The 114,645-nt window shown below is 68.7% G+C and carries 95 protein-coding genes and 17 pseudogenes (1 of these 112 only partly in view); 65 read left to right on the top strand and 47 right to left on the bottom strand.

The window, feature by feature from the left end:
- The 3 genes and pseudogenes from ACWD4J_RS18695 to ACWD4J_RS18685 all read right to left on the bottom strand — a co-directional run.
- Positions 1-190: pseudogene (locus tag ACWD4J_RS18695) on the bottom strand (integrase core domain-containing protein); it reaches 908 nt to the left of the window's first position.
- A gap of 265 nt (positions 191-455) precedes the next feature.
- Positions 456-1,088, bottom strand: a pseudogene (locus ACWD4J_RS18690) (transposase); the annotation flags it as partial.
- Between the two features lie 143 nt (positions 1,089-1,231).
- Positions 1,232-1,810: a TIGR03086 family metal-binding protein gene (locus tag ACWD4J_RS18685; RefSeq protein ID WP_451396471.1), complete on the bottom strand. Its 579-nt coding sequence runs from the start codon at positions 1,808-1,810 to the stop codon at positions 1,232-1,234.
- Between the two features lie 454 nt (positions 1,811-2,264).
- Between ACWD4J_RS18685 and ACWD4J_RS18680 the strand changes: the two genes are divergently transcribed.
- Complete coding sequence (locus tag ACWD4J_RS18680; RefSeq protein ID WP_451396470.1) at positions 2,265-3,533, top strand: MFS transporter; 1,269 nt, start codon at positions 2,265-2,267, stop codon at positions 3,531-3,533.
- A gap of 301 nt (positions 3,534-3,834) precedes the next feature.
- Here the strand turns inward: ACWD4J_RS18680 and ACWD4J_RS18675 are convergent, their stop codons facing one another.
- On the bottom strand, positions 3,835-4,014 hold the full coding sequence (locus tag ACWD4J_RS18675) for a hypothetical protein (RefSeq protein WP_451396469.1): 180 nt from the start codon (positions 4,012-4,014) through the stop codon (positions 3,835-3,837).
- Positions 4,015-4,280: 266 nt separating this feature from the next.
- Here ACWD4J_RS18675 and ACWD4J_RS18670 point away from each other — a divergent pair, with 266 nt between their 5' ends.
- Positions 4,281-5,063 carry a FadR/GntR family transcriptional regulator gene (locus ACWD4J_RS18670; protein ID WP_451396468.1) on the top strand — a complete coding sequence of 261 codons (783 nt, stop codon included), beginning with the start codon at positions 4,281-4,283 and terminating at the stop codon, positions 5,061-5,063.
- A 1,073-nt stretch (positions 5,064-6,136) separates the two neighbouring features.
- Here the strand turns inward: ACWD4J_RS18670 and ACWD4J_RS18665 are convergent.
- Positions 6,137-6,970: an ABC transporter ATP-binding protein gene (locus ACWD4J_RS18665; protein ID WP_451396467.1), complete on the bottom strand. Its 834-nt coding sequence runs from the start codon at positions 6,968-6,970 to the stop codon at positions 6,137-6,139.
- A 312-nt stretch (positions 6,971-7,282) separates the two neighbouring features.
- Between ACWD4J_RS18665 and ACWD4J_RS18660 the strand changes: the two genes are divergently transcribed.
- The 23 genes and pseudogenes from ACWD4J_RS18660 to ACWD4J_RS18550 all read left to right on the top strand — a co-directional run.
- Positions 7,283-8,608 carry an aromatic ring-hydroxylating oxygenase subunit alpha gene (locus tag ACWD4J_RS18660; protein ID WP_451396466.1) on the top strand — a complete coding sequence of 442 codons (1,326 nt, stop codon included), beginning with the start codon at positions 7,283-7,285 and terminating at the stop codon, positions 8,606-8,608.
- The gene (locus ACWD4J_RS18655; protein ID WP_451396465.1) at positions 8,605-9,120 is read left to right on the top strand and encodes an aromatic-ring-hydroxylating dioxygenase subunit beta; all 516 of its coding nucleotides are present in this window, start codon (positions 8,605-8,607) and stop codon (positions 9,118-9,120) included. The genes ACWD4J_RS18660 and ACWD4J_RS18655 overlap by 4 nt, the downstream gene beginning before the upstream one ends.
- 78 nt (positions 9,121-9,198) lie before the next feature.
- On the top strand, positions 9,199-10,071 hold the full coding sequence (locus tag ACWD4J_RS18650; RefSeq protein ID WP_451396464.1) for an alpha/beta fold hydrolase: 873 nt from the start codon (positions 9,199-9,201) through the stop codon (positions 10,069-10,071).
- Entirely contained in the window at positions 10,068-10,853 is a 786-nt protein-coding gene (locus ACWD4J_RS18645; RefSeq protein ID WP_451396463.1) for an SDR family NAD(P)-dependent oxidoreductase, read from the top strand. The genes ACWD4J_RS18650 and ACWD4J_RS18645 overlap by 4 nt, the downstream gene beginning before the upstream one ends.
- A 25-nt stretch (positions 10,854-10,878) precedes the next feature.
- Positions 10,879-11,751, top strand: a complete 873-nt coding sequence (locus tag ACWD4J_RS18640; RefSeq protein WP_451396462.1) for a VOC family protein — start codon at positions 10,879-10,881, stop codon at positions 11,749-11,751.
- Complete coding sequence (locus tag ACWD4J_RS18635; RefSeq protein ID WP_451396461.1) at positions 11,744-12,790, top strand: amidohydrolase family protein; 1,047 nt, start codon at positions 11,744-11,746, stop codon at positions 12,788-12,790. The genes ACWD4J_RS18640 and ACWD4J_RS18635 overlap by 8 nt, the downstream gene beginning before the upstream one ends.
- Positions 12,787-13,938 (top strand): acyl-CoA dehydrogenase family protein, encoded by a 1,152-nt coding sequence (locus ACWD4J_RS18630; RefSeq protein ID WP_451396460.1) that lies wholly within the window; start codon positions 12,787-12,789, stop codon positions 13,936-13,938. Before ACWD4J_RS18635 ends, ACWD4J_RS18630 begins: the two co-directional genes overlap by 4 nt.
- Positions 13,939-14,047: 109 nt before the next feature.
- Positions 14,048-14,242, top strand: coding sequence for a ferredoxin (locus tag ACWD4J_RS18625; protein ID WP_451396459.1), 195 nt, complete (start codon positions 14,048-14,050; stop codon positions 14,240-14,242).
- Positions 14,243-14,246: 4 nt separating this feature from the next.
- Positions 14,247-15,470 (top strand): NAD(P)/FAD-dependent oxidoreductase, encoded by a 1,224-nt coding sequence (locus ACWD4J_RS18620; RefSeq protein ID WP_451396458.1) that lies wholly within the window; start codon positions 14,247-14,249, stop codon positions 15,468-15,470.
- 38 nt (positions 15,471-15,508) lie between these two features.
- A complete protein-coding gene (locus ACWD4J_RS18615) occupies positions 15,509-16,729 on the top strand; it encodes a CaiB/BaiF CoA transferase family protein (RefSeq protein ID WP_451396457.1) in 1,221 nt (406 codons plus the stop codon).
- Positions 16,711-17,712: a zinc-binding dehydrogenase gene (locus ACWD4J_RS18610; protein WP_451396456.1), complete on the top strand. Its 1,002-nt coding sequence runs from the start codon at positions 16,711-16,713 to the stop codon at positions 17,710-17,712. The genes ACWD4J_RS18615 and ACWD4J_RS18610 overlap by 19 nt, the downstream gene beginning before the upstream one ends.
- 93 nt (positions 17,713-17,805) lie before the next feature.
- Positions 17,806-18,618 carry a FadR/GntR family transcriptional regulator gene (locus ACWD4J_RS18605; protein WP_451396455.1) on the top strand — a complete coding sequence of 271 codons (813 nt, stop codon included), beginning with the start codon at positions 17,806-17,808 and terminating at the stop codon, positions 18,616-18,618.
- 376 nt (positions 18,619-18,994) lie between these two features.
- Complete coding sequence (locus tag ACWD4J_RS18600) at positions 18,995-20,227, top strand: CaiB/BaiF CoA transferase family protein (protein WP_451396454.1); 1,233 nt, start codon at positions 18,995-18,997, stop codon at positions 20,225-20,227.
- A gap of 59 nt (positions 20,228-20,286) precedes the next feature.
- Entirely contained in the window at positions 20,287-21,072 is a 786-nt protein-coding gene (locus ACWD4J_RS18595; RefSeq protein WP_451396453.1) for an electron transfer flavoprotein subunit beta/FixA family protein, read from the top strand.
- Positions 21,073-21,121: 49 nt separating this feature from the next.
- Complete coding sequence (locus ACWD4J_RS18590) at positions 21,122-22,090, top strand: electron transfer flavoprotein subunit alpha/FixB family protein (protein ID WP_451396452.1); 969 nt, start codon at positions 21,122-21,124, stop codon at positions 22,088-22,090.
- 172 nt (positions 22,091-22,262) lie between these two features.
- Positions 22,263-23,486, top strand: coding sequence for a CaiB/BaiF CoA transferase family protein (locus ACWD4J_RS18585; RefSeq protein WP_451396451.1), 1,224 nt, complete (start codon positions 22,263-22,265; stop codon positions 23,484-23,486).
- Positions 23,487-23,811: 325 nt separating this feature from the next.
- Positions 23,812-24,660, top strand: coding sequence for a branched-chain amino acid ABC transporter permease (locus tag ACWD4J_RS18580; protein WP_451396450.1), 849 nt, complete (start codon positions 23,812-23,814; stop codon positions 24,658-24,660).
- A complete protein-coding gene (locus ACWD4J_RS18575; protein ID WP_451396449.1) occupies positions 24,657-25,772 on the top strand; it encodes a branched-chain amino acid ABC transporter permease in 1,116 nt (371 codons plus the stop codon). The genes ACWD4J_RS18580 and ACWD4J_RS18575 overlap by 4 nt, the downstream gene beginning before the upstream one ends.
- A complete protein-coding gene (locus ACWD4J_RS18570; protein WP_451396448.1) occupies positions 25,759-26,451 on the top strand; it encodes an ABC transporter ATP-binding protein in 693 nt (230 codons plus the stop codon). Before ACWD4J_RS18575 ends, ACWD4J_RS18570 begins: the two co-directional genes overlap by 14 nt.
- A complete protein-coding gene (locus ACWD4J_RS18565; protein WP_451396447.1) occupies positions 26,448-27,143 on the top strand; it encodes an ABC transporter ATP-binding protein in 696 nt (231 codons plus the stop codon). Before ACWD4J_RS18570 ends, ACWD4J_RS18565 begins: the two co-directional genes overlap by 4 nt.
- 44 nt (positions 27,144-27,187) lie before the next feature.
- Entirely contained in the window at positions 27,188-28,390 is a 1,203-nt protein-coding gene (locus ACWD4J_RS18560; RefSeq protein WP_451396446.1) for an ABC transporter substrate-binding protein, read from the top strand.
- Between the two features lie 212 nt (positions 28,391-28,602).
- Positions 28,603-28,998: a CoA transferase gene (locus ACWD4J_RS18555; RefSeq protein WP_451396445.1), complete on the top strand. Its 396-nt coding sequence runs from the start codon at positions 28,603-28,605 to the stop codon at positions 28,996-28,998.
- Positions 28,884-29,361: pseudogene (locus ACWD4J_RS18550) on the top strand (CoA transferase); the annotation flags it as partial. The gene ACWD4J_RS18555 and the pseudogene ACWD4J_RS18550, both read left to right, overlap by 115 nt.
- 45 nt (positions 29,362-29,406) lie before the next feature.
- On the opposite strand, the gene ACWD4J_RS18545 reads toward ACWD4J_RS18550, so the two are convergent.
- Complete coding sequence (locus tag ACWD4J_RS18545) at positions 29,407-30,411, bottom strand: tyrosine-type recombinase/integrase (RefSeq protein ID WP_451396444.1); 1,005 nt, start codon at positions 30,409-30,411, stop codon at positions 29,407-29,409.
- 549 nt (positions 30,412-30,960) lie between these two features.
- On the opposite strand from ACWD4J_RS18545, the gene ACWD4J_RS18540 reads away from it, so the two are divergent.
- Complete coding sequence (locus ACWD4J_RS18540) at positions 30,961-31,845, top strand: LLM class F420-dependent oxidoreductase (RefSeq protein ID WP_451396443.1); 885 nt, start codon at positions 30,961-30,963, stop codon at positions 31,843-31,845.
- A gap of 81 nt (positions 31,846-31,926) precedes the next feature.
- On the opposite strand, the pseudogene ACWD4J_RS18535 reads toward ACWD4J_RS18540, so the two are convergent.
- The 3 genes and pseudogenes from ACWD4J_RS18535 to ACWD4J_RS18525 form a co-directional block, all read right to left on the bottom strand.
- Positions 31,927-32,464 (bottom strand): annotated as a pseudogene (locus ACWD4J_RS18535) (aldehyde dehydrogenase family protein); the annotation flags it as partial.
- A 39-nt stretch (positions 32,465-32,503) separates the two neighbouring features.
- Positions 32,504-33,493 (bottom strand): ISL3 family transposase, encoded by a 990-nt coding sequence (locus ACWD4J_RS18530; protein ID WP_451396538.1) that lies wholly within the window; start codon positions 33,491-33,493, stop codon positions 32,504-32,506.
- Complete coding sequence (locus ACWD4J_RS18525; protein ID WP_451396442.1) at positions 33,427-33,957, bottom strand: transposase family protein; 531 nt, start codon at positions 33,955-33,957, stop codon at positions 33,427-33,429. The genes ACWD4J_RS18530 and ACWD4J_RS18525 overlap by 67 nt, the downstream gene beginning before the upstream one ends.
- 110 nt (positions 33,958-34,067) lie before the next feature.
- On the opposite strand from ACWD4J_RS18525, the gene ACWD4J_RS18520 reads away from it, so the two are divergent.
- Positions 34,068-34,661, top strand: coding sequence for a YdeI/OmpD-associated family protein (locus ACWD4J_RS18520; RefSeq protein WP_451396441.1), 594 nt, complete (start codon positions 34,068-34,070; stop codon positions 34,659-34,661).
- A 523-nt stretch (positions 34,662-35,184) separates the two neighbouring features.
- Here the strand turns inward: ACWD4J_RS18520 and ACWD4J_RS18515 are convergent.
- Positions 35,185-35,820, bottom strand: coding sequence for an NAD(P)-dependent oxidoreductase (locus tag ACWD4J_RS18515; protein WP_451396440.1), 636 nt, complete (start codon positions 35,818-35,820; stop codon positions 35,185-35,187).
- 51 nt (positions 35,821-35,871) lie between these two features.
- Complete coding sequence (locus ACWD4J_RS18510; RefSeq protein ID WP_451396439.1) at positions 35,872-36,720, bottom strand: aldo/keto reductase; 849 nt, start codon at positions 36,718-36,720, stop codon at positions 35,872-35,874.
- A 210-nt stretch (positions 36,721-36,930) separates the two neighbouring features.
- Here ACWD4J_RS18510 and ACWD4J_RS18505 point away from each other — a divergent pair, with 210 nt between their 5' ends.
- On the top strand, positions 36,931-37,512 hold the full coding sequence (locus tag ACWD4J_RS18505; protein WP_451396438.1) for a TetR/AcrR family transcriptional regulator: 582 nt from the start codon (positions 36,931-36,933) through the stop codon (positions 37,510-37,512).
- Positions 37,513-38,022: 510 nt separating this feature from the next.
- Here ACWD4J_RS18505 and ACWD4J_RS18500 read toward each other — a convergent pair.
- From ACWD4J_RS18500 to ACWD4J_RS18475, 6 genes are all read right to left on the bottom strand, one after another.
- Complete coding sequence (locus ACWD4J_RS18500) at positions 38,023-38,817, bottom strand: ATP-binding cassette domain-containing protein (protein ID WP_451396437.1); 795 nt, start codon at positions 38,815-38,817, stop codon at positions 38,023-38,025.
- Entirely contained in the window at positions 38,814-39,815 is a 1,002-nt protein-coding gene (locus ACWD4J_RS18495) for an ABC transporter ATP-binding protein (RefSeq protein WP_451396436.1), read from the bottom strand. Before ACWD4J_RS18495 ends, ACWD4J_RS18500 begins: the two co-directional genes overlap by 4 nt.
- The gene (locus ACWD4J_RS18490) at positions 39,812-40,672 is read right to left on the bottom strand and encodes an ABC transporter permease (protein WP_451396435.1); all 861 of its coding nucleotides are present in this window, start codon (positions 40,670-40,672) and stop codon (positions 39,812-39,814) included. The genes ACWD4J_RS18495 and ACWD4J_RS18490 overlap by 4 nt, the downstream gene beginning before the upstream one ends.
- Entirely contained in the window at positions 40,669-41,613 is a 945-nt protein-coding gene (locus tag ACWD4J_RS18485) for an ABC transporter permease (RefSeq protein ID WP_451396434.1), read from the bottom strand. The genes ACWD4J_RS18490 and ACWD4J_RS18485 overlap by 4 nt, the downstream gene beginning before the upstream one ends.
- 12 nt (positions 41,614-41,625) lie before the next feature.
- Complete coding sequence (locus ACWD4J_RS18480; RefSeq protein ID WP_451396433.1) at positions 41,626-43,284, bottom strand: ABC transporter substrate-binding protein; 1,659 nt, start codon at positions 43,282-43,284, stop codon at positions 41,626-41,628.
- A 158-nt stretch (positions 43,285-43,442) separates the two neighbouring features.
- A complete protein-coding gene (locus ACWD4J_RS18475; protein WP_451396432.1) occupies positions 43,443-44,045 on the bottom strand; it encodes a TetR/AcrR family transcriptional regulator in 603 nt (200 codons plus the stop codon).
- A gap of 189 nt (positions 44,046-44,234) precedes the next feature.
- Here ACWD4J_RS18475 and ACWD4J_RS18470 point away from each other — a divergent pair, with 189 nt between their 5' ends.
- From ACWD4J_RS18470 to ACWD4J_RS18455, 4 genes are all read left to right on the top strand, one after another.
- Positions 44,235-45,926 (top strand): CocE/NonD family hydrolase, encoded by a 1,692-nt coding sequence (locus tag ACWD4J_RS18470; RefSeq protein WP_451396431.1) that lies wholly within the window; start codon positions 44,235-44,237, stop codon positions 45,924-45,926.
- 1,253 nt (positions 45,927-47,179) lie between these two features.
- Positions 47,180-47,389 carry a ferredoxin gene (locus ACWD4J_RS18465; protein WP_351145731.1) on the top strand — a complete coding sequence of 70 codons (210 nt, stop codon included), beginning with the start codon at positions 47,180-47,182 and terminating at the stop codon, positions 47,387-47,389.
- Positions 47,379-48,746 carry an NAD(P)/FAD-dependent oxidoreductase gene (locus ACWD4J_RS18460; RefSeq protein ID WP_451396430.1) on the top strand — a complete coding sequence of 456 codons (1,368 nt, stop codon included), beginning with the start codon at positions 47,379-47,381 and terminating at the stop codon, positions 48,744-48,746. The genes ACWD4J_RS18465 and ACWD4J_RS18460 overlap by 11 nt, the downstream gene beginning before the upstream one ends.
- A 36-nt stretch (positions 48,747-48,782) precedes the next feature.
- Positions 48,783-49,994 (top strand): cytochrome P450, encoded by a 1,212-nt coding sequence (locus ACWD4J_RS18455; RefSeq protein WP_451396429.1) that lies wholly within the window; start codon positions 48,783-48,785, stop codon positions 49,992-49,994.
- 569 nt (positions 49,995-50,563) lie between these two features.
- On the opposite strand, the pseudogene ACWD4J_RS18450 reads toward ACWD4J_RS18455, so the two are convergent.
- Positions 50,564-50,776, bottom strand: a pseudogene (locus ACWD4J_RS18450) (transposase); the annotation flags it as partial.
- Positions 50,777-50,805: 29 nt separating this feature from the next.
- Positions 50,806-51,908: pseudogene (locus ACWD4J_RS18445) on the bottom strand (integrase core domain-containing protein).
- Between the two features lie 18 nt (positions 51,909-51,926).
- On the opposite strand from ACWD4J_RS18445, the pseudogene ACWD4J_RS18440 reads away from it, so the two are divergent.
- Positions 51,927-52,460, top strand: a pseudogene (locus tag ACWD4J_RS18440) (aldehyde dehydrogenase family protein).
- Positions 52,461-52,545: 85 nt separating this feature from the next.
- Here the strand turns inward: ACWD4J_RS18440 and ACWD4J_RS18435 are convergent.
- The gene (locus ACWD4J_RS18435) at positions 52,546-55,251 is read right to left on the bottom strand and encodes an FUSC family protein (RefSeq protein ID WP_451396537.1); all 2,706 of its coding nucleotides are present in this window, start codon (positions 55,249-55,251) and stop codon (positions 52,546-52,548) included.
- Between the two features lie 166 nt (positions 55,252-55,417).
- On the opposite strand from ACWD4J_RS18435, the gene ACWD4J_RS18430 reads away from it, so the two are divergent.
- The 3 genes and pseudogenes from ACWD4J_RS18430 to ACWD4J_RS18420 all read left to right on the top strand — a co-directional run bounded on the left by ACWD4J_RS18430 (position 55,418) and on the right by ACWD4J_RS18420 (position 58,122).
- Positions 55,418-56,023, top strand: coding sequence for an acyl-CoA-like ligand-binding transcription factor (locus tag ACWD4J_RS18430; protein ID WP_451396428.1), 606 nt, complete (start codon positions 55,418-55,420; stop codon positions 56,021-56,023).
- 64 nt (positions 56,024-56,087) lie between these two features.
- Positions 56,088-56,342 (top strand): annotated as a pseudogene (locus ACWD4J_RS18425) (DUF3040 domain-containing protein); the annotation flags it as partial.
- Positions 56,343-56,889: 547 nt separating this feature from the next.
- Positions 56,890-58,122, top strand: a complete 1,233-nt coding sequence (locus tag ACWD4J_RS18420; RefSeq protein ID WP_451396536.1) for a PP2C family protein-serine/threonine phosphatase — start codon at positions 56,890-56,892, stop codon at positions 58,120-58,122.
- Positions 58,123-58,149: 27 nt separating this feature from the next.
- Here ACWD4J_RS18420 and ACWD4J_RS18415 read toward each other — a convergent pair whose 3' ends face one another.
- Both ACWD4J_RS18415 and ACWD4J_RS18410 read right to left on the bottom strand, forming a co-directional pair.
- Complete coding sequence (locus ACWD4J_RS18415) at positions 58,150-58,629, bottom strand: universal stress protein (protein WP_451396427.1); 480 nt, start codon at positions 58,627-58,629, stop codon at positions 58,150-58,152.
- 56 nt (positions 58,630-58,685) lie between these two features.
- Positions 58,686-59,261: pseudogene (locus ACWD4J_RS18410) on the bottom strand (PP2C family protein-serine/threonine phosphatase); the annotation flags it as partial.
- An 894-nt stretch (positions 59,262-60,155) separates the two neighbouring features.
- On the opposite strand from ACWD4J_RS18410, the pseudogene ACWD4J_RS18405 reads away from it, so the two are divergent.
- A pseudogene (locus ACWD4J_RS18405) lies at positions 60,156-60,611 on the top strand (IS21 family transposase); the annotation flags it as partial.
- Between the two features lie 513 nt (positions 60,612-61,124).
- Here ACWD4J_RS18405 and ACWD4J_RS18400 read toward each other — a convergent pair.
- A pseudogene (locus ACWD4J_RS18400) lies at positions 61,125-61,349 on the bottom strand (ParB N-terminal domain-containing protein); the annotation flags it as partial.
- A complete protein-coding gene (locus ACWD4J_RS18395) occupies positions 61,346-61,696 on the bottom strand; it encodes a hypothetical protein (RefSeq protein ID WP_451396426.1) in 351 nt (116 codons plus the stop codon). The pseudogene ACWD4J_RS18400 and the gene ACWD4J_RS18395, both read right to left, overlap by 4 nt.
- 172 nt (positions 61,697-61,868) lie before the next feature.
- On the opposite strand from ACWD4J_RS18395, the gene ACWD4J_RS18390 reads away from it, so the two are divergent.
- Complete coding sequence (locus tag ACWD4J_RS18390) at positions 61,869-62,648, top strand: uracil-DNA glycosylase (protein WP_451396425.1); 780 nt, start codon at positions 61,869-61,871, stop codon at positions 62,646-62,648.
- A gap of 139 nt (positions 62,649-62,787) precedes the next feature.
- Here ACWD4J_RS18390 and ACWD4J_RS18385 read toward each other — a convergent pair.
- Both ACWD4J_RS18385 and ACWD4J_RS18380 read right to left on the bottom strand, forming a co-directional pair.
- A pseudogene (locus tag ACWD4J_RS18385) lies at positions 62,788-63,021 on the bottom strand (hypothetical protein); the annotation flags it as partial.
- Between the two features lie 166 nt (positions 63,022-63,187).
- A complete protein-coding gene (locus tag ACWD4J_RS18380; protein WP_451396424.1) occupies positions 63,188-63,667 on the bottom strand; it encodes a TrkA C-terminal domain-containing protein in 480 nt (159 codons plus the stop codon).
- 291 nt (positions 63,668-63,958) lie between these two features.
- Here ACWD4J_RS18380 and ACWD4J_RS18375 point away from each other — a divergent pair, with 291 nt between their 5' ends.
- Entirely contained in the window at positions 63,959-65,242 is a 1,284-nt protein-coding gene (locus ACWD4J_RS18375; RefSeq protein ID WP_451396423.1) for a PP2C family protein-serine/threonine phosphatase, read from the top strand.
- 44 nt (positions 65,243-65,286) lie between these two features.
- Here the strand turns inward: ACWD4J_RS18375 and ACWD4J_RS18370 are convergent, their stop codons facing one another.
- Positions 65,287-65,667 carry a DUF488 domain-containing protein gene (locus tag ACWD4J_RS18370; RefSeq protein ID WP_451396422.1) on the bottom strand — a complete coding sequence of 127 codons (381 nt, stop codon included), beginning with the start codon at positions 65,665-65,667 and terminating at the stop codon, positions 65,287-65,289.
- A gap of 89 nt (positions 65,668-65,756) precedes the next feature.
- Between ACWD4J_RS18370 and ACWD4J_RS18365 the strand changes: the two genes are divergently transcribed.
- From ACWD4J_RS18365 to ACWD4J_RS18350, 4 genes are all read left to right on the top strand, one after another.
- Complete coding sequence (locus ACWD4J_RS18365; RefSeq protein ID WP_451396421.1) at positions 65,757-66,539, top strand: uracil-DNA glycosylase; 783 nt, start codon at positions 65,757-65,759, stop codon at positions 66,537-66,539.
- A gap of 439 nt (positions 66,540-66,978) precedes the next feature.
- A complete protein-coding gene (gene tal / locus ACWD4J_RS18360) occupies positions 66,979-68,100 on the top strand; it encodes a transaldolase (RefSeq protein ID WP_451396420.1) in 1,122 nt (373 codons plus the stop codon).
- A 2-nt stretch (positions 68,101-68,102) separates the two neighbouring features.
- A complete protein-coding gene (locus tag ACWD4J_RS18355) occupies positions 68,103-69,353 on the top strand; it encodes an NAD(P)/FAD-dependent oxidoreductase (RefSeq protein ID WP_451396419.1) in 1,251 nt (416 codons plus the stop codon).
- 50 nt (positions 69,354-69,403) lie between these two features.
- Positions 69,404-69,880: a universal stress protein gene (locus tag ACWD4J_RS18350; RefSeq protein ID WP_451396418.1), complete on the top strand. Its 477-nt coding sequence runs from the start codon at positions 69,404-69,406 to the stop codon at positions 69,878-69,880.
- A 159-nt stretch (positions 69,881-70,039) separates the two neighbouring features.
- Here ACWD4J_RS18350 and ACWD4J_RS18345 read toward each other — a convergent pair whose 3' ends face one another.
- Both ACWD4J_RS18345 and ACWD4J_RS18340 read right to left on the bottom strand, forming a co-directional pair.
- On the bottom strand, positions 70,040-72,403 hold the full coding sequence (locus ACWD4J_RS18345) for a glycoside hydrolase family 65 protein (protein WP_451396417.1): 2,364 nt from the start codon (positions 72,401-72,403) through the stop codon (positions 70,040-70,042).
- A gap of 207 nt (positions 72,404-72,610) precedes the next feature.
- Positions 72,611-73,147 carry a hypothetical protein gene (locus tag ACWD4J_RS18340; protein ID WP_451396535.1) on the bottom strand — a complete coding sequence of 179 codons (537 nt, stop codon included), beginning with the start codon at positions 73,145-73,147 and terminating at the stop codon, positions 72,611-72,613.
- Between the two features lie 473 nt (positions 73,148-73,620).
- On the opposite strand from ACWD4J_RS18340, the pseudogene acnA reads away from it, so the two are divergent.
- Positions 73,621-75,539: pseudogene (gene acnA, locus ACWD4J_RS18335) on the top strand (aconitate hydratase AcnA); the annotation flags it as partial.
- Here acnA and ACWD4J_RS18330 read toward each other — a convergent pair.
- From ACWD4J_RS18330 to ACWD4J_RS18320, 3 genes are all read right to left on the bottom strand, one after another.
- Positions 75,425-76,132 carry an HAD-IC family P-type ATPase gene (locus ACWD4J_RS18330; protein ID WP_451396534.1) on the bottom strand — a complete coding sequence of 236 codons (708 nt, stop codon included), beginning with the start codon at positions 76,130-76,132 and terminating at the stop codon, positions 75,425-75,427. The pseudogene acnA and the gene ACWD4J_RS18330 overlap by 115 nt on opposite strands.
- A gap of 244 nt (positions 76,133-76,376) precedes the next feature.
- Positions 76,377-77,237, bottom strand: coding sequence for a universal stress protein (locus ACWD4J_RS18325; protein ID WP_451396416.1), 861 nt, complete (start codon positions 77,235-77,237; stop codon positions 76,377-76,379).
- Positions 77,238-77,242: 5 nt separating this feature from the next.
- The gene (locus ACWD4J_RS18320) at positions 77,243-77,569 is read right to left on the bottom strand and encodes a universal stress protein (protein ID WP_451396415.1); all 327 of its coding nucleotides are present in this window, start codon (positions 77,567-77,569) and stop codon (positions 77,243-77,245) included.
- A gap of 402 nt (positions 77,570-77,971) precedes the next feature.
- Here ACWD4J_RS18320 and ACWD4J_RS18315 point away from each other — a divergent pair.
- The 4 genes and pseudogenes from ACWD4J_RS18315 to ACWD4J_RS18300 all read left to right on the top strand — a co-directional run.
- Positions 77,972-78,358 (top strand): annotated as a pseudogene (locus tag ACWD4J_RS18315) (TraR/DksA family transcriptional regulator); the annotation flags it as partial.
- 117 nt (positions 78,359-78,475) lie between these two features.
- A pseudogene (locus tag ACWD4J_RS18310) lies at positions 78,476-78,861 on the top strand (TraR/DksA family transcriptional regulator).
- A gap of 201 nt (positions 78,862-79,062) precedes the next feature.
- On the top strand, positions 79,063-79,308 hold the full coding sequence (locus ACWD4J_RS18305) for a VOC family protein (protein ID WP_451396414.1): 246 nt from the start codon (positions 79,063-79,065) through the stop codon (positions 79,306-79,308).
- Between the two features lie 145 nt (positions 79,309-79,453).
- Entirely contained in the window at positions 79,454-79,918 is a 465-nt protein-coding gene (locus ACWD4J_RS18300; RefSeq protein WP_451396413.1) for a Crp/Fnr family transcriptional regulator, read from the top strand.
- Here ACWD4J_RS18300 and ACWD4J_RS18295 read toward each other — a convergent pair.
- Positions 79,815-80,153: a hypothetical protein gene (locus tag ACWD4J_RS18295; RefSeq protein WP_451396412.1), complete on the bottom strand. Its 339-nt coding sequence runs from the start codon at positions 80,151-80,153 to the stop codon at positions 79,815-79,817. The genes ACWD4J_RS18300 and ACWD4J_RS18295 overlap by 104 nt on opposite strands.
- A gap of 227 nt (positions 80,154-80,380) precedes the next feature.
- A pseudogene (locus ACWD4J_RS18290) lies at positions 80,381-81,262 on the bottom strand (transporter substrate-binding domain-containing protein); the annotation flags it as partial.
- A 206-nt stretch (positions 81,263-81,468) separates the two neighbouring features.
- On the opposite strand from ACWD4J_RS18290, the gene ACWD4J_RS18285 reads away from it, so the two are divergent.
- The 3 genes from ACWD4J_RS18285 (at position 81,469) to ACWD4J_RS18275 (ending at position 83,496) form a co-directional block, all read left to right on the top strand.
- Positions 81,469-81,798 (top strand): LysR substrate-binding domain-containing protein, encoded by a 330-nt coding sequence (locus ACWD4J_RS18285; RefSeq protein ID WP_451396411.1) that lies wholly within the window; start codon positions 81,469-81,471, stop codon positions 81,796-81,798.
- Positions 81,799-82,030: 232 nt separating this feature from the next.
- Positions 82,031-82,495 (top strand): RidA family protein, encoded by a 465-nt coding sequence (locus tag ACWD4J_RS18280; RefSeq protein ID WP_451396410.1) that lies wholly within the window; start codon positions 82,031-82,033, stop codon positions 82,493-82,495.
- Positions 82,492-83,496, top strand: a complete 1,005-nt coding sequence (locus ACWD4J_RS18275) for a threonine ammonia-lyase (RefSeq protein ID WP_451396409.1) — start codon at positions 82,492-82,494, stop codon at positions 83,494-83,496. Before ACWD4J_RS18280 ends, ACWD4J_RS18275 begins: the two co-directional genes overlap by 4 nt.
- A gap of 385 nt (positions 83,497-83,881) precedes the next feature.
- On the opposite strand, the gene ACWD4J_RS18270 is transcribed toward ACWD4J_RS18275, so the two are convergent.
- Positions 83,882-84,526 (bottom strand): IS3 family transposase, encoded by a 645-nt coding sequence (locus ACWD4J_RS18270; protein WP_451396408.1) that lies wholly within the window; start codon positions 84,524-84,526, stop codon positions 83,882-83,884.
- A gap of 556 nt (positions 84,527-85,082) precedes the next feature.
- Between ACWD4J_RS18270 and ACWD4J_RS18265 the strand changes: the two genes are divergently transcribed.
- The 5 genes from ACWD4J_RS18265 to ACWD4J_RS18245 all read left to right on the top strand — a co-directional run bounded on the left by ACWD4J_RS18265 (position 85,083) and on the right by ACWD4J_RS18245 (position 90,746).
- Positions 85,083-86,264, top strand: coding sequence for a DUF3500 domain-containing protein (locus ACWD4J_RS18265; protein ID WP_451396407.1), 1,182 nt, complete (start codon positions 85,083-85,085; stop codon positions 86,262-86,264).
- Positions 86,261-87,664 (top strand): HupE/UreJ family protein, encoded by a 1,404-nt coding sequence (locus ACWD4J_RS18260; RefSeq protein WP_451396406.1) that lies wholly within the window; start codon positions 86,261-86,263, stop codon positions 87,662-87,664. The genes ACWD4J_RS18265 and ACWD4J_RS18260 overlap by 4 nt, the downstream gene beginning before the upstream one ends.
- A gap of 257 nt (positions 87,665-87,921) precedes the next feature.
- Positions 87,922-88,137, top strand: coding sequence for a hypothetical protein (locus ACWD4J_RS18255; protein ID WP_451396405.1), 216 nt, complete (start codon positions 87,922-87,924; stop codon positions 88,135-88,137).
- 245 nt (positions 88,138-88,382) lie between these two features.
- Positions 88,383-89,825 (top strand): carotenoid oxygenase family protein, encoded by a 1,443-nt coding sequence (locus ACWD4J_RS18250; protein ID WP_451396404.1) that lies wholly within the window; start codon positions 88,383-88,385, stop codon positions 89,823-89,825.
- A 12-nt stretch (positions 89,826-89,837) separates the two neighbouring features.
- Entirely contained in the window at positions 89,838-90,746 is a 909-nt protein-coding gene (locus tag ACWD4J_RS18245; protein WP_451396403.1) for an alpha/beta hydrolase, read from the top strand.
- A 183-nt stretch (positions 90,747-90,929) separates the two neighbouring features.
- Here the strand turns inward: ACWD4J_RS18245 and ACWD4J_RS18240 are convergent, their stop codons facing one another.
- Positions 90,930-91,856 carry an IclR family transcriptional regulator gene (locus tag ACWD4J_RS18240; RefSeq protein ID WP_451396402.1) on the bottom strand — a complete coding sequence of 309 codons (927 nt, stop codon included), beginning with the start codon at positions 91,854-91,856 and terminating at the stop codon, positions 90,930-90,932.
- Between the two features lie 148 nt (positions 91,857-92,004).
- Between ACWD4J_RS18240 and ACWD4J_RS18235 the strand changes: the two genes are divergently transcribed.
- From ACWD4J_RS18235 to ACWD4J_RS18225, 3 genes are read left to right on the top strand one after another with little or no spacing between them, the layout of a single operon-like run.
- On the top strand, positions 92,005-93,219 hold the full coding sequence (locus ACWD4J_RS18235) for an FAD-dependent monooxygenase (protein WP_451396401.1): 1,215 nt from the start codon (positions 92,005-92,007) through the stop codon (positions 93,217-93,219).
- Positions 93,220-93,226: 7 nt separating this feature from the next.
- Entirely contained in the window at positions 93,227-94,156 is a 930-nt protein-coding gene (locus ACWD4J_RS18230) for a dioxygenase family protein (RefSeq protein WP_451396400.1), read from the top strand.
- Positions 94,149-95,231, top strand: a complete 1,083-nt coding sequence (locus tag ACWD4J_RS18225) for a maleylacetate reductase (protein WP_451396399.1) — start codon at positions 94,149-94,151, stop codon at positions 95,229-95,231. The genes ACWD4J_RS18230 and ACWD4J_RS18225 overlap by 8 nt, the downstream gene beginning before the upstream one ends.
- Before the next feature lie 339 nt (positions 95,232-95,570).
- On the opposite strand, the gene ACWD4J_RS18220 is transcribed toward ACWD4J_RS18225, so the two are convergent.
- From ACWD4J_RS18220 to ACWD4J_RS18190, 7 genes and pseudogenes are all read right to left on the bottom strand, one after another.
- Positions 95,571-96,464 (bottom strand): alpha/beta hydrolase, encoded by an 894-nt coding sequence (locus ACWD4J_RS18220; protein WP_451396398.1) that lies wholly within the window; start codon positions 96,462-96,464, stop codon positions 95,571-95,573.
- Positions 96,465-96,656: 192 nt separating this feature from the next.
- Positions 96,657-97,850, bottom strand: coding sequence for a PucR family transcriptional regulator (locus tag ACWD4J_RS18215; RefSeq protein WP_451396397.1), 1,194 nt, complete (start codon positions 97,848-97,850; stop codon positions 96,657-96,659).
- 251 nt (positions 97,851-98,101) lie between these two features.
- Positions 98,102-99,166, bottom strand: coding sequence for an oxygenase MpaB family protein (locus tag ACWD4J_RS18210; RefSeq protein WP_451396396.1), 1,065 nt, complete (start codon positions 99,164-99,166; stop codon positions 98,102-98,104).
- A 64-nt stretch (positions 99,167-99,230) separates the two neighbouring features.
- Positions 99,231-99,587, bottom strand: a complete 357-nt coding sequence (locus ACWD4J_RS18205; RefSeq protein ID WP_451396395.1) for a hypothetical protein — start codon at positions 99,585-99,587, stop codon at positions 99,231-99,233.
- 115 nt (positions 99,588-99,702) lie between these two features.
- On the bottom strand, positions 99,703-100,350 hold the full coding sequence (locus ACWD4J_RS18200; RefSeq protein WP_451396394.1) for a DUF2306 domain-containing protein: 648 nt from the start codon (positions 100,348-100,350) through the stop codon (positions 99,703-99,705).
- A gap of 141 nt (positions 100,351-100,491) precedes the next feature.
- Positions 100,492-100,605: pseudogene (locus ACWD4J_RS18195) on the bottom strand (IS5/IS1182 family transposase); the annotation flags it as partial.
- 368 nt (positions 100,606-100,973) lie between these two features.
- Positions 100,974-101,597 carry a DJ-1/PfpI family protein gene (locus tag ACWD4J_RS18190; RefSeq protein WP_451396393.1) on the bottom strand — a complete coding sequence of 208 codons (624 nt, stop codon included), beginning with the start codon at positions 101,595-101,597 and terminating at the stop codon, positions 100,974-100,976.
- A gap of 89 nt (positions 101,598-101,686) precedes the next feature.
- Here ACWD4J_RS18190 and ACWD4J_RS18185 point away from each other — a divergent pair, with 89 nt between their 5' ends.
- Positions 101,687-103,024, top strand: coding sequence for an aminotransferase-like domain-containing protein (locus ACWD4J_RS18185; RefSeq protein WP_451396392.1), 1,338 nt, complete (start codon positions 101,687-101,689; stop codon positions 103,022-103,024).
- 86 nt (positions 103,025-103,110) lie between these two features.
- Here the strand turns inward: ACWD4J_RS18185 and ACWD4J_RS18180 are convergent, their stop codons facing one another.
- A complete protein-coding gene (locus ACWD4J_RS18180; protein ID WP_451396391.1) occupies positions 103,111-104,439 on the bottom strand; it encodes a PucR family transcriptional regulator in 1,329 nt (442 codons plus the stop codon).
- 253 nt (positions 104,440-104,692) lie between these two features.
- Between ACWD4J_RS18180 and ACWD4J_RS18175 the strand changes: the two genes are divergently transcribed.
- The 4 genes from ACWD4J_RS18175 to ACWD4J_RS18160 all read left to right on the top strand — a co-directional run bounded on the left by ACWD4J_RS18175 (position 104,693) and on the right by ACWD4J_RS18160 (position 108,527).
- Complete coding sequence (locus tag ACWD4J_RS18175) at positions 104,693-106,138, top strand: aldehyde dehydrogenase (protein WP_451396390.1); 1,446 nt, start codon at positions 104,693-104,695, stop codon at positions 106,136-106,138.
- 50 nt (positions 106,139-106,188) lie between these two features.
- A complete protein-coding gene (locus ACWD4J_RS18170) occupies positions 106,189-107,241 on the top strand; it encodes an LLM class flavin-dependent oxidoreductase (protein ID WP_451396389.1) in 1,053 nt (350 codons plus the stop codon).
- Positions 107,241-107,762 (top strand): flavin reductase family protein, encoded by a 522-nt coding sequence (locus ACWD4J_RS18165; RefSeq protein WP_451396388.1) that lies wholly within the window; start codon positions 107,241-107,243, stop codon positions 107,760-107,762. Before ACWD4J_RS18170 ends, ACWD4J_RS18165 begins: the two co-directional genes overlap by 1 nt.
- A 177-nt stretch (positions 107,763-107,939) precedes the next feature.
- Positions 107,940-108,527 (top strand): helix-turn-helix domain-containing protein, encoded by a 588-nt coding sequence (locus ACWD4J_RS18160; RefSeq protein WP_451396387.1) that lies wholly within the window; start codon positions 107,940-107,942, stop codon positions 108,525-108,527.
- Positions 108,528-108,712: 185 nt separating this feature from the next.
- Here ACWD4J_RS18160 and ACWD4J_RS18155 read toward each other — a convergent pair whose 3' ends face one another.
- A complete protein-coding gene (locus ACWD4J_RS18155) occupies positions 108,713-110,242 on the bottom strand; it encodes an APC family permease (RefSeq protein WP_451396386.1) in 1,530 nt (509 codons plus the stop codon).
- Positions 110,243-111,020: 778 nt separating this feature from the next.
- Between ACWD4J_RS18155 and pdxR the strand changes: the two genes are divergently transcribed.
- Positions 111,021-112,469: a MocR-like pyridoxine biosynthesis transcription factor PdxR gene (gene pdxR, locus ACWD4J_RS18150; RefSeq protein WP_451396385.1), complete on the top strand. Its 1,449-nt coding sequence runs from the start codon at positions 111,021-111,023 to the stop codon at positions 112,467-112,469.
- Positions 112,470-112,628: 159 nt separating this feature from the next.
- Here pdxR and ACWD4J_RS18145 read toward each other — a convergent pair whose 3' ends face one another.
- Positions 112,629-113,600, bottom strand: coding sequence for an ABC transporter substrate-binding protein (locus ACWD4J_RS18145; protein ID WP_451396384.1), 972 nt, complete (start codon positions 113,598-113,600; stop codon positions 112,629-112,631).
- A 63-nt stretch (positions 113,601-113,663) separates the two neighbouring features.
- The gene (locus ACWD4J_RS18140; RefSeq protein ID WP_451396383.1) at positions 113,664-114,167 is read right to left on the bottom strand and encodes an SUMF1/EgtB/PvdO family nonheme iron enzyme; all 504 of its coding nucleotides are present in this window, start codon (positions 114,165-114,167) and stop codon (positions 113,664-113,666) included.
- Positions 114,168-114,645 lie beyond the last annotated feature (478 nt).

Raw genomic sequence — 114,645 nt, 5'->3', positions numbered from 1 at the left:
GCAGCGCTGCCAGGAACGCCCGATCGCTCGGGCTGAACCGCACTCTAACCTTGCCGAGTTGGCGTTCCAGCACCGTGATCTGATGACGCAGGGCGAGGATCTCTACCGCCTTCTCCCGATCGCTCATTGGCAGCAGGCGCAGCATCGCGAACGCGTTCGTCACACCCAGATAGGCCAGTCGCAGCAGCACGGTCGATCATGTTGCCGCGTGGAGCGACAGCCGTACGAGAGGGCAGACTTGAGCGGCTGCAGTCGGGATCCGCCGAGACCCCGGCACACCCGCTCCCACCAGTGCGGACGAGGTATTCGGCAAGGGCAAGGCCAGGCGCAGCAGCACGACAGGTCATGATGCCGTCCGTCCTCGGTCAAGGTGAAGACAGCGGGGGAGCGACGGGCACGGCCGAGGATCAGTGATCAAGGTCGTGACCTGGCCGGATGATTTATCGGCACCCGCAGAGTTGGGCCGTGCTGATGTGGTCGGCGGCGGTGTTGCTGCCCGCGTTGCCAGGCCGCAGCAGGCCCGCGACCGGCTCCCCGCTGCCTCCTCGGCCGTGGTCGGCGAAGGCCATCAGCGGGTGGTGTCCGAACGTCTTCTTCCAGGTCGCGGCGGCGCCCTGTTTGTCGGAGTGGGCCAGCGTGAGCACCCCGTCGATGTCGACGATCACCTGTCCGTCGGCGTCCGGTCCGGCTTGTCCGGCCAACTTCCAGACGTGTTCGCGGACATGGGCCCGTGCGGTGCGGATCGCCGCCAGGGCCTTCGGCCCTGCCGAGGCGAGGACATCGATGAGGCGGGAGACGGTGGGATCGGAGGCCACCGGACCGAACACGGCCGGCTCGGCCCGCAGCATTCCCACATCAGCCAGACAGTCCCCGCCGAGCGCGACCGCCAGGGTCACATCCAGCAGGATCTTCCCCGGATCGTGCACCGCCCGCGACTTGCGCCACGGCGCCAGAGCTGCCGATATCGACCGGTCTAGCCCGGTCTTACGGGCCGTCTCCACCAGCAGGACGCCTCCCGCCTGCGAGACCACCGCCCGGCCACCACTCTCGACGTGGACATGCGGGTAGGGCCCGATACGCTTCTTCACCTGGGAAGTGCCTCCGACGGTGGCAGGAACAACGACCTCGACAGTCTTCATTCTTGCTGGTCAGGGGCACTTTTCGCTTGTCTGACCACCCGTCGGACACCAGGCTTCACGAAGGCGGGAGGCTACCGGAGCCCGCCGAACGGCTACTCGTTCAGGGGCGGTACCGGCTCGCGTCCAAGGAATGCCACGAGCCGATCCACGGCTGACGCGTCCTGGCTGGTGGGAACGATTTCACCGAAGGGCATGTGCTCGCCCCGGTACTCCGGCGGAAGGGTGGCTTCTGCGCGGGTCAGGGTCTCGGCCGCCTCTTGGTTGGTGAAGGGGATCGGCTGCGCGGTGGCGGCCGCCAGGTCCCAGCCATGGGTCAGGTATTCCATGATCGTCATGTTGAACACCGTTTCGGCCGGCAGCTTGTTGCTGCCGGTGACGGCGACCTTGCGGTCGAAGCCGTACTTCTCCCATCCGGCAACGAGGCCGGCCGCCGCGGCACGGAACTCGGCGGCGGGATCGGCGCCGCACCTGTGGTTTGCAGCGTCGCCGCCGTAGGTCCGGCCGTGACAGCTGGCCTCGAACAGCAGGAGCCACCCGACGATGTGGTTGATCAAGGTTTCGACGTCGTAGTCGTCGCACGGAGTCGGGTGGCTGAGTTGGGCGGCGTCGACGCCCTCGATGAGGTCGCCGGTCTTGGACAGGACACCCGTAAGAAGCTCGACTCTATCCATGGTCGGAGTCTAGGAGCGGCCGTGGGGCGCCGTCTTGAAGAAACCCGACACCGCGACTTCGCTACCCAGGTTCCGTGACTCGGCCTCCACCCAGAGCTCCCGCGAGCACGAGGCCCAGCAGGCCTTTGCCCGGAACAGCCAGAGGCTTGCGCCATGGTGCCAGAGCCGTGGATATCGCATGGTTCAGGGCGGACTTGCGGACCGTCTCGACCACCAGCACCCCGCCAGCCTGCGAGCCTACCCCAGGGCCTGCCACCATCGACCCGGACACAACAGAAGTACGACCCGCTACTTTCACTTGGGAAGTGCTTCTTGCACCGCCACGTAGAGGACCCCAGAAATCCCTATCGACGCAGGCCAAGGGAACGTTCGGGCTTCGCGGCCACCTGTCGCACACCACTTTTCGTGAAAGCGCGAGGCTAATGATCACCGGAGTCACCAGGGAGCCCGCAGCATGACCGGCACCACGGAGGCCCTTGGCGGGTCGGCTGCAGTCGACGATGCAGCACGAAGTGTCACGCGCCCGTTCTACGTATACGCCGTGCTCGCCAACACGCTGTTCCAGCGCGGCGTATTCGTCCTCTTCCTTTATCAGCGCGGCTTCTCCGTCGGGCAAGTGGCCCTACTGCAGACACTGCTCTACCTGGTCAGTGGACTTGCGGAGTTGCCGACGGGAGTCATCGCCGACCGAATCGGCAGGCGTGCCAGCATCGTGATCGGCCAGATGCTGATAGCTGGATGTCTGCTCGGTCAGGTGGCGTTCTCCAACTACTGGGTGTTCCTGGCGCTGTTCATCGGGCAGGGCGTGGGCATGGCATGTGTGTCCGGTTCGGATACCGCCCTGCTGTACGACCTGCTCATGCGTCGTGGTGCAACGGCCAGCTACGTCAAGATCAAGTCCCGGTTCACCATGCTCGGGACGGTCACCTCGGGAGTCGCCATCGTCCTCGGCGGCCAACTGCAGCAGATCTCCTGGGGAGTCGTCTACGTCGGTTCGGCGGCGTGCCTCGTCCTGGCCATGGTGGTGCTGATGTCAGGGGTGCCCGAGATCCGCGGCGCGGACGCGGTGGACGAGCAGGACGGAGCCGAGGAGCACGGCGACGCCACAGCATGGCGGGCGATGCTTCGGGTCGCCACGCCGGCGCTCGTGACGCTTGTCGTGGTGTCCGGATTGATGCATGCGACTTTGACGCCGTACATCATTTTTACGCAGAAGACCCTCTCCGATCAGGGAGCGGGCACCGCATTGGTCAGCGTGGTCATAGCGGCGGGATTCTTCGCTGGCGGGCTCACTCCATTGCTGTCGGACCGCGCGGACCGGCGCATCGGGTATCGGGTCATCGTCCCGGTGTCTCTCCTGACGCTCGCCGTGGCGCTCGGCCTGAGCGGCCTCGGCCTTGTCTGGGTCACCATCGCCGCGTTCCTGGTCCTGGCCGGGATTCCCGAGATCACCGCCGTGATCGTGGACAACGTGTTCAACGAGGCAGTGCCGTCGCGCCACCGGGCGAGCCTGCTGTCGATGATCGCATTCGTGGAGTCGGCGCTCATCGGCATCGGCTATCTCGTCCTCGGCGCGCTCATGGACGGGTTGGGCTCCAGTGTGGGCATGGCCACCTACGCCGCGGTCCCCCTGCTGGCATGTCTCCTGTGGCTCCCGGTGCTCTTCCGAGGGGCACGGGTGACCACCGAGATTGAGAAGCCCGCCGACCAAAAGGCATCCTGAAACAGGCCATCTCCCGCAACGTCCTGCCCGATGGCAGGGGTGCTGCTCGTTGGCATGTCACTCCCAGTCAGCGACGGAGCTGTCATCGCGACGATCAGCGCCAAACGGGATGGGAAGAATCTCGCCACTGAGAAAACCTCAGCCACCGCGACGATCCATGACCGACAGCGACCGCCCATCTGCTCTGGAGTCTTCTCGATGACCTCGCACACAGCGAAGCTGCCGACACGTTCCCCCGACCTTGACGTGCCCGCAGAGCGTGTCCGACAGACCGATCCAGCCTTGCTCTCTGTGATTCTGATCAGGCTGCGGGAGTACGACGGCGAGGCTTCCCCGAATCCAGCCACAGACCGGTTGCGGGGTCGTGGCGGACCGGGGTGGTGCGCCGCAGCTTCTCCAGGCCCGGGTGCGGATCGCGCACGAACGGCGCGTCGAAGAGGTCCGGAAGCACGGTCGGCCCAGGCGCGGGGCCTGCGGTCATGTCTCTCATGGGGCTCGCGCTCATCGGGGGTTCTGTCTCAACGCCATGAGAACCGATCATGGCTCACCAGGAGAGCGCGAGGAACAGCAGGTCAAGACGATGCGCGAATAATGACACCCTTCAGGCAGACGCGGTGCACAGCGGTCGTGTAGAACACCCGTTGCGGCTGCCACCTCGTCCTCCTCACTTGCCCCTGTTGGGGGAAGGGCTTGGTCCTTGGTAGTACCATTCAGGCCCGATGTAGTTGCTGGAGGCGATGACTGGCCATGACGACCAACCGGGTGCCCGCGCCGTCGATTCGTACGGAGGCCGACGGGCCGGTGTTCCGGCCTGCACGGCCCCGGCGGGCGTTCGACGAGATCATCGCTCAGATCAGGGCTCTGATCCAGCGGGGGGAGCTGTCACCCGGAGACCGGTTGCCGTCCGAACGTGCTCTGGCCGAGCAGTTCTCCGTCAGCCGCAACACGGTGCGTGAGGCGTTGCGGATGCTGGAGATCTCCGGGCTGGTGGTTCTCAAGCGCGGTGCTACGGGAGGGGCGTTCATCGCCGAGGGGAATCCAGCCCTCGTGGCCAAGAGCCTCGCCGACGCGCTGCAGCTGACGGACTTCTCCCTCGCCGATGTCACCGAATCGCTGCTCGGAGTGTCGTCGATCATCGTCCGTGCCGCGTGTGAGCGCATGACGGAGGAAGATGAGGCGCGCCTGGAGGCCAACATCGCGGAGGCGGACAAGCTGACCCAGGAACACCAGTGGGAACGCAAGGTGGATGTCCATCTGGAATTCCAGATCATCCTCGCCGAGGCCACCGGGAACCCCGTGCTCGTGCTGCTCGAGAAGACCCTCATCGACGTCGTCCGCGAGGTGGTCCTGCAGCTCGGGCCCATGCAGGACGATTCCGTGGTGCGGGCCCGCCGCCGGCTCCTGCGCAGCCTCCGCAAGCGGGACGCCGACGCTGCCGTCGCCGAGCTGCAGCGCTACTACAAGCATCTGCACTCGCTCTGGCTGCGTGGTGACTACCGGGGAGCCAGGCGGGCCTCGACCGGCGCGTAGCGGACAGGAAAGAGGCCCGGCACGCGACGCGTCGGCGGAGCCGTAAGGAGACCGGCCGCTCGCCGCGCCGCCCCCCTGTCGAGTATCGCGGTGGCTGGGGCGCCGAGGGGCGGGGCGTCGGCGTCAGGGGTAGCCGTGCTCATCGTGCTTCTTGCTGGCGATGGAGCCGCCCCCGATTAGTTCTCCCCATCACGCCGTTCTTTCGCCGCTATGTCCGACAAAGCGCCGCCCGCGCTGCAGTGCCGCGGATCATGACTGGCTAGCAGTCCATGTGGTGCCTCGGCGAACGCGCCGCCGGAGCGCGGCGCTGCGTCCACGGCGGTTGAGGATGCGGTTGCGTGGCCGCACTCGGCGGTGACACTGATCCGTACCAGGCGGGCACTGCAGCGCCTGCGGCGCAGTGACATGCAGACTGGGGCGTGCCGACGCTCCGTGCGTCCCGCTTGGTTCCGGGTGACTGGCTGCGTGCCTCCTTCTCTTTGATGTTCAGATCGTTCGGAAGGTCGTTGACAGCACATCCTCACGTTGGATAATTGGCCCAACCATTGATACTTGGGACCGTGTCACGGCAGGTGGTCAAATTGCCTAACCTAGTTGTCAGTTCGGTCGGCGTCCGAAGCGAAACGGCTCATCGTGTGTTTGCCGTTCCAGGCGGTGTGAGATCGGGGGGTGACGGTCTGCCCCTGTGGAAGGATGGCGTGCTGTACTTCCAGCGGTGCTGTTGGTGCCAGACGCCGTCCTTCGGGCGCGTGCTCTGCCCCATCTGCGGATCCACCGCCTGGAACCTCGAGCCCAGCAGCGGTACTGGAATTGTGCGCCGCTCCACGGTCGTGCGTCGTCACACACCTGATCAACGCAATCTGTCACTCATCAACATGGCGGAAGGATTCACACTCCACGGCAGGGTCATGGACACCCCCCGTGACGTGGTACGTGTCGGATCACGTGTGCGGTTGGCCGACGATTCCACCCCGCAGGAACTGGTCTTCGAGCTCTGCGGGAGCGACTACGCAGAGTTGGCTTGGAGCATCTGACCTCATGGGGCTGCCTCGAGGAGGCGGCGGTCACGCGATTCAGGCTGTGTCCCGGCGGTGCCGTCTGGCCAGCCGGGCCTGCCAGCGTCCGCCCTCGCGGGAGACGGTGAGCGGCAGCCCGAAACAGGTGCTCAGGTGTTGCGACGTCAGAGTGGAAGGCGCCGGGCCACAGGCCACCCTGCTGCCCTTGCGCAGCAACAGGGCATTGCCGAAGGAGGCGGGCAGCTCCTCCAGGTGGTGCGTGACCAGCACCATGGCCAGCTCCGGGTACTCCGCGGCCAGGGTGTCCAGGGCGTCGATCAGCTGCTCGCGGGAGGGCAGGTCGAGTGCCGCACCGGGCTCGTCCAGGAGCAGCAGCCGCGGTTGCGGAACCAGGGCCCGGGCGATGCGGGCCCGGCCCTGCTCGCCCTGGGAGCACAGCAGCATTTCCTGGTCGGCGAGCGGACCTAGGCCCATCAGCTCCAACGACTCCAGGGCACGCTTGCGCTCGGCCGTCCCGTACTTGCGCGGCAGTGGCTGCACCGTGCCGGTGATGCCGGTGAGTACGTATTCCCGGACCGTCAGACGCGGGGGAATGCGGGATACGGCCGATACGTGCCCCACTTCCGTGCGCAGCTGCCGCAGATCGGCGCGGCCCAGATGGCGGCCGAGGATCTCCACCGTGCCGCTGCTGGGGTGTTGTACCGCACCGGCCAGCGACAGCACGGTGCTCTTGCCGGCGCCGTTGTGTCCGAGTAGCGCCCACCGCTCGCCGCGCCGCACCTCCCAGTCGATGTTCGAGAGGAGGGTGTGGCGGCCCTGCGGCGTGTGGCGCCACATGTGGACGGCGTCGAGCCGCAGGACGGTTTCGGAGTCAGGAGTGATCGTTTCCACTGGTGGAGTCTTCCTGGTTCTCGGGTCGATACCCGGAGGTGTGTCGGTCGCGGGACCGGCGGGGCGGCGCAGGGTGGGCTTCCGGCAGCGCGGCGGTCAGTAAGGGGCGGTGTGATCACCGTACTACCCCCGCAGTGCTCGATTCGGCCAGGAGGGCTGCGCCCCAATCAGCAGTGCGTCGCCATGCGTTGGACGTGCACCTTTCTCTCTCCGCATGACAACTATCGACGCTGAAGGGGGTTGACCCTTCTCGTCGAACGTAGTCCAATGGTCCAACCATAGGAATGTGCTTCCGAGGCGATGGGAATCTCTATGGATGTGTTTGCGCCTGAATCGAGCCGGACCGCTGAGACGGAGCGGATCCCGGCGAAGGTCACGGAATTTGTCCAGGATCTGCGGGACCCCAACCGGTTCCTGGTGAACCGTGCGGTGTTCACCGATGACGCCGTGCTGGAGCGCGAGCGTGAGCAGATTTTCTCCAAGTGCTGGATCTACGTCGGTCACGAGTCCGAGGTCCCCAAGCCGGGTGACTTTGTCGCCCGCGAGGTGGCCGGCCGGCCGGTGATCTTCACGCGGAACAGGGACGGCGAGGTCCGGGTCCTGCTGAACTCGTGCTCGCACCGTGGTGCCGAGGTCTGCCGGGAACGACGCGGCAACCAGCGCCGGTTCCGCTGCTTCTACCACTCCTGGTCGTTCTCCAACGACGGCGACCTGGTGTCGATGCCCGACGAGGCGGGCTTTCCCGAGGGCTTCCGGAAGGAGGACCACTCGCTGGCGCGGCCCGCGGCGGTGGACTCGTACCGGGGTTTCGTCTTCGCCACCTTCAACCCGGAGCAGGAGCCGCTGCTCGACTACCTCGCCGACGCCAAGTACTTCCTCGACCTGACCGCCGACCAGGCGGCCGGTGATGTCGGGATGGTCGTCGCCCATGGCACCCACGAGTACTCCATGAAGTCGAACTGGAAGCTCCTCGCGGAGAACAGTTCCGACGGCTACCACGCGCTGCCGGTCCACAAGACCTACCTCGACGTGCAGAAGACCAAGGGCGACAGCATCGCCGGCAGTACCGAGAAGGACTGGAAGGCCTCGCACGCGTACGACCTCGGCAACGGTCACACGGTGACCGTGAAGCAGGCTCCGTGGGGGCGCCCGGTCGCGCGCTGGCAGCCCTCCATGGGGGAGAACACCAAGGAGACGGTCGAGGCGTCGTACCGGCGGTTGGTCGACATCCACGGCGAGGAGCGGGCCGATCTGATCGCCAACCTCGACTTCAACATGTTGATCTTCCCGAACCTGGTGATCAACAACATCATGGCGGTCATCGTCCGCACGTTCTACCCGAACACCCCGGGCCACATGAACGTCACCTCGTGGTCGCTCGCTCCCGGTGACGAGGACAAGGCGGCACGGCACGTGCGCAACGAGTCGTTCCTGTCGTTCCTCGGCCCCGCCGGGCTCGCGACGCCGGACGACAACGAGGCCCTGGAGTCATGCCAGCGCGGCTATACGAGCCGCCCCGGTGAGGGCTGGAACGACGTGTCGCGCGGTATGGACAAGTTCGACCCGGCCAACTGGGACGAACTGCAGATGCGCACCTTCTGGCGCCGTTGGGACGACATGGTGGGAGGCAAGGCGTGACGTATCCGGAAACCACACAGGTGAGTTCCAAGAAGTTCCAGCGGTCCGAGATCGAGGACTTCCTCTACTACGAGGCCCAACTCCTCGACGCCTGGCAGCTCGAGGAGTGGCGCGACCTCTTCACCGAGGACGGCCGCTACTTCGTTCCGTCGACGGACAACCCCGACGGCGACCTCGACATCGACCTCCCGCTCATCGATGACGACATGGTCGGCATCCGTGGCCGTATCCAGCGGCTGATGAGCACGTACGCGCACATCGAGAACCCGCGCTCCACCACGACGCGGTTCATCAGCAACGTCCGGCTGTGGGACGACGATTCGGGTGACCTGGGCGTACGCGCCAACGTGGTGGTCTACCGCTCCCGCGTGGCCGGCACGACCTCGTACGTCGCCGATGTGCGCTACCTGCTGCGCCGGGACGGCGACGGCTTCCGGATCGCCTTCAAGCAGGCCGTGCTCGGTCACCACACCCTTCGCGACGTCGGCGGAGTGCTCTCCATCATCCTGTGACCTGAGTGCTCGGCACAACCATTGACATGGGCCCACCCTGCCGAAATTATAGGTCCAACCATTGAAGAAGTGGGTACAATGACATACAACAGCGTCTGGACAGATCTGCGGAACGTCGAGTTCAGCCAGCGGTGGGTCGACGCGGGCGGAGTACGCACCCGGGTACTCGAAGCGGGCAGCAAGGACAAGCCCGTCGTGATCTTCATCCACGGCACGGGCGGTCACGCCGAGGCCTACACGCGCAACCTTGGTCCGCACGCCGAGCACTTCCACACGTACTCCATCGACATGATCGGCCACGGCTTCACCGAAAAGCCGGACCAGGCCTACGACTTCAAGGACTACGCGGAGCACCTGAAGGCGTTCATGGACGCCGAGGGAATCGACCGGGCCTCGATCAGCGGTGAGTCGATGGGCGCCGGCATCGGCGCCTGGTTCGCGCTGCTGTACCCCGAGCGCGTCGACAAGATCGTGCTCAACACCGGGGCGGCGCTGCGCCTCGCCGACGACGTGATCAAGAACATGGCCACGCTGACCATGAACGCGGTCAAGAACGCCACCGAGGAGAGCGTGCGCAAGCGCCTCGAATGGCTGGTCCATGATGCGAGCGACGTCACCGAGGACCTGGTCTCCACCCGGCTGGCGATCTACCAGAACCCCGAGTACGTCAACCGGATGACCAACATCCTCAAGCGGCACACCGACCCCGACGGCCAGGACCGCAACTGCCTGGTCGAGGAGGACTGGCGCAAGCTCCAGGCGCCGACCCTGGTGCTGTGGACCGACCACGACCCGACCGCGCCGCCTGAGGTAGGCCGCCAGGTCGCCGACTGGATCCCCAACTCCCAGTTCTCGCTGATGACCGACGCGGGTCACTGGCCGCAGTTCGAGGACGCGGACACCTTCAACGAGATCCACATCAAGTTCCTCCTCGAAGGCCCGGCCGCATGAGTGAGCCGGCACAGGAGTTCACCTTCCCGGGCCGCTTCCGCGACCAGGTGATCGTGGTCACCGGGGCCGCGGGCGGCATCGGCAGCGCCATCATCACCCGGGCCGCCCGCGAGGGCGCCCACATCGTGGCCGCCGACCGCCGTCCCGACGGCAAGCATCTGGTCGCCGACTTCCTCGGCCCCGACGCACCCACCTGGATCTACGTCGACGAGGACCTGTCGTCCGAGACCGGCGCCCAGCGGCTGATCGACGAGGCGCTCAACACCTTCGGCCGGATCGACGTACTGGTGAACAACGCCGGCGGCGGCATCATCAAGGCGTTCCTCGACCACACCGCCGAGACCGCCCGCGAGACCGTCGACCGCAACCTGTGGACCGTCGTCCACTGCTCGCGCAGCGCGCTCCCGTCGATGCGGGAGGCCGGGTACGGGCGCATCGTCAACATCGGTGCCGACTCGGTCCGCAACGGCCTGTTCGAGCACGCCATGTACAACGCGGCCAAGGGCGGTGTGCACGCGCTGACCACGGGCCTCGCCCGGGAGTTCGCGCCGGACGGCATCACCGTCAACACGGTGGCGCCCACCGGCACCGACACCCCGTACGTCCTCTCCCAACCCGCCGACGCGGTCGGCCGGTTCGCCAAGAACCGCGCGCTCATCCCGCTGGGCCGGTTCGGCACCACCGCCGAGGTCGCCTCGGCCGTCCTGTATCTCGCCAGTGCGGAAGCCTCCTACATCACCGGCCAGGTGGTCAGTGTCAACGGCGGCTCCACGATGCTGTGAATCCCTGAAGGGCACGGAAACCAACATGACCAACGCAAGTGCCGAGGACCGGCTCATACCCTGGCGCCTGGGTTACGTCGCACTGGACGTCGAGGACCTCGACGCCGCGACGAAGGCGTGGACGACGCTCGGCATGCTCGAGGTGGCCAAGCGCACCAAGGACACCGTCTACCTGCGCGGCGGCACCGACCACCACTGGATCGTGCTGCACGGCGGCGCGGACCGGACCGGCGTACGACGCCTGGCCTTCGAGGTGTGCAAGCGCGAGGACCTCGACGCCTACCGGGAGCGGCTGGAGGCCGAGGGCATCACCGTCACCGCCCACGCGGGACAGTGGACGGGCGACGCCCTCCGCTTCAAGGACCCGAACGGCTACGAGGTCGAACTCTTCGACGGCATGTGCAACGTGGGCATCACCCCGACCAAGCCGTGGATCAACCCCACCCACCTGCTGCACGCGGTGATCGGGGTGGGCGACCTGGACAAGTCGTTCGACTTCTACGGCCGCGTCCTCGGCCTGCTCGAATCCGACCGGGTCCTGGGCAAGACGGTGTTCCTGCGGTGCGCGAACCAGTTCCACCACGCGCTGGTGATCGGTGCGGGCCGCGGCGAGCCGCCGTTCCTGGACCATGTCGCCTTCCACTGCGCCGACGTCGACGACCTCATGCGGATCCGGGCGAACTTCATCCAGCGCGAGGTGCCGTTCGACCGCGACCTGCTGCGCCACCCCACCTCGGGGTCGATGGGCTTCTACGCCACCGGTGTGCCCGGACCGTCCACGGTCGAGTTCTGCATCGACCACGCGAAGATCACCGACCCGGACCACCGGCCGCGCACCATGGCCCCGGGCCGCTGGACCTCCAACGTCTGGGTGCCCCCGGTGGACCTCGATGCTTGATGTCCACACCCACCACTTCCCCCGCCACCTGCCCCCACCCTCGGAGGCGGCGGCGGTGGAGGGCTGGCCGGTCGTCGTCGATGAGGGCGGACGGATCGAGGTCTTCCAGCGCGGGAAGCTGATGCGCGTCCTGGATGCGGCGGCCTGGGACGCGGAGCGCCGCATCCAGGACATGGACCGGGCGGGCATTGAGACCCAGGTCATCAGTCCCACGCCGTTCACCTTCCTGTACGACGCCGATCCCGCCCTCGCCATCGAGTACGTCCAGGCACAGAACGACGTCCTCGCCGAGCTGGTCGAGGCCGGCCAGGGCCGCTTCCTCGGCCTTGCGGGACTGCCGCTGCAGGACCCCGAGGCCGCCGTCGCGGAGGCTCGCAGAGTGCGATCCGTTCTCGGGCTGCACGGGGTGGAGATCGGCACCCACGCCGGTCGGTACCTGCTGCACGACCCCGAACTCGACCCTGTCTTCGCCGAACTCGAAACCTTCGACGCGGCGGTGTTCGTCCACCCGTGGCAGCCGGTCGAGCCCCGCCGTTCCAGCCACCACGGCCTGGCCTTCGGCCTCGCACGCCCCGTCGAGACCGAACTCGCCGTCGGATCCCTGGTGTTCGGAGGTGTCCTGGACCGCCACCCCGGCCTGCGGGTCTGTCTGGCCCACGGCGGTGCGGGCATCCCGGCCCTGCGCGGACGGCTGCGCAACGGATGGCAGCGTCAGCCGCCGGCTTCCCGCCTCCCCGTCCAGGACCCGCTGACCGCCCTGAAGGGGCTGTGGGCGGACGGTCTCACCTACGACCCCCACACCCTCGCCCTGGCGGAGGGCACCTTCGGCGCCGACCACATGGTCGTCGGATCCGACTACCCCTTCGCCGCGCAGGAGCAGCCGATCGCCGCCTCCTACCGGCAGGCCGCCGAGCTCGACGTGCTCGCCATGGGCCCCGACTGGCGCGAACGCACCACCCGTAACGCGCTCGCCTTCCTCGGTCTCACCGACCGTCACTCCCTACACGAAATCCTCTCCCGAACAGGAGCCGCACGATGAACACGATGGCCCTCTCCGAGCACCACCAGGACTTCTTCAACGCCGTCCGCGACATGGCCGAGAAGCACGTCGCCCCGGTCGCCAACGAGCTCGACAAGACCGACAAGTTCCCCGAGAACCTCATCGACGTCTTCGGCGACATGGGCATCATCCAGCTTGCCGTCCCCGAGGAGTTCGGCGGCCCCGGCGGCGACCTGCTCTCCGGCTGCCTCGCCCGTGAGGCCGTCTCCCAGGCCGGCTCCATGGCGCTCGCCCAGCTCGCCGGCCAGAACAGCATCTTCGTGAACGCCATGCTCACCGGCGCCTCGGCGGAGCTCAAGAACGAGATCCTGCCGAAGCTGGCCCAGGGCAAGACGATCACCTGTATCGCCATCACCGAGCCCGACGCCGGCTCCGACCCGTCCCTGATGCGCACCCGCGCGGTCAAGGACGGCTCCCGCTGGGTGCTCAACGGCAGCAAGCAGTTCATCACCTGGGGCAGCATGGCCAAGTACGCCCTGGTCTTCGCCCGCACCAACGACAAGCCCGGCTCCAAGGGAATCAGCGCCTTCATCGTCGACTGCGACCAGCCGGGCTGGCAGGTGACGAAGTTCAACGACAAGATGGGCCAGCACGGCGTCCCCAACAACGAGATCCTCCTGGACAACGTGACCGTCGAGGACGGCTTCATGGTCGGCGAGGAGGGCAACGGCTTCGGCGCCGCCATGCAGGGCCTCCAGCTCAACCGCCCCACCGTCGCCGGCATCGCGGTCGGCGGTGCCCAGTGCGCCCACGACTACGCCACCCAGTACGCCCTGCAGCGCGAGGCGGGCGGCCGGGTCATCTCCGAGTACCAGGGCCTGCGCTGGATGATGGCCGAGGACTACACGATGATCGAGGCCGCGCGTCTCCTCGTCTACAAGTGCGCCTCCGCCTACGACGCGGGCGTCCCGATGGACGAGGTCATCAAGCTGTCGTCGATGGCGAAGCTGTTCGCCGCCAACACGGTCAACCACGTCACCGCGAACGCGGTGCAGATCCTCGGCGGCCACGGCTACATGTCCGAGCACCCGGTGGAGCGCTACATGCGCGACGCCAAGCTGCTCGGCATCTACGAGGGCACCAGCCAGATCCAGCGCAACATCATCGCCAAGCGCGTCGTGCGCTGACGAGCTGACGAGCGGTCCGGGGCGTGGCACCCACGCCGCGCCCCCGGAGCCGGCCCTGACCGGGCCCCACATCTCACCCCCGACCATGTGACCTTGCGGGAGACGTGCCATGAAAGTCCGTGTCGAAGAAGACAAGTGCTGCGGCTTCGCGGCCTGTCTGTCCGTCGCGCCGAAGGTGTTCGACATCGACAGTGACCAGATCGCGGTGGTCCTGATCGACGGCGAACTGCCCGAAGACCTGCACGCGTGCGCCCGCGACGCCGCGGACGCCTGCCCGACCGACGCCATCATCATCGAGGAGTAGACCGATGGACGTGCTCATCATCGGGGCTTCGGTGGCCGGCGTCGCCGCCGCCGACACCCTCCGCGCCCAGGGGCTCGATGGGAAGATCACCCTCGTCGACGCCGACCCGCATCTGCCCTACGACAAGCCCCCGCTGTCGAAGCAGGCGCTGAAGGACGGCTGGAAGCCGGACAAGATCCTGCTGCGGCCCGAGCGCCACTACCAGGACCAGGGCATCGACCTGCTGCTCGGGCGCCGCGCGGTCGCCCTCGACGGCAACCGCCGCACGGTCCGCCTGGACGACGGGACCGAGCTGACGGCGGACGCGATCGTCCTGGCCCCCGGCGTCGTCGCCCGCACATTGCCCGAACCGTCCATGCTGCCGGGCGTGTTCAGCATCCGTAGCCTGGACGACGCCCTCGCCGTCCAGGAGGCGCTGCGCGCCAAACCCCGACTGGTCATCGTGGGCGGCGGCTTCATCGGCGCCGAAGCAGCCGCCGTGGCTGCCGCCGCCGGAGCCGACGTCACCCTGGTCGAGGCCCTCGACCTGCCCTTCTCCCGGATCTTCGGCCCCGATGTGGCCGCCGCGCTGGCCCGCCGCCACAAGGCCCACGGGGTGTCCCTCGTCTGCGGGTCCGGCGTGGACCGGCTCGAAGGTGATGGCAGGGTCGAACGCGTGGTCCTTGCCGACGGCCGCGTCCTGGACGCGGACGCCGTGCTGCTCGGCCTCGGCGCGGTGCCCGCCACGGACTGGCTCGAAGGATCCGGCGTCGTCCTCGACAACGGCATCGAGTGCGACGAGTTCGGACGCACCTCACTGCCCGGCATCTACGCCGCGGGGGACGCGGCCTCCTGGTGGAACCCGCGCACCGGGACCCACGAGCGCATCGAGCACTGGACCACGGCCAAGGAACACGGCGCGGCCGTCGCTCACAACATCGTCAACTCCCAGGCTCCCGGCCGCACGGCGGGCCCGGTGCCGTACTTCTGGTCCGACCAGTACGGCAGCCGGCTGCAGTTCCTGGGCGTGTCGAAGGGCTATGACGCCACGCACGTGGTGCACGGAAGCCTGCAGGACGAGGAGTTCGTCGTCCTCTATGGCCGTGACGGTGTCGTCATCGGAGCACTGGGCCTGGCCGCGACCCGCCATCTCATGCGCTACCGCACCCTCATCGAGAGCGGGACGCCGTGGTCCGAGGTACTGGCCGACAGCGCGGCGGCCCCGGTGGGAGCGCCTTCGGCGGCGTAGGACGCGATCAGGAAAACAGGAGGGAGAGCGGAGAAGTCATGAGTGAACAGCACGGTGACGGCGGCCCGTTGGGCGGCATAGTCGTCCTCGACCTGTCCCGGGCGGTGGCCGGCCCGCAGGCGGGCATGATGCTCGGCGACATGGGCGCCCGGGTCATCAAGGTCGAGAGCCCGGCCGGGGACGAGAGCCGCGGCTGGGGACCGCCTTTCGTGGGTGACGAGGGCGAGCGCGAGTCGACGTACTTCTTCAGCGTCAACCGCAACAAGGAGTCGATCAGCCTCGATCTGAAGGACCCTCAGGACAAGGGCGTGCTGCGTCGGCTCGTCGAGCGCGCCGATGTCCTGATCGAGAACTTCCGCACCGGCGTCCTGGCCCGGCTCGGGTTCTCCTTCGAACGCCTCCAGCAGCTCAACCCCCGCCTGGTGGTGCTGTCCATCACAGGCTTCGGCTACGACGGACCCGAGGCGTCCCGGCCCGGCTACGACCAGATCCTGCAGGGCGAGGGCGGCCTGATGAGCCTCACCGGGCCGACCGGCGGCACGCCCACGAAGGTCGGGGTGCCCATCGCCGACCTCCTCGCCGGGATGAACGGCGCGTACGGCGTCCTCGCGGCGCTCTACGAACGCACCCGCACCGGTAAAGGCCGCATCGTACGGACCTCGCTGCTCGCCGCGATGGTGGGCGCCCACTCCTTCCAGGGCACCCGCTGGACCGTCGCCAAGGAGGTGCCGGGGGTGGCGGGGTCGTACCATCCGGCGATTGCGCCGTACGGGCTGTTCCGCACGGCCACGGCGCCCGTGCAGGTCGCCTGCGGTTCGCAGGCACTCTGGAAGGCGTTCGCAGGCGCGATCGGGCTCGACCCCGACGACCCCCGGTTCACGGAGAACCGGCAGCGCGTCGAACGACGTGACGAGCTGACCGCCGAGATCGAGAACATCTTCATGGAACGTCCGGCGGAGCACTGGTTGGACATCCTGGGCGCGGTGGGCGTGCCGGCCGGCAAGGTCCGCAGCCTCGACGACGTCTACGGCTGGGAGCAGACCCTGTCCCAGGGGCTCGTCATCGAGGTCGAGCATGCGACCCAGGGGCGGCTCTCGCTGCCGGGTCCGACCATTCGCTTCGACGCCAACGCGTTCGCGGGCGGGCGGGTTTCGCACACCGCCCCACCGACGCTGGGCCAGCACAACCAGTCGGTCAGGGACTGGCTGGAGGAGACCCCGGAGACGGAGACGGAGGAGCTGTGCTCGCAGCCGTCGTAGTGCCCGACGGGGCGACCGGATCGCTGGACATCCGGGAGGTGCCCGATCCGGTTCCCGCGCCGGGCGAGGTGGTCGTCGCCGTCCGGGCGGCCTCGGTCAACCGCTCCGATCTCCTCCACCGGCAGGGCCGCTACCCGGCGGCGCCGTCGTCCGACCCCGAAGCCCCCGACATCGCAGGCCTGGACATGGCGGGCGAGGTCGTGGCGCTGGGGCCGGGGGTGGAGGGCGTGGCGGTCGGCCAGCGCGTCATGGCCATGTCCGGGCGGGCGTACGCCGAGCTGGTCGCCGTACCCGCGGGGCTGCTGTTGCCGGTGTCCGATGCGGTCGACTGGATACAGGCGGCGGCGCTTCCGGTAGCGCTCATGACCGAGTACGACGCCCTGGCTCGCGCCGGGCGGCTCGCAGCGGGGGAGACCGTGCTGGTGACGGCGGCGGCGTCCGGAGTGGGGTCGGTGGGCGTGCAGATGGCCCGCGCCCTGGGTGCCGGCACCGTGATCGGCTCCGTACGGTCGCCCGCGAAAGCGCAGGCCGTGCGGGCGCTGGGGGCCGACAAGGTGGTCACCGCGGGGGCCGACGAGCTGTCAGCCGCTCTCGCCGAGGCCCTCGGCGGGGAGAGTCGGGTCGAGGTGGTCGTGGACCATGTGGGCGGCGGCACGCTCGCGGCCCACCTCCAGTCGATGGCTGTCGGCGGCCGGCTGGTGAGCGTCGGCCGACTCGGCGGCCGCACCGCCGAGCTGGACATGAACCTCCTCGCCCTCAAGCGGCTGCACCTCGTCGGCGCCACCTTCCGCACCCGTACCGTCGCCGACCGGATCGCCATCGCCGAGGGAGTACGCGAACACGTCCTTCCGGCCGTCGCCGACGGGCGCATCCGGGCCGTGGTCGACCGCTGCCACCCGTGGCGCAGTGCGCTGGCGGCGCAGGAGGAGATGAGGCAGGCCGGACATACCGGGAAAATCATCCTGGCCATGCCGGGAGCCTGAGCCCATGCCCGCGTCCCCGTCCGACTCCGTACTTTGTCTTGAATTTGCCTGCGTGAAACAAAGGTCTGGTCCAGTGGCATTACCATTGACGTCATGCAGCACCACGGAGGCGACGGGAACAGCATGTCAATCAACCCGGTTTCGACGCCGTCCGCTCCCGCCGAGTCCGGCGGGTTGCTGTTCCGCCCCGCCCGGCCGCGCCGCGCGTTCGATGAGATCATCACCCAGATCAGGGCCCTCATCCAGCAGGGCAAGCTCAACCCCGGAGACCGGCTGCCGGCCGAGCGCGCCCTGGCCGAGCAGTTCTCCGTCAGCCGCAACACGGTCCGCGAGGCGCTGCGGATGCTGGAGATCTCCGGGCTCGTGGTCCTCAAGCGCGGTGCCGCCGGAGGTGCCTTCATCGCCGAGGGGGACTCCTCCCTTGTCGCCAAAAGCCTTTCCGACGCACTGCAGTTGACGGACTTCTCCATCGCCGACGTCACCGAGACGCTGCGCGGGCTGTCGTCGGTCGTCACGCGTGCCGCGTGCCGGCGCATGACCGACGCGGACCTGGAGCGCCTGGCCGCGAACGTCGCGCTTGCGGAGAAGCTGACCCAGGAACAGCAGTGGGAGCGCAAGGTGGGCGTCCACCTGCAGTTCCACGCCATCCTCGCCGAGGCCACCGGCAACCCGGTCCTCGTGCTGCTGACGAACACCCTCTTCGAGGTCGTCGGCGAGGTCATCCTCCAGGTCGGCCCCACCCAGGACGACTCCATCATCCGCTCGCGCCGCCGGGTCATGCGCAGCCTTCGCAAACGGGACGCCGACGCCGCGATCGCGGAGCTGGAACGCTACTTCGAGCGCCTGCACCTGCTCTGGCTGCGCGGTGACTACCGCGGCGCCAGGCGTATTTCGAGCGACGCCTGAGCGTTCCGCCGGCTCAGGGTACGGGGGCGTCGTCCGTCCCCGAGTCCGTCGTGGCCGGTCGTGCCCAGGCGGCGGATCCGTATGCCGACGTATTCCGGCAGGTGATCGCGTACCCGCTTTCTCTTGACCCAGCCATACGACCAAGTTATCAATGGTTGAGCCATAGCAATTCTTGGCCCCTCAGGGGGTCGGCGAAGGAGCCGTACCACTTCCGAGCGGCCGGGCGGCCGACAGAGGTCTGCGTCGCGGGCCCTCACCCCGTAGCACCCGGCCTCGCCGACGCCGTACCCGTACCCGTGACCTGGGCTGCGTGGCAACACGCCTTTCTCTGACAGCAGTTGGGAATTCCTCCGAACGAAGGAGTTGGGAGCAGAAAGTGTCCTCCAGCCAAGAATCCGAATCCCGCGCGGTGGCAGGCCCTCTCACAGGTCTACGCGTCCTCGACTTCAGCACGCTGATCGCGGGACCGTACTGCACGCGTCTGCTGGCCGACCTCGGGGCGGACGTGGTCAAGATCGAGTCGCCCAGCGGTGACTTCCTCCGCAGCACGACGCCCCTGCGGGACGGTCACAGCGCCTACTTCGGGATGATGAACGCCGGCAAGCGGTGCATCACGCTGGACCTTCGCGTCCCCGAAGGGCTGAGCGTCGCCCGTGACCTGATGGGCTGGGCCGACGTCGTCGTCGAGAACTTCCGCCCGGGCGTCATGAAACGCTTCGGGCTGGACTACGACACCGTGTCCGTCGACCATCCGCAGCTCGTCTACTGCTCCATCAGCGGATACGGACAGACCGGGCCGTGGATCAACCGCCCGGCGACGGCCCAGGCCGTGCACGCCATCTCGGGCTACGACCTGGCGAACCTGCGCTACCAGCTGGACGAGGTGCCCCCGCCGAGCACCGGTGTGTTCGCCGCCGACGGACTCTCCGGCGCCCTCGCCTTCGGCGCGGTGCTCACCGCGCTGCGCGGCCGAGACACCGACGGCGTCGGCCGCCACATCGACCTGGCCCTGCTGGACAGCATGCTGTCGATGATGCCGTACGAGGTCCAGGAGGCCCAGTTCCCGCAGGGGTACGACCGCAAGGGGTATCCGCCGGCCCGCACCTCTGACGGCTGGGTCATGGTCGCCGCCACCAACCAGCGCAACTTCGAGGCCCTCACGCGCGCCATCGGCTCCGAGGAACTCGCCGAGGACGAGCGTTTCCGTGCCACCGAGGCACGCTGGCTGCACACCCGGGAGCTGCACAAGCTGGTGGAACAGTGGACCTCCACCCGCACGTCCGCGGAGTGCGAGGCCACCTTCCTCGAGGCCGGCGTGCCCGCCGCGCGCTACCGCACGATTGCCGAGCAGTTCGACACCGAACAGCTGCGGCAGCGCGGCACGTTCGTACCCGCGGTGGACGCCGCCGGTGAATTCCAGGTCGTCGCCCCCGCCTTCCAGCTGCGCGTCCCCGGAGAGGCCTCGCCTCGCCCGGTGGCCACGGCCGAGCGCCCGCTGCGGGTCTCCTCGTTCGGAGCCGACACGAAGGCGGTCCTGACGGAGCTGCTCGGCGCCGAGGTCGCGGAGGCCGCGATCACGTCGGGCGCAGCCGTGACCGACGCTCCGTGACGACGGTCGGCGCCGTGGCCGAGTGAGCTCGTGAATGAACAGAAACAGGAGAAAGAACCGTGAGTTTGAAGATCGTCGTCTGTGCGAAGTACGTACCCGACGCGGCCGGTGACCGTGGATTCGCCGACGACACGACGACCGACCGGGAGTCGGTGGACGGTCTGCTGTCGGAGCTGGACGAGTACGCGGTCGAGCAGGCGCTGCGCATCGCCGAAGCCGCGGACGACGCCGAGGTGACCGTGGTGACGGTGGGCCCCGACGACGCAGGCGACGCACTGCGCAAGGCGCTTTCCATGGGCGCGGACAAGGCGGTGCACGTCAACGACGACGACATCCATGGCACGGACGCGCTCGGGACGTCGTTGGTGCTGGCCAAGGCCGTCGAACAGGCCGGCTACGACCTGGTGGTGTGCGGTATGGCATCCACCGACGGCACCATGGGTGTGCTCCCGGCGCTGCTCGCCGAACGGCTGGGCGTGCCGCAGGTGACGCTGCTGTCCGAGGTCACGGTCGAGGACGGTGTGGTCACCGGCCGCCGGGACTCGGATGCGGCCAGCGAGGAACTGCGGGCCGCGCTGCCCGCGGTGGTGTCGGTGACGGACCGCTCCGGTGAGGCCCGCTACCCGTCGTTCAAGGGCATCATGGCCGCGAAGAAGAAGCCGGTGGCGACGCTCGACCTGGACGATCTGGGCCTCGACGCCGACCAGGTGGGCCTCGCCGGGGCGTGGACCGAGGTCAAGGACATCACCGCCCGGCCCGCGCGCACCGCCGGCACCGTGATCGAGGACGACGGGGAGGGCGGCAAGGCGCTCGCCGGGTTCCTCGCCGCGCAGAAGTTCATCTGAGCCGTCCGGCCGCCGCAACACCTTCTGGAACTTTCTGGAGATATGAGCAATGGGTGAGATCCTCGTCCTGGTCGACCACGTGGACGGCCAGATCCGTAAGCCGACGCTGGAGCTGCTGACGCTGGCCCGCCGCCTGGGTACCCCCTCGGCGGTGGTGCTGGGCGCCGGAGCCGCCGCAGCCGAACTGGTCGACAAAGCAGCCGAGTTCGGGGCGGCCAAGGTCTACGTGGCCGATGGAGACGAGTTCGCCGACTACCTCGTGGTGCCCAAGGTGGACGCGCTGACCCAGATCGCGCAGTCGAGCGGCGCCGAGGCCGTGCTGGTGACGTCCTCCGCGGAGGGCAAGGAGGTGGCGGCCCGCACGGCGCTGCGGCTGGGCTCGGGCCTGATCACGGACGCGGTGGACGTCGAGGCCGGGGCCGGCGGGCCGGTGGCGACCCAGTCGGTGTTCGCCGCCTCCTTCACGGTGAGGTCGACGGTGTCCCACGGCACCCCGGTGATCACCGTCAAGCCGAACGCCGCCGCACCGGAACCGGCCCCGGCGGTCGGCGCGGTGGAGCACGTCACGGTGACCTACTCCGCGGGAGCCACCGGTACCCAGATCCTCTCCCGCACCCCGCGCGTCTCCTCCGGCCGCCCGGAGCTGACCGAGGCCGCGATCGTGGTCTCCGGCGGCCGTGGCGTGGGCGCCGCCGAGGGCTTCGGCGTGGTGGAGGAACTGGCCGACGCGCTCGGTGCCGCGGTGGGCGCCTCCCGGGCTGCCGTCGACGCCGGCTGGTACCCGCACAGCAACCAGGTCGGCCAGACCGGCAAGCAGGTCTCCCCGCAGCTGTACATCGCCAACGGCATCTCCGGCGCCATCCAGCATCGGGCCGGCATGCAGACCTCGAAGACGATCGTCGCGGTCAACAAGGACCCCGAGGCGCCGATCTTCGACCTGGTCGACTACGGCGTGGTCGGTGACCTGTTCGACGTCCTGCCCCAACTCACCGCGCAGGTCAAGGAGCGCAAGGGCTGAGCAGTGCACGTGAGCCGGCGGCCGGGGCGGCAGTCCCCGCCGCCGGCTCGGCCATTGTGCCGGCCGAGCCGCGATCACAGTCACGTCACAGCTCGCCTCATGGCCCACGGGGATCTTGACGTCGCAGACATCGCAATGGTTGAACCTTAGAAGTACGGACAAGGAGGTCCTTGTGCTTGAGGCTGAGACGACGATGCTTCCCCTGGACGGCCTGCGGGTCGTCGACTTCACCACCGTGATGGCCGGCCCCTACTGCACGCGTGTCCTGTCATCACTGGGTGCCGACGTGATCAAGATCGAATCCCGGGACGGCGACTACACGCGTGGTGCCGCGCCCCTGCGGGACAACAGCAGTGCCTATTTCGCCGAGCTCAACAACGGCAAGCGCGGTGTGGTCCTCGACCTCAAGCACGAACTCGGCAGAGCCGCCGCGCAGGAGATGATCGCGCAGGCGGACGTGGTGGTCGAGAACATGCGGGCCGGCGTCATGGCGCGACTGGGCCTGGACTACCCGAGCATGAGCCGTCGTAAGCCGGACCTGGTCTACTGCTCCATCACCGGATTCGGCCAGGACAGCCCGTACGCCACCCGTCCGGCCACCGCGCAGGTCGTCCACGCGACCGTCGGGTACGACCGCGCCTTCGCGGCCTACCAACGCGACGACACCGAACTGCCGGCGACCGGCCTGTTCGCGGCGGACGGCATGGCGGGGGCGCTGGCGGTCAGCGGCATCCTCGCGGCGCTACGGGTCCGCGACCTCACCGGCCAGGGGCGCCATGTCGATGTGGCCCTCGACCAGGCGCTGCTGTCGATGATGGTCTACGAGGTCCAGACGGCCCGGTTCCCGATGGACTACACGCGCAAGGGCTATCGGCCGGCCCGCACCAAGGACGGCGCCGTGATGATCGCCGCCGTCAACAAGCGCAACTTCGAGGCACTGAGCCGCGTACTCGAACGACCCGACCTGCTCACCGATCCACGGTTCGCCACCACCGCACCGCGCTGGCGCTCCTACGGCGAACTGCACGCGATCATCGAGGAGTGGACCGGCACGCGCACCAGCGAGGAGTGCGAGCGGGCTCTGGTGGACGCCGGAGTACCGGCCACCCGGTACCGGACGGTGGAGGAGTACCTCGCCGAACCGCAGGCGCGGGAACGGATGATGACGCCCGCGCAGGACGGGGCAGGCAGGCTCGACGTCACCGGTCTGCCGTTCCGCCTGACGCCGTCCCGGCCGACCGCACCGGGGGCCGGAGCCGCCGCGGTCCGCCATGTTCCCGAACTGGGCGGCGACACCCGGGCCGTCCTGTCCGAGTGGCTCGGTCGCGAGCGCGCCGACGCGGTGCTGGACGCGGGGGCGGCCTATGACGCGGGCGACGGCGGCGATTTCTTCTGACCACCTCCGTACGGAGGGTTGTCACACCGAAGGGCACCCGTTAATGTCCCGTTCATAGGTTCAACCTTTGGTCAAACCTTGTGACTTACTCGCCACGGCCGTAGACCGCATTGGTTCCGCCCCGACACGACGGGCGGACGAACGAGCCGTCGGCTTTCACCCGCCGAGCAACGGACCGCATCCCCGTATGCGCCCGGCTGCCCGCACTTCTTGCTCTTTCCTCATCCGTGCTCAGTCAGGAGGCCACGGTGTTCGAACATGGCAGTACTCCACCCGGCAGACGGCTCATCAGCCGTCTGCCGCACGCGCGGACGGGGCGACGCCCATGCTGAGCGTGCTGAACGCCCTTACCCTGTCCGCCCTGTTCGCCCTGCTTGCGTCAGGTCTGGCGCTGATCTTCGGCCTGCGCAAGATCATGAACTTCGGCCACGGCGCGCTGTACATGCTGGGCGCCTACCTCGCGTACTCCGTGGCACAGGCGAGCAACTTCTGGGTCGCCCTGGTCGTCGTACCCATCGCCCTGGCGGTCGCGGGTGCACTCCTGGAGTTCCTCGTCTTCCGCCCCCTGAAGAAGCGCTCCGAACTCGACATCGCCCTCATCACCTACGGCATGTCCCTGGTCATCGGCCAGCTGATCATCAAGGGCTACGGCGGTGAGACCCGGCCGGTGCAGGCGCCCTCCGCCCTGCGGGGCGCGGTCCACCTGCTCGGCGTCCAGTACCCCGCCTACCGGCTGCTCATCATCGGCCTCGGCCTCGGCACCGTGCCGGCCATCTTCGCCTGGCTGAAGTGGACCCGTACCGGACTGTTCGTCCGCGCGGTGAGCCACGACCCCGGCACCGCGCACATGGTGGGCGTGGACAGCAAGCGCATCGGTCTGTTCGTGGTCTGCCTGGGTACGGCCTTCGCCGGCGTCGCCGGTGCGCTTGCGGGGCCTTACCTCGCGGTGCAGCCCGGCATGGGCGACTCCATCATGATCAGCAGCCTGCTCATCATCGCGATCGGCGGCCTCGGCAGCATCGGCGGCGCCATCGGAGCCGCCGTCCTGTTCGGCGTCGTGTCCGCCGTGGGCCAGGAGTACGTACCCGACGTGGCGTCACTGCTGCCGTACATCCTGCTGATCGTGGTCCTGGCGCTGCGCCCGCAGGGCTTCGGCGGAGCGAGGTCGTCATGAGCGAAACCCAGACCGAAACCCAGACCGGACCCCAGCCCGCAGTCACCCAGCCCGAGCGCACGACCGCCGGCGCACGCATGCGCGGCGACTGGAGGCGGGGGATCTCCCCGCAGCGTGCGGCGATCGTCGTGCTCGTAGCCGTCGTCGGCTACTTCGTGCCGAACGCCGTGCGCGACGCACACGGCATGACCGTTCTGGTCAACGGCCTGCTGCTCGGCATCATGGCCCTGTCCGTGGGATTCTTGCTGAACCTGCTGGGATGGGTCAGCTTCGGCGCCTCGGCCTTCTCCGGCGCCGCGGCCTACCTGTTCGCCGTCCTCTGCGTCTCCTCTCACCTGGACGTCCTCCCCGCCGTTCTCCTCGCGATCGTCGGGGCCACGGTCGGCGCGTTCCTGATCGGCATGGTCTTCGTACGCAGCAAGGCGCTCGTCTTCACCATGCTCACCCTGGCCCTCGGCCAGCTGCTGCTCCAGGTCGTCTCGCTGGACGGCCTGCGCACCAGGACCGGCGGCTCGGACGGCATGGTCGTCAACTACAGCGGAACCCTGGGCGGCATGACCGTCGACGAGGTCGCCGACCCCGGACTGTTCTGGCCGCTGGTGTGGAGCGTCACGGTGGTGGCCGTGCTGATGGTGCACTGGATCGGCCAGGGCCGGCTCGGCCGGTCGCTGCGCGGCATCCGGGAGAACGAGGACCGCATGCGGCACTCGGGCTTCAACACCTACCTGCCCAAGCTGCTGGCCTTCGCATTCGCCGGCCTCCTCGGCTCGGTGGCCGGAGTCCTGCAGGCCCTCAACACCGGTTTCGTCTCCCCGGACCTGCTCAGCTTCGGCGCGAGCGGCAACGCGGTCATCGCCGTCCTCATAGGCGGCTTCGAGACACCGCTCGGGCCGCTGGTCGGCGGTCTGCTGCTGGTGTGGGGCCAGGACAAGTTCGGCTCCAGCGGAGAGCTGTACCTCTACACCGGCCTGGCCGTGATCGTGGTCCTGACGGCGTTCCCCCGCGGCCTGCTCGGCCTGGTGGCGAAGGCCTGGCAGTGGGCCCGTACATCCGCGCGACCGGCATCCGCAGCACCCGTGTCCGACCTGGGAGGCACACATGCTGTCGACTGACGGCGTCCGCGTACAGTACGGCAGCCTGGTCGCGCTCTCGGACGTCACCATGGACGTCGCCGAGGGCACCGTCCACGGCGTGATCGGCCCGAACGGCGCCGGCAAGTCCACGCTGATGAACGTACTGTCCGGAGCGCAACGCCCCAAGCAGGGAACCGTCCTGCTGGACGGCCAGGACATCACCCGCCGCTCCGTGCAGTGGCGCCGCAGACAGGGCCTGTCCCGCTCCTTCCAGCGGACCAGCATCTTCCCCGCCCTCACCGTCCGCGACCAGCTCGGCCTCGTCGCACGCGGCGACCACGCCCACGTCGCGCACGTCGCACAGATCTTCGGCCTGAAGCATCTGCTGGACTCCCGCGCCGACACCATCGCCTACGGCGACCAGCGCCGCGTCGACATCGCCCTCGCGGTGGTCGGCCAGGCCCGCCTGCTGCTGCTCGACGAACCCGCGGCCGGCCTCACCGTCCAGGAGACCGCCGACCTCTTCGGCCACGTCGCCGAACTGGTCCGGCAGGAAGGCCTGACCGCGGTGATCGTCGAGCACGACGTCGACGCGGTCTTCCGTACCTGCGACACCGTCACGGTGCTCGACCTGGGGAGCGTGCTCATGACCGACGAACCTGCCGTGGTACGGGCCGACACCCGTGTCATCCAGGCCTACCTGGGGACTGCCGCATGAGCCTTCTCGAGATCTCCCACCTCAGCGCCGGGTACGGCAAGGCGGTCGTACTCCGCGACATCGACCTGACCGTCGACAGCGGCGAGTCCGTGGCCCTCGTCGGACGCAACGGCGCCGGCAAGTCCACGCTGGTGCTGTCACTGTTCGGACTCGCCCAGGTCCACGGAGGCGAGATCACCGTCTCCGGCCAGCCGCACCGCCCCTCCCGCGGCGCACGCGCCGCCGCCATGGGCCTGGCACTGACCCCGCAGGGCCGGCGCATCCTGCCGCAGCTCACCGTGCAGGAGAACCTGCTGCTCGGCACCGCGGCCAGGCGCCGGGGTCAGTGGACCCTGGACACCGTCTACGACCTGTTCCCGGTACTGCGTGAGAGGGCGAACAAGCCGGGAACCGCGCTCAGCGGCGGCCAGCAGCAGATGATCGCGATCGGACGGTCCCTGATGGCCAACCCCGACCTGCTGTTCCTGGACGAGCCCTCGGAGGGTCTCGCCCCGGTGATCGTGGACGAACTGGTCGAGGTCCTGACGGCGATCCAGCAGACCGGTACGGCGGTCTTCATCGTCGAGCAGCACCTGACGATGGTCCGGAAGGTGGCCGACCGCGTCATCGTCCTGTCCAAGGGCGAGGTGTCGGCACACGCCCCCGTGACCGAACTGGACACCCCCGAATTCCGCGAAAAGGTCTCGCTCTGACCCACCCACCCCCCATCGATGACAGAACTGCAGAGAGGTCGGTTATGACAGCTAGACACGCGATGCGATGGGCCGCCGCGGCAGCATCCGGTGCCCTCGTGACGTCGCTGGTCACCGGGTGCGGGTACGCCACGACCACGGTGGGCGCGGAGGCCGCGACGCTCAAGGTCGGCGTGATCACCGTCAACAGCGGAAGCTTCGCGGGCATCAGCAAACAGTCCCTCGACGCAGCCACCGTCACGGCGCAGGAACTCAACGCCGCCCAGCACACCTACAAGGTCGACATCGTCCGCATCGACACGGACGGCACGCCCATCAACACCCTGCAGGCCGTGCAGAAAGCGGTACGGTCCAACGACGTGCGGTACGTCTCCGGGTTCATCAGCACCAGCACCGGGCAGGCCCTGAGCGCCCAGGCCAAACGCCTTGGCATCCTCGTCCTCGCCCCGGTGGCCCAGAGCGCCACCCTGGTCGGCCCCAACTGCAACGCCAACTACTTCCAGTTCGGCACCGTCGACAGCCAGTACACCCTGGGCGCTGAGGAAGTCCTCAAGAAGGCGAAGCTGTCCTCCTGGGACACGATCACCCCGGACTACTCGGCAGGCCATGACAAGGCCGCCATCTTTGAGAGGGCCGTGAACAGGACCGGCGGCACCGTCAGGACCTCGGTGTTCCCGGCGCAGGGGGCCACCGACTTCGGCCCCCAGATCTCCAAGCTGGGCCGCAAGAAGTCAAAGGGCCTCTTCGTCGGCATCCTCGGCGGCGACGCGGCCACATTCACCAAACAGGCCGCGCAGTTCGGCCTGTTCGACAAGTACCGGTTCATCATGGGCAGCGGCTACCTCCAGGCATCCGAACTGCCGGCCATGGGCAACGCCGTGATCGGCGCCCACGAGGTGCTGAACTACTCGCCGGACGCGGTGAACAAGACCCCGTTCGCCAAGAGTTACGCGGCCAGGAACAGCAGCGGCATGTGGCACGTACCGATCGAGGGCAACCTGGCCCTGACCGTTCTCGCGGAGGCGGCCGACAAGGCCGGCTCCACCGCCCCGGCGAAGGTCGGCAAGGCGATGAGCGGCCTCAGCGTCGACACGCTCGTCGGCAAGGTCACCATGCGGGCCGCCGACCACCTGCTGCTCCAGCCGCTCTACCCGGCCCACGTGGAAACCGGCCCGAAGCTGGTGACGGACTCGACCATCCCGATCGAGGAGGCGACACCGGCGGTGAGCCCGGAGTGCAAGATGTGAAGCAGTGAACCGCTCCGCTTCCATGGTGCCTTGCAACGAGGCGCGGCCGTGACGATCCCGGCCTCGGATGCCAGCGATTGCACCCGTTGGCGACAGCCGGGTGTTCACATGACAGCGCCTTTCGCGGTCGTGCGAAGGCAGCGGACACCCGTCCGGTCCCCTCCCTGTCCCGGTCTTCCTCTGTCCTCTGGCGGCAAGTTCTGGAGAGTTCTGTGTCCGATGTGGTTCCGACCGAGTACCGCGATGACAGCGACGACCTCGCCGCCGTCACCGCCAACGGCCCACTGGCCGGGATACGAGTCCTGGAACTCGGCGGCATAGGTCCCGGCCCGTTCTGCGGCATGCTCCTCGGCGACCTGGGCGCGGAGGTGATCCGGGTGGAGCGGCCCGGAGAAGCAGGGCGTACGGCGGCGCATTCGTGGCTGCACCGCAACCGCCGCTTGATCGCTGTCGACCTCAAGGACCAGGCCGGGGCAGCTGCTCGCTGCTCCTGGTGGAGGGCGTCGACGCCGTGCTCGAGGGTTTTCGCCCCGGCGTCGCCGAGCGCCTCGGCCTCGGTCCCGAACAGTGCCTGGCCCGTAACCCTCGTCTGGTGTATGGCCGGATGACTGGCTGGGGACAGGACGGACCGCTGGCCCACGAGCCCGGACACGACATCAACTACGTCGCCCTGACTGGAGCGCTGCACGCCATCGCCCCTGTCGGCGGTGGCCCGGTCGTCCCGCTCAACCTGGTGGGCGACTTCGGCGGCGGGGGGATGCTACTCGCGCTCGGCACCCAGCGCCCTGCTGCACGCCCGCGCCACCGGGCGGGGCCAGGTCGTCGACGCGGCCATGACCGATGGCACCGCGCTGCTGCTTGCCATGACCTATGGCTTCCTCGCCCGAGGTCGTTGGAAGGACCGGCCCGCCAGCAATCTGCTGGACGGCGGCGCCCCGTTCTACGGCGTTTACCGCTGCGCCGACGGGCGCCACGTCGCCGTGGGCGCGATCGAGCCGCAGTTCTACGCCGTCCTGCTACGGGACGTCGGCTTCCTCGGAGAGTCGGTGGAGCCGGTGGAGCACGAGGTGTGGTCCGAGCGGGTGGCCGTCGGGCCAGCAGAAGACCAGCCCGGTGAACGGATCGCTGGGGTCGTTGTGGGTTTGGGGTGCTGATCGTGCCCGGTGCCGGAGGGCGGTGGCGACGCGGGGTGAGATGGCGACCCAGCCGCGGCTCGATCGGGTCTTGGGTGTGGTGATGACCAGCCGGTTGTTGTCGATCGCGGAGAGTGTGGAGCGCACGTATACAACGCCCCCGTCGAGGTGGACGTCGTTCCAGTGCAGGCCGAGGGCTTCGCCCTTGCGCATGCCGGTGCCGATGAGGAACTCGAAGAGGTCGGCCATCTCGGGGTCGGCCTGGTGGCAGTGGGCGAGGAAGCGGGCGGCTTCCTTCGCGGTCCAGATCCGCCGTTCCGGCGACGGCGGGCGGCGTAGGACGGGTGGGCTGGCCGGGTTGTGCGGAGGGCGGTGCTGGCGGACGGCGTCGCCGAGGGCGCTGGAGAGGGTGGCGAGGCATCGGTAGAGGGTGGTCCGGCCGCGGCCGGTGGCGAGCTGGCTGGTGGTGAAGGCGGCGATGTGCCGGTGGCCGAGCTGGTCGAGCTTGAGGGTGCCGAAGGGTGGGATGAGGTCGTTGCGGACGTAGTCGCGATAGCGGGCCATGGTCGGCTTGAGTACCAGGGCTTTGGCGGCCAGCCAGGAGTTCAGGTATTCGGCCACGGTCTGGTTGGGGTCGCCGTTGATCCCGCCGGCCTCACACTCCAGGAATCGACGGAGCGCGGCTTCGGCGGTGTCGTGGCTGTCGAAGCCGCCCCTGCGGACGGTCGTCCGATGATGGTCGGGAGTGGGCATGTCGACGGCGAAGGTCCAGGTTCCGTGTTCGGTGTCGGTGAGCAGGTGAGGGCAGCGAGCGCCGAGCTGGTGGCGCTGGGTGTCGCGGCAGCCACACCGGCGATAGACGCGGCCGCGGCCGACGGCGGTACGCATGAGGATCGCCTCCAGGAGGCGGAGGAAGTGCTGACATCTCCAGCCTGCGGGAGCGGGTGGAGGAGGCCTGGCGGAGCTGGCAGTCCTCCAAGGAGCGCTTCACTGAGGCGGCCAGCACCCTGCCCGGGCTCATCGGCGAGGTCGAGCACGCCGTGCGCATCCACCGCGCTGGCGGCGATCCTGAGGCACGGCGCGAAGTGCTGCGAGTCGCCTCCGACCCCTACGGACTGTTGCGCTCGTACTGCCGCCGCGCGGGACGACTGGACCTATCGCTCATGGTCGCCGACCGGGCCATCCGCGCTGCGGAAGACGCAGACGACCCGGTGCGTACCGCAGCCGGGCAGCGGAACCTTGGCCACTACTGCTGTCGAGCCCCGAGCCGGGCGCCGTGGAGGAGGCCAAAGGAGTCGCCCTCCTCGCCGTCGAGCAGCTGCGCCGGCGGGCTGTTGGGGGAGGACGTGGCGCGTTTCTTGGGCCGTGGGGGAAATTTCCTGTGGAACCCTCCAGTTGGAAATCATGTCGACGCGCGTGCGGAGGGATCCTTTTTCGATGACTGATGACACGAACGCTGCCACGCCCCTGAAGCAGACCGTCGGAAAGTACGGCATCTGGACTGTCGGACTGCGCGGCGAGAATCCGGACCGGCGCGCCGAGCGCGCCGAGGCGGCCGCCGAACTGGAGGAGTTGGGCTTCGGCGCCATCTGGCTGGGCGGCAACAGCTCCATCGACAACGCCGCGCCGCTGATCGAGGCGACCTCGCGGATCGTGGTGGGCACCAGTATCCAGAGCGTCTGGGACCACGACGCGGATTCCACCGCGGCCGCCTTCTCCAAGCTGGAGACCACCCACCCGGGCCGGTTCGTGCTGGGTCTCGGGGTGAGCCACGCCAAGAGCACCGAGGGCTACCGCCGCCCCTACGCGACGATGGTCGAGTACCTGGACGGGCTCGACAAGGGCGGCCTGCCCGCCGGGCGTCGGGTGATCGCCGCGCTCGGCCCGAAGATGCTGGGCCTGGCCCGTGACCGGACGGCCGGCTCAATCCCGTATCTGGTGACGCCCGAACACACCGCCGAGGCGCGCGACCGGATCGGCCAAGGTCCGCTGCTCGCACCGGAGTTGAAGGTGGTTCTGGAGACCGATCCGGAACGTGCCCGTACGCTGGCCCGCGGGGTGCTGGCCATGTACCTCCAGTTGGAGAACTACGTCAACAACTGGCTGCGGCTCGGTTTCACCGAGGGCGACGTGGCCGGCGGAGGCAGCGACCGGCTGGTCGACGCGGTGTTCGCGTGGGGCGACGAGAGCCGGATCCGGGAGCGCGTCGAATCCTTCTTGTCGGCGGGCGCCGACCATGTGGCCCTTCAGGTCGTCACCGAGAACGGTGCGGCCTCCATCCCGAAGGACGAATGGCGCCGACTCGCGGCCCTGCTGAAGTAAGCGACGGCCGCGCGCGAGCCTGAGCCGCAGGGCGAACCCCCGCGGCTCAGGCCGGACGCCGGTGCCTTGCGACTCGGAAGCGTAGTGTGCCTGCTCCGTGGCGAGCGTGACCCAAGCGGGTGTTGCTGAACGCCTCGATACCCCACAGGCCGCCGAACCGCCCGTAGCAGGAGGCGGCGAACCCGCAGAAGGGCGCCTGCGGCTCGTCGCCGACCGACTAGTCGTTGACGTGGACGATGCCGGTGCGGATACGGCGGGCGACCTTGCGGCCGTGGGTGCCGTTCTCGGTGATGATGCCGCAGGTCAGACCGTGCTCGGTGGCATTGGCCAGGGTGACGGCCTCGTCGTCGGTGGTGAACGAGGAGATCGCGACGACCGGACCGAAGGCCTCACCGTGGTACAGGACCGCGTCCTCGGGAAGGTCGCTCAGCACGGTCGCCGGGTACAGCGCGCCGTCCGGGGCGCCGCCGCCGGTGGGCACGCGCGCGCCCTTGGCCACTGCGTCCTCGACCTGCTTCGCGAGCCGCTGGGCCGATACGGCGGTTACCAGCGGGCCGGCGACGGTGGCCGGGTCGGTGGGACCGACACGGAGCGCGGTCACCTTGGCTGTGAACTGGCGGATTGTTCATGCGACGCGGGGCAAGCGGGCTCGGGCGGCTCAGCGGCGCAGCTGTACGAGCAGGCTCGTGTGCATCACGTTAGTTCGGCGCGGGTCTTCCGGAGGTGGAGGAGCAGATGACGACGTTCGTCGGCCAGGGTGAGACGGAGGACTCGGCGGTCTGGGCGCTGCGAGACCTGGGTCTTCAAAGTTGAGCGGTGCGGAGGTGTCCGCGGGCTCGGCGGGTGGTGACGCAGCGTGTCCGCAGCCGCTGGTTGTATCGGCGTTGCGGAAGCCGAACGTGTTGCGGGCGACGAGCTTGATCACGCGGTTGATCCCTTCGCTCTTGGCGTTGCTGTGTCCGGTGTCGATGAACGCGGCGACCTCGGGCCACCAGCGGTCGACGGTGGTGGCGAGCTGGCGGACTTCAGGGATGTCGGAGTCCGCGCACCAGGTGAGGAACTTCCAGCGGGCGTTGCCAACTTGGTGGCGGTCGGCTCCGGTGCGGGCCAGGGCGAGGAGGGTGCGCAGGTTCTCCTTGGCTATCCAGGCCGTCAGCAGCGTCTGCCCGATCTTCCCCTCGCCCAGGAGCGTGTTCCGCATCGTGGCGAACTGGTCGTCGGTGAGGTCCTCGCGGTTGCGCAGAAGCCGCTGTCTGGCCTTCCACTCCGGGTCGCTCGCCCGTCCGCGCCTGCCGCGGGTCTCGGCGGTGGTGCGGCGCCTGACCATGGACAGCATCTTGTTGGCAAGCTGGACCACGTGGAAGTGGTCGACCACGACAGTGGCGTGCGGCAGGCCGATACGGATCGCGGCGCGGTAGGTGGCCGACATGTCGATGGCGACGTAGCCGATGCCCCTTCTCCAGTCCAGGTCGGTGGTGGCGAGCCAGGCCAAAACGTCGGCGACGGTGCGGCCCTCGACCTGTCCGAGCAGCCCGCCGTGGCCGAGGGCGTCGACGAAGCCGGTGTGCCACCGGTCCCGGGTCAGGCGCCACTTGCCGGTATCCGCATCCTGTTCCCAGCGGGGCCGTCCGCGCCGGGTCTCGTCGATGCCCAGGACTGCGACCTGCGACAGAGGTGCCTCGGTGACGTCGCCTGTGTGCGGAAGGCTTCCATCACGGTCGGCCAGGACAGATGCAGATCCCGCGCGGCCTGGATGACCGTGGAGCCGGCATCCCGTACGCGGCGCCCGGCCGCACCCCGCAGCCGGGCGGTAAGCCTGGCACCAGCCGGGATCTGCTCGGTGAAGGACCGGCGAGGGCAGTCGGCCTCGCGGCACCACCAGCGGCGCTTGTGCCAGCGGAACTCCAAACCGCTCTCGCCGTAAGGGAGATCGCGCGGGCGGGTCACCGCCGAGCCCTTCACCCGGGTGGCGAACACCCCGCAGGCCGGGCAGGCCCTGGCTGTCTCGTCGGCCGTGACCAGGTGAACTCGGCGCCTTCCGTCGGCCAGCCGCTCAACCCGCGCGACGGACACCCCGTCGAGGTCGAGCAGCAACGTCGTATCGTTGAGCAAGCCCGTGGCTCCTGCATGATCGTTCTGCGTCGAGAACAGGGATGATCACGCAGGTCCACGGGCATCCTGCATCCGGGGCCGTGCCCGAATGCGTCACGACAATCGGCCGGGTGTGGTTCGCTGCTGGGGTGACTCAGGACTTGGAGATCGGCGCATTCGAATCCGCCGAGGCATTCCAGGCATGGCTCGGCGAGAACCACGCCGTCTCGTCCGGCATCTGGCTCAAGCTTCGCAAGAAGGGCCCCGGAATCGTCGCGCTGGACTACGCCCAGGCGCTCGACGTGGCACTCTGCTACGGCTGGATCGACGGCCAGAAGGCCAAGTTCGACGACCAGTGGTGGCTCCAGCGGTTCACCCCGCGCAAGCCGCGCAGCAAGTGGTCCAAGGTCAACCGGGACAAGGTGGCCGCCCTGATCGAGCAGGGCCGGATGCAGCCCCCGGGGCAGGCCGAGGTCGACCGCGCCAAGGCGGACGGCCGCTGGGAGGCGGCCTACGACGGCGCGAAGACCGCCACGGTGCCGGACGACCTCGCGGCGGCCCTGACCGCCGACCCGGACGCGGCGGAGTTCTTCGAGACACTGGACCGGCAGAACCGCTACGCGATCCTGTACCGGGTCCAAGACGCCAAGAAGCCCGAGACCCGGGCGCGCCGGATAGAGAAGTACGTAGCGATGCTGGCCAAGGGCGAAAAGCTGTACCCGTAGTCCCGGAGAGGGACGCAGCCGTGTAGTGCCCCGGGGGCCCGGCGCGCCTGCGGAGCACCTACAACATCACTCTCCCTGATGCCTTGACACCGCCGCTGGGCTCTCAACTTCGTGGCATTGGTCGAGCATCTGTCGGTGGCAGTAGCCCTCGGGTTGCCAGCCGCGGCCCTCCAACCAGGGCAGGACCGGCATCGCGTCGCGCACGACTGACCACTCCACGTCCGTCATGTCGGAGGGATAGCGGCGCACCCGGTCCGGACGATCGCCCGCATTCCCGAACCGATTTACACGACCGGGCAGGCGAGTCGGACTCCACCGGCGTGAGGACGCAGGACTGCGGCACAGGCGCCTCCTGGTTCAGCTCGTTGGGACTTCAGCAATCCCGAACTGAGCCGAAAGCCCCGCCTTCATGCGCATCCCAGCCGCAGACCACCCGAACGAGCTGTGCTCGTGGAACCGATGCTCACCGTGATCCGCACGACAACGGCGTCTAAAAGGTCGGCCGGGAACGGGATGGAGGGTGTCAGTCGCTGATCACGGGGCTGCGGTGGGTCCACTCGCTGCCATGGACCGCCTTGTGTATGAATGCCGCCACGTCGGCCCGACCGATCGTCGGGTTGCCCTTCATCGGCAGTCTGTCGCCCACGCTGTATGTGCCCTTGGCGGGGTCATTGGTCAGCCGGGTCGGGAGGACGATGGTCCAGTCCAGCCCGCTGGAGCGGATACTCTCGTCGGCTATTGCCTTGTTCGCATAGATGTTTCGCAGGAGCGTGCGGTAGATCATCTTCTGCGGGATGCTCGACCAGGCGAGGGTGTGGCCCACGCCGAACGATGACATCCAGACCAGGCGGGAGACATCCGTTTCCTTGGCCGCGGCGACAAGGGCCGTGGAGGAGCGGGTGAAGAGGTCGTCAGCGCGTACCGAAGTCAAGGAGTTGCCTGCGCCGAGGGCGGAGATGACTGCGTCATGACCAGGCAGGGTGGCGGAGAGATCCTGGAGTGATGTGGCGTCTCCGGTGGCGAGCGTGACCCGATCGGCCAGATCGGCCAGTGCCGCCGGGTTGCGGACGAACGCCGTGACCGAGTCGCCGGACCGTAGGGCCGCGTCGACGACATGGCGACCGGTGAGTCCGGTCGCTCCAAGGACGAGCAGCTTCATAGCAGAGGGACCTTTCGTGCTGCGTGATCGGCAGGCTGGGCGTCGTGTTGGTCAGGCAAGGTCGGCGAGGTCCTCGTCCGAGAGCGCGACCGATCCGGTGGCCATGTTCTCCTCCAGATGACGGACCGAGCCGGTGCCGGGGATGGCGAGAGTGACCGGCGAGGAGGCCAGCAGCCAGGCCAGTCCAATCTGGGCGACGGAGGCCCTGTGCCGGGCGGCGACCTTGGCCAGGCGGTCGTCGTCGAGCTCGCGTCCGCCGCCGAGAGGGAAGAAGGGCGCGAAGGCGATGCCCGCCTCCTCGCAGGCGGCCAGCATCTCCACGTCGGCGCGGTGTGCGGCGTGGTACTCGTTCTGGACTGCCGTGACCGGGGCGATGGCGCGGGCCTCGGTGAGGTGTCGGGTGTCGACGTTGCTCAGCCCGAGGTGACGGATGAGGCCCTCCTCGCGCAGTTCGGCGAGCGCCTCGAAACGGGCGGCGATGGACTCGCCGTGCGGGGGCTGCATGTGTCCCACACGCAGGTAGACCAGGTCGAGACGGTCGATGCCGAGACCGGTGAGGTTCTCTTCCACCAGGGCACGCATGTCGCTGGGCGCGCCGGCGGAATAGCCGTCGGGCCTGATGAGCGGGCCGACCTTGGTCGCGATGACCAGGCCGTCCGGGTAGGGGTGAAGGGCCTCGCGGATGAGCGTGTTGGCTTGAGCCGTATTGTCGCCGCTGCGGTAGAAGTCGGCGGTGTCGATGTGGTTGACGCCGAGCTCAATGGCACGGCGGAGCACCGCACGGCCGGTTTCGAGGTCGCGGGGCTCGCCGCCCATGCCGCTCCGGGACGGCAGGCGCATCGCACCGAACCCCAGACGGTTGATGGGGAGGTCGCCGCCGAGGCGGAATTCGCTGCTCATGTAGCCCCTTCGGTTCGATACAGGGGGATGGTTTCGGACGGCCGAGCCCGCGCATCAGATGATCCGCACGTTCGCGGTGGGAGCCTTGCAACGGTCCGCCGCCACGACGGCTACGGTCGCCCGTCCATCCGTATAAGATGCACATGTGCACTCTATGCGGAGAGGGAGCACCGGTCAATTAGATGCATCAGTGGATCGTATGGAGGGGTCGTGACCAACCGGCAGACCCGTCGCCGCGGAGCAGCACTCGAAAGTGCGCTACTCACGGCCGCGTGGGACGAGTTGATGGACAACGGCTACGAAAGGCTGACCATGGAAGCGGTGGCCGAACGCGCCCAGACCAGCCGCCCCGTGATCGCCCGGCGCTGGGGAAGCCGGCAGGAGCTGTTCACTGCGGCCGTCCTGCACTGGATCGACCACAACAGGCCGCCCGTCCCTGACACCGGCACGCTGCGGGGAGACCTCCTGGCCTACCTGGTAAGCAAGTCCGACAAGCAAGCGGAGATCAGGGCCGTCTTCGGGTCGCGATTCGGCGGGCCGGCCGAGGAGAACCAGGACCTCGCGCAGCAGCTGCGACAGCGGATCTACCAGGCCCTGGGCACCCAGGACATCTGGGACCGCGCTGCCGCGCGGGGAGAAGTCGACCCGGCCGCCCTCACACCGCGCATCCGGGACCTGCCGCTCGATCTCGTCAGCCTCGAACTCACGCAGACCCATGAGGCGGTGCCCCTCAGCGTGATCGAGGAGATCCTGGACACCATCGTCCTGCCTCTCGTCGTCCCGCGCGACTGAGCCGTCGTTGGCGTACCGAACTTGATCGGCGTGTTTTCGCGAAAGAGCTGCCCCCTCGAACCAATGCTCACGGTGATCGGTACAACAACGGCGTCTGAGTTCGTCCGGTGGCGGCGTCGAGTGGAACAGGCCGACGACGCGCGCCCCGGCCGCGAGGAACACGGACGCGGCCGCCGCGCCGATTCCGCCGGCCGCCCCGGTCACCACCACGCGACGCCCGGCGAGCGGCAGGCCAGGCAGGACCGCTTCGTCACGGCTACCCATGGACCGTCCCGGAACGCGGAGGACCACCGCGACGCGGAATCTGCCCCGGGTGTGTGGTCTGCGCGCGCGCCGACCCGGGCGCCGACGGCAGGTCGAGACCGTCGGAGTGCCGGGCTGCCGAGTCGCCGTGCGCCTGCGAGCCTGTAACCGGCGATCTGGGTACGCACTCCGGTTGGTGACCCCGGCCGGCAACCCTCGCGGGGACCGACGCCGGACGCCTGTCCCGATGCAGGATGCGCACGGGCGTCACAGGTGGCGGACTGGGTGCCAGCCCTCGCGGGGGACGGCCGCCAACAGGTCACGGGTGTAGGCGTGTTCGGGTGCGGTGAGTACCTGGTCGGTGGTGCCGTGCTCGACGACTTGGCCCTGGTGCATCACGATCAGCTCGTCGGTGACCTGCTGTACGACGGCGAGGTCGTGGGTGACGAAGAGGTAGCCGATGCCGAGTTCGTCGCGCAGGTCGGCGAGCAGATTGAGTACCTGCGCCTGGATAGACACGTCGAGCGCGGAGACGGCCTCGTCGAGTACGAGGACCTTCGGGCGGGACACGAGAGCACGGGCGATGGCCACCCGCTGGCGCTGCCCGCCCGAGAGGGCGCTCGGTGTCGAGCGCGCCATCCGAGCGTCCAGGCCGACTTGGTCGAGGAGCTCGGCGGCACGGTCACGGCGCCGGTCACGGTCGGGTTCGTGCAGGCGCAGGAGCTCATCGATGCCGGCGCCAATGGTCTGGCGGGGATCGAGAGAGGCGTACGGGTCCTGGAAGACGAGCTGGATCCGGCGGGCGCGCCGCAGCCGCTTGGTGCGGCCGTGGCGGGTGGCCCCGCCCGTGGTCAGTGATTCGCCGTCGATGCTGACTGTGCCCGCCGTCGGGGTCTCCAGGCCTACGAGCATCCGGGCGACGGTGGTCTTGCCGGAGCCGGATTCGCCGACGACGCCCATTGATCCGCCGGGCGGGAGGGTCAGGGACACGTCGTCGACGGCGACCCTGCCGCCGGCGAATTCCTTGCGCAGCCCGGTGGCTTCCAGAACGGGCGTGGTCATGGTGTCGTCTCCAGGAGGCTTCCGGCGGCAGCGAGTTCGGCCACGCGGTGGCAGGCGACCAGGTGGGTGCCGTGCGGTTCGAGTCGCGGCCGGACCGAACGACAGCGCTCCTCGGCGAAGGCGCAGCGATCGGCGAAGACGCATCCCGGCCCGGCCTCGAACGCCGACAGAGGCCGGCCGGGAAGGCTGACCGGGCGAGCCCGGGTGCCGACAGCCGGACGGGAGCGCAACAAGCCCGCCGTGTAAGGGTGTTGGGCGGTGCGGTGCAGACCTTCGGATGGCGCGAGTTCGACGATCGTGCCGGCGTACATCACGGCGATGCGGTCGGTGACGGCCGCGGCCAGGTCGAGGTCGTGGGTGACCAGGATCATGGCTAGGTGATAGCGGCGGCGTTGCTCGTCGAGAATGGCCATGACCTCTTGCTGGGTGGTCACATCGAGCGCGGTGGTCGGCTCGTCGGCGAGCAGGAGCCGGGGTTCGGCGGCCAGGGCCGCGGCGATCATCACGCGCTGGAGCAGGCCGCCCGACAACTGGTGAGGGTGCTGGCGCAGCCGCTGCTCCCCGTCGGCGATGCCGACCTCGGTGAGTTGCCGTACCGCCTGCTCGGCGGCCTGCCTGCGTGCAACGCCACGCGCGCGGACCAGGACTTCGGTCAGGAAGTCGCCGATCGTGCGTACGGGGTTGGCGGCGGTGCGCGGATCCTGCGGGATCATCGCCACCTGGCCGGCCCGGAAAGCGCGCAGCTCGGACGGGTTCATGGCGGTCACGGAGTGTCCGTCGAAGGTGATGCCTCCTGCTGTGCGGGCCCCGGCGGGCAGCAGGCGCAGCACGGCCTTGAGGCTCATGGACTTGCCCGACCCGGACTCGCCGACCAGGCCCAGCGAGTCACCGGGCCGGACGGCGTACGAGACGTCGTGCAGCACGGTCCGTCCGTCCCTCAGGTCGACGCGGAGGCCGGTGATGTCGAGCAGCGGCTGCTCTTCCGTAGGCGCGTTCATGCCCGTGCTCCTGCCGTGTCCGTGTTGCCCGTCCGTTCGCCGATGGTGGTGACCGCGAGGACGACGAAGATGATCAGCACTCCCGCGGAGAGCGACTGCCAAGGTGCACCGCCCAGCAGCGCCGACTGCCCCTGGGCAACCATCAACCCCCATTCCGCGGAGGGTGGTTGGACTCCGAGCCCCAGGTAGGAGACCGCCGCCAGGTCCACCAGCGCCGAGCCGAAGGCGATCGCGGACTGGGCACGGATCACCGGCCACACGGCCGGGGCCAAGTGGCGCAGGCAGATGGCCCAGCCGCCGAGGCCGTGGCTGCGCAGCGCCTCGACGTAGGCGAGGTTGCGTTCGCGGACGGCGATGATGCGGGTGACGCGCGCGATGTACGGCGTGTACGCGATAGCGAGCGCGGTGACCGGGGCGAGGAATCCGGTGCCGATCATGGCGACCGCCAGGACGGACAGCAGCAGGCCGGGGAAGGCGAAGAAGAAGTCGAGAATCCGGCTGGTCACCGCGTCGAACCAGCCGCCCAGCCAGGCGGAGGCGATGCCGAGGGCGGTGCCCAGAACGGTGGCCGCAGCGATGATCAGCGTGGGACCGAGCAGGCTGAGTCGGGCGCCGTACAGCAGCCGGGACAGGACGTCACGGCCGAGATCGTCGGCCCCCAGCCAATGAGCCGGGGAGGGAGCGGAGTTGGCGGCCAGGATGTCGGTCGCCGCCGGATCGTACGGGGCGATCAGCGGGGCGAGAACGGCGGCGAGGGCCAGAAGGACCATGACGGCACCGAGCGCGGCCGAGACGATGTCGACGCGGCTTCTCCAGCCGGGCTTCTCCGCAGGGAGGGTGAGAGCGGTCGCCGTCATCGGGCCTGCCTTTCGCGGGACTTGGCCGCGGCGCGGATGCGGGGATCGAGCGCGCGGTGCAGGACGTCGGTGGCGGTGGTGGTGAGGATGAAGGCGGCCACCATCAGCAGGCTGATCGCCAAGACGATGTTGCTGTCCTTGCTGGCGACGGACTGGACGAGGAACGAGCCGATGCCGCCGATGCCGAAGGCCTGCTCCACCACGACCGTGCCCGCGATGAGTCCGGCGACCGCGAGCCCGGACACGGTGGTGATCTCCGGTGCCGCGTTGCGCAGTACGTGCCGGCGGAAGACTCCGGCCGGGCTCAGGCCCCGCGAGCGGGCGATGGCCACGTGCTCCTGGCCCAGCTGTTCCCGCAGGGACGCGCGCACGACCTGGGCCAGATAGGCCGCCCACGACAGGGCCAGCGCGAGGGCAGGAAGGATCAGCCCGCGCAGTCCGCCGACCCCGGTGGAGATCGCGGGCAACCAGCCCAGCCAGAGCGCGAAGACCTGGATGAGCAAGGTCGCGGCCACGAAGGAGGGCACGGCGACTCCGATCCCGGACAGGACGGTCAGGACGGCGGAGCCGGGCCGGCTTACCGCTCCCACGAATCCGGCGCCCAGCCCGCCGACCAGGATGAGCAGCGCGGTCAATCCGACCAACGCCAAGGTCTGGCCGACGCGGGGTGCGAGGAGAGAGGAGACGCTCTGCTGGTACTGGAGCGAGGTCCCGAAGTCGCCGTGCAGACAGCCCTCCAGCCAGTGCAGGTAGCGCAGCGGCAGGGGCTGGTCGAGGCCATTGGCGTGGCGGATGACCGCGATCTGCGCCGCGGTGGCCTTGGAGCCGGCCAGCCGGGAGGCCGCGTCGCCTGGCGAGGCCGCCAGCGCGAGGAAGATGACCAGGCTGGAGGCGAGCAGGGTCAGCAGAGCGCCTGTGACGGTGCGGAGTGCGGCGCGCATGGTGGACGCCCCTTACTTGGCCGAGCCGATGACGGCGAGCGAGGGCTGGAAGATCGCGGCGGTGGTGAGCGGGGCACCGGTGACGCGCTTGTTGAGGTAGGTGACCTCGTTGATGCTCAGCAGCGGGACGGACCAGGCGACGGCCTCGTACCGGGCCTGCGCCTGGACGATGTAGTCGGCACGCTTACTGGCGTCCGTGGTCTGCCGGGCCTTGGCGATGAGGGCGGCGGTCTTGGCGTCGCTCCAGCCGATCCAGTTGAACTGGCCGTCCGGCACCGGGCCGAGGGCGAGGTAGTCCAGTGGGTCGGCGACGCTGAGGAAGCCCTTGGTGAGCAGGAAGTCGATGCCGGCCCGTGCCTTGGGGTCGTAGAAGGCGGTGTTGAACTGGAGCGGCTGCATCTGCTTGATCTGCACCTTGAATCCGATCCTGCGGGCCTGCTCCTGGATCAGAGTGACGGTGGTGACCTCCGTGGCATCGCCGGCCTGGACACCGATAGTGACCGTGCTGTCCTTGAGCGGGCTCTGCGCGAGCTCCTTCTTCGCCGCGGCCGGGTCACCGCCGGAACCGGGCTTGTCGAGCTCGTCGTAGGCGCTCTGGAAGGCCTGTTTCGCCTCGGCGTCCCATCCCGAGGGCGGGATGAACGTGTAGAGCGGGGTGGCGCTGTTGTGGAAGATGGCGGTGGCGAGGGCCTTGCGGTCGATGACCTTGAGGAGGGCCAGGCGGATGTGCTCGTCCTTGCCCGCGGGTGTGCCGTTGGGTGCCAGCTGGTACGAGCTGAGTCCGGAGCCCTGGTGGATGGCGCCGTTCGTCGTGTTCGCCAGGGCAGGGAGCGCGGCGGCGGGGACGCCGAAGGCGCCGTCGAGCTGGCCGGACTTGAGGCCCAGGGTCAGGTTGGTGGTGTCGGAGATGAAGGAGACGTCGACCGTGGCGGCGCGGGCGCGGAAGGCCTTGTCCCAGTAGGCGTCGTTGCGGACGAGGCGGATGCTGGTGTTGGCCTTCCAGTCGGCGAGTCTGAACGGGCCGGTGCACATGACGCCGTTCGCGCCCTTGCCGTACGAGCTGCCCATCTTCTTGATGAAGTCGGCCTTGGCGATGACCCCGGAGGTGGCCGCCATCTCCTTGTTGAACAACTCGTCCGGCTGCTTGAACTTCACCGTCACCTCGAGCGGGCCGGTGGCCTTGATGGAGGTGACGTCGACGAAGTTGGGAAAGTTGTTGGAGGCGACTTTGTCGTCGAGGTTGCGGTTCAGGCTGTACGCCACGTCGGTGGCGGTGAGTGGCGAGCCGTCCCAGAACTTCACGCCCTTGCGGATCTTGTAGACCAGGGTGGTGGGGTTCGGGTTGGTCCAGGAGGCCGCAAGGCCCGGCGCGTAGGAGAGGTCGGCCTTCATGCGGACCAGGGTGTCGCAGAGGTTGGCGACCATGACGTTCGAGCTGTAGTCGCCGGCGTGCGCATAGTCCAGGCTGGCGGGCTCGCCGGAGGGCAGGTCCCAGCGGAGGGTGCTGATGTCGCCCTTGGCCGCGGGCGTGGTCACCTCCACGGTGGGCGTGGAACCGGACGAGGCGCTCCCGCCGGAAGCGGCCGACTGGCCGCCGGTACACGCCGTGAGCCCCAGAAGGGGGACGGCTGCCAGGAGCGGCAAGCGGGATGCGCGGTGCTTCGGGGACACGTAAGCCTCCCAGGCAAGGGTGGGGTGCGGCGCGAGGCCGAGGCGGCGGCAAGAGTGCCCGTCCCGCTCGTCGCGGTTCCCCGACAGTGACAGGGACCGAATACCTTGTCAACGAAGACAAAGTAACGACGAGGTTTCCCCACCCCCGAGGGGAGGCGTCAGGCCCGTGCTGCCGTGACCGCGCCCAGTTGCGCCACCAGGGCCTCGCCCGCGACCCGGATCAGCCCGCCCGATCCCAGTGGACGGTCGAGGTCGGAGATCACGGCATTGCCCAGTGCGAGACACAGCAGGCCGTACGCGGTGCCGCGCCGCACGGCCGGTGCACTGTCCGGGAACTCGGCGGCCAGTCCCGAATCGATCGCGCCGAGCATCAGCCGGTACCCGGACATGATGGCCTCACGCAGCTTCTCGTCGCTCTGACCTGCCCTGATGAGCTCCAGGATGACAGCTGTCTCGTCACCCACGCTCAGGAACCAGGGGCCGAAGAGGTGGTCCATCGCGACCCCGAGGCGCTGTTCGGGTGGCGCCTGCTCCACGGCGACGGCGAAGGCCCGGTCGTCGCGCTCCTGCACCCATTCCACGAGGGCGAGCAGCAGGTCCTCCCGGTTGCCGACGTAGTGCCGGACGTGGCTGCGGCTCAGCCCGGACTCCTCGGCGATCTTCTCCAGCGTGGCACCGGCCAGCCCGTTCCTGGCCAGGCACCGGCTCGCCGCCTCCAGAACCTGCTGTCGCCGCTCGGCGGCCAGACTCGGGCGCCCCATGGCTGATGTGCCTCCCCTGCGATCCGAGCATCAGATGGGCTGAAGCATCGCACACCGCGACGATCGGGCTCCTGATGTCGAGCTTTTGTTTGTCGGTATTGAAAAACTAAGACACTGGTGCCACTGTGTGCGAATCCGTCGGGCTTCTCGCCCGCGCCTCCACCCCACGACAGCATGTGAGGCTGCCCCGTGAACGTGCCTTTCGAGACCGTCACGCCCGCACCCGTCGACCCCTCCGCCCTGCCGTTCAGGGTCCGGATGCGGGACGGCGTCCGGCTTGCCACCGACGTCTACCTGCCCGAGGGTGAGTCGATCGACGAGCCTGGCCCGACCATCCTTGTCCGGCTGCCGTACGACAAGTCCGGGGCGTACGCCTCGATGCCGCTCATCGCCCCCTACCTCACCCGGCGCGGCTACCGCGTCGCCGTCCAGGACGTGCGCGGCAAGTTCCGCTCCGAGGGCGAGACGCTGCTGTTCGTCAACGAGGTCCACGACGGCTACGACACTCTCGAATGGATCACCCATCAGCCCTGGTCAGATGGGATCGTCGGCATGTGGGGCGACTCGTACTACGGCTACACCCAGTGGGCCGCCGTGGCGAGCGGGCACCGGGCGCTGCGCGCCATCGCTCCCCGCGTCACCGGCACCGAGCTCGGCCAGGTCGTCGACAACTCCGACGGTACGCGGGACGTCGAGATGGGCATTCACCTGGGTTACATGGCCACCCACTACGTCGGCCCCGACACCTATGAATGGGAGCCGGACCCCGACCGTCGTCCGCTAATAGCCCCGTTCGAGGAGTTCTTCCGGACCCTGGGGCGCCGCTCACCCTCCTTCGATGTCGCCTTCCCCGAGGAGGTACGGCTGCGCCGCTGGCCCGAAGGTCATCCCTTCGACCACCGATCCGTCCCGGTCCTGCACACCGTCGGTTGGTACGACAACTGTGCCCCCTGGCACTGGCGCGATATCGAGGAACTCGCCCGCCGTCCCGACTGGGCCAACCAGCAGTACCTGCTGATCGACGCCATCGACCACGAGAACTACCGCCTCTCGGGCGCCCCGTACGACGACGAGTCGCGTGATCATGCGCTCAGCCAGGAGGCGTTCCGCGCCCTCCTGCCTGGCTACCTCGACCCGGCCCTGGACTTCTTCGACGTCTTCCTGCGCCGCCAGGGCAGCCCGGCCGACCTGCCGCGCGTGCGTTGGCACCTCGTCCACGGCGACGAGGAAGGCTTCTGTACTGACGCTCACTGGCCACCAGCTGGCAGCCAGGCCGTGAACCTCCACCTGGGACCGGACGCCGGAACCCCGGACGGCGAAACCCCCGGCCTGCTCAGCCCGACCCCGCTCGAAAGTCCCAGCGCGGCGAGCTGGACCCACGATCCCGAAGACCCGGTGCCCTCGGCTGCACCCAACGCCTTCGCCTACCTCCAGACCAACCCACGCCTGCACGAGTGGTCCAAGCGCGGCGACGTCCTGGTCTTCGACGCCGAACCGACCCCGGCACCTCTCGACCTGGCGGGCCCGGTCTCCCTCGACATCGCTCTCACCACCACGGGACCTTCCACCGATCTCTTCGCGAAGCTGCTGGATGTCCACGCGGACGGTGACGCCGAACTCGTCGCCCATGGCCGCGTACACATCGACAACCCGGCGAGGCGGTTGACGCTCAGCCTCGGCCACGCCGGATACAGGCTGCGCACCGGGCACCGCCTGCGTCTGCACCTCCACAGCAGCGACTTCCCCGAGTTCGTCCTCCATCCGGGCACTGACGAGAACCCATGGCTCGCGACCCGCGGCGAGCGGACAACTCAGCGGATCCGGCTGGGTGGCGCCGACGGCGCTCGGCTCGTTCTGACCGTTGCGTCTCCGGAACATTGACCTCGCGCACACTTGACGGATGAGTGTGGGAATAGAGGCTCCGTCCCCTGGAACTTGAGGGCGGGGGCCTCTGTGTATTGGAACGAGAAACCGGTGCGGGCGGGTCTGCTTCCCGCCGGTCCGGCCGACCGGACCTGGTTTCGTGATCTATCCAGTGGGCCCGTCGGCGGTCCGTCGTCGGGAGTGGGTGCGTCGGGTTGTTGCCAGTGGCGTCTGCGCCCGATGTACCAGAGCGAGCGAGTGTCACCTTTTCCGGTAGCACCCCAACGACACCCCCGAGCACTGCTGAGCCGGTCGAGGCGGTTGTCGAGGATGAGCCTGGCGGGCGCGGTGCGTCGCAGCGTGAGCGGATGCAGATGGTTCTGATCGTTGAGCGTCTCCTTGCTGAGACCGGGCATCTCGTCCGCTCCCGGCACTGACCATCGCCGGCGCGTGTCGGCGCGACAGAGGAGCGCAGCATGCACAAGACCATCGCCATTGTCGGAGCGGGACTGGGCGGGGCATCCCGGATCCGCTCGGCACGGCGCAGACCACGCTGCTGCCGCGTGTCCTCTCGGTTGGGTTACGTGTTGCTGGTGGTCATAGCCGTGCAGGGGCACGCGTCTCCCTAATGGAAGGGCTCGATGGCCCGGCATCCGATCAGTCGTTCGTGACCCCAGCTGCCCGCGGGGTCCTCGGTCTTGGGCGGGAACTTGAGAGTTCCAGGCGCCGCGAGAGGTGGTTCCTGCGAGGGGCTCGGACCACGAACACCAACGATCTGATTAGCGGTTGGGATGCGTTGCTCGCCCTGTGGTGGCGGCGGACGGAGCCGGGGGGTCGACCCTTGACCAAGGGGTCTGGCCCCTGGGGTCGCATACGGCTTCCCCAGCTCCGACCGCCGCCACCACAGGGCACCCGGATGGTGGTGGAGCGGGTTCGTAGTGCCCCATTAGGGGTCGCAGGTTCAAATCCTGTCGTCCCGACAGAGATGTCGGAAGTTTCCGCAGGTGAGGGGCCGCTTTCCCAGGAATGGGAAGGCGGCCTTTGTGGTGCTGGTGGGGTGGTGGTCGCAGGGTGGTCGCACTGTCGGCACTGTCGATGGCTTCGCCAAGGTGAGAGCGGTACCGGCTCGGGTGGGGTGGGCGCGCGGCCGCTCCACGGCGGCTTTCGTCGGACTGCGTGCACCCCCGGATGGGTCAGCCGTGCTGCCGCCGGCCGTTGCCTGGACACAGAATCGTCAGCGGACGGCTGCGCGACGCGAGGAGTGGTTCGGGATGCGGGTTGTTGTGGATCTCAACCGCTGCCAGGGGTACGCGCAGTGCGTGTTCCTCGCTCCGGATCTGTTCGAACTGCACGGCGAGGAGGCACTGCTGTACAACCCAGAGGTCCCCGAGGACCAGCTCGAACGCGTTCAGCGGGCCGCGGCTGCCTGCCCGGTGCAGGCCGTCCTCGTGGGAGAAGAGGCGAGCACAGTTGTCCAGTGATCTGCGGAGCGGCCGGGTCGTCATCGTCGGAGCATCGCTGGCCGGGCTGCGCGCTGCCGAGACCCTCCGCGAGAAGGGCTTCACCGGCTCGCTGACCGTGGTCGGCGACGAGCCGCATCCGCCCTACGACCGGCCGCCGCTGTCCAAGCAGGTGCTGCTCGGCAAGACGGCGGCGACCTCCGTCGAGTTGCCGATGCGTCGTGACCCGGAGGCGGACTGGCGGCTCGGGGTCCGCGCCACCGGCCTCGACCCGATGGAGAAGCGAGTACTGCTCGCCGACGGCGGGTCCCTGCCGTTCGACCGGCTGCTGATCGCCACCGGCACCCGGGCCCGGCCCTGGCCGAACCCGGACGAGGGCGCCCTGGACGGGGTGTTCACCCTGCGCACCATCGAGGACGCGGGCCGTCTTGCCGAACGCTTGGACGCCGGGCCGCGCCGGGTCCTGGTGATCGGCGCCGGGTTCACCGGCTCCGAGATCGCCTCCGCGTGCCGAGAGCGGGGCATCGACGTGACGGTCGCAGAGCGCGGGCCCGCGCCCCTGGTGGGGGCGCTCGGCGGCACGCTCGGCAAGTTCGCGGCACGCCTGCACCGCGCCCACGGCGTGGACCTGCGGACCGGGGTGACGGTCACCGCGCTGCGCGGAAACGGCCGGTTCACCGGCGCGGACCTGTCCGACGGCAGCCATGTCGAGGCCGATGTCGCCGTGATCGCCCTCGGGGCGGTCCGCAACACCGAGTGGCTGGCGGACTCCGGACTTGCCGCGGGGCCGCGCGGGGTCTCCTGCGACGCCGGGTGCCGCGCCTTCGACATGTACGGGATCGTCACCGACGACGTCTTCGTGGCCGGCGACGTGGCCCGTTTCCCGCACCCGCTCTTCGAGTATCAGCTGCTCTCCTTGGAGCACTGGGGCAATGCGGTGGAGCAGGCCGAGGTGGCAGCCCACAACATGGTCAATCCGGGGCCGCGCCGACGCCCGCATCTGGCGGTCCCGGCCTTCTGGTCGAGCCAGTTCGGCCTCAACATCAAGTCCGTCGGCGTGCCCACCTTCTCCGACCAGGTGGTCATCGCTCAGGGCTCGGTCGAGGAAGAACGCCTGGTGGCGGTGTACGGCTACCGGGGCCGGATCACGGCCGCGGTCACCATCAACATGGCCAAGTGGCTGGAGCACTACCAGCGCCTGATCGAGACGGCCGCCCCGTTCCCGCCCGAGCCCGGCGCAGCCGACCGCCGGGCCGCCGCCGACTTCCCGATCCCCTCCGACGTACCGGACCCGAAGGTCCTCTCGCACGGCCCCACCGTCAGCCTCACCGGCCACCTGCCGGACCGCCGGTTGACCAGGGTGTGGCCCGCCGGCTGACACCACCCTCCCTCCCAGTCGACGAGGAGTCCGGGCATGACCGCCGACACCCTGCTCGCACGGATCACCGACTACGCCAACCGCCCCAACCCTTACCCGCTCTACGCCGAACTCCGCGAGGCAGGTCCCGTGGTGCGCCAGACGGACGGCAGCTATGTGGTCAGCACCTACCACGAGATCAACTCGCTGCTGCACGACCCGCGCATCAGCTCCGACATCCGCAACCTCGCCGTCCCGCTCAGCGGCCTGCCCGATGAGGAACGACAACCGCCGGCCTTCATCCGGCTCGACGAACCCGAGCACCAGCGGCTGCGCAGCATCGCGATGCGGCCGTTCGGCCCACCGCACAGCCCCGGTCGGGTCGACGCCCTGCGAGGGGAGATCACGCAGATCACCGAGGAGCTGATCGACGCGTTCGGGGACCGCAAGCAGATCGACATCGTCGACGACTTCGCCTACCCCCTCCCCGTCACGGTCATCTGCCGGCTGCTGGGCGTGCCGCGTGAGGACGAGCCGACCTTCCGCACCTGGTCCTCAGCGATCATCGAGGCCGCCGACGTCCGGCCAGGAGAGGACCGCACCGAGCGCGAACGGGCCGGGGAACAGGCCCGGGCGGAGACGGGCCGTTACCTCATCGACCTTGCCGAGCGCCGCCGCGGCCACCCGACCGACGACATGCTCTCCGCGTTCGTCAACGAGCAGGATCCAGCCGCGCGCCTCACCCCTGAGGAGCTGGCGGTCACCGGCACGACTTTGCTGGTCGCCGGGCACGAGACCACCGTCAACCTGATCACCAACGGCATGCTCACCCTGCTGCGCCATCCCGATCAGATGGAACGCCTGCGCCGCGAACCCGCCCTGATGCCGAAGGCGGTGGAGGAACTGCTGCGCTACGAGCCCCCGGTCCACATGCTGTCGCGGCGCACCCCGCTCACCGACGTGGAGATCGCGGGTGCCACCATCCCCAAGGGCGCACGGCTGCTGCTGATGCTGGCCTCCGGCAACCGCGACCCCAGGCGCTTCCGTGACCCCGAGCAGTTCGACCTGACGCGCGAGGACAACCAGCACTTCGGCTTCGGCGGCGGCATCCACATCTGCTACGGCGCGGCGCTGGCCCGCCTGGAAGCACAGATCGCGCTGAACACGCTGATCCACCGCCTCGGCACCCCGCGACTGGTCGAGGACCCGCCCCCGTACCGGACCAGCGCCACGCTCCGGGGCCCCCGCCACCTGCCCGTGGACATCTGATACGTAAGCGGTGGTGCCGACCACGGTGCTGTCATCGGGGCGATCGAGTCGAAGAATCCACTCACCGCGGTCTGCCTTGGAAAGATCATCTGCATCGCTGCGCGGTGCGTCAGGAGTGGTGGCCGCCAACATGCCGACGTGGGCATGCGTGTTGGGGGAGCCCGGCACGCCACAACGGGTGTACCCGCCGAAGGCGCCGGGACTGCCCAGGCATGCCGTCCCCCGACCGGCCATGCCGAGCCTGGCGACGCCCTCGAGACCCCCGTCTTCGCCTGCCCCGCTGGCGCCCGCACCGATGGACGCGGGCGGAGGAGCGGGAACCTGCCCTCCTCACCCAGTCCCAGGCGGTCGCCGAAGCAGTCCTGAGCCTGCTCACCACCGACTGAATCGCCCGCCAGACCCAGCCGCCTGTAGCCCAGCACTACCAGTTCCAGGAGAGGCCCCAGGTAGTCAGCAGCAACGTTGCTGACTCGCTGTCGGCTGACACCCGCACCGACACACCGGCTTTGTTTTCTACGCCGAGTGCCAGGGCTCCACGTATCCGCGGGGATGGTCCCGACGACAAGGGGTCATGTCCCTTCTGGTGGTGTAGCGGGGGAGAGCTGATCTTTGTCCTGGGGGTAGATCGCGTCCATGCTGCCTTCGGGGAGGTAGCGGCGGGGGAAGGCGATCCATTCGTCGTGCATCTCGATGAGGACGGCGGTCGTGAGGCGTTCGAGGGCGCCTGGGTTGGGGAAAATCTGGACGACGTCGACGCGGCGCTTGATCTCCCGGTTGCCCCTGCCCTTGCCGGAAACCCCATCCGTACAGGTCATGCGGCGTGTTGGTACTCGTGCAGGATGCCGCCGAGTCGCTCGCGTCTGCGTATGTCGAGGCGGGCGATCTGCTCCGGATCGGCGATCGGGGTGGGCAATGGATATTGCGGGCGGGCATTGGCGATGCCCTGGTGGGGGCGGTGGGAGTTGTAGAACCGTTCGAACTCGCGCAGGGCGTGGAGCAGATGCCGCTGGTTCCAGATCAAGGTCCGATCGAGGAGCTCGCGGCGGCAGGTCTGCACCCATCTTTCCGTGATCGAGTTCATTCGCGGCATCTGAATGCCGCTGAGTACGACCTCGATCCCCGCGTCCCTGAGGACGGCGTCGAACAGGGCTGGGAACTTGCCGTCCCTGTCCCGGATCAGGAACCGTGGCCGGCGGCCGGCATCCTCCAGATCCATGACGAGATTCTTTGCGACCTGAGCCACCCAGGATGCGGTCGGGTGTGCTGTCGCGCCCAGGATCCGGACCCTTCGGTTGGCGTGCTCGATGACGGCGAATACGTACATCCGTGCCCCGGACAGCGTGACCGTCTCGAAGAAGTCGCACGCCAGCAGGGCCTCTGCCTGGGAGCGCAGGAAGCCGGCCCAGGTGCCGGAGGCACGTGCGGGCGCAGGGCCGATGCCGGCCTCCTTGAGGATCTCCCAGACGGTGGACGCGGCCACTTTCACTCCCAGCACGAGCAGGTCGCCGTGCAGGCGCCGGTAGTCCCAGCTGGGATTTTCTCGTGCCAGGCGCAGCACCGGGGCGCGGACGGAGCGGACGGTGCGCGGCCGGCCCGGGCGCTTCGGCCTGGACGCGGCAGCATGCCGGCGTGCGAGCGGGTCGCGGTGCCAGCGCAGCACCGTGTCGGGTTGCACCACCAGCCGCAGCCTGCGTAGTACGTTCCGTGGCAGCCGGTGCAGCAGCGCCGCCAGGAATGCCCGATCGCTCCGGGTGAACCGCACCCTTTCCTTTCCGAGTTGGCGTTCCAGGACCGTGATCTGATGGCGCAGGGCGAGGATCTGATCTCTGCGTCCTTCTCCCGATCGCTCATCGGTAGCAAGCGCAGCAGCGCGAACGCGTTCGTGACACCCAGGTAGGCCAGTCTCAGCAGCACAGTCGATCATGTTGCGGCGTGGAGCGACAGCCGTGCGAGAGCGCCGACTTCAGTGACCGTGGCCGCCATCCGCGAAACCCCCGGCACACCCGCTCCCACCAGCGCGGACGAGGTATTCGGCAAAGGCAGCGCTCGGGCATCGAGCAGGGCGCGACCTTGCTCACCGGCGGCAGTGAGGTGGCCGACCAGGAGGGCTTCTTCTGCCAGCCCACCGTCTTCACCGATGTGCAGGACGACATGCGCATCGCCCGCTAGGAGATCTTCGGACCGGTCCTCGCTGTACTGCCCTTCGACGACGAGGACGACGCCATCGCCCGCGCAAACGACAGCGAGTACGGCCTTGCGGCCTCTGTCTGGACGCGTGACATCGAGAGCGCTCACCGGGTGGCCCACGCCATCCGGTCCGGGACGGTGCTCGTCAACATGCCCAACCCCGTGGATGCCGCGGCTCCTTGGGGCGGCTTCCGCTCCAGCGGCTGGGGCAGGGAGATGGGACGGGGCGCCATCGACCTGTACACGGCGACCAAGAGCGTCTGGGTCTCGCTCGGCTGAGCCTGAGCCGTTCGAACCTCTTTCCTTTCCTCGCTTTGGGGGTGCTCTGGACTGATCGTCCGGCTCCTCGGCCGGCGCCGGACGATCAGTCCTCCTGGCCCTGCAGCAGGAAGTCGCAGTTCGTGGCCCGGTCGGCGGTGACGCCCACCGCGATGACCTCCGGGCGTCGACGCGGGCTGGTGGCCAGGATCTGGTAGAAGCCGGGTGACAGATTGTCGATGCGGAAGGTGTCACCGGAGACATCAACGGCCAGGATCCGCTGGGAACGGTCCGGGTGCAGGACCGTAAGACGCGCGACCGTCCGTGACCGGTCGGGGTCCAGGTAGACCAGGTGGCCCTCGACGGAGCCGACGGGCCCCGCGGTGAGCGTCGCGACGGCCGCAGTGGCGGTGACCGGGGCCGCCGCACGGGCGAGGCCTTCCGTGCCTCCTGTCGGCAGGGTCTGCCCGGCACCCGCTGCCTGCTCCGCGCGAAGGGCGAACAGCTCACGGCTGAGGGCCTGGGCACCGGTGCGGTAGTTGCTCCCCCGCACGGGCATGTCCAGCCGGGCGGCGAGGTCGCCCAGCAGGTCGTCCAGGTAGCCGAGGTAGTGGAGCGCGTGCCGCAGTTTGGCGTTGGCCGGGGAGACGGACAGGGCGTCCTGCAGCTGCCGGATGTCTTCGGCGCTACGGACCCAGGCCCCGGGGGAGGCCGCGGGCGCGCTCTCGCCGTCCGACACCTTCTCGGCGTCCGAGACAGTCTCGGCCAGGGCTTCGATCGAGTCGGACAGGTTGCCGGTGATCCGTAGCAGCTGCTCCCGCTGTCGCGCGGTCAGCACGGCTTCGCCGCTGCCGACCGACATCTCACGGGCGTAGACGGCGGCCCTGCGCATCGTGGAACGGATGTCCTCGGCACGCTCGTGGCCGGCGCTGGCCGGAAGGCGAACGAGCGAGCGGGTGAACCGGTGCAGCTCATGCGCGGCCTGGTCCACTGCCCTGGCCTGCTCGCGGGTGCCCTCGGCCCCGGAGGAGCCGCTCCAGACCTCGCCGGACTCACGTACGAACGTGGCCAGTGCGTGAACGTGGGAGGACTGGGCGCGGCGCAGCAGGGTGCGGGTCGCGATGGGCAGGACCACCAGGGCTACCAGCGTGGCGATGACTGCCCCGACCGCGTTCTCGCCCGCGCGCAGCACGATCACGGAGTCCTTGAACCCGCTGGTGAAGGAGTAGAGCTGGATGAGCGAGAGGGCCAGGCAACCGGCCCATATCGAGTAGTAGGTACTGATCGAGTAGGTGCCCACCACCATGGCCACGCAGATCAGCGACAGGGTCGCCATCGGGTGGTCGGATCCGAGGAGGTTGGCGAAGCCGATTCCCACGGCGCCGCCGATGAGCGTGCCGATGACGCGCTTGGCGGTCTTGCGCATCCGGTCGTGCGGCGAGTCGGTGTTGCTCAGGACGATCAGCGCGCCGATCATGGCCCAGTAGAACCGATAGCCGCTGATCATGTCGCCCAGCGGAACGGCGATCATCAGCGTGATCAGGACCTGGATGACGATCCGCATCTGAGCGTTGGGCTTGCTCCAGGCGTTCCACGGGCGGCGCATGCCGCCGGAGGCAAGGGTGCGGCTGGCCAGCAGGCTGGTGCCGGGGAGCTTGCCCTTGACCAGCGTGACCGGTGTCGTGAAGCGCTCGCCGCCCTCGGCGGTGATGCCCGCTTCCAGCTTGGCGTCGGCCTCGGTGGTCCAGGCGTCGGCGGCGCGGTGCAGATCGCCGAGCACGGCGACGAACCGGTAGAGCCCCGAGACGAGCCGCTCGTGTTCCGGATGCCGGGAGTCGTCCTCGTGCCGGGCCAGCCAGTCCAGCAGCGGGGCGGTCGAGGCCGGGAGGGTGCCGTCGTGCCGGCGGCCGCCGCGGTCGAGGTCGGTCAGGGCCGCCAGCATCAGCGTGCGCACCTCGTCGGGCAGCGGTTGGCGGCGCAGCTGGATGACCGTACGGCCCAGAGCGTGCGCGGCCAGTTCGGTGTCGAAGACCAGCCGGTGCATGCGGGTGGCGAGGTGCCCCGGACGTCCGGAGCTTGCCAGGTAGCCGTCCACCAGCATGGCCGCCTCGTTGAGGTGGATCATCTCGCTGCGCAGCTTGCGGGTCGCGCGGCCGGTACGGTCACCGGCTTCGACCAGCTTCGTGGCTCGCCGGACGACGTAGCGGGTACGGGTCAGAAAGCCCCGTTCGATGTGCACCAGGCCGGTTGCCGGACGCATCCGGCAGGCCACCACCTGGATCACTGCCGCCGCGACCGCCGCCACCGCGATGGTCGGGGCGATGTACTGCATCTGCGACAGCTGTAGGGGCACCAGGATGCCGCCCAGGAACCCGGCGAAGAACATGGTGCCGGAGTCGTGCCCGAAGTCGCCGAAGGCGCCCTTCAGCGCGAGCTGCACTCCCATGGCCGCAGCGGCCGCGATCAGCGCGGGGATCCGGTAGGGCTGGATCTCGATCGCGCACAGCAGTGCGACGAGGAAGGCCGGCACGCCCCAGACACAGCGGAGCGCCAGCTTGCCCGCCTTGGGGCCGGCGACGGTCAGGCCGACGATCAGTCCGACCATGCCGCCGTACATCAGGCCGAACATGCTCGGCTGTCCCATGAGATGAGCCATCCCGTACCCCGCGGCCAGGGTGGACGGGAAGACCATCAGCATCCTCCACCCCGAGCGCAGGCGGGCCAGGGCGGGGTCGGTGGCCTGCAGGTGATCGCGCAGGCGGATGGGCCAGGCCGGGAGGCAGGTGGGGCACCTGCCTCCGCTGCCGAACACTTTCGACAAGACGCTGTTCTCCTCGATGTTTTTTCTGTGGTTCGTGGGCTCCTGCCGGCTGTTCCGCTCTGCGCGGTGCTCTCTCCACGACCCCGTCACTAGTTACTTAGTCATCCTAAGTTATTTTTTGCATTGGTGCAAATATGCAGCGGTGTAGTATTGTGCCGTGAATGCTGTGAGCACAGGCGTCGGCATCAGGGAACGCAAGAAACAGCAGACCCGCGAGGCGCTGCACCGCGCCGCCATTCACCTCTACGTGGAGCGGGGTCCGGACTCGGTCACGGTCAACGACATCTGTGCCGCCGCCGGAGTCTCCCGGCGCACATTCTTCAACTACTTCGAGTCCAAGGACGACGCCGTCCTGGACATGAACGAGGAGCGGTCCGGCGGATCGCTGGCCGAGCGGATCGCTGCCCGCCCGGCAGAGGAGGACCCGCTGCAAGCGGTGCACCAGGCGATTCGCGCAGGGATCCGTCACCTTCTGGAGCACCCGACCTGGCGGGAGCGCCAGCAACTGGTGCGGCAATATCCCAGGCTGGTGCCGATGGCCGTCGCCAACAACCGCCGCACGCAAGCCTCAATAGCGGAAGGCGTCGCCCGGCGGACCGGCCTCCAGGCCGACGACCTCTACCCACGCGCTCTGGCCGGCGCCGCGCACGGGGTCACGCGGGCGGCCCTGGCGCAGTGGAACCCCGAGGACCCGGGCTCCGAGCTGCTGGCCATAGTGGACACGTCGTTCGAGATGGCCGCGTCGGGGTTCCCTGCCCCCTGACCGGCGCGCGGACACTGCGGGTGCCGATTACTGGTAGCGCGGTTGCGAAGGCGCTGGCCAGCGGATATGGATCCGGATCATCCCCTGCTCCAGCTCCGGGAGAACCGTCCGAACCCCGCTGCACGACCTTGAGACGCAGATGCAGCGAAGTGACCCTCATTTCGCCCGCGGTCTGCAAACAGGGCGCCCGCGCCAGCCGCGCGAATACCAGCGCCGCCGCGGCCCGGCCTGGGCGCTGCTGGCCCTCTCGTTGGCGATGCTGGTCATGGGCATGGTGCTGCCGCAGGGCCTGCTCCTCGCAACGGGACTGGTCAGCGCGGGGATGGCGTTGTGTCTGCTCGCGCCGCCGTACGACCCGGACCGCCCCGACCTCCCCTTACATGCGGCGGCGCAAGCACGCCTGTACCGCTACGGCCCACAGCCCACCGCGAACATCGCCACCACTCTCGTGGCACGCGGCGAATTCGCGCTGATCCTGGCCGCCGAGCCCGCCACCCCACGGCCGCCATCCCACACGCCGACCCGGCACCGGACACGCCCGAGGCCACCGCGTCCCGCCGGCGACATCACCCCGTCGGCCTCGTCCGCCCCCTCCGCGGAAGCGGAGCGATAGCGCCAGCCCAGGAACCGCGCAATCCGCCCATCGGTGGCCACCCGCAGGTGCGGGGCCGGGCGGGTGGAGGGGTTGGCGCTCAGGGCTTCAAGACCCCGTGGGCCCTTTGACGCGTATCCGGGTCGCACCTCGGGTTGTGCGCGTCCGCGCCTACACCACCGGCTGCGGCCCCTGGGGTGCTGACCTGCCCGGAGCGCCGCTGGTGCTTATCGTGAAAGAACACGTGATCGACATAGCGTCGCGGGCAGGTGGCATCGTGAACGCATCCGGGATCGACTACGAGGCGGTATTCCAGGCGCTGCCGAGCGCGGTGGCCCTGTTCACCACGGACCTGGTGTATGCCGACGTCAACGAGGCGTTCCTGAGCAGCATGGGGCGTACCCGTGACCAGGTGGTAGGCCGCCATCTGTCTGAGGCCTTCCCCGACGACCCCAAGGACCCCGCCGTGACCGGCATGCGCAAGCTGCACGCATCGCTGCGGTGGGTGGCCGCCACCGGCGAGCGCGACGCCATGACGCTGCACCGCTACGACGTGGAGTACCCGGACCGGCCCGGCGTGTGGGAGGAGCGGTACTGGAGTCCGGTCAACGTCCCCGTCGTCGGCCCAGATGGGCGGGTGGCGCTACTGCTGCACCGGGAGGAGGACATCACCGAGCTGATCCGCACCCGCGGCGGCCAGGGCAGCGGCGACCGCGCGACGGTACTGGAAGCCGAGCTGTACACCCGGGCCCGGGAACTGCAGCAGGTCAACGAACGGCTGCGCCAAGCCCACGCCCGCGAACGCGAAGTCGCCCTGAGCCTGCAAGAAGCGATGCTGCCCGCCCCCAGGCCTGTGGGTCGTCACCGCGCGGCAGTGCGCTACCGCCCGGCGGTCGGGGCCCTGAACGTGTGCGGGGACTGGTACGACCTCGTCGACCTGCCTGGCGACCGCATCGCGGTGGCCGTCGGCGACGTCGTCGGCCACGGCCTGGCCGCCGCCGGCGTCATGGGCCAGCTGCGCAGCGCCCTCAGCGCCGCTTCCCGCGTCGCCGAAGGCCCCGCCCAGGCCCTGGAAGTCCTCGGCCTGTACGCCCGCTCGGTCGACGGCGCGGAGTCGACCACGGCGGTCCTGTCCGTCATCGACGGCACCAACCGCACCATCGCCTACAGCAGCGCCGGCCACCCTCCACCAGCCCTGCTGCACCCCGACGGTCGTGTGGACTTCCTGGACCAGGCCACCGACCCCCCGCTCGGCGCCCGCCCCGAACACATCCCCCGCCCCCAGGCCGAGACCACGTTCACCGAGGGGGCCACCCTTGTGCTGTACACCGATGGGCTGATCGAACGCCGCCACGAGGACATCGATGCCGGCCTGGCCCGGCTTGCCGACTCCCTTACCCGCCACCGGAGCGCCGACCCCGAAACGCTCGCCGACGCCCTCCTGGGCGACTTGACCCCAGCTGCCGGTGCTACTGACGACACCGCCCTGGTCGTCCTCCGCCCGTGACAGAGGCGGCCAACGCAGGCCCTCACTTCACGACGGCTGGTCCGTCCGCCCGGCCGGTACGACGACGACCGGGAGATGGGCGTGATGCACGACCTCGGTGCTGGTGGAGCCCAGGGTGAGGCGCCCCCACACGCCTGAGCCGCGGCTGCCGACCACCAGGAGGCAGGCGTCATTGCTGGCGTCCAGCAGGACCTGCGACGGGCGGCCCCGTTCGACTCTGATCTCTACGTCCACCGATGCGCCGCCGACCCGCTCTCGCGCGTCCTGAAGCGTCTTGGCGACCGCCTCCGACGTGGCGTCGCGCAGTTGCGTGTCCAGGTCGTAGAAACCCGAAGCGGCAGGCCACTCGAAACCGCTGTACCGGGCGGCGAAGTCGTACGCGCATACGGCGCGGAGCCCGGTCCCGCGTAGTTGTGACTCCTGAAGGGCGAAGCGTACGGCCCGCTCGGAGGCGGGGGAGCCGTCGGTGCCGACAACGATCGGTGCGGGAGGGGTGGTGTGCGTCATCGAGGATGCCTCCGAACCGTGTCGTGTTGTGCGCTTCCTTTGCGGGAGGCACCTGGTCAGGCCGCCCTGCGGACCACGAGCGCGGTGATGTCGTCCCGAAGTTCCCCTGCGGTGTGGCAGTTGAGGTCATCGACCAGGTTGCCGGCGAGCTCCCATGGGGAGCCATCCGCCCAGGCCGGCAGGCGCTCTTCGAGGGGATAGAAATCACCGGTGATGCTGCGGGCCCCGGTGACGCCGTCACTGCAGGCAAGAAGGGTGGCGCCGGATGGGAACGGGAACCAGACGACGATCCTGGGTATCGCAGCGAGGTCCGCAAGACCAAGTGGCACGCCCGGGTCGCCGAGCGGCACGGGGCTCACCGGGTCGGCATTCAATAGGTACGGCGGAGGATGCCCGCAGTTGACGGCCTGCGTCTCGGTCGATTCGTCGATCCCCAGGATCAGAGCGGTGACGAATCGCTCAGGTTCGCCGATCTGTTGCGCGAAGGCGTTGTGCCGGACGACTGCTCTCTCCAGGTCATCCACGAGTGCCGTGAGCGTCGGCTCACGCAGGGCAGCCTCGCGGAACGCTCCGAGCGTGGCGAAGGCGGCTCCGATCGCCGGCAGCCCCCTTCCCTGGACATCGCCGAAAAGCAGCCGCGTACCGTACGGCGAGGCCACCGCTTCGTAAATGTCTCCTCCTACCAGCCGGTCCTCCTCCACCGGTAGGTACACGCCGTCGACGATCACCTGGTCGGTGAGGATCGGCAGGGGACGCAGTACCTGTCGTTGGAGGGCGACAGCCGTGGACCGCACGCGGTGCAGTTCGCGCTCACGGCGGATCCGCCAGTGACAGGTCAGGACGCACAACGCGCCAAGCACTGCGGCCAGCACCATGATGATCACGTAGTTGTACCAGGAGGGGAGCGGCCGGTAGATCAGTACTCCCGTGATGACGATCAACACCCAGCCCACTGCGTACACGGTCTGGCGCACGGTGCCGACCGCCGCAGGGAAGGCGGGCAGCAGGATCAGCAGGGGGATGAGCCGCACCGTACGGTCGTCGATCACCAGCTCCAGTGCCACAATCGGCACGGTCAATGCGGCGATATACGCCATCGGGGCCTTGACCGGGCTTGTGGGTGATGGCTCGGCCTTGCTCTCGGCACGCGACTGCTGCGTCGTGTCGGGCGCCCGGAACGACACACGCCGATGAATCACACATCCAGGCTCCCGCAGGCCACCCGCCCCGGCAAACCGCGGGCCTGCGCGGTTTGCGGGCATCATCTCCTGCTCGTCCGCTACGTCCCCGAACCCTGGGCCTGTCGAAACTCGCCCGCGTCCCCCACGCCGGGCTCCCAAACCGCCGCTGTCTTCTCTGGCGCCTACATCTTCAGGCCTGCCGTAAATGGGTGCTGTGTCAGAGGACACGGCAGACTCCCCGCTGGCGGTCAGTTGGCCTCCCCGCAGGCGGACATGAAATCTCCGCGGTGACGGACAGCTGATCTCCCCGCAGACCCACCAAGCCCATGACACAGAGTGGGCATGGTGGAGAGCGATGAGGAGATCACGGAGATTCTTGAGGCCTACGACCTCACCGGGAGTTACCGGAAGGCGGCCGAGCTGGCCGGCTGCGACCACCACACCGTGCGGCGTTACGTCCAGTTGCGCGGGCAGGGGGTCGACCCGACCGAGCGGGCAGTGCGGTCGAAGCTGATCGACGGCTTCCTGCCGAAGGTCGAGGAACTCGTCGAGAGGTCCCGCGGGAGAGTCGGGGCCGACGCCGTTCACAAGAAGATCGCCGCGATGGGTTTCACCGGCACCGACCGCACGACCCGCCGGGCCGTCGCGGCAGCCAAGGAGTCCTACCGGGCCGGGAACCGCAGGGGCTTCCGTCCGTGGATACCCGAGCCGGCGATGTGGCTGCAGTGGGACTGGGGCGAGGGCCCGCGCATCGACGGCAGACGCACCAGTTTGTGGTGCGCGTGGCTGGCCTGGTCCCGCATCCCGTGCTCGACAAGACCCCCACACCTCCGACTTGTAGGCCAGCTTCCCGGCCTTGCGTAGGGAGGTGTACTGGCGCAGCCGCTTGGGCTGCATGTGCTGGTTGTAGACGGGCGCCTGATCCTCCAGGCGGGACCAGTCGTACACGCCGTACTCGCCGGTGAGGTCAGCGACCAGCTGCGCCGCGTCCAGGGACGGGTAGGTCCACGCGAGGACGTCGAAATGGTTCTTCGCGGCGACCACCGCATATTCGGCGTTCAGCGCGATCTGGCCCTGGTCGTCGATGACGACGCTGCCCCACGCACCGTGGCCGCCGGTCATGTAGGACATGGCCTGCTGGAAGGGCTTGTTGCGGGAGACGGCGACCTCGATGCTCTGCCACGGGATCCGTGACCAGGCGCCGATCTCGCCGGGCTGCACATACACGATGCTCGCCTCGGTCTCGACGCGGTTGTGCAGCAGGTTGAACTGGATCTCGTCCGTCAGGCGGACTTTGGTGCCGAGCATTACGGCGGGAGTGTGCGTCATCCCCAGCGCGGTCATGGCCTTGGTTCTCTGGTGGCCTGCGACCAGGGTGCCGTCGGCGTTGAGGATGACCGGCTTGACGATGCCGTGGCGGCCGATGGACACCTTCAGCCGCTCGAAGGCCTCCTCCGACAGGTGGCGCGGGTTGTAGTCGGCCGGGCGCAGGTCCTTGAGCGGATACGCCTCGTAGAAAGTGGTGGTGGGGGCGCTCATGCGTCCGAGTCCTCCTCGCCGTCCTCGTCGCCTGCCAGTTCGGCCTGGTCGGGGCCGGGGGCGGGTTCCACACCGACGGTGGGCGCCTCGACGGTCTCGGTGTGGGCCTGCTGCAGCAGGTGCCAGCCGAAACCGAGGTCGGACCGGTACTCGCCGACGTACTTCTCGTAGATGGCGTTGAGCGTTTCCACCTCAGGCGCGGTGATCTGCACGCGAATGGTGTCGCGCTCGCGTACATCGCCAGCGTGGCGTGCACAGCCGCGGTCCGTCTCCACCAGCAGCGCCACCCTGTATGAAGGGACCTTGACGTCTGTCCTCGGCAGCTTCATGTAGAAGTCTGCCGACAATGCTCCTGTCCTTCGCGGTGCATCAATCTGTCACTGAATCCCCGGCTGCTGGCCTGCCTCACGCGAGTATCCTCAATCGGAATATTACGCACTTAGTGGGGCGTATTCTTGAGCTGCAGCCGCTCATCCAGTGGGTTGTGGTGTGTGGGCACAGGTGGCGCCGGGAGGCAGCATGGTGCGCAAGGCCCATCCGGTCGGCCCGTCGGCGCCGGCCGAGGACCCTGCGTTCCCGGCTGTAGCGGCTCCCGGGGCCTGCGACGTGGCCGGGCTGGACGCGGTGATGACGGGCTGTCGCGCCTGCCCGCGCCTGGTCGAGTGGCGCGAGGAAGCAGCTCGGGTCAAGCGCAACGAGTTCCGCGACTGGGAGTACTGGGGTCGGCCCGTGCCCGGGTTCGGGCCAGAGGACGCCGCTCTGCTGATCATCGGACTCGCACCGGCAGCCCACGGCGGCAACCGCACCGGCCGGATATTCACCGGCGACCGCTCCGGGGACGCGCTGTACGCCGCCCTGCACACACTCGGCCTGGCCTCCCAGCCGACCTCCATACGGCGGGGCGACGGGCTGGAGCTCTACGGCGTGAGGATCACCAACCCCGTACATTGCGCGCCTCCGGCCAACCGCCCCACAGCCCGCGAGCGGGACACCTGCCGACCATGGCTGAAGCGCGAGCTGCGCTTGCTGCAGCCGACCCTGCGTTCCATCGTCGTCCTCGGTGGCTTCGGCTGGCTCGCCACACTGCCGGTCTTGGAGGCTGCCGATTGGTTGGTGCCCCGCCCCCGCCCGGTATTTGGCCACGGCGTGCGGGTCAGTTTGCGGGCGGCCGACGCCGGTACCCCGCTGAGCCTGTTCGGCTGCTACCACGTCAGCCCGCGTAACATCTCCACCCGCCGTCTCAGCCCGGCGATGCTACGCACGGTGCTCGGCGCGGCAGCCGAGGCCGCCGGACTGTAGCCCGCACGGGCTCGGGGGGTTCAGTGCCGCCTGTTGCGAATGAGCGCCCTGCCTTGGGGAGCACTTACGGTGTCGGACGTGTGCGCTGCGTTCGGTGGCGGTCGCCTCGCGGAAAGTGCCTCCCGCGCAGCCGTGCCCAATGCCGCCTCCAGGTGAACTTCCCGCCGCCCACCCACCGAACCATGCTTGGGTCATCGAGGTCGTGGACCGTGATGCCTGCGGCAGCCGCGGCCAAGAGCACATCCGTCATCGACTTAGCCTCACCGACCACCTCCCCATCGATCTCCACGATGCGAAAGGGAGGATTACCGGGCTGCACTCCCAACACCGTGATCCTCGGCGTCCAGATGTGAGGGCTCGCACTCTCGGTCATGCAAAGACGGGTTCCACATGGGTCCGTCAATATGCCCGGCGGAAGGATCTGTAAATCGGCGCCGCCTGTCACCCGGCACTACCCGGCCCCGCCCAACTGCGCAGGCATCCGTCATCCACGGATTCGGTCTTGACCGAAGCTGTGGATGACAGGCTGGGAGACCTGCTTACTGGAACACGGCGTGGATTTCCTCCTCGGTAGCCGTGTGGGAGACCAGGAGGATTTCGTCGCCGGGCATCAGTCGTGTCTGGTCGGTGGGGACAGTGGGTTGACCGGCTCGGATGACGGTGGCGATGACGGTGCCTGTGGGGAGGTGGATGTCGGCGAGGGGGCGGCCGACGACTTGGGATTGCGGAGTGATGGCGGTTTCGATCACATTCACGCCTGCCTTGCTCAGTCTGAGGAGCGCCACGGTGTCGGTGGCGCCGGTTGCTTCTTCGATGAGGGAGATCAGGGGGCCCGTAGCGGGAACGGCTACGTCGACGCCCCAGCGGTGATCGAACAGCCAGGTGTTCTCCTCGTCGTTGACGCGGGCGGCTACGCGGGGGACGGCGAATCGGCGATTCGCCCTTGCAGGAGCCTCGCAGGTCTCGCTGGGCTGCTCCGAGCCAGCCCAGCCCAGCGCAGTCCGGCCAGGATCCGCCAACGGCGGGCTGTTGTGTGGCAGCGAGCCCCCTGGCCGCCGCCTCCCGAGGCACGTCGGCGTCCGCCTCGGCGGCGTCCCGCAGGGCGCGGCCGCAGGGCTCTGCCGCGCCTCTGCGCCGATGGGGTCGTACCGGTTCGATGAACCAGTAGTAGTTGGGACGCTGCAAGGGACGGTGTGGCGGCTGCCGACCCTGTGCCTGGAGCCCTGCCCAACGAACGCCGACGCGCCGTCTGCGATCGCTGCGGGCACACTGGCCGGAGCGAACGGAGTCGGGAATTCAGGAGGCGGCCCGTGGAGGAGGCTATTCCCCTCAGGCTGCTGGCGGATGTCACGAACGCGCTCAAAGCGGGTCGGGGCTGGGAGGGCAGCCTGCAGAGGCTGGCGGAACTCCTGGTCGAACGGCTCGCGGACTGGTGTGTGATCGATCTGTTGGACGAAAAGGGCCGGGCTCGCCGGGCTGTGGTGACGGGGCGTGGGGCCGGCCGCCCGAACAGCCCCCGTCCGGGAGAATCGTCCCAGCTGCTTCCGTCATGGCCGCAGGGCTCTGCCGCGCCGCTGGCCCAGGCCCTGCGCCGAGGCACCGCAGTGCTGATCCCCGACGTGCCGTCACCTGAACAAGCAGCGGATCCTTTGGAACGCGCACAACTGGAGTTGTTGGCCCGGTTGGGCGCGACCACCGCGATCGCGTGTCCGCTGGAAGCCGGTGGGCGCCCATTCGGGGTGATCATCGTTGCGCGCACCGAAGCACATCGTCCCTTCACGGAAGCTCAGGTCCCGTTGATCGGAAGCCTCGCGCATCAAGGCGCGCTCGTGGTGGACAACGCGCGTCTGTACGGTCAGCAACGCGACATTGCAACGCACCTGCAGCGCTCTCTGCTGCCGGAAACTCTGCCTGACGTTCAGCCGTTTCGTCTCGTCGCCCGGTACTCCCCGGCGCGCACGTACGCGGAGGTGGGAGGCGACTGGTATGACGCCATTGCACTTCGGGACGGGACCTTGGCGTTCACCGTCGGTGACGTGGCCGGCCATGACGTGCGGGCCACTGCCCGGATGAGCCAGTTGCGACACATGCTCCGGGCCCTCGTCCTCGACCGTCCTGGCCCGCCGGACGAGGTGGTGCGCCGCCTGGACCAAGTGTTGGAGAGGCTGAACGAGCCCGACGTCACGGCCACGCTCGTCTTCGGTGTGGCGCGTCCGTCGGCTGCCGGCCCCTCCTCGCTGGCCTGGGCCAACGCCGGGCATCCGCCCCCGCTGCTCGTCCGCCCACATGGCCGGGCACGGTTCTTGGTCGGCGGGCAAGGCCTTCCGCTCGGAGTGGACGCCGACGTGCCTCGGGAGGCGGCGGCCACGGCGCCGCTCACCAAAGGCAGTCTCTTCCTGCTCTATACCGACGGTCTCATAGAGCGGCGCGGTGAGGATCTGTCCATTGGTCTCGAGCGGCTCCGCGGCGAAGCTGGGAACCTGCGCGGTCTTTCGCCAGGCCACTTCCTGGACGAGCTGGTGGAGCGGGTCGCCCCCACACATGGCGATGACATTGCGCTGTTGGCGTTGTGGAATGAGTCCGCGTCCCGGTGACCGCACCGCCCGAGCACGCTGGATGGCGAGTAGTCAGTGCGCGGTCACGCAGTCGCGTGGCTCCCGCCGGAGAGCCGGTCGGCGAGGACAGCGGCCTGGCTGTGGTCGACGTCGCGGGTGGCGGTGAGCAGGGTTACCCGGCCGCGACGGGCCAGATCGGCTAGTTCGCGCAGGGCTTGCTGGTGGTCGGGATCGCGCAGTTCGGCGAGGTAGCGGCGGCGGAACTCCTCGTAGCGCTCGGGATCGTGGGCGTACCAGCGGCGCAGTTCGGTCGACGGAGCGACGTCGCGCATCCATGCGTCAAGGTGGGCGTCCTCTTTGCGCATCCCACGCGGCCAGACGCGGTCCACCAGAACCCTGACGCCGTCCTCGGGCGAGCTTTCCTCGTAGATGCGGTGATACCTGATGTCCTTGGCCTTGGTCATGATGTCCTCCAGGGCACATCGGTGCCGCCGCCCGCATGGTTGGCGATCGGTGGCCTCACGGATACGGCTACCGTGAAAGCGGGTGGACCATGCCTGACGCCGAGGCTTTCCCGCTCCGCGCGGCTGCCCGAGCTCGCACATTGGCGGGACCGGACGGGCAACTGGTGCGCTGCCGAGCCTGCCCGCGCCTGGTGGCGTGGCGGGAGGAGGCCGCCCGGGTCAAGCGTCCGGCGTTTCGGGACTGGGAATATTGGGGGCGGCCGGTACCCGGCTTCGGTCCCGCAGACGCCGCCATGGTGATCACGGGGCTGGCACCCGCGGCACACGGCGCCAACCGGACGGGCCGGATGTTCACCGGCGACCGGGCCGGCGACCTGCTGTACGCGACGCTGCACGGGCTCGGGCTCGCATCCCAGGCGGCTTCGACTCGGCGGGACGACGGGCTAGAGCTGAACGGGGTCAGGGTCACAGCGCCTGTGCACTGCGCGCCGCCGGGCAACCGGCCTACGCCGGGTGAGCGGGACACCTGCCGCCCGTGGCTGGTTCAGGAACTGCGGCTGTTGCGGCCGACGGTGCGTTCCGTCGTCGTCCTGGGCGCCTTCGGCTGGCAGGCCGCGATGCCGGCCCTGGAGGCAGCGGGATGGAGTGTGCCCCGGCCCCGCCCGGCGTTCGGCCACGGGGTACGGGCAACGCTGACGGCCGTGGACGGGTCGGGCGACGTGGTGACGGTGTTCGGCTGCTATCACGTCAGCCAGCACAACGTCTTCACCGGCCGGCTCACCCCGGCCATGCTGCGCGCGGTGCTCGCCGAGGCCGCGCATGCGGCAGGCCTGCCCCTGGACGGAAGCGCGTCAGGTCCCGGACAGCGGTGAACCGGCCTCGACCACCGTGTGCCCAGCGCACCAGCGGTTGCCGCAGTTGGCTCGTGCACCGTCGTCGCCGGACATCGTCCTCGAAGTCGGTCAACAGCGGGACGTCGTGAGGGGCCGGTGGCCGATGGAATGCGGCGGTCTCGCGCCCGGGCATGTCGTTCAGCACCATCATTCGTCCCCAGTGCCTCCCGGTTCCGGATGGGCCCGAAACCGGGAGGCAGTCGGCTACGTGCCAGTGTGGATAGCGACCAGGTACTCGTGGTAGCCCAGCGGCTCGACCTGGAGCTTCGCTGATGTCGGCGGTCACGTGTGCGGATTGCGGGCCGCTGGCCTTCCAGAGACGATGGAGCGACAGGCAAGCTCTGGTGCGGGCCGCGGACGAGCAGCAAGAAGCCTTGAGCTCCTCACTCCGCCTGGCGCGCGGGAGGAGCGGCGTGTCATGAATCCCTTGAACACACTGAGCGATGCCGGAGTGTCGATCTGGCTGGACGATCTCAGCCGGGAGCGGCTGGTATCCAAGAGCCTGGCGGACCTGGTCGCGCGGGACCGGGTCGTGGGGGTGACCACCAATCCGACGATCTTCGCCAAGGCCATCACAAGCGGCGACGCGTACGACGCACAGATCCGTGACCTGACGGCCCGCGGAGTCGGAGTCGGTGAGGCGCTGCGGGCGCTGACCACAACCGACGTCCGGTGGGCGTGCGACGTACTGCGCCCGGTCTACGACGCCACGGACGGCGTCGATGGGCGGGTCTCCATCGAGGTCGACCCCCGGGTCGCGCACGACACCGCGGCGACGATCGCGGAGGCGCGGGCGCTGTGGTGGCTTGTCGACCGGCCCAACCTGTTCGTGAAGATCCCCGCAGCCCGGCAGGGCCTGCCGGCGATCGCCGCGTGCCTGGCCGAGGGAATCAGCATCAATGTCACGTTGATCTTCTCCCTCGCCCGCTACGACGAGGTCATGGCCGCCTTCCTCGACGGGATGGAACGCGCCCGCGATACGGGCCGGGAGCTGTCCGGGATCGGCTCGGTGGCTTCGTTCTTCGTCTCCCGTGTCGACGCCGAGGCAGACGCACGCCTGGACAAGACCGGCACCGCTCAAGCGGCCGAGCTGCGCGGCCGGGTGGCGATCGCCAACGCGCGGCTGGCCTACCAGCACTACGAGCGGGTGTTCTCCTCACCCCGCTGGCAGGCCCTTAGGAAGGCGGGGGCCCACCCGCAGCGTCCGCTGTGGGCTTCGACCTCGGTCAAGGATCCCGTCTACCCCGACACCCGCTACGTGACCGAGCTGGTCGCACCCGGCGTGGTCAACACCATGCCCGAGGCCACCTTGCGCGCGGTCGCCGACCACGGCCAAGTACCGGCCGACTCGGTCCGCGCCCACTACGACGACGCTCAGCAGGTTCTCGATGGGTTGCCGGCAGTTGGCGTGGACTACGACGACCTCGTGCAGACGCTTGAGGACGAAGGCGTGTCGAAGTTCGACGCCAGCTGGGAGCAGCTCTCCGAGCAGCTCGCCGAAACGTTGCGGAGCCGGCCCGCAGTCCGGGAAGGGAACTGACGATGTCCGCAAACGACGGGTGTGTGATCGTCGGGGCCAGCCTGGCCGGGGCCAAGGCCGCGCAGACCCTGCGCGAGGAGGGCTTCGACGGCCCGCTGGTTCTGATCGGGGAGGAAAGCGAACGGCCCTACGAGCGGCCGCCGCTGTCGAAGGGCTACCTGATCGGCAAGGACGCGCGGGAGCAAATCTACGTCCATCCGCCCCAGTGGTACGTCGAGCACGACGTGGACCTGCGGCTCGGCATGGCGGTCACCGCCGTCGACCCGGCCGCGCGCGAGGTGACGCTCGCGGACGGCAGCCGGGTCGGCTACGGCAAGCTGCTGCTGACCACCGGATCCTCGCCGCGCCGCCTGCCTGTCCCGGGTGCGGAGCTGGAGCGAGTGCTGTACCTGCGGCGGGTCGAGGACAGCGACAGGATCAAGGAGGCGTTCCGGTCCGCGTCACGGGCGGTGGTCATCGGCGCCGGCTGGATCGGCCTGGAAACCACTGCTGCCGCCCGCACCGCCAGTGTGGAGGTCACCGTGCTGGAGAGGGCCGAGCTGCCGCTGCTGCGGGTCCTTGGCCGCGAGGTGGCTCAGGTTTTCGCGGACCTGCACACCGACCACGGTGTGGACCTGCGGTTCGGGGCGCAGGTCGCCGAGATCACCGGCAGCGGTCGTGCGGCGGACGGGGTGCGGCTGTCCGACGACACCCGCATCGACGCCGATGTGGTCATCGTCGGGGTAGGCATCATGCCGAACACCGTGCTGGCGCAGGAGGCGGGCCTGGAGGTCGACAACGGCATCCGCGTCGACGAACGGCTGCGTACCTCCTACCCGGACATCTACGCCGCCGGTGACGTTGCCAACGCCTTCCACCCTTTGCTGGGCAAGCACATCCGCGTGGAGCACTGGGCCAACGCGCTGCACCAGCCGCAGACCGCGGCCAAGGCGGTGCTCGGCCAGCAAGACGCGATGTATGATAGAATTCCGCATTTTTTCACCGATCAGTACGACCTGGGAATGGAGTACGCCGGCTACGTCGAGCCTGGCGGCTACGACCAGGTCGTCTTCCGCGGTGACGTGGCCGGACGCGAGTTCATCGCCTTCTGGCTCGCCGACAGCCGGGTGCTCGCAGGCATGAACGTCAACACGTGGGACGTCAACGACCAGATCCAGGCACTCGTCCGCGCTGCGCAGCCAGTCGACATACACATGCTCACCGACCCACAGGTACCCCTCGAGTCTCTCCTCCCCAACGCCCAGCACCGATGAGCGGATCACTGCCCGACCGTCCGACGCGAGCCGCCTTGGAGGGATTCCCGATGACCGACGCTCCCGCGCACGTCCCGGCTGGTCCGATCGTGGTCGGCACGGACGGCTCCCCGCACGCCAGGCAGGCCGTGCTCTTCGCCCTGCGCGAGGCACAACTGCGCGGAACCGGGTTGCGGGCGGTCTGCGCCTTCGAATACACCCCTGCTGCTTACACGTGGATGGCCGTGCCGGAGGCCCCGTATGAACAGCTCCACGATGTGGCGCGGCAGGCGGTGACCGACACGGTCCACGAACTACGGGAGCAGCTCGGCGGGCCCCGCGTGGAGGTGGAGATCATCACCGAGGCGGGACGCCCGGCGCAGGTTCTGCTGGACGCGAGCAAGGATGCCTGTCTGTTGGTGGTCGGTACTCGCGGTTCGGGCGTCTGGGGTCGCCTCGCCCTCGGGTCGACCAGCACCGAGGTCGTGCACCATGCTCACCTGCCCGTCGTCGTCGTGCCGCCCGACTCCCGCGGCGCTCCCGCCTGACGCGTTAAGGAAGCGACTACGGCCCCGGTCCGCCGCCTGTCTGCGGCGGATGCGTGTGCGACGAACGCCGTGGAGATCTCGGTGTCCGGGAGGAGCGCAGGTGGCTCCCCGCTCCGGGCGTTGCGGATGCTCTGGTCGTGATGCTGCCCGGATGTGGACTCAGTCGTTGTGATCCGCCCATCTGCGGCGGGCCGGACCACGGTTGGGAGGCTGCTGTGGCTCCGGCAGGTCGGGGACAGCGGGTAGCGGCCCGCTGCGGGGGACGTCCCTGGTCACCTTCAACGGGCTGCCATGGTGGTGGATCTCGAGCTCACTGCCCGTCAGCAAGGTGTACATGGCCTGTTGGTGGGAGATGTCCACACGCACGCAACGCTGGCGGAAGTGTATGGCGAAAGCCAGCCGACTGATCTGCTCGGGCAGCCGCGGGGCGAAGGACAGGGTGTCCCCATGGTGTCTCATCCCGCCGAAGCCCACTACCAGCGCGGTCCAGGTCCCGGCCAGCGAGGCGATATGCAGGCCATCGCGAGTGTTGCGCTCTAGGTTGGCCAGGTCCATGGTCGCGGCCTCGCCGAGGTAGTCGTATGCCAGGCGCAGCTGGCCGACCTCGGCGGCCATCACAGCCTGACTGCCAGCGGACAGCGAGGAGTCCCGGACTGTGAGCGGTTCGTAGTAGGCGAAGTTGCGGGCCTTCTCTGCCTCGGTGAACGCGTCTCCGCGCAAATGCATGGCCAGGACCAGGTCAGCCTGCTTGATCACCTGCTTGCGGTACAGGTCGAAATAGGGAAAATGCAGCAGCAGCGGGTAGCGGTCCGCCGGGGTGCCGGCGAAGTCCCACACCTGGTGGGAGGTGAAGCCCGCGGACTGCTCGTGCACGCCGAGCTCCTTGTTGAACGGCAGCGCGATCCGCCGGGCGGCATCGCGCCAGGCGGTGGTTTCCTCGTCGTCCACGCCGAGCGAGGCGGCCAGATCGGCGTGGCGTTCGGCCGCGTCGGCGGCCGCGCGCAGATTCTGCTGGGCCATCACATTGGTGTAGACGTTGTCGTCGGCGATCGCGCTGTACTCGTCAGGCCCGGTGACGCCGTCTAGGTGGAACACTCCACGCTGGTCGTGGTGGCCGAGCGAGAGCCATAGCCGGGCGGTGTGCACCAGCAGTTCCAGCCCCGCCTCCCGCTCGAAGACCAGGTCGCCGGTGGCCGCGGTGTAGCGCACCACCGCGTCCGCGATGTCCGCGTTGATATGGAACGCCGCCGTACCGGCGGGCCAGTAGGCGGAGCACTCGTCGCCGTCGATGGTCCGCCAGGGAAACGCGGCCCCCGCCAGACCGAGTTGGCGGGCCCGTCCCAGCGCGGCGGGCAGCGTGGTGTGCCGCCAGCGTAGTGCTGGCCCCACCGCGTGCGGCGCGGTATAGGTGAGCATCGGCAGCACATACGTCTCGGTGTCCCAGAAGCAGTGGCCGTTGTAGCCCGGGCCGGTCAGGCCCTTGGCGGGGATGGCCCGCTGCTCGGCGCGAGCCGCTGCCTGAAGCACGTGAAACAGCGCGAACCGGACGGCCTGCTGGATCTCGGTGTCGCCCTCGAGCTCGACATCCGCCCGGGCCCAGAAGGCGTCCAGGTACCCGCGCTGTTCGCCGAGCAGGCCCTCCCAGCCGGTGCTGGCCGCCCCGGCCAGCGCGGCGTCGACCTGGTCGCGGACGGCGGGCAGCGACCTGGAACCCGACCAGCCGTAGGCGACGGTCTTCTCGACCCGCAGTCGCTGGCCCGGGCGCAGCAGCGAGGTTACCGTCAGTCGGCTGAGATCCTGGCCGCTTTCCGCGGAGGCGGCGGTGCCCTGTGGGCCCGTGATCAGATGGTCGGCCGCCGCCGCCACGCGCAGGCCGCTGCGGGCCGTGCGGTGCACTAGCCGCAGCCTGTTGTCCTGCGCGGAGTCCTCCTCGGGCTGCAGGACCGAGCCCAAGGAGGCCGAGACCCGAGGATCGCCCTCCTGCTTCGGAAGCTGTTCGTTGGCGACCAGCTCGGACTGGAGCACGATCCGCACCTCCTCGTCCACCGCCTCGACCTCGTAGGCGATCGCGGCGGTCGCCCGCTGGGTGAGCGAGACCAGCCGGGTCGAGCGGATGCGCACCGTGCGTCCTGACGGGGTCGTCCACTCGACCGTGCGGTGCAGTAGCCCGGCGCGGAAGTCCAGCACCCGCTCGTGGCTGTGCAGTCGGCCGTAGCGCAGGTCGAACGGCTCGTCGTCCACCAGCAGCCGTATCACCTTGCCGTTGGTCACGTTGATGATCGCCTGTCCGGACTCCGGGTATCCGTAGCCGGCCTCTGCGTACGGCAGTTGACGGAACTCGAACACGCCGTTGAGGTAGGTCCCCGGTAGCCCGTGCGGCTCGCCTTCGTCCAGGTTGCCGCGCCAGCCGATATGGCCGTTGGCCAGTGCGAACACCGACTCGCTCTGCTCCAGCACGTCCAAGTCGAGCTCGCTCTCACGCAGGCACCACGGTTCGACGGTGTACGCAGGATGGGTGATCATGTCGGGCCTCCGGCACTCGGTGACGGTCGCGGACGATCGGGCCGTGGCCCTGACTGCCGCTGGTCTGTTCCGGGTCGCTCTCGTGCTGCGGGGCGGTCCGGCGGCCGGGCTCGGCGAGCTGAGTGGTTGGCGGGTCGGCGTCGGCCGACTCCCGTGTTCACTTCCGGGTGGGTGCGACGGCGGGTCCGCTCGACTGCGGTGGGGCGTTCACCGTGGTTGAGTGATGCCGAGCACGGAGAGCGCCTCGCGGACCATCTGGTGCGTGAAGCCCCACTCGTTGTCGTACCAGCTCATGATCTTGACCAGGGTGCCGTCCACGACCCGGGTCATCGCCGCGTCGACGATCGAGGCCCGGGAGTCGCCGATGATGTCGCTGGAGACGATCGGCTCGTCCGACACGCCGAGGATGTCGCGGTAGCGGTCGGTGGTGGCCTCCGCGCGGAAGAGGTCGTTCACTTCCTCGGGGGACGTCGGGCGGGCGGTGACGAGCACGATGTCGGTGATCGATCCGACGGGGATCGGGATCCGGACGGCCACGCCGTCGAAGCGGCCGGTCAGCTCCGGGAGTGCCTTGGTGGTCGCGAGCGCGGCGCCGGTGGAGGCGGGAAGCATGTCGGCGGCCCCGGCCCGGCCGCGCCGGAAGTCCTTGCTGGGCCCGTCGATGAGTTGCTGGGTGGAGGTGTAGGCGTGGACCGTGGTCATCACGGCCCGTTCCACGCCGATTCTGCGGTCCATCACCTCCACCACCGGGGTGATGCAGTTGGTCGTGCAGCTCGCGCAGGAGATGACCTGCGATCTTCGCCATCCGGAATCTCCGTCCCATCGGTTCCGGGCATACGGACGAGGTCCCCGATCCCTCCTATCACCCCATGCTCCGCGCGCAGGCGGGATGCGCCAAGCCGAGGCCGCCAGGCACCCCCTGCCCCGGGCTCCCGGATTCGCACCATTTGCGGGCCGGGTACGTGCGGTCGAGACTGACCATGGTTGGTTCTGCCCGTCTGGGCGCAGCCCTGCAGGGCTGCGCCGGACCTGTCGACACGGCGGAGCGGGCCCCAGGTGAAGGGGGTGCCTGAGGTGACGGCGAGAGCGGTCGGCGAGCCGACCGGTACGCGAGCCTCAGGGCGGGTGGCCGATCTGGGCGCGGACCTTGCGCCGGGACGCGTGGTGGGCCCCGGCCCGCGTCGACCTCCGCCGATCCGTACTGAGGAGGCACGCACATGTCCCTGGACAGCTTTGCCGCCCGCGGCGAGCTCGACGCCGACGGCACCTCCTACTTGCTCCACCGGCTCGACGCCCTGCCCGGCTCGCAACGGCTGCCGTACAGCCTGAAGGTGCTGCTGGAGAACCTGCTGCGCAATGAGGACGGCCGCACCGTCACCGCCGACCAGATCGCGGCGCTGTCCGGGTGGGACCCGGCGGCGGAACCGACGACCGAGATTCAGTTCACCCCCGCGCGGGTGCTGATGCAGGATTTCACTGGGGTGCCGTGCGTCGTGGACTTGGTGGCGATGCGCGAGGCGATGGCTGTGCTCGGCGGCGATCCGGCGCTGATCGACGCGCGGCGGCCCGTGGAGCTGGTGATCGACCACTCGGTGATCGCCGACCACTTTGGTTCCTCAGCGGCGTTCCGCCGCAACGTGGAACTCGAGTACCGGCGCAATCGGGAGCGCTATCAGTTCCTGCGCTGGGGGCAGAGCACCCTGCGGAACCTGCGCGTCGTCCCGCCTGGAACCGGAATCTGCCACCAGGTCAACCTGGAGCACCTGGCCCGGGTGGTGTTCGCCGAGGACTGCACAGCCTTCCCCGACACTTTGGTCGGGACCGACTCCCATACCCCTATGGTCAACGGGCTCGGCGTGCTCGGCTGGGGGGTGGGAGGCATCGAGGCGGAGGCAGCGATGCTCGGCCGTCCGGTGAGCATGCTCATCCCCAAGGTTGTCGGCGTGCGGCTCACCGGCGCGCTGCCCGAAGGGAGCACCGCCACCGATCTGGTGCTGACCATCGCCGAGCGGCTGCGCCAGCACGGCGTCGTGGGCGCCTTCGTGGAGTTCTACGGACCTGGCGTGGCCGAGGTGCCACTGGCCAATAGGGCCACCATCGGCAACATGAGCCCGGAGTACGGCGCCACCTGCGCGATCTTCCCGATCGACGCCGAGACCCTTTCGTACCTGCGGCTCACCGGCCGGGACCCCGGCCAGGTAGCGCTGGTAGAGGCGTACGCAAAAGAGCAGGGACTGTGGCACGATCCCAGCCACACCCCTGACTACTCGCAGACCATCGAAGTGGACCTATCGGCCATCGTCCCGTCGATCGCCGGGCCCAAACGGCCGCAGGATCGCATCGTCCTGGCGGACGCGTCGCGGGTCCTCCGCGCTGTCCTGGACGGCGAGGTGACCTGCGACGCGGCCCCTGTCGGGCTGGACCAGAGCGGCGTGGAGTCCTTCCCGGCGTCCGACCCGGTGGCCGTCACCGGCAGCCACCCCGGCGACCAGCCCGGGTGCCTCGATGCGACCGGACCGGACCGGACCGGACCGGACCGGACCGGACCGGACCGGGCAAGGCACGGCCGCCTGAGCGCGTCCCGGTGACGCTGGAGGACGGCAGCAGCTTCGAGATCGGGCACGGCGCCGTGGTGATCGCGGCGATCACCTCGTGCACCAACACCTCCAACCCGCAGGTGATGGTCGCCGCCGCGCTGCTGGCCAAGAAGGCCGTGGAGCGCGGCCTGCGGTCCAAGCCCTGGGTGAAGACCAGCCTCGCGCCGGGGTCGAGGATCGTGATGGACTACTTCGAACGCGCGGGTTTGATCCCGTACTTGGACACGCTCGGCTTCGACCTGGTCGGCTACGGCTGCACCACCTGCATCGGCAACTCCGGGCCGCTGATCAGTGAAGTCTCCCGGGCCGCCGCCGAGGCCGACCTCGTGGTGGCGTCCGTGCTCTCCGGCAACCGCAACTTCGAAGGCCGGATCCACCCCGAGACGAAACTGAACTATCTGGCCTCACCGCCGCTGGTGGTCGCCTACGCGCTGGCCGGATCAATGGCCGTCGACCTCACCAGCGACCCGCTGGGCACCGGCAACGACGGCCAGCCCGTCCATCTGCGCGACATCTGGCCCACACAGGACGAAATCCACCCGCGACGGTGGCCTGTCCCGGTTCCGCCTCCGGGCCTGGGGCCCACGTCAGCACCGCGAGGGTGCCTGCCGCCATCACCGCGCTGGTCAGCAGGATCCGTGCAAGCCGCGGTCTGGCGAGGATGGGTTCGCCGGTCGGGCGTGGGGGCCAGGCTCGTCGCATCCCGACTGACGGGGTCGACTCCGAGAGACATCGCCGGCGGGCCGTCCATCACCAGGTTGACGAACAGGATCTGCAGCGCCGTGAACGGTGCCCCGCCTGCCAGACCGGTCAGCGAGCTGACCAGGAACGTGGCCACGAAGCCCAATGCCGTCGAGACCTGGAAGCGGACGAACTTCACGATGTTGTCGTAGATGCCCCGGCCCTCGCGGACGGCGGCCACGATGGTGGCGAAGTTGTCGTCGGTCAGGACCATCGTCGAGGCTTCCTTGGTCACTTCCGTCCCGGTGACGCCCATCGCCACCCCGATGTCGGCCCGGCGCAGCGCGGGGGCGTCGTTGACTCCGTCGCCGGTCATGGCGACCACGTCTCCGCGGGCCTGCAGCGCCCGGACTATCCGGATCTTGTGCTCCGGCGATACCCGGGCGACCACCCCCACCGCGTCGAGCCGGCCGGGCAGGGCATCATCGGACGGACGAACTCCCACTCAGCATCAGACAGTTCATGGCGACGTATCACCCGACCATGATCCACTACTCAAGATCATTTGAAGACACGGCCTAGGCGGGCCTAGGCGGGCGGAAGGCGACGACGATCTCGTGCGGTGCATAGAGGGTGTCCCTCCCCGTGCCTGCATCCGGTCGATGACATGGCCGAGGACCCAGCCCCCGCTACACTCACGCCCGCTCGGTTATGACGGCGACCGGGCAGGCGGAGCGGTGGAGTACCGCGTAGGCGATGCGGCCGAGCTGGAGTCCCACGTACCTGGGGTTGCGCCAGGCTCCAACGACCAACAGGTCGGCCTCGTGCGAGGCATCCACGAGCACCCTGCGGGCGGGCCCCTCTACAGTGCGCCGATGCACCTCCACGTCCGCGGGAGTGTCACGCAGTGCCGCTTCTAGCGCCTCTGCGGCCCGCTGCTCGTGCAGGCGGGCGGGTTCACCGGCGAGCAGAGGATGGTCGTCGGTCTCGTGCGCGGGGCGCTTCCAGGCCCGTACGGCCTCCAGCGGCACTCTGCGCAGCTCCGCCTCCTGGAAGGCGAATCGGACCGCCGCCAAATCCGTCGGCCTCTCTCCGACACCCACCACGAGGCCGCGCATCCTGGAGTCGCCCTGGTTGCCGCGGAGCACGATTACCGGGCAGTCCGCGTGAGCGGCCACGGTCAGGCTGACGGTGCCGAGCAGGAGGTCGGCGATGCCGCTGCGGCCACGGCTGCCCAGGACCAGCGCGGAGGCGTTCCGTCCTTCCTGCACCAGCGCGTACTCCGGTTGCTCCGGCAGCAGGTCAGTGGAGATCTTCACGTCGGCCTGGCGGCGGTGGGCGCGCCGTGCGGCTGTCTCGACGATGTCCTCGGCCAGCACCTGCACGTCCGGTTTGCCGAAGTCCTTGGCGAGGGCGGCACCCTCGTACCGCTCCCACAGCGACGCGTACACCAGACGCAGCGGCACCCCACGCAGGGCGGCCTCGTCGGCCGCCCAGTCCGCGGCCTGCAGGCTGGGCTCGGAGCCGTCGACGCCGACGACCAGCGGGAGTTCCATTGTCCTCACCCGCCCGCACCGAGGTCGAAGACGATCTGGGCCTTGATCTGGGCGCGCAGGACCTCATCGCTGACGGCACTGAGCGGACCTCTCTCGACACCGGTGTGACACCGCCGAAGCCCTTCGGCGGTCTCGCGGTGAACCCACTCGGTGCAGTCCTGCTGCGTCTCGGCACCCAGCAGCGGATCCTGCGCCGTCGGGCTGGGCACGGGCTCCCAGACATGGACCACCTTCAGCGGCAGGCCACACAGCTTCGCCTCCCAGGCCGCCCATTCGGCGGCAGCCCGGCTCTCGGGCGGGCCATCGAGGCCCACAGTCACGGGGCGTGGCATGATCTCCACCTCCTGAATCGGGGCATCCCTTTCCAGTGTCGTATTCACGGGGAGCGGGTTGCAGGGGCCGCAAGTCCCAGGCCGCGGCCGCCCGGCCCATGGGGCCGGGCGGCGCGTCGGACCGCCCAACGCTCCCGCATCCCTATTGGTCGGTCAGCGCAGCCAGCCGTCGTGCCGGACGTGCTGCGCATCCTCGGATTGCACCCGTCCCCCACTACTGTCTGCCACGTGGGCCGGGTCCCACGCCGGGCGCCCCAACCGTGGCTGTCTTCTCCCTAACCAGCCTGCCCGCAGCGAGGGGTCCGGGTCGATGGGGTGCGGCAGCCATCTGGAACCTGCAGCCCGGCCTGTCACCCCTGGCGCCTACATGTTCGGGCCTGCCGTAATTGGGTGCTGCAGCCGATGGCCCCCCATGACGGGGCCGAGCAGGGTGGGAGCCATGAACCACACATCTCACCCGACGCCCCGGCCACAGGCAGCCGTGGCCCGCAGCCCACCACGACAGCCATCATTCCCATGCTGCTCGATACCGCCCGACCCGAAGCCCGCCCCGAACGTCTCACGGCGCATGAGGGCCGCCAGCGTCTCGCGCATGAGCGCAACGCGCGGCTCCTCCAGCTCACAGCGATCGAAGAGGCCGGACCGTGGGCGGCCGATGACTTCACGGCCGCGCAGCAGGGCTCCCTGCGGCGCGTGCTGAAAGAGGTCAATGCCGCCTTCGAGCGTATCGACGACGGCACGTACGGAACCTGCCAGGACTGTGCCCAGCCCATCCCGGTTGACCGGCTGGAAATCCTTCCCTACGCGCGCTGCTGCATCGCATGCCGAGCGCCGCACCGCCTGAAACAAGACGGCCGGGTTGCAAGTGGACCGCATTCGTGTTCCGCGCTGAGGAGGCATGAAGAATTGATCGGTCAGGTCATCGGCGTCGACAACACGGGCCTGAGCCCCGAGAACCTTGCCGCGTTGCGCGAGAGCCTGCACGAGCAGCGCCTCTTCCGTCAGGAGCAGCTGCAGCAGATCGGAGGGGCCTCGCGACGCGGGCAGACCAGGTGCGCGGCCAACAGGGCCCTTCGCAGGTCGAGGGCCACATCAAGCTCGCCGTCTCCGCACTCGCCGCCTCCGCCCGCATGGTCCTCGCCGAAGTGGCAGCGGCATTGCAGCGCATCGACCAGGGCCAGTACGGCAGGTGCCAGCTGTGCACACGGCCCATGGCTCTGGACTGGCTGCGCGTCGTGCCGCAAGCCCGCTATTGCTCCCGCTGTCAGCAGGTCGGAGAGGCAGGACGGTGACCAACATGGATACCCGCCCCGTCGCCATGCGCCGCTCCAGGGCTAACGCACCCCAGGGAAGGCGCCCAGCGGCCAGTGCCGCTCGGGCTTTGCCTTGGGGCTCCAGCGGGCAGGACGCGGGCCGGGTAGCGTGGAAGCCGGACCAGGAAACGGGCAGGAAGGCTTCATACCGCAGCTGAACGCCGAAGGTCCGTATGACGTATGGCAGCGGGACTGGACACGCGCGAGCCACAGCTGGCCTCGGCCGTGGTCTTCGTCCACGGCCTCGACGAATCGGCGGACTTCTACCAGGAGCTGCTGAACATGGAGGTCACGGTCCGCACCGCCACTGCAGTGCTGCTCGTGGGCCACCACGGCTTCCAGGTGTACCTGCGCGCTGTGGCTCGAAGGCCGCTCACCCGGCCGGGGAGGGCCACGTCGGCGCACGCACAACCGCAGCGTCGGTAGTTGAACGCAATGGGTACCGCGATGGAGCCGACGCAGACCAGGGAAACCGTCCCGGCATTTTCGCAAGGGCCCCTGGTCGGGGTTCGGTCGCGCTCCTCACGGGGGAATACGTGCAGACAGTGACTCTGAGGACGGGAGGACGGTCATGACCACCACGACAAATCTGCTGGGCATGCTTGCGTCCGCAGACCGCGACCGGCTGTTGGAGTTCGCGACCGAGGTGTCCTTCCCCGCAAGCGCCCGCATCTTCGAGGAGGGCAGCACGGCCGACCGGTTCTGGATCATCCACACCGGAACGGTCACCCTCGACGTGCACGTTGCCGGCCGCATCCGACCGGCCACCGTCGACTCCATCGGTCACGGCGAACTGCTCGGCTGGTCGTGGTTGATCCCGCCGCACACCTGGCAGCTCGGCGCCGAGGCACAGAGTCCGGTGCGTGCATTGGAATTCGACGCGGCTGCGGTGCGCACCTTGTGCGAGGAGGACCCGAGGCTGGGACAGGCGCTCACCCGCGGCGTCGCCGAGGTGGTCGGGCGTCGGCTCCAGTCCACCCGGACGCGTCTGCTGGATCTGTATGGGCCGGGCACTGCGGGCCGATGGCCCGCTTGACCTGCACGCAGAGCCCTGGCCAGGGACTGGCCGCCGCTCGCGTTCGCCGCCATGCTCGCCGCTCCTGTGATCCGAGCAGGAAGTGATGGCCAGCCACAGGGGGCCGGGGCGAGAGCATGCCGCCGCCTTCGTCGTGGTCGGTGACGGCGCGGCTGCGGCCCACGACGAGCACGCTCCAGACCTGGCTGAAGGCGTCGTCGATGTCGTCGACCTCGAAGGCGACGCTCGATGCCATCGCCGCGGCCGGGATGGTGCCCTCGGCCGTGCGGAGGGCGATCCCGGTCTCGTCGACCAGTAGTTGACCGGCACGACGGACGGCCCTTCGGAAGTGAAGACGGCGACTCTGCCCACGCCGTGTGTCGACAGCAGCTCGCGACATTCGTCGCGTCGAGTTAGAGCAGCTCGGGTTCCCGGGGCGTTGCTCCGGCCTGGCGGCTGGTCGGCCGTGCCTCCGGTGAGGATGACGACCAGCTGGCTGATGAGGGACGGCAGCATCACCCGGAATGCCTGCGGCAGCAGGATCAGGCGCAAGGTTTGGCCGTGGGTGAGGCCGATGGCGAGCGCTGCTTCGCGCTGGCCGCGGGGCAGTGACTCGACGCCGGCGCGTACGAGTTCGGCGATGATCACGGAGTTGTACGCGGTCAGGCCGATGGTGTCCTTCCACGCCTTCTGGTACGCGCCGGACTTGGCCGCCTCTGCCAGGGTCTTGTTGATGAACTCGCAGAACGCGGTGTCGCCCTTGGGGATGCCGACGCCGTAGGGCTCTTTGGTGAACTTGGGGCCGATCACCTTGAAGGCACCGTTCGAGTCGCCGGCCAGGCCCATGAGTACGACATCGTCCGTGGTGACGGCGTCCACCTGGCCGGTGCGCAGGGCGTCGGCGCATTTGCTGTAGGTGTCGAACAGCACCAGGCGGTCGCTGCTGGAGAGGTACTGCTTGATGTTCTCGTAGGGAGTGGAGCCGGTGACGCTGCACACCTTGGCCTTGGTCTTGGCGAGGGTGTCGGGGCCGGTGATGGTCTTGTTGTCCTTCTTCACCATGAGGCGCTGGCCGGCTTCGTAGTAGGGGCCGGCGAAGGAGATCCGCTTCTTGCGCGCGGTGTTGATGGTGTAGGTCGCCGCGACGAGGTCGACCTCCTTCCTGCCGATGATCTCCTCGCGGACGGCGGAGGGGGCCTCGGTGCAGTCGATGTGGTCGGGGCTGATGCCGAGTTTCGCCGCGATGATCTTGACGATCTTGACGTCGAAGCCCTGTGGCTTGTCCGACAGGCCGGTCATGCCGAAGCCCGGCTGGTCGAACTTGACGCCCGCCTTCAGGGTGCCCGCCTTGGCGATCCTCGCCATGGTGGTGCCGGCGGGGAACGTGGGCGCGGCGGCGACCTTCGTCTGCGCGCTGCTGCCGTCGCCACCGCACGCGGTCAGCGCCAGGGTCAGCGCGGCGGCGCCGGTGAGGGCGGGGATGGTGCGGCGGAGGTTCATGGATGTCCTCGGGGTATCGATGGGAGCGTGTCGCGGTGGTGCGGGTGCCGGGTAAAGGGGGGGGCGGCTCAGTGACTGAGGCCCGGCGCCAGTTCGACGAGGCGGCCATGCAGGCGGGATTCACCCCGCGCGTCGCCTTCGAGTCGGCGAACTACGACGTCGCCCAGTCCCTGGTGGGCACCGGGGTCGGGGTGACGATGCTCTCCAGGCTCACGGTCGCGCCCACCGCCGGCGCCGTGCACTGGGAGCTGGTCGAGCCGCGGCTGAAACGCGAGATCTACGCCGTCACCCCGGCCGACACCGGCCTGGTGCCCCTGGCCGACGTCCTGGTCGGGCTGCTGAGGGAGGTCGCCGACGACCTCCGCGAGACGTGGGGGGCCGAGCCGCTTGGTGTCTCCTGAGGCGCCGTGCTGACCTGGGCCAATGCCGGGCCGGCCGTCGTAAGACGTTTTCGGTATGAGTGAGAGTCCGAATCAGACTTTGCCTCTACGGGGGGCGTCTGGTGCAGTGAGCAGGCGACTGGCGTCTGCCAGGAGCCGTACGCGATCACGACGGGGAGGAGGGCGCGGCGAGACTGCCGACCGCCTTCCCGTCTGCGGAGCCCCAGCCCTGATCACCGAAGGGACACGCGACTTGTCCGACATCCACACCCGACTGCGGGAACGGGGGCTCCGCATCCCGGAACCCCTGAAGCCCGGCGGCAATTATGTTCCCTTCGTCCGATCCGGCCGGCAGCTACTCGTGGCCGGACAGATCTGTCGAACCGACGAAGTCGTCCAGTACGAAGGAGTCGTCGGCGTCGACCTCACCGTGGCACAGGCCCGGCAGGCCGCCGCACTGTGCGCGCTCAACACGCTGGCCGTCGCCGGCCTCGCCTGCGACGGCGACTTCGACCGCCTCCGGGCACTGAAGCTGACCGGCTACATACGATGCGGCACCGACTTCGCCGACCAGGCGCTCGTCATGGACGGAGCTTCCGACCTGCTCGTCCTGGCACTGGGCGAACGGGGCCGCCATGTCCGCGCCGCGGTCGGCGTAGCGGCCCTGCCGCGCCGCGCTCCGGTCGAGATCGAGACTCTCTTCGAGGTAGCCCCATGAATACGACGGCCCTGACCAACGACGCCGTGCCCGGCTTCAGCGTCGATGCCATCCATGAGGCCGCGAAGCGCCTGACCGGCCACGTGGTGCGCACGCCCCTTTTGAACTCCCCGATGCTGGATGACCTGGTCGGCGCCCGCGTCCTGGTCAAGGCCGAATGCCTGCAGCTGACCGGCTCGTTCAAGGTGCGCGGAGCGCTCAACGCCGTGCTCACCCTGGATGAGGACGCGCGCCGCGCCGGGATCGTGACCTACTCGGCCGGCAACCACGGCCAGGGCGTGGCCGCCGCGGCGCGTCTCGTCGGTTGCCCCGCGGTCATCGTCATGCCGCGCGACGCGCCCCGTATCAAGGTCGACAACTGCCGTTGGTGGGGCGCCGAGACGGTCTTCTACGACCCGGAGACGGAGGACCGGGAAGAGGTTGCCCGGAAGATCCGTCAGGAACGCGCGATGACGCTGATCCCGCCCTTCGACGATGCCCGGGTCATGGCGGGTCAGGGCACCGTCGGCCTCGAGATCGCCGAGCAGGCGCGCGAGCTGGGCCTGACCCCGGACGCGGTCCTGGTGAACTGCAGTGGCGGTGGCCTGTCCTCCGGTGTGATCACCGCGCTCAACCACGCGTTCCCGGGCCTGTCGAACCACATCGTCGAGCCGGAAGGCTTCGACAAGATGGCCAGGTCCCTCGCTACCGGCCGCGCGTGCTCCAATCCGCGGCCGCCGGGTGGGGTGATGGACGCGATCTCCGGCCCGGCGGCCGGCACGCGCCCCCTGGCCGTCCTCGGCGGCTACGACGTGAGCGGCCTGACCGTCACCGACGAGGAGGCGCTGGCCGCTGTGGGTGTGGCCCACCGCATCCTGAAGATCGTGGTCGAGCCGGGCGCCGCCGCGTCCCTGGCGGCACTGCTGTTCGGGAAGGTGGATGTGCGGGGGAAGGTCGTGGCGCTCGTGGCGTCGGGCGGCAACGTCGATCCTGCGGTCTACCGCCGGGCCCTGTCCGACTGAACCACCTCAGGGCGCTGTCCATATCGTTGGGCGGTCACAATCAGCCTTTGAGCCTATGGGCAGCGTCTGCTGGACTCGATGTCATGGCAGTGATGAAGGAACGCCTCGACTCTCGGCCGCCAAGGCGTCGACGGACCCGGCCACCGGCCAGAAGGCGTCGATCTCGAGAACGGCGCGGGTGAGCGGACCGGCCGCCATGGGGGTCCGTGCTGTCCCCGCCCGGCGAGTACGGGTTGTCGCCGAGCACCCACCAGCCGTCGTGAAGGCGTAGTGCGTTGCTGCGCCGAGCGGGGTGAGCGAGAGGCGGCCGCCGTCGGCTGCCACCATCCCTCTCCACGTGAGTGACAGTACGTCGTCCTGAACCGCCCCGGGTTTGATCGAGACTCTAGGTTGTGATTGTGACCTGGGGTTTCGCGGTTGCTCGGTAGTAGTTGGTCTCGTATTCGGCGGGCGGGGTGTGCCCGATCTCACCGTGCAGTCGGCGGTGGCAGTACCAGTCGATCCACTCAGCGGTGGCCAGCTCGACCTCGGAGGGTGTCTTCCAGGGCCGACGGGGCTTGATCAACTCAGTTTTGAACAGGCCGATCGTCGACTCCACCAGGGCATTGTCGTAGGCGTCGCCGACCGATCCGATCGACGCGGCGATGCCTGCCCGGTCGAGGTGCTCTGCGAGCGCGAACGATGTGTACTGCGACCCGGCATGGGAGTGATGTATCAACTCACCCTTCTGATAAGGGTGTTGATCTCGGATCCGCTGCCACAAGGCCATCTCGAGGGCGTCCAGAACGAGCGGGGTCTCCTTCGAAGTGGCTGCTGACCAGCCGACGATGCGGCGGGAGAAGGTGCCCACGACGAAGGCGACGTAGACGACGCCGGCGAACGTGGTGACGTGGGTGAAGTCGGCGACCCAGCAGCGGTTCGCCATCGCACAGCGGCTCCCACCAGGGCGGATGAGGTTATCGGCAAGGGCGACGTCGACGGCGTCCTCGTGGCCGGCATGTGCCGCGACCGTGGAGCCGCAGAAGTGCATGGCTCCTGTGAATCCGCCGACGGGGCATGGCCATTCGGGATACGAGCCGTCACCCGGCCAGACCGACGCTGGGTGAGGACGGCGGGTGCGTGGTGATCATGGTCGTGCCGCGACTCCGCGTACGTGTACTCCGCTCGCCCGACCTGCTGCCCGCAATAGCAGGAAACTCTATTGACGCGATAAGAGCAGCCTGTCAAACCCATAAGTGAATTCCGTGAATTTGCGCCCATGCTGCGGTGCGGCTCAAGAAAATTCTGTTCACCTGACGACGCATTGAGATTTCGGTAAGAGTGTCGATAATCTTGTCAACAATCGTGCGAGTGCCCGACTGGCTGTCTGCCGTGCGTTTCAATCGTGCGAAATGTCCGATGTCTACATGGATGTGACGTTCTCGAAGCTAGCTGACGTGTGCTTCCCGTGTGGCCGGGACGTCATTCCAGTATTGAAGGAGTGGTTCGTGAGCAAAGAAAGAACCCGTCGAGTACGCATACGACGGACTTGGCGGGGCGTGGCCGGCGCCATCACGGCAATTGTGTTGGTCGGCGGCGGCTTTGCTGTGGCAAATGCGTCGACGGATACGCAGACATCCAAATCGGCGGCAGGTGTCAAGCGCCCGGTCGACAAGCACGCCACCGGCGTCGGGGCCGTGGTCAGCGCGGCCAACGCCTTCCTGAACACGCTGGACGCCGACCAGCAGGCGGAGGTGCTGCTGGACTTCTCCCAGGCGAACGCGACGGCGTGGTCGAACCTGCCGTGCGGCTCGTCTTGTCGGCCCGGCATTCAGCTCGGTTCCCTGACCGACACTCAACTGGCCGCCGCCATGAAGGTGTTGAAGCTGGCCACGGGCACCGGCAAGGGCACCGGGTACGACCAGATCACGCAGATCATCAAGGCCGACGACGTGCTCAACTCGGCACAGAGCACCAGCTCCGCGGGGCCGGCGCCCTCGGGCGGCGCGTCGAGCACGGCCTCGGCGGACCCGTCCGCCACGGCGGACCCCAGCTCCTCGGCCACCGACGCCCCGACCGACGTCCCGACGGGCACCCCGCCGTCCGGCGGCACCGGAGGCGGCGGAATGGGCGGCTACGGCAGTGGCGTCTACTTCCTGGCGTTCCTGGGCACCCCCTCGACCGACGGCACCTGGCAGCTGCACTTCGGCGGCCACCACATCGCCGTGAACGAGACCTACAAGAAGGGCAAGGTGGCAGGCGCCAGCCCGTTCTTCATCGGTGTCGAGCCCACCACCTGGACCGACGACGACGGCACCACGTACTCGCCCCTGGCGGCCCAGCGCAACGGCCTGCTCGCCCTGACCGGCAGTCTGAGCACGGACCAGCTGGCCACCGCCAAGCTGTCCGAGTCGTTCAGCGACGTGCTCCTCGGCCCGGGTAAGGACGGCCAGTTCCCGGAGACCAAGGAAGGCATCAAGGTCAGCTCGCTGTCGCCGAAGCAGAAGCAGCTGGTCCTGAAGGCCATCCACCCCTGGATCGCCAACGTGGACGACGCCACCGCGAAGAAGCTCATGAAGACGTATGAGCGTGAGCTGAACCAGACATACGTCGGCTACTCCGGCGGCACCGGCCTGGACACCCAGGGCGATTACGTGCGCATCGACGGCCCCGGCGTGTGGATCGAGTTCGTCTGCCAGAACGGCGTCGTGTACCGGGACCAGATCCATTACCACACCGTGTACCGCGACCACACCCGCGACTACGGCAGCGAGTTCACCTTCTCATGACCCGACCGCGAACTTGGCTGACCACAGCACTTCGTCTGGTGGCCGGGATCGCGATCGCGGTACCGGCGGCGCTCCTGCTCGGAGCGTCGCCGGCCGCCGCGCACCCGATGCCGCACTCAGTGGTCCAGCTCGACGTGTACAAGGCCTCCGTCACCGCGCGGCTGGAACTGCCGGTCGGCGACTTCGCCACGGCCAGCGGGATCGACCTGACCAACATCGAACCGTCGGCCCTGCCCACCAAGGCCACGGCCGTCCGCACCTACCTCGGCCGGCACATCCGCCCGACCACCCTCAAGGGCGAGGCGTGGCAGGTCAGTATCGGCGCGCTGAGCCTCAGCCGCACCCAGCAGACCTCCACCGGCCCGTACCGGGAGCTGGTCGCCAAGGCCGTGCTCACCCCGCCATCCGGCGCTGACGTACGGCACTTCACCCTGAACTACGACGTGATCGTCCATCAGGTCGTCACCCACGTGGCGCTGGTGTCGGTACGACAGGACTGGGCCGCCGGCCGGGTCAGCGGCGAGGATGCCACCCAGGTCGGCACCATCCGTCTCGACATCCGGCACATGACCGTCCCGCCGCTGACCGTCGACCTCGGCAAGGGGAGTGCCTGGCGCGGTTTCGTCGCCATGGTCGAACTCGGCGGCAACCACATCCTCACCGGCACCGATCATCTGCTGTTCCTGCTCATCCTGCTGCTGCCCGCACCTCTGCGGGCAACCGGGGGACGCTGGCGCGGCCTGGTCGGCGCCCGCGCCGCGCTCGGTCGCATCGGCCGCATCACGCTCGCCTTCACCGCCGGCCACTCCGTCGCGCTGGCCGCCACCGCCCTCGGTCGCCTGGAGATCCCCGGCTGGCCGGTCGAGGCGTTCATCGCCGTCAGCATCCTCGTCGGCGCCAAACACGCGATCCGCCCCCTGTTCCCGGGCCGGGAAGCGGTCGTGGCCGGCGTCTTCGGCCTCGGCCACGGCATGGCGTTCTCCTTCGTGCTCGCCGAGATGCATCTGTCCACCGGACAGCTCGTGTTCAGCCTCCTCGGCTTCAACCTGGGCATCGAACTGGTCCAGCTCCTCCTGGTCTGCCTGGCCCTGCCCTCGCTGCTGGTCCTCGCGCGCGTGCGGATACAGCCCGCGCTAAGGCTGTCCGGCGCGCTGCTCACCGGCACGGCGGCCGTCGGCTGGCTGGTCGACCGGCTCGGCGCGCCCAACCCGGTCGCCCGGGCGGCTGACAGCGCCGGATCCCACACCACGCCGATGCTGGCCACCCTCGCGCTGGCCGCGGTCGCCGCCGTCGGCTGGACACTGGCGACCCGCCGGCGAGCATGGTCCGAACAGGGCGGCGGTGTCCGCCTCCGGCCACGGTCGCGACCGGAGGCGGAGACGGAGGCGGCGCCCGGATAGGTGCTCTCACACAGCCCGGTCGAGCGCGCCGGTCGTGCGCTGGACGACTCGAGATCTGGTGGCGGACGGCCTCTGGCACGGAGCCAGGCGTTCGCTGTCAGGTCGAATGGGACTCGCTCTCCCGCGATCAGTGCCCGGATGATGCGGCGCCGGTCGTTTACGGCCTGCGCGATCGCCCGCTGGCGCTCGGCCAGGTACTCCTCGATGATCGCCGTGACGTTCTTGTCGTAGAAACGTGCGACGACACTGGTGAGGGTGTGGAGCAACCCGGGGCGGACCGGTGTCGGCGCGTGGTGTGCCGCGCGGTCGAGCAGGGACTCCAGGACGATGTCCTGGACGCGGCGCCGGCCAGCTATGAACTGCTGGTAGGGCAGGCCGCGCCGCGCCATCTCGTCGGCCGCGGGGATCTGTCCGGCCTCCAACTTGAAAACCTCGCTCAGGCCGGTGAGATGACGGAGCAAGGACAGCGTTGACATCTCGATCGTCGTGCGGGCCTCGGCTTCGAGCACTGTGGCCACTTCGGGCCCCGTCATGATCACCGTCGCATGCGCATCGGCCATGGCGTCATTGTATGAATCGTATGAGCGCTGGATCAAAGCTTGGACGGCCGATCCGATGACCGCAGCGCGAGGCCGAAAGAAGCTGGTCCCGACGTACAGAGACCCCTCCCGTTGGGCGACGGACAGGATCTCTTCACCGCATCGTCAGGGAGTCTGCAATGAAGCACACCACCCACATGGGCACGTCCGTGGAGAGCACGGACGAGGAGCCCCGTAATGCCTATCTGGAGGGTCCTTTCGCTCCGGTTTCGCAGGAGGTCACCGCCCGCGACCTCGAGGTGATCGGAAAGATCCCCGAGGAGCTGAACGGGCGCTTTCTGCGGGTCGGGTCCAACCCCAATCCGATCGACCCGGAGGACCCGCGGACCTACTCCTGGTTCTCCGGGACCGGCATGGTCTTCGGTGTGCGGCTGCGGGAGGGGCGTGCCGAGTGGTACCGCAACCGGTTCGTCCGCGACGACCAGATCTCGCCCAGCCTCGGCATGCCGCGCGTGCCCGGCCCGGATCAGCTGGCCCGCCGCGAGCCGTACCGGCAGCAACCGGGGCCGCGGTTCGTGGACACCAACGTGGCCAACACGTACGTGTTCGCCGTCGCCGGTCGCACGTACGTGTCAGCTGAGGCCGGTGTGCTGCCGATGGAGATCAGCTACGAGCTGGAGACCGTGGCGCGTACGGACTTCGACGGCACTCTGAACGGGTCCTGGACCGGTCACCCGCACCGCGACCCCGACACCGGTGACCTCCACGGCATCGCCTACTACTGGCAGTGGGATCACGCCAGTTACCAGGTCCTGGGCACGGACGGCAAGGTCAACAAGCGGATCGACGTCCCGGTTCACGGCCGGCCGGCCATTCATGACGTGGCGATCACCTCGCGCTACGCGATCTTCCTGGACGGCCCGATGGACTTCAACGTCAAGGCTCACGCCGACGGTCAGGGTTTCCCCTACGTGTGGGACCTGGAGTACCCGGTGCGGTGGGTGCTGTTGCCGCGCGATGGCGAGGCGGCCGATGTGAAGTGGTGCGAGAGCGACCAGACCTGTGTGTTCCACATCCTCAACGCCTACGACCTGCCCGACGGCAAGGTGGCGCTCGACGCGGTGAGCTACCCGAAGGTGTTCCAGAACGACCTGAGTGGACCCACCGAGTCCAAGGGGCGGTTGGAGCGCTTCATCCTCGACCCGGCCACCGGTCGTACCGTCGTGGAGCGGCTGGACGACCGGCCGCAGGAGATGCCGCGCCTGGACGACCGGTTGACCGGAAAGCAGCACCGCTACGGCTACTTCACCGGCCGACGCGGCTCCAGCGCCATCATCAAGCACGATCTGGACAAGCAGAGCACGGAAGCCTTCGAGCACGGTCCTGGCAAGGTCGGCATCGAGACGGTGTTCGTGCCCCGGACCCCGGACTCCGCCGAGGACGACGGCTGGCTGATGACGCACGTCATCGACATGCCCACGCAGACCAGCGAGATGCTGATCCTGCACGCCCAGGACCTTGCGGCCGGCCCCGTCGCCCGGATCAAGATTCCGCACCGTCCCAACACCGGGTTCCACGGCAACTGGATCGCTGACGAGGAACTCGAGCGGGCGAACGGCTGACGGGGGATCATCATGGCAACTCTCCCTCCAGACGTTCTCCGGCAACTGCGCACGATCGGCCGCGACTTCACTCCGGAGGCCATCGATGCGGTTCGCGCCCTGCTCGCGCCGCTGCACGAGGCATACGACTACCGGGCGCCGCGCGTGGAGCGGGATCTGCTCTACGGGCCGGATCCCCGCCATCGGCTCGACGTCCACACCCCGGACACCCAGGCCGCTGAAGGCGCCCCGGTCCTGCTGTTCGTTCACGGCGGCGGTTTCGTCGGCGGAGACAAGTCCGATCCGAGGCTGCCGTACTACGACCATCTCGGCGACTGGGCCGTCCGCAACGGCATGGTTGCGGTGACCATGACCTACCGGCTGGCGCCCCAGTACCAGTGGCCGACCGGCGCCGAGGATATCGCCGCCGCGGTGGCCTGGACCCGTAGCCACATCGCCGACCACGGAGGAGACCCCGACCGGATCGTGCTCGCGGGCCAGTCGGCCGGCGCGGCACACGTGGCGTCGTATCTGGCCGGTCATGCGGGCACCGGGGCAGACATCCTGGCCGGTGCGGTGATGCTGTCGGGGATCTACGACCCGCCCACCGCGGAGCAGAACTTCAGGCTCCACTCCTACTACGGCGAGGACGCGTCCGCGTTCGCCGGGCAGTCGGCGGTGCCGGGGCTGGTGGCCTCGGAGGTTCCCCTGCTGTTGGGGGTCGCCGAGCTGGACCTGCCCGACTTCCACCGGCAGGCGGTCGTCCTCCTTGATGCCTTCCTTGCCGCCCGGGGTGTACTACCGCTCTTCGCGACGGTTCCGGACCACACCCATCTCTCCGAGATCCTCGCGCTCGGACTGGACGACGATGCGTTCGGCGTACTGCTGGCGCGCTTCGTCCACCGTGTCACCGCGGCACGGTCCGCCGCTTTGACCCGCTGATCAGCCAGCCCCCTTATCTCCTTCGGAACCGACCCGTTCCGAAGGAGATAAGGGGGCTGAACTCGCAAGCCACCGGCCCTCCGCGACGCCCATGCTGGCTGACCTCAACTTCGACGTCACCATGGGGCGGGTGGAAGCGAAGCGGGCCGAGCCCAGGTTGCCGATCGGGACGCGGCAGGCCGACTACGGAGGACCTGCCCCTCGCACTCCGTGCTTTCTGTCTCCGGTGCCCCTCACCGGGGTCTCGGCGCACGGCATCGTGGTTGTTGCGGTCGGGGCCGATGAAGCCATACGGCGGAGCCCAGTCGGACGCGCCATTGAGGCGTCAGCGGTCCCCTGCCGCACCCCGACCGATGGCTGCCAGCCGAGTCCGCGGGACACGGCGAGGCCCGCCGCGATGACTGCGGGCCGCAGCGTGTGCAGATCCACCGACCCGCTGCTGACCACGACCGACAGCGCCGCGACGACCTCGCCGTCGGCGTTCATGACGCGGGTGGCGGTGGAGTCCACGCCCGGGGTCGTCTCCTCGCGGACCACGGCCACGCCGGTCCGGCGGCACTCGTCCAGTGCTTGCCGCAGCTGGGCCGGCTGGGTGAGGGTGCGCGGAGTGTGCGCCGTCAGGCCCTTCTCGATCACACGGTCCACGAGGTCGGGCCCCGCGTGCGCCAGCAGGATCTTGCCGACCCCCGAGCTGTGCAAGGGCAGCTTTCCTCCGACACGGGAGATCACGTCGACCGCGTTGCCGGCTGAGATGCGCTCCACGAGGACCGCTTCGGTGCCATCCAGCACGGCGAGCTGCACGTGCTGGCGCAGGGCGGTGTGCAGGTCGTCCATGAACGGCAGGGCGACGCTGCGCAGCGGCACGCTCAGCGGTGCCAGTGTGCCCAGCTGCCATATCCGGATGCCGACAGTGAAGCTGCCGTCCGGCGCCCGGTCGAGCGCTCCGGCCTCGACGAGCTCAAGGGCCAGTCTGCGCACCGTCGGATGCGGCAGCCCGGTCGCGCGGGTGAGCTCGGCCAGGGTCAGCCGGGACCGGCCGGGGCGGAAGGCGAAAAGTACCTCGAACAACCGTGAGCCCACACTGCGCCCGGTCCGGCTCGTCTGCGCCATGTGATCCTCCCTCGTTCTGCGATTCTCCCCGGCGTGGCCAGCGATTTCCCAGTCGGATGTTCACTCAGTGAACATCGCGCTTCAGCCGTCGTCGGCTGCCGGTGAGCATCGGAACCGTCACAGCTTTTGAGTTGAAGGAGCCGCCCCGATGCCCATGAACGTGCCCAGTCATACCGTCGGTGGACCGCGGATAGCCGTCATCGGAGGAGGCATCGGCGGGCTCGCCACAGCCGCCTTCCTCCACCGCGCCGGGCTCACGGCGACGGTCTACGAACAGGCCCCCGCGCTCAAAGAAGTGGGCGCCGGGCTCGTGGTCGCCCCCAACGCTGCCAGGCTGCTGCGCAGACTCGGCGTGATGGACCCGTTCCTCCGCGATGCGGTGCCGCTCGAGTGGGGATGGGAGTTCCGCCGCTGGGAGAACGGCGCGGTGCTCTCCGCAGAGCGGCTCAGCGGCGTCTGCGAGCGGCTCTACGGAGAGCAGACCTACGTTGTCCACCGGGCGGACCTGCTCGACGCCGTCAGGTCGGCCGTGCCTGCGGAGTGGCTGCGTCTCGGCGCGCGCTGCACCGCGGTCGAGGAGCTGCCGAATGGCGCACTGCTGCGCTTCGCCGACGGCAGCACGGTGGAGGCGGACGTCGTCATCGGTGCCGACGGGGTGCACTCGGTGGTGCGCGGCCTGGTCAGCGAGCCGTCCCCGCCGGAGGACTCGGGCATCTGCGCCTTCCGGGCGATCGTGCCCGCCGAGCAGGCACCCGACTTCGCGCGCCGCCGTGCTCAGACTCTGTGGATCGGGCCCGGCCGGCACCTGGTGCACTACCCGATCAGCGGCGGGCGGGCGGTCAACATCGTCGCCTTCGCTCCCGCCGGGGACGACACGGAGGAATCCTGGAGCGCCACGGCCACGGTGCAGGAGTTCCTCGCCGAGTTCGCTGACTGGGACCCGCGCGTGACCGACCTGATCAAGGCGAGCGGTACCCCCGGCAGGTGGGCGCTCCTGGACCGGGCGCCGCTGAGCCGGTGGAGCAGCGCGCGGACCACGCTGCTCGGCGACGCGGCCCACCCGATGTTCCCCTTCTTCGCCCAAGGCGCGGCGCAGGCCATCGAGGACGCCGCCGTCGTGGCCGCCTGTCTGGCCGAGGACCCGGACGACGTCGAGCGTGCCCTGAAGCGTTACGAGTCGACGCGGATCGCCCGTACGACCAGGCTCCAGGAGGTCAGCCACGACCGCGGCCGCATCAACCATCTGCCGGACGGGCCCGCGCAGCAGGCCCGCGACGCGGCACTGGCCGACCGCGACCCTCTGGTGGGCAACGGCTGGATCTATGGCTACGACGCCGCGACCGCGGCAATGGAAGGAAGGTAAGGCCGTCATGCCCGAGACTCCGATCACACCGAGTGACCGGCAACGCCGAGTCGAGGAGGACCTGGTCCGCACCGTACTGGCCTCGTTCGACAACACCCGGGACCCGCGGCTGCGGGAGCTGACGCAAGCCCTGGTGCGGCATCTGCACGCCTTCATCCGCGAGGTCCGGCTGACCGAGGCGGAGTGGCAGCAGGCCATCGACATCCTCACCGCGACCGGCCACATCACCACCGACCGCCGCCAGGAGTTCGTGCTGCTCTCCGACGTCCTCGGTGCCTCGATGCAGACCATCAACGTGAACAACGAGGCCTACGCCGACGCCACCGAGGCCACCGTGTTCGGACCCTTCTTCGTCGAAGAGTCACCCGAGATCCCGAAGGGCGGCGACATCGCCGGCGGTGCGTCCGGCGAGCCCTGCTGGGTCGAGGGCACCGTGACCGACACCGACGGAAAGCCGGTTTCCGGGGCACGGCTGGAGGTGTGGGAGGCCGACGCGGACGGCTTCTACGACGTGCAGTACGACGACGACCGGGTAGCCGGGCGCGCCCACCTGTTCACCGATGAGGACGGCACGTTCGCGTTCTGGGGTGTCACCCCTGTCCCGTACCCCATCCCGCATGACGGGCCGGTCGGCGCTCTGCTGGATAGGACAGGCCGCTCCCCGATGCGCGCTGCCCACCTGCACTTCCTGGCCACCGCGCCCGGGCTGCGCACGCTGGTGACGCACATCTTCGTCGAGGGTGACCAACTGCTCGGCGCCGACGCGGTGTTCGGCGTCAAGGAGTCGCTCGTCAAGCGATTCGAGCCGCAGCCCCTGGGGACCCCTGCGCCGGACGGACGTGACCTGGACGGTCGTACCTGGAGCCGGGTGCGGTTCGACATCGTCCTCGCTCCGGAAGCAGTGACCGCGTCCGCGGCGGAGGCGGATCATGAGTGAGACGGCGTTCACCTACGAGGCATTGCCCATGCGGGTGGTCTTCGGCGCGGGCAGCCTCGTGCAGGTGCCCGATGAGGTGGAGCGGCTGGGACTGCGCCGGGTACTGGTCCTTTCGACACCTCGGAGGCGCGAGCTGGCCGAGCAACTGGCTGCGTCGCTCGGCCCCGCTTCGGCGGGGATTTTCGACCAGGCGCGCGAGCATGTGCCCGCCGAGATCGCCGAGGCTGCCCGCATCGCGGCGAAGGACGCGGGCGCGGACGGCTGCCTCGCGGTCGGCGGCGGATCGACGATCGGCCTCGGCAAGGCGATCGCGCTGGAAACCGGACTGCCGGTGATAGCAGTCCCCACCACCTACGCGGGCTCGGAGATGACACCGGTGTGGGGGCTCACCTCACAGGGCCGGAAGCAGACCGGCCGCGATCCGGCCGTACTCCCGCGCAGTGTCGTCTACGACCCCGAGCTCACCGCCCAACTGCCCGTGGCGGTCTCCGTCACCAGCGGCTTCAACGCCGTCGCCCACGCGGTCGAGGCGCTCTACGCCCCTGACGCCTCGCCGATCATCTCCCTCATGGCCGAGGAGGGCGTACGGTCCCTGCTCTCGGCCCTGCCGGCCATCGCCACCGAGCCGGGCGACCCGGACGCCCGTGGCGAGGCGTTGCGTGGCGCATGGCTGTGCGGCGCCTGCCTGGGAGCGACAACGATGTCGCTGCACCACAAGCTCTGCCATGTCCTCGGCGGAACCTTCGGCCTCCCACACGCCGCCACGCACACGGTCGTGCTCCCGTACGCCACCGCCTTCAACCTCCCCGCAGCCCCGGCAGCGGAGCGGACCCTGCGCCGCGTAACCGACATATACGACGTGCCGGGACACCTCGCCCGTCTGTCCACCGCCCTCGGCGCCCCGCACTCGCTCGCCGACCTCGGCCTGACCGCCGCCGACCTGCCACAGGTGGCCGAGCAGGTACTTGCGGCCCCCTACGCCAACCCCCGACCGGTCACCCGCGATGCGTTGGAGTCTCTGCTCACCGATGCGCTGCACGGAACCCTGGCAGCGGGGGAGCGGGGCTCGTGCTGAGCCGATTCCGGGCAAGGGGACCCGCTGCTGCCGCTCTGGCCCGAGGAGTCGCCGGGGTCACGGTCGGTGGCGGACCGGCTCCGCCTACAAGGCATCCTCCGGGCCCGTCAGGCGGAAAAACAGCCGACAGCTCGCCGAGTACACGGGGCACAGTGCGCCGGGCGGCGATGGTGCCTGACAGCCGTGGTTTCGCCACCAACACGGAGCTGGCCAGGAACCTGGTCACCCGAGCGCTGGCGTCGTCACTGCGAACGGTCTGGACTTCTCCCGGACGGCTGTCGACGGCTCCCGCATTCGGGCGCCGAGTTCGGCCCTGACACCGCTTCGCGTCGGCCAGGATCAGCTACGCGGTCCCAAGCTCCCCACGAACCTCGCGAGCATCGTCCCGAAGGCCGCGTCGTCCATCCCGAGCGAGAGGATCTCCGACAGGTGCGTGTGACCGGGGACGGTCACGAACTGCGGGATCACACCGGTCCTGCGCCGGGCGGCGTCGAGCAGGGCGATGGCCTGCTGGTGGAAGTCCGGCATGTCGAACTCGGCGAGGCCGATGAGCAGCGGTACCCCGCATCCGAGCAGCCCGTCGATCGCTGATGCCGCCTTCTGCTGTTCCGCGTCGTCGGTGTAGTTGGCGTACAGCGGCGGGTTCTGCTCGGCGCTCGCCGGCTCGAAGATGCCCGACAGCAGGACAGCCCCGGCCACCCCGTCGGTACGAGTGCCGCCGTGCCCGGCGAGGTACGACGCGACGTGCGCGGCGCCCGCGGACTGGCCCGTGACGACGATCCTGGCGGGGTCACCACCGTACGACTCGATGTCGTCGCGCACCCAGTTCACCGCGGCGTCGATGTCCTGGGCGGCGGCGGGCCAGCGGTGCAGCGGGGCGAGGCGGTAGGTGATCGTCACCGCGACCATGCCGTTGCGGGCCGCCCAGCCGCCGACGTTGTCGTAGAAGGGCATGCCCTCCAGCATCTTGTCGCCGCCCGTGAAACCGCCGCCGTGGACGAAGACCAGGACGGGAGCGTCGGTCGTGTCATCAGCTCCACGGTGCACGTCGAGACGATGACGGGGGTCGGGTCCGTAGGCGATGTCCCGCTGGATCCTTGGCGCGGCGAACTCGTGCTGTGCCTGAAGCTGTGCGAACAGCCCGATGTTGGCGTCGATCGCCTCGGGCGTGAAGGCCCGGCCCAGACCACGCAGTTGCTCGAAGACCTCGGGCGTCAACAAGTTGTGCACCATCAGCGCTACTCTCATCTCCGTTGATGTGAGGGACCGGCCCGTTCAGGAAGGGCCGTCGGGTCCCATGTGAAGGGGCGCACTCATCAGGGCCGCCTTCCTGCCCCAGGATCATGTCCGGCACACAGGGGCGTCACCAGATGGTGAGCCCAAAGAATGTCGCGGCCGCTGTACCTTCCGTACAACGCCTGGGGGTCATGTGGGTCGGACACCGTGGCGTCTCAGCATCAGCGCCGCGTGCAGCTCCAGCGGCCGCTCGTCGAGCGGGTGGCCCAGGAGGCGTTCGGCCTTGGCGAGGCGGTAGACCACCGTGTTGCGGTGCACATGCAGCTCTTCAGCTGCCCTCACCAGATTCCGCCCGTGTCCGAAGTAGCTCAGCACGGTCTGCCGCAGGTCGACAACGGCGGGATCCTCGTCGTCGGCGAGGCCGCCCAACTCCTCGGCGACGAACCACTGAGCCTGCTGCTCGTCCTTGCTCAACAGCGCGAGCACGGAAACGTTCGGGTGGTCGAGGACCCCCTCGTCTCCGAGGAACCTGCCGATCCGCTCCGTCTCGCGTGCGGTCACAGTGGTCCGTCTGAACCCTGCCGGGCCCCTGCCCGGCGTCCCGATGGCGACCGCCACACCCTCGTTACCGCCCAGGTATGCGCGCAGGCCGGCCAGCGCCTCCGCCGAGAACGACTGTGGCGCGGCCAGCCAGCACAGCAGGGTGCCGGGCCGCGTGTCGTCCGGCAGCGTCAGCAGACCGGGCGCGCCTACCGTCTCGGCGGCTCGGGCCGCGATCCGCTCCAACCCGACCCGCGCCCGTGAGGCGTCGCGCTTCACGGCCCGCATCACCAGCGCCAGATGCCAGTACCCGAGGTCGAGGCCGAGTACCTCGCCGGCGTAGGGCTCGTCGACGTCCTGGCCCTCCACCAATGCCTGGATCATCTGCCGACGCCTGGTCATCGCCTGCGCGAGAGTGCGCTCCCGCTCGGCGAGATACTCATTCACCATCCCGGCGACACAGAAGTCGAAGAAGTGGGAGACCTCACTGGGCAGAGCACGTACGAGGGAGACACGGTCCTCTTCCGGCCCGATCCGCATGACCTCGTCCAGCAGGGACTCCAGGCAGATCTCCTGGACGAGCCGCATTCCGGTCATGAAGTCCTCGTACGGCGTTTCCTCGCGCGCGAGCGCCTGCGCGACGTTGACCTGCTGGGCGTTCAGCATGAACTGCTCACCGTTGGTGACAAGGTGTTGCAGCAGCGACAGCACGGTGACGCCGATGGCGTCGCGGGTGTCGTCGGCGAAATGGGCGGCGAGGTCCGGCTCCATCGTCGCGATCACCCCGTCGGAGCAGCGACGCGCCACCTCCAACGCCCACCCGGCCGCAGCCTCCCCGATCACCGCCGCTTCGCCTCGCGCTGGCGTTTCGGCCGGCGCGGAATCCCCGACCCGCCCCAAGCCTCGAACGAACTCCGGGGCCAACGGGGAGCGGCGAGCGTTCACCACCCTTGACCTCCACCCTGCGCTGTCCCTGGTCACCACCGATGCCCACCGCCTTCCACTGACTCTCGTCATCGGTATCACCGGGTCACCGGGGGCGCTGCCGTGAACCACGGCCGCGCCCCCGGTTCCCGCCGTGGACGATGTGGTCGTCACAGCGGGATCTCGACGTCCTCCACGGCCTTGCCGCTCTTACGGGCCATCGCGACCACGGCATGCGCCGGACACCCGGTCGGCAATCCGGTAGCCGGGTCGGCTCCGGCCCGGGCAAACGCGATCCGGTGGGCGTTCACGTCCACCGCGTTGGAGATGTCGCCCTTCTTCGCGGCCGTCACCCGCATCCGGTCGGGGACGGAGATCTTCGGGTCCGGGAGCAGGACCTCGGGCAGGAAGTTGGCCTTGAGAGCCCACCGTCCAAGCCGCCTGGCGATCGGTGAAGGCTGCTTGAGCTGGAACGTCTTCATGACCTGCGGGTGGAGCGTGCAGGTGATCATCGCCCGCCCGATCGGCAGCAGCGGACGCGGGAACCAGGTCTCGGCGTACCGGTCCAGTGCGATGTGGGCGAACTTCGAGCCGGTCGGGTTCGCACCCACGTCCTGGCCCAGGTAGTCGTCGACGATCCGCTCCATCTCCTCGAAGGTGCGGGGCAGTTCCGAGGTGACCTCGGTCATGAGGCGTCCGTCGCCGAGTGTGAAGGATTCCGACAGTTCGTTCCAGACCTTGACCGCGGCCGCCTTCTGCTTCGGGCTCCAGCCGGGCAGCCCCAGGGTCGCCAGGATCCGGTGGTGGAAGGTGGCGAAGTAGGCGCAGACGTAGATGTAGTCCTCGATGCGGTTCAGCGCGTCCGGGTACTGCTTGGCCCAGTGCTGGTGGAGCTTGTTGACGACCCCGACAGACACCTCGGTAACCGGCGACCCGGGGCCGTGCTCGTACCAGCTGACGAGGTGGCCCATGGTGTCGGAGCTGCGGCGATCGCTCTTGTTCAGGAAGGCGCCGTCGTCGTTGCGGAAGATCGCCTGGGCCGTCCGCTCGCTGGTCACGAAGTGGAACACGTGAAACCAGAACTGGAAGTTCCCGAGCATCGGCGTGCCGTAGTACGTGGTGGAGAGCCGGTAGATCTCCGCGTAGTCGGTCTCGGGATCGAGTTCCTCGATCCGCCGACGAATCCACTTGCCCGACTTGGCGGGGGACTTCTGACTCGATGCTTGCCGTTCCATCTCCGCTCCTGACCTGTTGAATCGGTAACTGTCTCTGCCAGTCTTGGCTGGGGGCAGGGCAGAGTCACCGGCCACGGTGCCAACGTTGGGAGGCGGCGTTGTGCGAATCGACCAATAACTCCTGCGGCAATAACGGGCCGCTGTCCTTCCAGCCGCCGAATGGCGTGGCGTGGTTGGAGCCGAAGAAATTCACCCCGACGCTCCCGGTGTCCAGGCGCATGGCGAACTCCGTCGCATGCTTCTCGTCGGCGAGGTGCCGCACGCACACCACCTGGTGCAGTACTGGAACCTGGAACCAGGTCGCAGTCATGTAGCCGTCCTCATCCCACACGGTACGGAAGCGGTAGGGCAACGCGACCGCGTAGAGGAGTACCTGCTCGCCGCGAGCGAGACCAGTGCCGAGAGGGATCTGCTCCGGCACCCTGACGACTCGATCACGTCCCACCTGGCCGACAGCGGCATGTCCCGGCAGGACGTGGACAGCAACGTCAAACTGGTGATCTCCGGCGGCGTGAACGAACCCCAGCACTCGCTGCTCACCACGGTCTGGGTGCCGGTCGTGCCTTCTCGCTGCGGCGGATCCACCAGGCGGCGAAGAGGAGATTTGGTACCCAGCTCGACCAGCCTGTGATCGTCAACGCGAACGACGAACCCATGCCGAGAGCGATCATCGTGGGCAGCTGGAACCGGAGGGTCACAGCGGCGTAGGTCATGGCGTAGTTGTAGATGGCCCATCGGCGGTGTGCCTCGACGTTGCCCTTGCGGATGGCCCCGTAGGTGAGAAACGCGGTGCCGACCCAGAAGCTGCCCAGAGCGGCGAAGCCGATGTCGCCGAGGGTATAGGCGATCGAGTTCTTGGCCACGTAGATCGAGGCCAGGCCACCGCAGAGGATGGCGATCAGGTACACCCGGCCGAGCCAGACGTGCACGCGCGGATTGCGGACGCGCAGCGACGACCTCAGCTGAAACGGACCGATGGCCATGGCTATGAGGGAGCCGTAGATATGGAAGTAACCGGTGGGGTTGGACAGCAGGCGCTGCTTCACGGCGGGGTCGCCCGGCGGAGTGCCCACCATGAAGTACAGCGAGTAGCTCGCGATCAGCAGTGCAGGAACCGTCATCAGCAGCCAGCCGGCACGCCGGTCGGTAGATGCGGGTGGAGCCGCGAGCGTCGAAGTCGTCATTCCCTGCCTCAGAAGGTGACGGGTGTGGGTTCACCCGGAGGTACTTGTATGCGTTGACCAGGCTCCGGCAGCACACGCTCGGCGTCATGGTGATGAGCGTCCAAAGTCGACGCCTTCGACTATGCAAAAAATACAAAGGCCTCAGCGCTGTCGCTCCAAGGTGGGGACGGCTGCGGCGATCGACGACATTCGATTCGGGCTGTACCGGGCCCTGCGGAAGATCCGTCACGACTTCAGTCGTACGACGCCGTGTTCACCGGCAGCCGTCATCGATCTGCTCGCCGACCTCACGCGGGGTGACGATGATCGTGGTGACCCACTCGACCAGGGCGTGAGGTAGGTCGAGTGCGGCAGGACTGAGAACCAACCAGGCTTCTGCGCAGGTGAGTTGAGACTTTGAACACCTCTCTCAACGGCACGGGAGCCTCGTGCGTTGCGGACACCGACACCGACACCGACACCGACACCGACACCCTCACTCGATCAGCGGCCCCGCGTCGTTCGTCGCTTTGAGACCCCCTGCCCAAGAGTCCGGTAGGTGTTCGGGCCGCGAACGACCGGCCGGGCCGCCGGGGCGTGGCTTCCTGGCCGGTCGCGGCCAGTCGCTGCTTGCGACTGGTTGTTCAGACGAGCGCCGGTGTGGCAGCGGGCAGGTAGGGGTTGATGTTGCGCCAGGCGCGCTCGATGTATTCCTCCTTCTCGCCGACCGGAGCGACATAGTGCAGCGCGCTTTCGGCGGCGTCGTTGCCCTCGAGGCGGGCGATGATCCAGGCAGCGAGGTAGTGCGAGGCCAGGCAGCCGCCGGCGGTGGCGATGTTGTCCTTGGCGTAGAAGGGCTGGTTCAGCACCTCGACGCCGGCGGCGACGACCCAGGGCTTGGTGATCAGGTCGGTGCAGGCGGGGATGTCGCCCAGCAGGCCGAGCTTGGCCAGCACGAGCGCGCCGGAGCACTGTGCCGCGATGAGTTGGCGCGAGGGGTCCAGGCGGCGCAGGACGTTCATGATCGCTGGGTCTTCGACGACCTCGCGGGTGGCGATGCCACTGCCGACGATGACGGCGTCAGCGGCGCACGCCTCCTCGAGGGTGGACATCTGCTCGATGACCACCCCGTTCATCGACGTCACCTTGGGGCTGGGGGTGGCGATGGTGACGCGCCAGTCGTCGGTCTTGATGCGGTTGAGCACCCCGAGCGCGATCAGGGAGTCGAGCTCGTTGTAGCCCTCGAAGGTGAGGATGGCGATGTGCACGGCGGCTGTCCTTTCCGGTGGGTGGGTCTTGGACGGTAAGGAGCCACGAACAGGACAGTCAAAGAATTGTCATGCGTACAATCCGGTGCATGGCAGCCTCGCGGTACAAAACGCTGGTCGACGCGCTCGCAGCCGACATCCGGACCGGGCGGCTCGCCGCGGGCGTGCGGCTGCCGACACACCGCGGGCTCGCCGCCCGTGAGGGCATCGCCGTGGTGACCGCGACCCGGGTGTACGCCGAGCTGGAAACGATGGGTCTGGTGAGCCGCGAACAGGGCCGCGGTACGTTCGTGCGTGACATCGCGGTTCCCGCCGGTCACGGCATCGATCAGCAGGTCGTCGCCACGGATGCGGTCGACCTCAACTTCAACTATCCGTCGCTGCCCGGGCAGGCCGATCTCCTTCGGCAGGCCCTGCGAGAGGTGGCTACCTCCGGTGATCTCGACTCGCTGCTGCGCTACCAGCCACATCGAGGGCGTCCCCAGGACAGAGCCTCGATCGCACGGCACCTGAGGCGGCGAGGAATCACCACTGACGCGGATCAGATCCTCATCGTCAACGGTGCCCAGCACGGCCTGGCCATCACCGTCATGGCCGCACTCAACGCCGGCGACGTCGTCGCGGTCGACGCACTCACCTATCCGGGTTTCAAGGTGCTCGCGCATGCCTTTCATCTCGACCTGGAGCCCATACCCGCAACCGCCGACGGGCCGAATCTCGATGCCCTCGAGAAGCTGTGCGCGACCCGGCCTGTGCGCGCGATCTACACCATGCCCACCCTGCACAACCCTCTGGGCTGGGTCATGTCGGCAACCGACCGAACCCGTCTGATCAAGATCGCTCGACAGCATGGTCCGCTCATCATCGAAGACGCCTCCTACGCCTACCTGGTCGAGGACCCTCCACCGCCTCTGGCCGCAACCGCGCCGGACATCACCGTCTACGTCTCGGGACTGTCCAAGAGCGTCGCCACCGGCCTCCGGGTCGGCTTCGTCGTCGCCCCGCCATCCGCGGTGCCGTCGCTCGAACGCGCGATTCGGGCGACTACCTGGAACACCCCGGCCCTCACCACCGCGATCGCCTGCCGCTGGCTCGAGGACGGCACGGTGGACCACTTGGAAGCGCAGAAACGAGACGACGCCAAGGCCCGCCAAGCACTCGCCAAACAGGAGCTGGGCGGCCTACCGCTCATCAGCCACCCCTCGTCCTACTTCACATGGCTGCCGCTGCCCGACGACGCACGCGCCGATCGCCTGACCGCCACCCTCGCGCGTCAGCACATCTCGGTATCCACGGCCGAGCCGTTCACCACTTCGATGCACACACCGCAGGCGATCCGCCTCGCTCTGGGCTCGACCGATCTGGACAGTCTCCAGTCGACGCTGCGTACAGTTCGACGAGTCGTTGTTGAGGACGCCTACGCTTGAACTCCCCTGGCCGGCCGCCCCTCCCTGAGGCATCGATCTCTCCCGCCATCACACGTGGCAGGGAATTGTCGGGGCCAGGCCCACCACTACGGCCTGCCTGCGGCGGTCACGAGGATCGAGTCCCCCAGCTGATCCGCGAGGGTGAGGGCGGCATGCGTCGTGAACGGTCGTTCGTCCAGTGAGCGGCCCAGCAGGCGTTCCATGTTCTGGAGGCGGTAGACCACCGTGTTGCGGTGGACGTGCAGTGCCTCTGCGGTCCGCACCAGGCTCTTGCCGTTGTTCATGAAGCACAGGGCGGTGTCCCGCAGGTCGGCGAGCGTCGCGTCGTCCGGGGCGAGGAGGGGACCCAGCTCCTCGGTGACGAACCACCCCGCGCGCTCCGGGTCGGCGGTCAGCAGAGCCACAGCTCCGACGTCCGTGTAATGGACGGTTGTTCCGTGTCCCGCCATCTGCGCCACGCGCTCGGCGTCGCGGGCTCCGAGGTGGCTGCGCCGGAATCCCTTCGGACCCGTTCCGGCGGGACCGATGGCGGTGCGGATGTCGTCGAACTGGGCGAAAAGATCGTCGAGGGTGTCGACATGGTGGGAGGGGAAGGGCGTCGGGCTGGTGATCCAGCACAGCACCGCGCCCGTGTCGCTGTCGTCCGGCAGGATGAGCGGGGGAGGGGCGTGCAGGGCCCGAGCGGCGCGGGCCGCGATGTCCTGAGGATCGCTGCGCAGCGTTGCGCTGCGATCGCGCGGCCAGACGACGAGCGCCAGGTGATGTTGCGTCAGGTCGATGCCGAGGGTGTGGTTGGCAGCGTCGATCGGCACCTGCTCGCCGGCGACCAGGGCGGAGGCGACCCGTCGCTGATCCGACAGGGTCTGGGCGATGGACCGCTGTCGTTCGGCGAGGTACTCCTCGACGACGCTCGACACGTTGTGGTCGAAGTATGAAGACACGATTCCGGTTACCGAGCGCAGGAGTTGAGGGCGGTCCGCCACCTGCGGGTGCCAGGACGCCCGGTCGAGTACGGACTCCAGGACGATGTCCTGGACCCGCCGCAGTCCGGCCACGAACGCCTCATACGGATCATCCAGCCGCGCCATGGTGGTGACCAGCGCCTTCTGCCAACGATCGAGCTCAGCCCCCTCCTCGGCCCCGGTGAAGCTGCGCACCACGGACAGCAACATCATCTCGAGACCGTGCCGCGTGCCGTCTTCCAGCAGCTTGGCCCGCTCGGGCCCCATCAGGACGACCACCGTGTCCGCGCACCGGCGCCCCGTCTCGATCGCCCAGCCCACCGCTCCGGCAGGTAGGCCCTTACTCGCGGCCTCGAGCTCCGCAGGCTCGTTCGTCGGCGTCACTTCCTGCCCGTCGGGCGCCAGCCGCTCCACGAACTCCGCCAGGACACGCGCTTTGTCGCTCTCGACCATGAGGTGATTGTACGAATCATACGAGCGAGAGGTCAAAGGTTGGACACCTCTCATGATGACCACCGTCTCTCCTGCTCACACACTGGCGGTGACGTACAGAGGTCCCGCCGATGGGTCACGCGCGAGACCCTCCACGGCGTCCGGCAAGTCCAAGGAGCTGGGCCGCGCCCACGCCCCGCACCACCTCGGCTTCAGGCTTCACGGCGGGATCTTCCGCGACTGAGCGAGCCGCCATTGCGTCAAAGGAGACGTCATGACCATCGAGTACGACCGTCTGTTCATCGGCGGGGAGTGGGTGCCGCCGTCGAGCGGGGCGAGAATCCAGCTCACCTCCGCGAGCACGGAGGAGACCGTCGGCTCCGTGCCGGAGGCCGTGGAGGCCGATGTGGATGCCGCGTTGGTGGCGGCCCGCCGGGCTTTCGACGACCCGGCCGGTTGGTCCGGGTGGTCGGCCGGACGTCGGGCGGCTGCGATGCGGTCGCTGGCCGATCAGATGGAGGCACGGGCACCTGAGTTGGCCCATAGCGTGAGCAGCCAGAACGGCATGCCCCTGCAGCTCTCCGCCGGCATTGAGGCCACTTCGCCCGTCATGCTGCTGCGTCATTTCGCCGACTACATAGAGACCTTGCCGCTGGAGGAGGAACGCGCCCATGTGCTGGGCGGCACGACCGTCGTACGGCGTGAGCCGGCCGGGGTGGTGGCGGCGATCGCGCCGTGGAACTTCCCGCAGATCCTCGCGGCGTTCAAGTACGCGCCCGCCCTGGCCGCCGGATGCACCCTCGTCCTCAAGCCCTCCCCGGAGACCCTGCTCGATGCCTTCCTGTTCGCCGAGGCCGTGGCCGCCTCCGATATTCCGCCGGGTGTGGTGAATCTCGTTCCCGGCGGGCGGGAGACGGGTGCGTATCTCGTCGCGCATCCCGATGTGGACAAGGTCGCGTTCACCGGTTCGACGGCTGCGGGGCGGAACATCGCGGAGGCGTGCGGCCGACTCCTGCGCCCGGTGACGCTGGAGCTGGGCGGCAAGTCGGCAGCGATCGTCTTGGAGGACGCCGACCTGGATCTGACGAGGATCGGCCAGGACCTCTACGCGTCCACGCTACTCAACGGCGGCCAGACCTGTTACATCGGAACCCGCATCCTTGCTCCGCGCTCCCGGTACGACGAGGTGGTCGGTACGATCGCCGGTCTGCTGTCCTCCCTCAAGATCGGGGACGCTCTGGACCCGACCACCCAGCTCGGTCCGATGGTGTCGCAAGTGCACCGGGACCGGGTGGAGGGCTACATCGCCAAGGGCAAGGCTGAGGGCGCCCGGCTGGTGGTCGGCGGCGGCCGTCCGAAGGGCATGGACCGCGGCTGGTTCGTGGAGCCGACGCTCTTCGCCGACGTCGACAACCGGTCGACCATCGCTCAGGAGGAGATCTTCGGACCGGTCCTGTCGGTGATCCCGTACACGGACGTCGACGACGCCGTACGACTGGCCAACGACTCCGACTTCGGGCTGGCCGGAACGGTGTGGACCACCGATCCGGAGCGCGGGCGTGCGGTCGCCCGTCGTATCCACACCGGCACCATCGGCATCAACCGCTACACGCCCGACCCCGGTTCTCCGTTCGGTGGCGTCAAGGCGAGCGGTCTGGGACGCGAACTCGGCCCGGAAGGCCTGGCGACCTACCAGAACCTCAAGTCGATCTACTGCTGAGGACGCTCAGCGTTCGTCACCTCTACCCTCCCCCGTACAAAGGCACACTCATGACCTTCACCTTCGGAATCTTCGACTCCTTCGATCTCGGTGACTCGACCCCGGGTCAGGTCATCGCCGACCGCCTCGACTTCGCGGTCGCCGCCGAGGCGGCCGGCATAGCCCACTACCACGTGACGGAGCATCACGGCACCCCGCTGTCCGTGTGCCCGTCGCCGAACCTCTTCCTCGCGGCACTCAGCCAGCGCACCACCACCCTCCGGATGGGCGCCCTGGTTCACGTACTTCCGATGTACGACCCCTTGCGCCTGGCCGAGGAACTCGCCACCCTCGACCAACTCAGCCACGGCCGCCTCGACGTCGGCGTCGGCAGCGGCGTCAGCCCCTACGAGCTCGCGTACTTCGGGATCGAGCGGGACCGGGCGCGCGCCCTGTACGCCGAGATCCTGGAAGCCGTCACCGGGGCCCTCACCACCGGTCGCATGACCCACACCGGGCGCCTCCTGCGCGACTACGACGTGGAGTTGTCCATCGGTCCCGTTCAGCGCCCGCACCCGCCGCTGTGGTACGCGTCCAGCAACACGAACACGGCGGAGTGGGCAGGCTCCAACAACGTCAACTTCGTCGGGCGTTGGAACGGCGGCACCTTCCGAGGAGCGGCCGAGACCTACTGGCGTGCCTGGCACGCCCGCGAGGACCGGCCCGAGCAGGCGCCCCACCTCGGAGTCGCCGCCAACATCTACATCGCCGACACCGACGAAGAGGCCCTGGCCCGCTACCGCAAGGCCAACGACGTCTTCGCCCGCCAGCTGACGAAGCTCTGGCACGAGCACGACGACCACCGTGTCGACGTCTACGCCGACACGGACGGCGCCCTGCGCGCGGGAACGGCTCTGGTCGGCTCGGCGGAGACCGTCCGAGACCTCCTCATCGCGCAGGTGGAGCAGGTGCCGGTGAACTACTTCGAGGCGACACTGGCCTTCGGCGACCTCTCCATCGAGGAATCCCTTGCCAACCTGAACGCCTTCGCCGAGACCGTGATGCCGGCCGTCCGCGAGGCCGCCGAACGCCGCGACGAGCGGTCTGCGCGGGAGGGTGAGTAGTGGACTCCACGACCGTCACCGAGGAACGGAGCGTCGACTCGACGCTGTTCCGCTCCGTCCTCGGGAACTTCTGCTCAGGCATCACGGTGGTCACGGCCCTGGGGGCCGACGGCCCGCTGGGCATGACGTGCCAGTCCTTCTCGTCGCTCTCGCTCGACCCGCCGCTGGTGCTCTTCAGCCCCGGGAAGGCGTCGAGGACATGGCCGCAGATCCGGGACACCGGCGCTTTCTGCATCAACATCCTCGCCGAGCACCATCAGGCGCTCAGCAACCAGATGGCGCGCTCCGGCACGGACAAGTTCGCCGGGGTCGACTGGGACGCCACCACGCTCGGTGCACCCCGCCTGGCGGGAGTGGCGGCCTGGCTCGACTGCACCTTCGAGACCGAATACGACGGGGGTGACCACACCATCGTCGTCGCCAAGGTCCACGACCTCTACGCCGCGCCCGAGGCTCGCCCCCTGCTCTATTACCAGAGCCGGTACACGGCCTTGGCCAGGCCGGACGAGCCGATCCGCTAGGTCGTGTCAGATGGGTCGCGTGACTCGCAGTGTGGGGAATCGTTTCGGTCGACGTGGGGCGCGGCGATCTCTCTGATGACGAATGGACTCGGCTGGAACCTGTGCCGTTCGGAAACTCATCGTTGCTGTTCGGAGTCGGTCTGGCGAGCCACGACGGCTTGCTGGAACCCTGTCCGTGTGGTCGTCTCACTGGTGTACCAGTACCAGGTGGCATGGAAGCTGCTCGCGGTCCCGGCCGTGCTGGTGCGTCGGGATGCAGCCAGAGATGCCGGGTTGTTGGTGCTGCGGCACGAGAACGCGGTGCTGCGCAGGCAGCTCACGGGACCGGTGCGGTACGAGCCGGCGGATCGACTGTGGTTCGCGGCGCTGTCCTCGCTGATCGCCCGACGCCGGTGGCCGCAGGTGTTCCCGGTGATGCCTGCGCCCCTGCTCGCGTGGCACTGCAGACTGATCGCGCGCAAGTGGGACCACAGCATGCGCCGGAGCAGGCCGGAGCAGGCCGGAGCAGGCCGGAGCAGGCCCGGGAGGCCGTCGGCCGCGGGCGCGGTGAAGGCACTGGTTCTGCGGCTGGCCAAAGAGAATCCGCGTTGGGGCTGCCGTCGGATCCAGGGCGAACTCGTCCGCCTCGGACACCCGGTGGTACCTGGAACGAGACCCACGCCCGGCACATCCTCGACGCCTACGCCGATCACTACAACCGCCATCGTCCGCACCAGGCTCGAGGGCAGCTTCCTCCCCTTGCCCGGGAGCATCCGGCACCCGTGACCGGCCTCCCCGCTCACCGATTCCTACGAACCGAGTGCTCGGCGGCGCCATCAACGAGTACCGATATGCAGCATGACCAGCAGCGACGAGTTTTCGAGCGGTACAGGCACCTTTGGCTGAGCCGGGCGGAGGCGCTGGGGGCAGGATGGGACTCGTGCCCAGCATGGTTGTCGAGATCCCGTGTGCTATTCCTTGGCGGCAGGTGACGTGCGGGTCGGCTTGCCCAGTGCCCAGAAGAGCACGCCGAGGAGCATGAACCCGGCGAGCGGGACGGCCTCCGTCAGCAGGTACTTCCAGCGCTCGTCGTAACTCCAGCCGTCCGGCGCGTAGTCGGAGCCGAACCAGTGGTCGCCGAGTCCGGGGGCGACCAGCTGCATGCTGGCGAACAGGACGAGCAGGGTGAGCACCACGCTGATAGTGCGGGGGAAGGGTGCCTTGTAGGGCCGGGGGACGTCCGGGGCCTTGCGGCGCAGTACCGCGAGCGCCGGGAAGATGCCCAGGTAGCTGACGAGGGTGGTGGAGACGGCGAGGCCGAGGACGGCGCCGAAGAGCTTGGCGGCGCTGCCGTTGGTCAGTTCGTGGGCCAGGACCAGGACGACGGTGGAGACCACCCCGCTGAGGATGTTGACGCGTACCGGGGTGCCGAACCGGCTGGAGATGACGCCGAGGAAGCGGGGCGCGGCGCCGTCGTAGCCGGAGACGGCGAGTGCGCGGTCGGAGCCCATGACCCAAGTGACGCCGGAGGACAGCACCGTGAGGATGAACATGATCGCGGCGAGGTCCCCGAGCAGGCTGCCGGCGCCGCTGAGCGTGGCGGTGCCGTCGGCGGCGACGTGGCCGCCGTACACGGTGAAGACCTGCCGGATCGCGTCGATGAATCCGCCGAGGCCAGTGATGGCCTTGACCGGCAGGACGAGCAGGATGCCGAGGATCGGCAGCGCGTACAGCAGAACGGCGAGGCCGGCGCTGCGGAAGATGGCGAAGGGTACGTCCTTCTGGGCGTCGGTCATCTCGTCGCCGGCGGTGTTGGGCAACTCGAAACCGACATAGTTGAACATCAGGACGGGCACCAGGCCGACGAATCCCGCGTAGGTCGGGGAGAAGTCGCCGATCCCGAATCCGTGCAGGCCGTGCTGGATGCCGTACACCACGACGGTGACGGTGAACAGGCCGAGGAGGATGAAACGGCTCCAGGCGCCGACGGTGGGAATCCACTTGCCGATGTCGAAGGAGAGGATCGCGGCGAGCACGCCCACCCAGACGAACACGAGGGTGAAAGCGTAGAAGGCCGGGGTGCTCAGGTCCTTCCCGTTGTTGAAGAAGGTGGTGTAGGCCGTGACGGCGGAAACGGAGAGCGTGCCGCCGAGCCACACCGGATTGGTGATCCAGTACAGGAAGTTGTTGACGGCACCCGCGAGTCGCCCGAAAGCCCGACTGGTCCAGATGTAGGGACCGCCCTCGTCGAAGAACGCGGCCCCGAGTTCGGCGGTCAGCAGCGCGGAGGGCACGAAGAACACGACGGCCAGCACGATGAGCCAGGTGAAGGCCTCGGCACCGGACGAGGCCACGGTGCCGATGGTGTCCACCCCGACGATGGTGCAGAGGAGGAAGAAAAGGATGTCGAAGCGGCCGAAGTGCTTGCGCAGCTTCTGCCGTTCCGTCTGGGCTGCTGCCGGCGCGTCGGTCGGCTCGGAAGTTATCTGGTCAGCGGCCACCGGGAGCTCCTGCGTGCTCGTGAATACGGGTGAGATCCGGCCCATGATCCGCCGCCGTCGCACAAGCCCACAAGCGTTCATATATAAGTCTTGACCATCACTTCTCCGCCCGAATGCAACGGAAACCGCACCGAAACATGGGAATGAGCCCACGCCAACCAGATGGCGTTGGCCGCGGGCTGCGGCGATCTCATCCGTGCCTGTCGCCGCCGGATCCGTTCGCCGGGTCGGGTAGCTGCCACCCGGCCGCCAGCCGGTGCTGGCGGGCGAGGTCGGCCTCGATGGGCCACGGTTCCCGGCCATGGCCTGGCGTGGTCTGCTCCCAGACTTTCAAAGGGGGTCGTGGGAATGCCCGACCCCCTGCCCGATTCCCGTGTCCCCTTGACGGCGAGCGCTCCATGTCGGGGTGGTGCGTGCATCAAGACGTCGAATGCAGTTGTTCGTTGGGACAGCGGGACGGAGCGCCATCGGCCATCCGGGGTCACTGCGCGGGTCAGGACCGGTTCCTGTAGGTGAGGAAGACCGCCTTGTACGTGCGGTCGGAGAACCGACAACTGCTGCCCTCGGCCCGCGTGGCCGGCTCGGGCTCCACCGGTCCGGACTTCCTCGGTCCGCGTCGGACATAACGCCGCAGCGCGCGCCACGAGAGGCGGTGGCCAGCGGTGCTCGGCCTGTTGCTGCTGCTGTTGAGGCTGCTCACAGTAACTGTCCTTTCTCGGTTCGTGAGTTGCTGAGATCGACCGTAGATCGGATCGGACTGCCGCTACGATCCAATGATGTGCCACAACAACGGACCAATCTGGCGTGGGACGTCCTGCTGGTCCCGACCGCGCACCGCGGAAGCCTGAGCGAACGGCTCACTGCGGCGATCCGTGCCGCGATCCGCGACGGCCGACTGCCCCACGGCACAGCGCTGCCGCCCAGCCGAACCCTCGCCGACGAACTGGACATCTCGCGCTGGACAGTCACCCAGGCCTACGGGCAACTGATCGCCGAGGGCTACCTGGAGGCACGCACCGGCTCGGCGACCCGGGTGCGCTGGGTCCCCGAACCCGCGCAGCAACCCACCGCTACCCCGCCGCCGGCACCGATCCGCTACGACCTCAACCCCGGCCGCCCGGACCTGCGCGCCTTCCCACGGCAGCGCTGGATCAAGGCCCTGCGCGCAGCCGCCGACACGGCCTCCTTCGCGGACCTGGACTACCCCGCACCCGGCGGTACCCCGCACTTGCGCGAGGTGCTCGCCGCCTACCTCAACCGGTGCCGCGGCGCCGCGGCCGACCTCGCATCCGTCAGCATCTGCTTCGGAGCCGCCCAGGGCATGCTGCGGATCTGCCAGGCACTGCGAGCGGACGGCCACACCGCCATCGCCGTCGAGGACCCCGGCCCTACCCGCCTGTGGCAGGCCGCCAGCACGGCGGGCCTCACCCTGGTGCCCGTATCCGTGGACGAGCACGGCCTGGTGGTCGCCGACCTGGCCGAACACCCCCAGGTGCGGGCCGTGTGCGTCGGCGCGGCCCACCAATTCCCGCTGGGACCCGTGCTCGCACCCCACCGTCGCGCCGCCCTGCTGAGCTGGGCCCGCGACACCGACGGCCTTATCGTCGAGGACGACTACGACGCCGAATTCCGCTACGACCGGCCCGCAACGGCCGCCATGCAAGGCATGGAGCCACGCAGGGTGGCGCTGCTCGGCTCGGTGAGCAAGACCCTCGGACCCTCCGTCGGCATCGGCTGGATCGTGACCCCGCCCCGGTGGACCACCGCCCTGCACGCCGAAGACCCGCTGCTGCTGATGCCACCCGTGCTCAACCAACTCGCACTGGCCTCGATGCTGGAATCCGGCGCATACGACCGCCACCTCCGTGAGGCGCGGACCCGCTTTCGCCGTAGACGCGCCGCCCTGATCCAGGTCCTCGACGCGATCCCCGGCTGCACCGTTCGCGCAGCGGAAGCCGGCCTGCACGTACTGCTCGACCTGCCACCCGGTACCGACGCCGCCGCCCTGCTCGCAACGATCAGCCGCCGCGGCCTGGCCGCAGCATCCCTGGACGCCTTCCGGATTCGGCCGGCGCACGAGGCCCAACCGACCCTCGTCCTGGGCTATGGCAACCTGGCCGACCAGTCCGTCAGCGCCGCCGCCCACCTCCTGGCCGACGCCCTGCAGGGACGACCGGTCCGCACACGCCAGGCCACTGCAGAAGACAGCCGCGATATCACCGTCTGACGGCCACCGCGCGATTACTTCGACTGCCTTCACAAACACTGAATGATCACGATCGGGCCGTACGCCACCTCGGCCCCGGCTGGCACCAGATAGTGCGCCCCGACCAGCCGGGCCGGGTCGACAGACCGCCGGTCACGTAGTCGTTGTGCTCGGCCTGTACTACTCGAGCCAGGCCTTGACCTTGTCGGGGTTTGCCTCGACCCACTTCTTCGCCGCCGCCTCCGGCGACAGCTTGTCCAGCGCGATGTACTTCGCCACGGTGTTCTGGTCTTCGTTGGTCCACTTGAAGTTCTTCACCAGCTCGTAGGCTGGACTGCCCGACTTCGCGAACCTGGTACTGACGATCTTGTCGAGATCGAAGACGGGGTAGTCGCAGGCGACCTTCGCCGACTCGGCGTCACAGCCCGCTGTGTGTTTGGGCAGTGCGACGTGGACCAGCGGCACCTCCGAGAAGAACCACTGCGGCTCGTAGAAGTAGCCGATCACCCATTTCTTGTTCTGCTCGGCGTCCCGGAAGGCCTGGATGAGCGCGGTCTCGCTACCCGCGTACACCACCTTGAAGTCCAGCTTCAGGTTCTTCACGAGCGCTTCGTCGTTGGTCTGGTACGACGGGTCGCCGTCCAGCAGTTGGCCCTTGCTGCCCGATTCGGAGGTCTTGAAGTGGGCGGCGTACTTGTTGAGGTTCTTCCAGCTTGTGATGTCCGGGTACTTCTTCGCGAGCCACGGTGGGATGTACCAGCCGATGATGCCCCTGTTGCCGGTCTGGCCGAGGTCGACGGCGGTCTTCTGCTGGGTGATGTACTTCTTCTTCAGGTCCTCGTGGCCCCAGTTCTCCAGGATGGCGTCGACCTCGCCCGTCTCGAACCCCTGCCAGCCGATCTCCGCCTTCAGGTCCTTCTTCTCGACCGTGCAGCCGAGTTCGTGCTTTGCGACATAACCGGCGACCGCCGCGTCCGCTTCATAGCCGACCCACGGGTTGACGGCGAGGTTGAAGGTGCCGCACTTGCCCGAGCTGCTGTCCGTCCCGGCCGAGCTGTCACCGACTTTCGCCCCGCCGCATGCGGTGAGGGTGAGACCGAGTACCGCCATGCCCGCCGAGACGGCGCGCCACTGTCTTGCTCGCTGCGCCATGGTCCTGCTCCTTGTGCGCCGACGCGTCGCGCCGTGGTCTGAGTGATGGGGGTCGAACAGGGATCAGGGCATGTCCACAGCGCACCGGAATCCCACGTTGCCGGTTGCCGAATCCGGGGGGAGGCCCTGTCTCGCGGCGACCCGATAGCGGCGGCAGTAGGAGGCGTGGCACAGGTAGGAGCCGCCCTTGGTGACGCGCGTCTGTCTGTCGCGCGACGGGGAGAACGAACTGCTGCACGCCGTCCGGCGACCGGGCGGCGGACCGGCGGCCGGCCCGGCCGGCCGCCGTCCACCGGGCGACCACCGACGGCATGGTGCCCGTTCCCGCCGGCGGATTCCAACTTCGCTGCTTCGATCAGGAACAGGTCCTGCAGCTCTCGCCGGTGTTCGCGCACCAGCCGCCCAGCGGGGGGAAGCGAATCTACGAAACTTGGGGCAGTTCAAGGACTCCGGATCCGAGGGCAGCTCAAGTAGCGCTGCTGTTGCGCTCGTGACTGGGCAAGGACGGCTTGTTACAGGTGCAAGCAGTCTCTGGCGGGCATATGTAGAGGGGCAACCGGACGGCACGTCTTCACAGGGCTCCCTACGGCCAATACCGTGTGATTAGAGGGCGATGCTGCTCTTTAGGACTCTAAGTGGGGTAAATGCACTTGACTGGGGGTCAAGGGGGCGCAGGTTCAAATCCTGTCGTCCCGACAGAGATGTCGGAAGTTTACGCAGGTGAGGGGCGCTCTTCGGAGTGCTCCTAACGCGTGTTCGGGAGCAAACTGGGAGCCCTCGTCGCTCGAAGTCGGCGGCCAGGATGGCTTCGGCTTGGGAGCGGAGGAAGGCGGCCCAGGTGGATCCGCGGCGGGGCAACGACGGGGGCACCGCCCCGCCGAGCGCATCCCCCGTGAGAGCTACCGATGGCGTCCGCTCGCGGGTGAATCGCGGATGTCGCGGTGTTCCTAGCGTGGTCGTCGGGTCGCCGCCTGGGCGGCCGGCTACCAAGGGGAGGCCATGATGCACGCGTCATCCACCACGCGCCACGAGGCGGGCCGCGACC

This window comes from Streptomyces sp. NPDC002577 (genome assembly GCF_053594815.1).
Note: the sequence above shows the minus strand (reverse complement) of the source record. Positions and strands in the feature narration are given on the sequence as shown.

Excerpts from the sequence above, each read along its gene's own strand:
- ACWD4J_RS18685 (WP_451396471.1), bottom strand. The coding sequence starts at position 1,810 with ATGGATAGAGTCGAGCTTCTTACGGGTGTCCTGTCCAAGACCGGCGAC.
- ACWD4J_RS18680 (WP_451396470.1), top strand. The coding sequence starts at position 2,265 with ATGACCGGCACCACGGAGGCCCTTGGCGGGTCGGCTGCAGTCGACGAT.
- ACWD4J_RS18675 (WP_451396469.1), bottom strand. The coding sequence starts at position 4,014 with ATGACCGCAGGCCCCGCGCCTGGGCCGACCGTGCTTCCGGACCTCTTC.
- ACWD4J_RS18670 (WP_451396468.1), top strand. The coding sequence starts at position 4,281 with ATGACGACCAACCGGGTGCCCGCGCCGTCGATTCGTACGGAGGCCGAC.
- ACWD4J_RS18660 (WP_451396466.1), top strand. The coding sequence starts at position 7,283 with ATGGATGTGTTTGCGCCTGAATCGAGCCGGACCGCTGAGACGGAGCGG.
- ACWD4J_RS18650 (WP_451396464.1), top strand. The coding sequence starts at position 9,199 with ATGACATACAACAGCGTCTGGACAGATCTGCGGAACGTCGAGTTCAGC.
- ACWD4J_RS18645 (WP_451396463.1), top strand. The coding sequence starts at position 10,068 with ATGAGTGAGCCGGCACAGGAGTTCACCTTCCCGGGCCGCTTCCGCGAC.
- ACWD4J_RS18640 (WP_451396462.1), top strand. The coding sequence starts at position 10,879 with ATGACCAACGCAAGTGCCGAGGACCGGCTCATACCCTGGCGCCTGGGT.
- ACWD4J_RS18635 (WP_451396461.1), top strand. The coding sequence starts at position 11,744 with ATGCTTGATGTCCACACCCACCACTTCCCCCGCCACCTGCCCCCACCC.
- ACWD4J_RS18630 (WP_451396460.1), top strand. The coding sequence starts at position 12,787 with ATGAACACGATGGCCCTCTCCGAGCACCACCAGGACTTCTTCAACGCC.
- ACWD4J_RS18625 (WP_451396459.1), top strand. The coding sequence starts at position 14,048 with ATGAAAGTCCGTGTCGAAGAAGACAAGTGCTGCGGCTTCGCGGCCTGT.
- ACWD4J_RS18620 (WP_451396458.1), top strand. The coding sequence starts at position 14,247 with ATGGACGTGCTCATCATCGGGGCTTCGGTGGCCGGCGTCGCCGCCGCC.
- ACWD4J_RS18615 (WP_451396457.1), top strand. The coding sequence starts at position 15,509 with ATGAGTGAACAGCACGGTGACGGCGGCCCGTTGGGCGGCATAGTCGTC.
- ACWD4J_RS18605 (WP_451396455.1), top strand. The coding sequence starts at position 17,806 with ATGCAGCACCACGGAGGCGACGGGAACAGCATGTCAATCAACCCGGTT.
- ACWD4J_RS18590 (WP_451396452.1), top strand. The coding sequence starts at position 21,122 with ATGGGTGAGATCCTCGTCCTGGTCGACCACGTGGACGGCCAGATCCGT.
- ACWD4J_RS18580 (WP_451396450.1), top strand. The coding sequence starts at position 23,812 with ATGCTGAGCGTGCTGAACGCCCTTACCCTGTCCGCCCTGTTCGCCCTG.
- ACWD4J_RS18575 (WP_451396449.1), top strand. The coding sequence starts at position 24,657 with ATGAGCGAAACCCAGACCGAAACCCAGACCGGACCCCAGCCCGCAGTC.
- ACWD4J_RS18570 (WP_451396448.1), top strand. The coding sequence starts at position 25,759 with ATGCTGTCGACTGACGGCGTCCGCGTACAGTACGGCAGCCTGGTCGCG.
- ACWD4J_RS18565 (WP_451396447.1), top strand. The coding sequence starts at position 26,448 with ATGAGCCTTCTCGAGATCTCCCACCTCAGCGCCGGGTACGGCAAGGCG.
- ACWD4J_RS18560 (WP_451396446.1), top strand. The coding sequence starts at position 27,188 with ATGACAGCTAGACACGCGATGCGATGGGCCGCCGCGGCAGCATCCGGT.
- ACWD4J_RS18545 (WP_451396444.1), bottom strand. The coding sequence starts at position 30,411 with ATGCGTACCGCCGTCGGCCGCGGCCGCGTCTATCGCCGGTGTGGCTGC.
- ACWD4J_RS18540 (WP_451396443.1), top strand. The coding sequence starts at position 30,961 with ATGACTGATGACACGAACGCTGCCACGCCCCTGAAGCAGACCGTCGGA.
- ACWD4J_RS18515 (WP_451396440.1), bottom strand. The coding sequence starts at position 35,820 with ATGAAGCTGCTCGTCCTTGGAGCGACCGGACTCACCGGTCGCCATGTC.
- ACWD4J_RS18510 (WP_451396439.1), bottom strand. The coding sequence starts at position 36,720 with ATGAGCAGCGAATTCCGCCTCGGCGGCGACCTCCCCATCAACCGTCTG.
- ACWD4J_RS18500 (WP_451396437.1), bottom strand. The coding sequence starts at position 38,817 with ATGACCACGCCCGTTCTGGAAGCCACCGGGCTGCGCAAGGAATTCGCC.
- ACWD4J_RS18495 (WP_451396436.1), bottom strand. The coding sequence starts at position 39,815 with ATGAACGCGCCTACGGAAGAGCAGCCGCTGCTCGACATCACCGGCCTC.
- ACWD4J_RS18490 (WP_451396435.1), bottom strand. The coding sequence starts at position 40,672 with ATGACGGCGACCGCTCTCACCCTCCCTGCGGAGAAGCCCGGCTGGAGA.
- ACWD4J_RS18485 (WP_451396434.1), bottom strand. The coding sequence starts at position 41,613 with ATGCGCGCCGCACTCCGCACCGTCACAGGCGCTCTGCTGACCCTGCTC.
- ACWD4J_RS18475 (WP_451396432.1), bottom strand. The coding sequence starts at position 44,045 with ATGGGGCGCCCGAGTCTGGCCGCCGAGCGGCGACAGCAGGTTCTGGAG.
- ACWD4J_RS18465 (WP_351145731.1), top strand. The coding sequence starts at position 47,180 with ATGCGGGTTGTTGTGGATCTCAACCGCTGCCAGGGGTACGCGCAGTGC.
- ACWD4J_RS18455 (WP_451396429.1), top strand. The coding sequence starts at position 48,783 with ATGACCGCCGACACCCTGCTCGCACGGATCACCGACTACGCCAACCGC.
- ACWD4J_RS18415 (WP_451396427.1), bottom strand. The coding sequence starts at position 58,629 with ATGACGCACACCACCCCTCCCGCACCGATCGTTGTCGGCACCGACGGC.
- ACWD4J_RS18390 (WP_451396425.1), top strand. The coding sequence starts at position 61,869 with ATGGTGCGCAAGGCCCATCCGGTCGGCCCGTCGGCGCCGGCCGAGGAC.
- ACWD4J_RS18370 (WP_451396422.1), bottom strand. The coding sequence starts at position 65,667 with ATGACCAAGGCCAAGGACATCAGGTATCACCGCATCTACGAGGAAAGC.
- ACWD4J_RS18365 (WP_451396421.1), top strand. The coding sequence starts at position 65,757 with ATGCCTGACGCCGAGGCTTTCCCGCTCCGCGCGGCTGCCCGAGCTCGC.
- tal (WP_451396420.1), top strand. The coding sequence starts at position 66,979 with ATGAATCCCTTGAACACACTGAGCGATGCCGGAGTGTCGATCTGGCTG.
- ACWD4J_RS18355 (WP_451396419.1), top strand. The coding sequence starts at position 68,103 with ATGTCCGCAAACGACGGGTGTGTGATCGTCGGGGCCAGCCTGGCCGGG.
- ACWD4J_RS18350 (WP_451396418.1), top strand. The coding sequence starts at position 69,404 with ATGACCGACGCTCCCGCGCACGTCCCGGCTGGTCCGATCGTGGTCGGC.
- ACWD4J_RS18345 (WP_451396417.1), bottom strand. The coding sequence starts at position 72,403 with ATGATCACCCATCCTGCGTACACCGTCGAACCGTGGTGCCTGCGTGAG.
- ACWD4J_RS18325 (WP_451396416.1), bottom strand. The coding sequence starts at position 77,237 with ATGGAACTCCCGCTGGTCGTCGGCGTCGACGGCTCCGAGCCCAGCCTG.
- ACWD4J_RS18320 (WP_451396415.1), bottom strand. The coding sequence starts at position 77,569 with ATGCCACGCCCCGTGACTGTGGGCCTCGATGGCCCGCCCGAGAGCCGG.
- ACWD4J_RS18305 (WP_451396414.1), top strand. The coding sequence starts at position 79,063 with ATGGCAGCGGGACTGGACACGCGCGAGCCACAGCTGGCCTCGGCCGTG.
- ACWD4J_RS18300 (WP_451396413.1), top strand. The coding sequence starts at position 79,454 with ATGACCACCACGACAAATCTGCTGGGCATGCTTGCGTCCGCAGACCGC.
- ACWD4J_RS18295 (WP_451396412.1), bottom strand. The coding sequence starts at position 80,153 with ATGGCATCGAGCGTCGCCTTCGAGGTCGACGACATCGACGACGCCTTC.
- ACWD4J_RS18275 (WP_451396409.1), top strand. The coding sequence starts at position 82,492 with ATGAATACGACGGCCCTGACCAACGACGCCGTGCCCGGCTTCAGCGTC.
- ACWD4J_RS18270 (WP_451396408.1), bottom strand. The coding sequence starts at position 84,526 with ATGCACTTCTGCGGCTCCACGGTCGCGGCACATGCCGGCCACGAGGAC.
- ACWD4J_RS18260 (WP_451396406.1), top strand. The coding sequence starts at position 86,261 with ATGACCCGACCGCGAACTTGGCTGACCACAGCACTTCGTCTGGTGGCC.
- ACWD4J_RS18250 (WP_451396404.1), top strand. The coding sequence starts at position 88,383 with ATGAAGCACACCACCCACATGGGCACGTCCGTGGAGAGCACGGACGAG.
- ACWD4J_RS18245 (WP_451396403.1), top strand. The coding sequence starts at position 89,838 with ATGGCAACTCTCCCTCCAGACGTTCTCCGGCAACTGCGCACGATCGGC.
- ACWD4J_RS18240 (WP_451396402.1), bottom strand. The coding sequence starts at position 91,856 with ATGGCGCAGACGAGCCGGACCGGGCGCAGTGTGGGCTCACGGTTGTTC.
- ACWD4J_RS18235 (WP_451396401.1), top strand. The coding sequence starts at position 92,005 with ATGCCCATGAACGTGCCCAGTCATACCGTCGGTGGACCGCGGATAGCC.
- ACWD4J_RS18230 (WP_451396400.1), top strand. The coding sequence starts at position 93,227 with ATGCCCGAGACTCCGATCACACCGAGTGACCGGCAACGCCGAGTCGAG.
- ACWD4J_RS18225 (WP_451396399.1), top strand. The coding sequence starts at position 94,149 with ATGAGTGAGACGGCGTTCACCTACGAGGCATTGCCCATGCGGGTGGTC.
- ACWD4J_RS18220 (WP_451396398.1), bottom strand. The coding sequence starts at position 96,464 with ATGGTGCACAACTTGTTGACGCCCGAGGTCTTCGAGCAACTGCGTGGT.
- ACWD4J_RS18210 (WP_451396396.1), bottom strand. The coding sequence starts at position 99,166 with ATGGAACGGCAAGCATCGAGTCAGAAGTCCCCCGCCAAGTCGGGCAAG.
- ACWD4J_RS18200 (WP_451396394.1), bottom strand. The coding sequence starts at position 100,350 with ATGACGACTTCGACGCTCGCGGCTCCACCCGCATCTACCGACCGGCGT.
- ACWD4J_RS18185 (WP_451396392.1), top strand. The coding sequence starts at position 101,687 with ATGGCAGCCTCGCGGTACAAAACGCTGGTCGACGCGCTCGCAGCCGAC.
- ACWD4J_RS18180 (WP_451396391.1), bottom strand. The coding sequence starts at position 104,439 with ATGGTCGAGAGCGACAAAGCGCGTGTCCTGGCGGAGTTCGTGGAGCGG.
- ACWD4J_RS18175 (WP_451396390.1), top strand. The coding sequence starts at position 104,693 with ATGACCATCGAGTACGACCGTCTGTTCATCGGCGGGGAGTGGGTGCCG.
- ACWD4J_RS18170 (WP_451396389.1), top strand. The coding sequence starts at position 106,189 with ATGACCTTCACCTTCGGAATCTTCGACTCCTTCGATCTCGGTGACTCG.
- ACWD4J_RS18145 (WP_451396384.1), bottom strand. The coding sequence starts at position 113,600 with ATGGCGCAGCGAGCAAGACAGTGGCGCGCCGTCTCGGCGGGCATGGCG.